Source organism: Clostridium prolinivorans, assembly GCF_004011155.1.
Lineage (GTDB): Bacteria > Bacillota > Clostridia > Clostridiales > Clostridiaceae > Clostridium_AT > Clostridium_AT prolinivorans.
The window spans coordinates 230,687-346,029 of sequence record NZ_RJWG01000001.1 but is presented as its reverse complement, the minus strand read 5'-3'; the positions used below and the strand labels follow the sequence as shown (position 1 = coordinate 346,029).

Annotated in this window: 120 protein-coding genes, 3 tRNA genes and 1 pseudogene (2 of these 124 running past the window's edge); 66 read left to right on the top strand and 58 right to left on the bottom strand. The window is 25.1% G+C overall.

Features of this window, described 5'->3' with window-relative positions; translation table 11 throughout:
• From plsX to EGD97_RS01600, 17 genes are all read left to right on the top strand, one after another.
• Positions 1-494, top strand: the final stretch of a protein-coding gene (gene plsX / locus EGD97_RS01680; protein ID WP_078681595.1) for a phosphate acyltransferase PlsX. The gene continues 523 nt to the left of window position 1, outside the view; the window shows 494 of its 1,017 coding nt (coding positions 524-1,017); the start codon falls outside the window, past its left edge; its stop codon occupies positions 492-494.
• Positions 495-582: 88 nt separating this feature from the next.
• Positions 583-816: an acyl carrier protein gene (acpP, locus tag EGD97_RS01675; RefSeq protein ID WP_078681596.1), complete on the top strand. Its 234-nt coding sequence runs from the start codon at positions 583-585 to the stop codon at positions 814-816.
• A gap of 119 nt (positions 817-935) precedes the next feature.
• Entirely contained in the window at positions 936-1,637 is a 702-nt protein-coding gene (rnc, locus tag EGD97_RS01670) for a ribonuclease III (protein WP_078681597.1), read from the top strand.
• Positions 1,630-2,709 (top strand): elongator complex protein 3, encoded by a 1,080-nt coding sequence (locus EGD97_RS01665; RefSeq protein WP_127836392.1) that lies wholly within the window; start codon positions 1,630-1,632, stop codon positions 2,707-2,709. The genes rnc and EGD97_RS01665 overlap by 8 nt, the downstream gene beginning before the upstream one ends.
• Before the next feature lie 61 nt (positions 2,710-2,770).
• Entirely contained in the window at positions 2,771-3,031 is a 261-nt protein-coding gene (locus tag EGD97_RS01660) for a stage V sporulation protein S (RefSeq protein ID WP_078681599.1), read from the top strand.
• 276 nt (positions 3,032-3,307) lie between these two features.
• Positions 3,308-6,874, top strand: coding sequence for a chromosome segregation protein SMC (smc, locus tag EGD97_RS01655; RefSeq protein ID WP_127836391.1), 3,567 nt, complete (start codon positions 3,308-3,310; stop codon positions 6,872-6,874).
• 32 nt (positions 6,875-6,906) lie between these two features.
• A complete protein-coding gene (ftsY, locus tag EGD97_RS01650; protein ID WP_078681601.1) occupies positions 6,907-7,818 on the top strand; it encodes a signal recognition particle-docking protein FtsY in 912 nt (303 codons plus the stop codon).
• A 77-nt stretch (positions 7,819-7,895) separates the two neighbouring features.
• On the top strand, positions 7,896-8,243 hold the full coding sequence (locus EGD97_RS01645; protein WP_078681602.1) for a putative DNA-binding protein: 348 nt from the start codon (positions 7,896-7,898) through the stop codon (positions 8,241-8,243).
• A gap of 10 nt (positions 8,244-8,253) precedes the next feature.
• Positions 8,254-9,609 (top strand): signal recognition particle protein, encoded by a 1,356-nt coding sequence (gene ffh / locus EGD97_RS01640; protein WP_078681603.1) that lies wholly within the window; start codon positions 8,254-8,256, stop codon positions 9,607-9,609.
• 22 nt (positions 9,610-9,631) lie between these two features.
• Positions 9,632-9,889: a 30S ribosomal protein S16 gene (rpsP, locus tag EGD97_RS01635; RefSeq protein WP_078681604.1), complete on the top strand. Its 258-nt coding sequence runs from the start codon at positions 9,632-9,634 to the stop codon at positions 9,887-9,889.
• A gap of 18 nt (positions 9,890-9,907) precedes the next feature.
• Positions 9,908-10,135: a KH domain-containing protein gene (locus EGD97_RS01630; protein ID WP_078681605.1), complete on the top strand. Its 228-nt coding sequence runs from the start codon at positions 9,908-9,910 to the stop codon at positions 10,133-10,135.
• A 106-nt stretch (positions 10,136-10,241) separates the two neighbouring features.
• Positions 10,242-10,730, top strand: coding sequence for a ribosome maturation factor RimM (gene rimM, locus EGD97_RS01625; protein WP_078681606.1), 489 nt, complete (start codon positions 10,242-10,244; stop codon positions 10,728-10,730).
• On the top strand, positions 10,727-11,434 hold the full coding sequence (gene trmD, locus EGD97_RS01620; RefSeq protein WP_164850138.1) for a tRNA (guanosine(37)-N1)-methyltransferase TrmD: 708 nt from the start codon (positions 10,727-10,729) through the stop codon (positions 11,432-11,434). The genes rimM and trmD overlap by 4 nt, the downstream gene beginning before the upstream one ends.
• A 121-nt stretch (positions 11,435-11,555) precedes the next feature.
• Positions 11,556-11,900 carry a 50S ribosomal protein L19 gene (rplS, locus tag EGD97_RS01615; RefSeq protein ID WP_078681608.1) on the top strand — a complete coding sequence of 115 codons (345 nt, stop codon included), beginning with the start codon at positions 11,556-11,558 and terminating at the stop codon, positions 11,898-11,900.
• 46 nt (positions 11,901-11,946) lie between these two features.
• Positions 11,947-12,462 (top strand): signal peptidase I, encoded by a 516-nt coding sequence (lepB, locus tag EGD97_RS01610; RefSeq protein ID WP_078681609.1) that lies wholly within the window; start codon positions 11,947-11,949, stop codon positions 12,460-12,462.
• 2 nt (positions 12,463-12,464) lie between these two features.
• Positions 12,465-13,307 (top strand): ribosome biogenesis GTPase YlqF, encoded by an 843-nt coding sequence (ylqF, locus tag EGD97_RS01605; protein ID WP_078681610.1) that lies wholly within the window; start codon positions 12,465-12,467, stop codon positions 13,305-13,307.
• A gap of 25 nt (positions 13,308-13,332) precedes the next feature.
• Positions 13,333-14,202, top strand: a complete 870-nt coding sequence (locus EGD97_RS01600; RefSeq protein WP_228201958.1) for a ribonuclease HII — start codon at positions 13,333-13,335, stop codon at positions 14,200-14,202.
• A 5-nt stretch (positions 14,203-14,207) separates the two neighbouring features.
• On the opposite strand, the gene EGD97_RS01595 is transcribed toward EGD97_RS01600, so the two are convergent.
• Positions 14,208-14,576, bottom strand: coding sequence for a YraN family protein (locus tag EGD97_RS01595; RefSeq protein ID WP_078681611.1), 369 nt, complete (start codon positions 14,574-14,576; stop codon positions 14,208-14,210).
• 146 nt (positions 14,577-14,722) lie between these two features.
• On the opposite strand from EGD97_RS01595, the gene EGD97_RS01590 reads away from it, so the two are divergent.
• The 40 genes from EGD97_RS01590 to EGD97_RS01395 all read left to right on the top strand — a co-directional run bounded on the left by EGD97_RS01590 (position 14,723) and on the right by EGD97_RS01395 (position 55,944).
• Complete coding sequence (locus tag EGD97_RS01590; RefSeq protein WP_078681612.1) at positions 14,723-16,246, top strand: YifB family Mg chelatase-like AAA ATPase; 1,524 nt, start codon at positions 14,723-14,725, stop codon at positions 16,244-16,246.
• Positions 16,247-16,259: 13 nt separating this feature from the next.
• A complete protein-coding gene (gene dprA / locus EGD97_RS01585) occupies positions 16,260-17,303 on the top strand; it encodes a DNA-processing protein DprA (protein WP_078681613.1) in 1,044 nt (347 codons plus the stop codon).
• Positions 17,304-17,452: 149 nt separating this feature from the next.
• Positions 17,453-19,537: a type I DNA topoisomerase gene (topA, locus tag EGD97_RS01580; protein ID WP_078681614.1), complete on the top strand. Its 2,085-nt coding sequence runs from the start codon at positions 17,453-17,455 to the stop codon at positions 19,535-19,537.
• A gap of 188 nt (positions 19,538-19,725) precedes the next feature.
• Positions 19,726-20,502: a GTP-sensing pleiotropic transcriptional regulator CodY gene (codY, locus tag EGD97_RS01575; RefSeq protein WP_078681615.1), complete on the top strand. Its 777-nt coding sequence runs from the start codon at positions 19,726-19,728 to the stop codon at positions 20,500-20,502.
• Between the two features lie 215 nt (positions 20,503-20,717).
• Entirely contained in the window at positions 20,718-21,419 is a 702-nt protein-coding gene (gene rpsB / locus EGD97_RS01570; protein WP_078681616.1) for a 30S ribosomal protein S2, read from the top strand.
• Between the two features lie 93 nt (positions 21,420-21,512).
• Positions 21,513-22,433, top strand: a complete 921-nt coding sequence (tsf, locus tag EGD97_RS01565) for a translation elongation factor Ts (protein WP_078681617.1) — start codon at positions 21,513-21,515, stop codon at positions 22,431-22,433.
• A gap of 100 nt (positions 22,434-22,533) precedes the next feature.
• Positions 22,534-23,244, top strand: coding sequence for a UMP kinase (pyrH, locus tag EGD97_RS01560; protein WP_078681618.1), 711 nt, complete (start codon positions 22,534-22,536; stop codon positions 23,242-23,244).
• A gap of 76 nt (positions 23,245-23,320) precedes the next feature.
• Positions 23,321-23,878: a ribosome recycling factor gene (frr, locus tag EGD97_RS01555; RefSeq protein ID WP_078681744.1), complete on the top strand. Its 558-nt coding sequence runs from the start codon at positions 23,321-23,323 to the stop codon at positions 23,876-23,878.
• 68 nt (positions 23,879-23,946) lie between these two features.
• Positions 23,947-24,726: an isoprenyl transferase gene (locus EGD97_RS01550; RefSeq protein WP_078681619.1), complete on the top strand. Its 780-nt coding sequence runs from the start codon at positions 23,947-23,949 to the stop codon at positions 24,724-24,726.
• Between the two features lie 7 nt (positions 24,727-24,733).
• Positions 24,734-25,534 (top strand): phosphatidate cytidylyltransferase, encoded by an 801-nt coding sequence (locus EGD97_RS01545; protein WP_078681620.1) that lies wholly within the window; start codon positions 24,734-24,736, stop codon positions 25,532-25,534.
• Between the two features lie 91 nt (positions 25,535-25,625).
• Entirely contained in the window at positions 25,626-26,783 is a 1,158-nt protein-coding gene (locus EGD97_RS01540) for a 1-deoxy-D-xylulose-5-phosphate reductoisomerase (RefSeq protein ID WP_127836389.1), read from the top strand.
• A 17-nt stretch (positions 26,784-26,800) separates the two neighbouring features.
• Positions 26,801-27,823, top strand: a complete 1,023-nt coding sequence (gene rseP / locus EGD97_RS01535; RefSeq protein WP_180376944.1) for an RIP metalloprotease RseP — start codon at positions 26,801-26,803, stop codon at positions 27,821-27,823.
• 15 nt (positions 27,824-27,838) lie between these two features.
• Positions 27,839-28,897 carry a flavodoxin-dependent (E)-4-hydroxy-3-methylbut-2-enyl-diphosphate synthase gene (gene ispG / locus EGD97_RS01530; RefSeq protein ID WP_078681622.1) on the top strand — a complete coding sequence of 353 codons (1,059 nt, stop codon included), beginning with the start codon at positions 27,839-27,841 and terminating at the stop codon, positions 28,895-28,897.
• 303 nt (positions 28,898-29,200) lie between these two features.
• Positions 29,201-29,662, top strand: coding sequence for a ribosome maturation factor RimP (gene rimP, locus EGD97_RS01525; RefSeq protein WP_265936964.1), 462 nt, complete (start codon positions 29,201-29,203; stop codon positions 29,660-29,662).
• Between the two features lie 16 nt (positions 29,663-29,678).
• Positions 29,679-30,737, top strand: coding sequence for a transcription termination factor NusA (nusA, locus tag EGD97_RS01520; protein ID WP_078681623.1), 1,059 nt, complete (start codon positions 29,679-29,681; stop codon positions 30,735-30,737).
• Positions 30,734-31,003 carry an RNase P modulator RnpM gene (gene rnpM, locus EGD97_RS01515; RefSeq protein WP_078681624.1) on the top strand — a complete coding sequence of 90 codons (270 nt, stop codon included), beginning with the start codon at positions 30,734-30,736 and terminating at the stop codon, positions 31,001-31,003. Before nusA ends, rnpM begins: the two co-directional genes overlap by 4 nt.
• A complete protein-coding gene (locus EGD97_RS01510; protein WP_078681625.1) occupies positions 30,993-31,298 on the top strand; it encodes a ribosomal L7Ae/L30e/S12e/Gadd45 family protein in 306 nt (101 codons plus the stop codon). Before rnpM ends, EGD97_RS01510 begins: the two co-directional genes overlap by 11 nt.
• Positions 31,299-31,317: 19 nt before the next feature.
• The gene (gene infB, locus EGD97_RS01505; protein ID WP_078681626.1) at positions 31,318-33,387 is read left to right on the top strand and encodes a translation initiation factor IF-2; all 2,070 of its coding nucleotides are present in this window, start codon (positions 31,318-31,320) and stop codon (positions 33,385-33,387) included.
• Positions 33,388-33,404: 17 nt separating this feature from the next.
• Positions 33,405-33,764 (top strand): 30S ribosome-binding factor RbfA, encoded by a 360-nt coding sequence (gene rbfA / locus EGD97_RS01500; protein ID WP_078681627.1) that lies wholly within the window; start codon positions 33,405-33,407, stop codon positions 33,762-33,764.
• Positions 33,757-34,710 carry a DHH family phosphoesterase gene (locus EGD97_RS01495; protein WP_228201956.1) on the top strand — a complete coding sequence of 318 codons (954 nt, stop codon included), beginning with the start codon at positions 33,757-33,759 and terminating at the stop codon, positions 34,708-34,710. The genes rbfA and EGD97_RS01495 overlap by 8 nt, the downstream gene beginning before the upstream one ends.
• Entirely contained in the window at positions 34,710-35,579 is an 870-nt protein-coding gene (truB, locus tag EGD97_RS01490) for a tRNA pseudouridine(55) synthase TruB (RefSeq protein WP_078681629.1), read from the top strand. Before EGD97_RS01495 ends, truB begins: the two co-directional genes overlap by 1 nt.
• An 11-nt stretch (positions 35,580-35,590) precedes the next feature.
• On the top strand, positions 35,591-36,568 hold the full coding sequence (locus EGD97_RS01485; RefSeq protein WP_078681630.1) for a bifunctional riboflavin kinase/FAD synthetase: 978 nt from the start codon (positions 35,591-35,593) through the stop codon (positions 36,566-36,568).
• An 84-nt stretch (positions 36,569-36,652) separates the two neighbouring features.
• Complete coding sequence (gene rpsO, locus EGD97_RS01480; protein ID WP_078681631.1) at positions 36,653-36,916, top strand: 30S ribosomal protein S15; 264 nt, start codon at positions 36,653-36,655, stop codon at positions 36,914-36,916.
• A gap of 124 nt (positions 36,917-37,040) precedes the next feature.
• Positions 37,041-39,155, top strand: a complete 2,115-nt coding sequence (locus tag EGD97_RS01475; protein ID WP_078681632.1) for a polyribonucleotide nucleotidyltransferase — start codon at positions 37,041-37,043, stop codon at positions 39,153-39,155.
• Between the two features lie 57 nt (positions 39,156-39,212).
• The gene (locus EGD97_RS01470) at positions 39,213-40,475 is read left to right on the top strand and encodes a M16 family metallopeptidase (protein WP_078681633.1); all 1,263 of its coding nucleotides are present in this window, start codon (positions 39,213-39,215) and stop codon (positions 40,473-40,475) included.
• Positions 40,472-40,921 (top strand): dUTP diphosphatase, encoded by a 450-nt coding sequence (dut, locus tag EGD97_RS01465; protein ID WP_205693935.1) that lies wholly within the window; start codon positions 40,472-40,474, stop codon positions 40,919-40,921. Before EGD97_RS01470 ends, dut begins: the two co-directional genes overlap by 4 nt.
• A 68-nt stretch (positions 40,922-40,989) precedes the next feature.
• The gene (locus EGD97_RS01460; protein ID WP_078681635.1) at positions 40,990-41,265 is read left to right on the top strand and encodes a YlmC/YmxH family sporulation protein; all 276 of its coding nucleotides are present in this window, start codon (positions 40,990-40,992) and stop codon (positions 41,263-41,265) included.
• Between the two features lie 12 nt (positions 41,266-41,277).
• Positions 41,278-42,477: an aspartate kinase gene (dapG, locus tag EGD97_RS01455; RefSeq protein ID WP_078681636.1), complete on the top strand. Its 1,200-nt coding sequence runs from the start codon at positions 41,278-41,280 to the stop codon at positions 42,475-42,477.
• Between the two features lie 59 nt (positions 42,478-42,536).
• Positions 42,537-43,223: a ClpP family protease gene (locus EGD97_RS01450; protein WP_078681637.1), complete on the top strand. Its 687-nt coding sequence runs from the start codon at positions 42,537-42,539 to the stop codon at positions 43,221-43,223.
• A 91-nt stretch (positions 43,224-43,314) separates the two neighbouring features.
• Positions 43,315-45,564 carry a DNA translocase FtsK gene (locus tag EGD97_RS01445; RefSeq protein WP_078681638.1) on the top strand — a complete coding sequence of 750 codons (2,250 nt, stop codon included), beginning with the start codon at positions 43,315-43,317 and terminating at the stop codon, positions 45,562-45,564.
• A gap of 178 nt (positions 45,565-45,742) precedes the next feature.
• On the top strand, positions 45,743-47,080 hold the full coding sequence (rimO, locus tag EGD97_RS01440; RefSeq protein WP_127836388.1) for a 30S ribosomal protein S12 methylthiotransferase RimO: 1,338 nt from the start codon (positions 45,743-45,745) through the stop codon (positions 47,078-47,080).
• Positions 47,064-47,609 carry a CDP-diacylglycerol--glycerol-3-phosphate 3-phosphatidyltransferase gene (gene pgsA, locus EGD97_RS01435; RefSeq protein ID WP_078681640.1) on the top strand — a complete coding sequence of 182 codons (546 nt, stop codon included), beginning with the start codon at positions 47,064-47,066 and terminating at the stop codon, positions 47,607-47,609. Before rimO ends, pgsA begins: the two co-directional genes overlap by 17 nt.
• 183 nt (positions 47,610-47,792) lie before the next feature.
• Positions 47,793-48,845, top strand: a complete 1,053-nt coding sequence (gene recA, locus EGD97_RS01430) for a recombinase RecA (RefSeq protein WP_078681641.1) — start codon at positions 47,793-47,795, stop codon at positions 48,843-48,845.
• A 181-nt stretch (positions 48,846-49,026) separates the two neighbouring features.
• Entirely contained in the window at positions 49,027-50,580 is a 1,554-nt protein-coding gene (gene rny / locus EGD97_RS01425) for a ribonuclease Y (RefSeq protein ID WP_078681642.1), read from the top strand.
• A gap of 123 nt (positions 50,581-50,703) precedes the next feature.
• On the top strand, positions 50,704-50,964 hold the full coding sequence (locus EGD97_RS01420; protein WP_078681643.1) for a stage V sporulation protein S: 261 nt from the start codon (positions 50,704-50,706) through the stop codon (positions 50,962-50,964).
• Positions 50,965-51,211: 247 nt separating this feature from the next.
• Positions 51,212-52,408: a pyridoxal phosphate-dependent aminotransferase gene (locus EGD97_RS01415; protein ID WP_078681644.1), complete on the top strand. Its 1,197-nt coding sequence runs from the start codon at positions 51,212-51,214 to the stop codon at positions 52,406-52,408.
• Positions 52,409-52,425: 17 nt separating this feature from the next.
• Positions 52,426-52,887 (top strand): PTS sugar transporter subunit IIA, encoded by a 462-nt coding sequence (locus tag EGD97_RS01410; protein ID WP_078681645.1) that lies wholly within the window; start codon positions 52,426-52,428, stop codon positions 52,885-52,887.
• A gap of 81 nt (positions 52,888-52,968) precedes the next feature.
• Complete coding sequence (locus EGD97_RS01405; RefSeq protein WP_078681646.1) at positions 52,969-53,229, top strand: HPr family phosphocarrier protein; 261 nt, start codon at positions 52,969-52,971, stop codon at positions 53,227-53,229.
• Positions 53,230-53,319: 90 nt separating this feature from the next.
• Positions 53,320-54,762 (top strand): adenylosuccinate lyase, encoded by a 1,443-nt coding sequence (gene purB, locus EGD97_RS01400; protein ID WP_078681647.1) that lies wholly within the window; start codon positions 53,320-53,322, stop codon positions 54,760-54,762.
• Positions 54,763-54,951: 189 nt separating this feature from the next.
• Complete coding sequence (locus EGD97_RS01395; protein ID WP_407643115.1) at positions 54,952-55,944, top strand: tyrosine recombinase XerC; 993 nt, start codon at positions 54,952-54,954, stop codon at positions 55,942-55,944.
• A 17-nt stretch (positions 55,945-55,961) separates the two neighbouring features.
• On the opposite strand, the gene EGD97_RS01390 is transcribed toward EGD97_RS01395, so the two are convergent.
• Positions 55,962-56,318 carry a hypothetical protein gene (locus EGD97_RS01390; RefSeq protein WP_180376945.1) on the bottom strand — a complete coding sequence of 119 codons (357 nt, stop codon included), beginning with the start codon at positions 56,316-56,318 and terminating at the stop codon, positions 55,962-55,964.
• Between the two features lie 192 nt (positions 56,319-56,510).
• Between EGD97_RS01390 and lexA the strand changes: the two genes are divergently transcribed.
• On the top strand, positions 56,511-57,116 hold the full coding sequence (lexA, locus tag EGD97_RS01385; RefSeq protein WP_078681650.1) for a transcriptional repressor LexA: 606 nt from the start codon (positions 56,511-56,513) through the stop codon (positions 57,114-57,116).
• 30 nt (positions 57,117-57,146) lie between these two features.
• On the opposite strand, the gene EGD97_RS01380 is transcribed toward lexA, so the two are convergent.
• From EGD97_RS01380 to miaB, 6 genes are all read right to left on the bottom strand, one after another.
• Entirely contained in the window at positions 57,147-58,433 is a 1,287-nt protein-coding gene (locus EGD97_RS01380; RefSeq protein WP_127836386.1) for a methionine gamma-lyase family protein, read from the bottom strand.
• Positions 58,434-58,536: 103 nt separating this feature from the next.
• Positions 58,537-58,782, bottom strand: a complete 246-nt coding sequence (hfq, locus tag EGD97_RS01375; protein ID WP_078681652.1) for an RNA chaperone Hfq — start codon at positions 58,780-58,782, stop codon at positions 58,537-58,539.
• 63 nt (positions 58,783-58,845) lie between these two features.
• The gene (gene miaA / locus EGD97_RS01370) at positions 58,846-59,790 is read right to left on the bottom strand and encodes a tRNA (adenosine(37)-N6)-dimethylallyltransferase MiaA (RefSeq protein WP_078681653.1); all 945 of its coding nucleotides are present in this window, start codon (positions 59,788-59,790) and stop codon (positions 58,846-58,848) included.
• A 29-nt stretch (positions 59,791-59,819) separates the two neighbouring features.
• Positions 59,820-61,655, bottom strand: a complete 1,836-nt coding sequence (mutL, locus tag EGD97_RS01365) for a DNA mismatch repair endonuclease MutL (RefSeq protein WP_078681654.1) — start codon at positions 61,653-61,655, stop codon at positions 59,820-59,822.
• Between the two features lie 15 nt (positions 61,656-61,670).
• Positions 61,671-64,313: a DNA mismatch repair protein MutS gene (gene mutS, locus EGD97_RS01360; RefSeq protein WP_078681655.1), complete on the bottom strand. Its 2,643-nt coding sequence runs from the start codon at positions 64,311-64,313 to the stop codon at positions 61,671-61,673.
• Positions 64,314-64,348: 35 nt separating this feature from the next.
• Positions 64,349-65,680, bottom strand: coding sequence for a tRNA (N6-isopentenyl adenosine(37)-C2)-methylthiotransferase MiaB (gene miaB, locus EGD97_RS01355; RefSeq protein WP_127836385.1), 1,332 nt, complete (start codon positions 65,678-65,680; stop codon positions 64,349-64,351).
• A 332-nt stretch (positions 65,681-66,012) separates the two neighbouring features.
• Here miaB and EGD97_RS01350 point away from each other — a divergent pair, with 332 nt between their 5' ends.
• Positions 66,013-67,212: a pyridoxal phosphate-dependent aminotransferase gene (locus tag EGD97_RS01350; protein ID WP_127836384.1), complete on the top strand. Its 1,200-nt coding sequence runs from the start codon at positions 66,013-66,015 to the stop codon at positions 67,210-67,212.
• Between the two features lie 29 nt (positions 67,213-67,241).
• Here EGD97_RS01350 and EGD97_RS01345 read toward each other — a convergent pair whose 3' ends face one another.
• Positions 67,242-68,108, bottom strand: a complete 867-nt coding sequence (locus EGD97_RS01345; protein ID WP_078681658.1) for a GNAT family N-acetyltransferase — start codon at positions 68,106-68,108, stop codon at positions 67,242-67,244.
• Positions 68,109-68,397: 289 nt separating this feature from the next.
• On the opposite strand from EGD97_RS01345, the gene EGD97_RS01340 reads away from it, so the two are divergent.
• The 3 genes from EGD97_RS01340 to EGD97_RS01330 all read left to right on the top strand — a co-directional run bounded on the left by EGD97_RS01340 (position 68,398) and on the right by EGD97_RS01330 (position 68,653).
• Positions 68,398-68,474: transfer RNA gene (locus EGD97_RS01340), tRNA-Ile, on the top strand.
• A gap of 5 nt (positions 68,475-68,479) precedes the next feature.
• Positions 68,480-68,554, top strand: a tRNA-Thr gene (locus EGD97_RS01335).
• Between the two features lie 14 nt (positions 68,555-68,568).
• Positions 68,569-68,653: transfer RNA gene (locus EGD97_RS01330), tRNA-Tyr, on the top strand.
• A 64-nt stretch (positions 68,654-68,717) separates the two neighbouring features.
• On the opposite strand, the pseudogene rpsA reads toward EGD97_RS01330, so the two are convergent.
• The 5 genes and pseudogenes from rpsA to EGD97_RS01305 all read right to left on the bottom strand — a co-directional run.
• Positions 68,718-69,779: pseudogene (rpsA, locus tag EGD97_RS01325) on the bottom strand (30S ribosomal protein S1); the annotation flags it as partial.
• A gap of 182 nt (positions 69,780-69,961) precedes the next feature.
• A complete protein-coding gene (gene cmk / locus EGD97_RS01320; protein ID WP_078681660.1) occupies positions 69,962-70,639 on the bottom strand; it encodes a (d)CMP kinase in 678 nt (225 codons plus the stop codon).
• Positions 70,640-70,681: 42 nt separating this feature from the next.
• Positions 70,682-71,908 carry a BaiN/RdsA family NAD(P)/FAD-dependent oxidoreductase gene (locus tag EGD97_RS01315; protein ID WP_127836382.1) on the bottom strand — a complete coding sequence of 409 codons (1,227 nt, stop codon included), beginning with the start codon at positions 71,906-71,908 and terminating at the stop codon, positions 70,682-70,684.
• A 206-nt stretch (positions 71,909-72,114) separates the two neighbouring features.
• Positions 72,115-72,990: a MurR/RpiR family transcriptional regulator gene (locus tag EGD97_RS01310; protein WP_078681662.1), complete on the bottom strand. Its 876-nt coding sequence runs from the start codon at positions 72,988-72,990 to the stop codon at positions 72,115-72,117.
• A 177-nt stretch (positions 72,991-73,167) separates the two neighbouring features.
• Positions 73,168-73,878: a pseudouridine synthase gene (locus EGD97_RS01305; RefSeq protein ID WP_078681663.1), complete on the bottom strand. Its 711-nt coding sequence runs from the start codon at positions 73,876-73,878 to the stop codon at positions 73,168-73,170.
• Between the two features lie 180 nt (positions 73,879-74,058).
• Between EGD97_RS01305 and EGD97_RS01300 the strand changes: the two genes are divergently transcribed.
• Positions 74,059-75,408 carry a M20 family metallopeptidase gene (locus EGD97_RS01300; RefSeq protein WP_078681664.1) on the top strand — a complete coding sequence of 450 codons (1,350 nt, stop codon included), beginning with the start codon at positions 74,059-74,061 and terminating at the stop codon, positions 75,406-75,408.
• 106 nt (positions 75,409-75,514) lie between these two features.
• On the opposite strand, the gene EGD97_RS01295 is transcribed toward EGD97_RS01300, so the two are convergent.
• From EGD97_RS01295 to EGD97_RS01285, 3 genes are all read right to left on the bottom strand, one after another.
• The gene (locus tag EGD97_RS01295; RefSeq protein ID WP_078681665.1) at positions 75,515-76,792 is read right to left on the bottom strand and encodes an FAD-dependent oxidoreductase; all 1,278 of its coding nucleotides are present in this window, start codon (positions 76,790-76,792) and stop codon (positions 75,515-75,517) included.
• A 22-nt stretch (positions 76,793-76,814) separates the two neighbouring features.
• Positions 76,815-77,798 carry a sulfide/dihydroorotate dehydrogenase-like FAD/NAD-binding protein gene (locus tag EGD97_RS01290; protein WP_078681666.1) on the bottom strand — a complete coding sequence of 328 codons (984 nt, stop codon included), beginning with the start codon at positions 77,796-77,798 and terminating at the stop codon, positions 76,815-76,817.
• Positions 77,799-77,978: 180 nt separating this feature from the next.
• A complete protein-coding gene (locus tag EGD97_RS01285) occupies positions 77,979-79,088 on the bottom strand; it encodes a D-alanyl-D-alanine carboxypeptidase family protein (RefSeq protein ID WP_127836381.1) in 1,110 nt (369 codons plus the stop codon).
• A gap of 152 nt (positions 79,089-79,240) precedes the next feature.
• On the opposite strand from EGD97_RS01285, the gene EGD97_RS01280 reads away from it, so the two are divergent.
• Complete coding sequence (locus tag EGD97_RS01280) at positions 79,241-79,780, top strand: DUF2953 domain-containing protein (protein ID WP_078681667.1); 540 nt, start codon at positions 79,241-79,243, stop codon at positions 79,778-79,780.
• A gap of 18 nt (positions 79,781-79,798) precedes the next feature.
• Positions 79,799-80,191 carry a GerW family sporulation protein gene (gene ytfJ / locus EGD97_RS01275; RefSeq protein WP_078681668.1) on the top strand — a complete coding sequence of 131 codons (393 nt, stop codon included), beginning with the start codon at positions 79,799-79,801 and terminating at the stop codon, positions 80,189-80,191.
• Positions 80,192-80,215: 24 nt separating this feature from the next.
• Here the strand turns inward: ytfJ and scpB are convergent, their stop codons facing one another.
• From scpB to dapF, 38 genes are all read right to left on the bottom strand, one after another.
• Complete coding sequence (scpB, locus tag EGD97_RS01270; RefSeq protein ID WP_078681669.1) at positions 80,216-80,797, bottom strand: SMC-Scp complex subunit ScpB; 582 nt, start codon at positions 80,795-80,797, stop codon at positions 80,216-80,218.
• Positions 80,784-81,536: a segregation/condensation protein A gene (locus EGD97_RS01265; RefSeq protein ID WP_078681670.1), complete on the bottom strand. Its 753-nt coding sequence runs from the start codon at positions 81,534-81,536 to the stop codon at positions 80,784-80,786. Before EGD97_RS01265 ends, scpB begins: the two co-directional genes overlap by 14 nt.
• 120 nt (positions 81,537-81,656) lie before the next feature.
• Positions 81,657-82,829, bottom strand: coding sequence for a D-alanyl-D-alanine carboxypeptidase family protein (locus EGD97_RS01260; RefSeq protein WP_127836380.1), 1,173 nt, complete (start codon positions 82,827-82,829; stop codon positions 81,657-81,659).
• Positions 82,830-83,279: 450 nt separating this feature from the next.
• The gene (spoIIM, locus tag EGD97_RS01250; protein WP_078681673.1) at positions 83,280-83,909 is read right to left on the bottom strand and encodes a stage II sporulation protein M; all 630 of its coding nucleotides are present in this window, start codon (positions 83,907-83,909) and stop codon (positions 83,280-83,282) included.
• A 293-nt stretch (positions 83,910-84,202) separates the two neighbouring features.
• Positions 84,203-85,015 carry a sporulation transcription factor Spo0A gene (gene spo0A, locus EGD97_RS01245; RefSeq protein ID WP_078681674.1) on the bottom strand — a complete coding sequence of 271 codons (813 nt, stop codon included), beginning with the start codon at positions 85,013-85,015 and terminating at the stop codon, positions 84,203-84,205.
• A 215-nt stretch (positions 85,016-85,230) separates the two neighbouring features.
• A complete protein-coding gene (gene spoIVB, locus EGD97_RS01240; protein ID WP_078681675.1) occupies positions 85,231-86,454 on the bottom strand; it encodes a SpoIVB peptidase in 1,224 nt (407 codons plus the stop codon).
• A gap of 188 nt (positions 86,455-86,642) precedes the next feature.
• On the bottom strand, positions 86,643-88,343 hold the full coding sequence (gene recN / locus EGD97_RS01235; protein ID WP_127836378.1) for a DNA repair protein RecN: 1,701 nt from the start codon (positions 88,341-88,343) through the stop codon (positions 86,643-86,645).
• Between the two features lie 2 nt (positions 88,344-88,345).
• Positions 88,346-88,807 (bottom strand): arginine repressor, encoded by a 462-nt coding sequence (locus tag EGD97_RS01230; protein ID WP_078681677.1) that lies wholly within the window; start codon positions 88,805-88,807, stop codon positions 88,346-88,348.
• The gene (locus EGD97_RS01225) at positions 88,804-89,658 is read right to left on the bottom strand and encodes an NAD(+)/NADH kinase (RefSeq protein WP_078681678.1); all 855 of its coding nucleotides are present in this window, start codon (positions 89,656-89,658) and stop codon (positions 88,804-88,806) included. Before EGD97_RS01225 ends, EGD97_RS01230 begins: the two co-directional genes overlap by 4 nt.
• An 11-nt stretch (positions 89,659-89,669) precedes the next feature.
• Positions 89,670-90,488, bottom strand: a complete 819-nt coding sequence (locus EGD97_RS01220; protein WP_078681679.1) for a TlyA family RNA methyltransferase — start codon at positions 90,486-90,488, stop codon at positions 89,670-89,672.
• 21 nt (positions 90,489-90,509) lie between these two features.
• Complete coding sequence (gene dxs, locus EGD97_RS01215; RefSeq protein WP_078681680.1) at positions 90,510-92,399, bottom strand: 1-deoxy-D-xylulose-5-phosphate synthase; 1,890 nt, start codon at positions 92,397-92,399, stop codon at positions 90,510-90,512.
• A 186-nt stretch (positions 92,400-92,585) separates the two neighbouring features.
• A complete protein-coding gene (locus EGD97_RS01210) occupies positions 92,586-93,455 on the bottom strand; it encodes a polyprenyl synthetase family protein (protein WP_078681681.1) in 870 nt (289 codons plus the stop codon).
• A gap of 2 nt (positions 93,456-93,457) precedes the next feature.
• Entirely contained in the window at positions 93,458-93,679 is a 222-nt protein-coding gene (locus tag EGD97_RS01205; RefSeq protein ID WP_078681682.1) for an exodeoxyribonuclease VII small subunit, read from the bottom strand.
• Positions 93,680-93,696: 17 nt separating this feature from the next.
• Entirely contained in the window at positions 93,697-94,905 is a 1,209-nt protein-coding gene (gene xseA / locus EGD97_RS01200; RefSeq protein ID WP_078681683.1) for an exodeoxyribonuclease VII large subunit, read from the bottom strand.
• Positions 94,895-95,743: a bifunctional 5,10-methylenetetrahydrofolate dehydrogenase/5,10-methenyltetrahydrofolate cyclohydrolase gene (locus EGD97_RS01195; protein WP_078681684.1), complete on the bottom strand. Its 849-nt coding sequence runs from the start codon at positions 95,741-95,743 to the stop codon at positions 94,895-94,897. Before EGD97_RS01195 ends, xseA begins: the two co-directional genes overlap by 11 nt.
• Positions 95,744-95,757: 14 nt before the next feature.
• Positions 95,758-96,171, bottom strand: coding sequence for a transcription antitermination factor NusB (nusB, locus tag EGD97_RS01190; protein ID WP_078681685.1), 414 nt, complete (start codon positions 96,169-96,171; stop codon positions 95,758-95,760).
• Between the two features lie 444 nt (positions 96,172-96,615).
• Entirely contained in the window at positions 96,616-97,008 is a 393-nt protein-coding gene (locus EGD97_RS01185) for an Asp23/Gls24 family envelope stress response protein (protein ID WP_078681686.1), read from the bottom strand.
• 82 nt (positions 97,009-97,090) lie between these two features.
• Positions 97,091-97,585 carry a SpoIIIAH-like family protein gene (locus EGD97_RS01180; protein ID WP_078681687.1) on the bottom strand — a complete coding sequence of 165 codons (495 nt, stop codon included), beginning with the start codon at positions 97,583-97,585 and terminating at the stop codon, positions 97,091-97,093.
• A 59-nt stretch (positions 97,586-97,644) separates the two neighbouring features.
• Positions 97,645-98,286, bottom strand: coding sequence for a stage III sporulation protein AG (gene spoIIIAG / locus EGD97_RS01175; RefSeq protein ID WP_078681688.1), 642 nt, complete (start codon positions 98,284-98,286; stop codon positions 97,645-97,647).
• 13 nt (positions 98,287-98,299) lie between these two features.
• Positions 98,300-98,884, bottom strand: a complete 585-nt coding sequence (gene spoIIIAF / locus EGD97_RS01170; RefSeq protein ID WP_078681689.1) for a stage III sporulation protein AF — start codon at positions 98,882-98,884, stop codon at positions 98,300-98,302.
• A gap of 33 nt (positions 98,885-98,917) precedes the next feature.
• Positions 98,918-100,066 (bottom strand): stage III sporulation protein AE, encoded by a 1,149-nt coding sequence (gene spoIIIAE / locus EGD97_RS01165; protein ID WP_078681690.1) that lies wholly within the window; start codon positions 100,064-100,066, stop codon positions 98,918-98,920.
• Positions 100,067-100,078: 12 nt separating this feature from the next.
• Positions 100,079-100,462 (bottom strand): stage III sporulation protein AD, encoded by a 384-nt coding sequence (gene spoIIIAD / locus EGD97_RS01160; protein ID WP_078681691.1) that lies wholly within the window; start codon positions 100,460-100,462, stop codon positions 100,079-100,081.
• Between the two features lie 15 nt (positions 100,463-100,477).
• A complete protein-coding gene (spoIIIAC, locus tag EGD97_RS01155; protein ID WP_078681692.1) occupies positions 100,478-100,675 on the bottom strand; it encodes a stage III sporulation protein AC in 198 nt (65 codons plus the stop codon).
• A 15-nt stretch (positions 100,676-100,690) separates the two neighbouring features.
• The gene (spoIIIAB, locus tag EGD97_RS01150; RefSeq protein ID WP_078681693.1) at positions 100,691-101,209 is read right to left on the bottom strand and encodes a stage III sporulation protein SpoIIIAB; all 519 of its coding nucleotides are present in this window, start codon (positions 101,207-101,209) and stop codon (positions 100,691-100,693) included.
• A gap of 1 nt (position 101,210) precedes the next feature.
• Positions 101,211-102,131, bottom strand: a complete 921-nt coding sequence (gene spoIIIAA / locus EGD97_RS01145; RefSeq protein WP_180376946.1) for a stage III sporulation protein AA — start codon at positions 102,129-102,131, stop codon at positions 101,211-101,213.
• A 111-nt stretch (positions 102,132-102,242) separates the two neighbouring features.
• Complete coding sequence (locus tag EGD97_RS01140) at positions 102,243-102,653, bottom strand: CD1247 N-terminal domain-containing protein (protein ID WP_078681695.1); 411 nt, start codon at positions 102,651-102,653, stop codon at positions 102,243-102,245.
• Positions 102,654-102,741: 88 nt separating this feature from the next.
• A complete protein-coding gene (efp, locus tag EGD97_RS01135) occupies positions 102,742-103,299 on the bottom strand; it encodes an elongation factor P (RefSeq protein WP_078681696.1) in 558 nt (185 codons plus the stop codon).
• Between the two features lie 190 nt (positions 103,300-103,489).
• Complete coding sequence (locus EGD97_RS01130) at positions 103,490-103,915, bottom strand: hypothetical protein (RefSeq protein WP_078681697.1); 426 nt, start codon at positions 103,913-103,915, stop codon at positions 103,490-103,492.
• Entirely contained in the window at positions 103,912-104,385 is a 474-nt protein-coding gene (locus EGD97_RS01125) for a hypothetical protein (RefSeq protein WP_078681698.1), read from the bottom strand. The genes EGD97_RS01130 and EGD97_RS01125 overlap by 4 nt, the downstream gene beginning before the upstream one ends.
• Before the next feature lie 5 nt (positions 104,386-104,390).
• Positions 104,391-105,119: a hypothetical protein gene (locus EGD97_RS01120; RefSeq protein ID WP_078681699.1), complete on the bottom strand. Its 729-nt coding sequence runs from the start codon at positions 105,117-105,119 to the stop codon at positions 104,391-104,393.
• A gap of 2 nt (positions 105,120-105,121) precedes the next feature.
• Entirely contained in the window at positions 105,122-105,574 is a 453-nt protein-coding gene (locus tag EGD97_RS01115; protein WP_078681700.1) for a hypothetical protein, read from the bottom strand.
• Positions 105,553-105,990, bottom strand: a complete 438-nt coding sequence (locus EGD97_RS01110; RefSeq protein ID WP_127836376.1) for a type II secretion system protein — start codon at positions 105,988-105,990, stop codon at positions 105,553-105,555. The genes EGD97_RS01115 and EGD97_RS01110 overlap by 22 nt, the downstream gene beginning before the upstream one ends.
• Complete coding sequence (locus EGD97_RS01105) at positions 105,987-106,427, bottom strand: type IV pilus modification PilV family protein (protein WP_164850137.1); 441 nt, start codon at positions 106,425-106,427, stop codon at positions 105,987-105,989. Before EGD97_RS01105 ends, EGD97_RS01110 begins: the two co-directional genes overlap by 4 nt.
• Positions 106,414-106,848, bottom strand: a complete 435-nt coding sequence (locus EGD97_RS01100; RefSeq protein ID WP_127836374.1) for a type II secretion system protein — start codon at positions 106,846-106,848, stop codon at positions 106,414-106,416. The genes EGD97_RS01105 and EGD97_RS01100 overlap by 14 nt, the downstream gene beginning before the upstream one ends.
• Before the next feature lie 14 nt (positions 106,849-106,862).
• Positions 106,863-107,246 carry a type II secretion system protein gene (locus tag EGD97_RS01095; RefSeq protein WP_078681704.1) on the bottom strand — a complete coding sequence of 128 codons (384 nt, stop codon included), beginning with the start codon at positions 107,244-107,246 and terminating at the stop codon, positions 106,863-106,865.
• A gap of 33 nt (positions 107,247-107,279) precedes the next feature.
• The gene (locus tag EGD97_RS01090) at positions 107,280-108,476 is read right to left on the bottom strand and encodes a type II secretion system F family protein (protein ID WP_078681705.1); all 1,197 of its coding nucleotides are present in this window, start codon (positions 108,474-108,476) and stop codon (positions 107,280-107,282) included.
• 16 nt (positions 108,477-108,492) lie between these two features.
• Complete coding sequence (locus tag EGD97_RS01085; protein WP_127836373.1) at positions 108,493-110,031, bottom strand: GspE/PulE family protein; 1,539 nt, start codon at positions 110,029-110,031, stop codon at positions 108,493-108,495.
• Positions 110,032-110,157: 126 nt separating this feature from the next.
• The gene (gene dapF / locus EGD97_RS01080) at positions 110,158-110,979 is read right to left on the bottom strand and encodes a diaminopimelate epimerase (RefSeq protein WP_127836372.1); all 822 of its coding nucleotides are present in this window, start codon (positions 110,977-110,979) and stop codon (positions 110,158-110,160) included.
• Positions 110,980-111,168: 189 nt separating this feature from the next.
• Here dapF and EGD97_RS01075 point away from each other — a divergent pair, with 189 nt between their 5' ends.
• Positions 111,169-112,899 carry an Rqc2 family fibronectin-binding protein gene (locus EGD97_RS01075; protein WP_078681708.1) on the top strand — a complete coding sequence of 577 codons (1,731 nt, stop codon included), beginning with the start codon at positions 111,169-111,171 and terminating at the stop codon, positions 112,897-112,899.
• A 59-nt stretch (positions 112,900-112,958) separates the two neighbouring features.
• Here EGD97_RS01075 and uraA read toward each other — a convergent pair whose 3' ends face one another.
• The 3 genes from uraA to EGD97_RS01060 all read right to left on the bottom strand — a co-directional run.
• Positions 112,959-114,233: a uracil permease gene (uraA, locus tag EGD97_RS01070; protein WP_127836371.1), complete on the bottom strand. Its 1,275-nt coding sequence runs from the start codon at positions 114,231-114,233 to the stop codon at positions 112,959-112,961.
• Between the two features lie 51 nt (positions 114,234-114,284).
• Positions 114,285-114,821 (bottom strand): bifunctional pyr operon transcriptional regulator/uracil phosphoribosyltransferase PyrR, encoded by a 537-nt coding sequence (pyrR, locus tag EGD97_RS01065; protein ID WP_078681710.1) that lies wholly within the window; start codon positions 114,819-114,821, stop codon positions 114,285-114,287.
• Positions 114,822-114,981: 160 nt separating this feature from the next.
• Positions 114,982-115,343, bottom strand: the end of a protein-coding gene (locus tag EGD97_RS01060; protein ID WP_127836370.1) for an RluA family pseudouridine synthase. It continues 553 nt past the right edge of the window; 362 of the gene's 915 nt are visible here — the last part of the coding sequence; its start codon lies off the right edge, out of view — the gene reads right to left on this strand; its stop codon occupies positions 114,982-114,984.

The following is a 115,343-nucleotide window of genomic DNA, read 5'->3' as shown; positions in this document are numbered from 1 at the left end:
GTCTTGTAAATATAGGCACAGAAGAAGAAAAAGGTAATGAGCTTACCAAAAAAACGTATAATCTTCTCAAACAAACAAATTTTAATTTTATAGGTAATATAGAGCCAAGAGATATTCCTAATGGAAATGTAAATATAGTTGTATGTGATGGATTTATAGGGAATACTATATTAAAAACTTATGAAGGTGTTGCATTAAGCATTTTTAGCATGCTAAAAGATGAAATTATGTCTTCTTTAAGAAAAAAAATTGGAGGATTATTATTAAAACCTGTATTTGAAGATTTTAAGAAAAAATTTGATTATACAGAATATGGCGGCTCAGCTTTTTTAGGAGCTAATGGCATCGTTATTAAAGCACATGGAAGTTCTAATTCCAAAGCATTTAAAAATGCTATTAAACAATCTATAAATTTTTATGAAAACGACATAATAAATAAAATTAAATATGAACTAGAAAAATTAAATATAAATTTAGAAAATGAAGATTTATAAAATAAATTTTATTTTATAAATTATATTGACGCTTAATCTGTTATGTAATATTATCTTATTATAGTTTTATATTATAGGAGGTGAAAGTATGATATTTGATAAAGTAAGAGATATAGTATCAGAACAATTAGGAATAGATGCTGAAGAAATAACTATGGAATCATCTTTCGTAGATGATTTAGGAGCAGATTCTCTTGATATAGTAGAATTAATTATGGCGTTAGAAAGTGAATTTGATATGGAAATACCAGATGAAGACGCAGAAAAAATAAGCAGCGTTGGAGATGTTGTAGAGTACATAAAAGCTCATACAGAAGAATAATAATTTTAAAGTCCCGTATTAATACGGGACTTTAAAATTATTTATTTATGTGTTTATTCTTGAATATGTTTAAATTAAACAAATTGAAGAATAAACTTTCTATAAAAGGTGGTTTAGAAATGCAGAATATAAAATTCTTAGAAGAATTAGAAAATAAGTTAAAAATAAACTTTAATGATAAATCTTTATTGATAGAAGCATTAACTCATAGTTCAATAGTTAATGAAAATAAAGGTATTAAATATAATGAAAGATTAGAATTTTTAGGAGATTCAGTTCTTCAACTTTGTATATCGGAATATCTTTTTAAAAATTATATATATAAGTCTGAAGGTGAATTAACCAAAATAAGATCTCTTATTGTTTGCGAAAATTCTTTATATGAAGTAGCATTAAATTTAAATTTAGGTAAATATATATTAATGAGTAAAGGAGAAGAATTAACAGGCGGTCGCACAAGAGTATCTATATTAGCAGATTGTGTTGAAGCAGTTATAGCTGCTATATATATTGATAGAGGATTGTCAGTAGCAAATGAGTTTATTTTAATAAATTTTAAATCGATTATTGAAAAAGCTATTAATAATAAAATTATATTGGATTATAAAACAAAACTACAAGAGACTATTCAAAAAGAAAAAAATATTTCTATAAATTATAAATTAACTGGATACGAAGGACCGCCTCATAGAAGAAAATTTTTTATTCAAGTTTCAGTTAATAATGAAATTATTGGTAATGGATGTGGTTATAGCAAAAAAGAAGCTGAGCAAAAGGCCGCTGAAAAAGCATTAAAATATTTGGAGGAAGGCAATGACTAAAAATCATTTTATAATACCTATATTTGTTCCTCATGAAGGATGTCCTCATAATTGTGTTTTTTGTAATCAAAATAGTATTACAGGAAACAATGTTATTAAAGTTGATGCTGAATATGTAAAAAATATAGTTGAAGAATATTTAAAAACTATTCCTAAAAATAATAGGATATTAGAAATTTCATTTTTTGGAGGCACTTTTACTGCAATAGATATAAAAAAACAAATAGAATTATTAGAAGTTGCAAAATATTATAAAGATTTAGGTATTATTAATTTCATAAGATTATCTACTAGACCAGATTATATTAATATTGATATTCTCTCTAATTTGAAAAAATTTTCAGTAGATATTATTGAACTAGGAGTTCAATCGTTAGATATGGAAGTCTTAATTAAATCAGGTAGAGGACATAATCTCCAAGATGTTATAGAAGCATCAAATTTAATAAAAAAATTTGGGTTTACATTAGGTCATCAAATTATGATTGGATTACCTGGAGATAATTTTGATAAAGATATTAAAACTATAAAAAAACTTATAGAAATATCTCCAGATATATGTAGAATATATCCAGCACTTGTTATAAAAAATACCCCCATGGAATTAATGTATAATAAAGGTGAATATAAACCATATACATTGGAAGAAACAATATATATTACTAAGATATTATATGGAATGCTTATAGCTGCTGGAATAAATATTATTAGAATAGGACTTCAACCTACTAAAGAGATAAATATAGATGGGGATATTGTATCAGGACCGTTTCATCCTGCTTTTAGAGAATTAATAGAAGGAAGTATATTAAATGATATAATAAAGGAAAACATTATTTTATGTAGAGATAAAGAATTTATAATACATATTAATAGTAAAGATATATCTAAATTATATTGTAATAAAAAAATATTTTTTAACGACACAAAAAGACAATTTACAACCATAAATATTAAAGTTATTCAAAATAATCAACTAAATAGAGGAGAAATTATACTAGAATGCAAACAATTTTGCAAAAAAACGTCGATTTATGAATATGCATTACTAAAATATAAAGAAGGATTTTAAATTAATTTATAGAATATTAATTTATATAATTGTATTAATAGTATTATATGGAGGAATATTTATGGAAGTATTAAAAGTATCAGCTCAATCACAGCCTAAATCAGTAGCAGGAGCTTTGGCAGCTGTTTTAAGAGAAAACAATGCTGCAGAAGTTCAAGCGGTAGGAGCAGGAGCAGTTAATCAAGCAGTAAAAGCTATAGCAATAACAAGAGGTTTTGTAGCTCCTAATGGAATAGATTTAATTGTAGTACCTGCATTTTCAGAAATAACAATAGAAGGAGAAGAAAGGACTGCTATTAAGTTTATTGTAGAACCTAGGTAAAAAATTTAAAGGCCGTACTTATTTTTATAAGTACGGCTTTTTTATTTTTTAGATTGATATTTTTAAATATTTCTTATAAACTTATGTATAGAATTACTTTAGTAATATATAATTTAATAATAAAAAATGACAATATATATAAATAATAAGGGAGTGCGTATTTATGAACAAAAAACAACGTGAGAAATATACAAAAATAATTATATATGCAATTATTTTTATATTTATTATTGGACTACTTCCAATGTTTTTTATATAAAATAAAGGAGTGAATTTATGTTTTTAAAATCTATTGAGATTAGAGGATTTAAATCTTTCGCAGATAAAACTGAACTAATTTTTCCAAAAGGTATTACAGCAATTGTGGGCCCTAATGGTAGTGGTAAAAGTAATATTTCTGATGCTGTTAGATGGGTTCTTGGGGAACAAAGTGTAAAAAGCTTAAGAGGCGGTAAAATGGAAGATGTAATTTTTGCAGGGACACAATTTAGGAAACCAGTAGGACTCGCTCAAGTTTCTCTCTGTCTTGATAATAGTGATGGACAACTCCCAATAGATTATTCTGAAATAACAATTTCTAGAAGATTATATCGTTCAGGAGAAAGTGAGTATTATATAAATAATACTCTTTGCAGGTTAAAAGATATTCAAGAACTTTTTATGGATACAGGTATAGGAAAAGAAGGATATTCAATTATTGGCCAAGGTAAAATTGATGCTATATTAAGTGGGAAACCCGAAGAAAGAAGAAGTCTTTTAGAGGAAGCAGCAGGTATTGTAAAATTTAAAACAAGAAAAGAAGAAGCAGAAAAAAAGTTAGAAAATACTAATCAAAATTTAATAAGAATTACGGATATAATTAGCACTTATGAGGAAAGACTTGAACCACTTAAGATAGATAATGAAAAAGCTTTAACATTTTTAAAACTTTCAGAAGAACTTAAAGTAAAAGAATCAAATCTCTTAGTACATTTTATAGATGATGTTCAAAATAAGATAGTAGAAGTTAAAAATAATATAAATGAAATACAAAAATCAATAAATAATTTTATAGAAGATAAAAATAAATTTGAATTTAAAGAACAAAATTTAAATGAAAAATTAGAAAAATGCGATCAAAAGATTCAACAAAGCAAGCAAGAATATTATAACCAAAAGTCTAATTATCAAATTAAAGAATCTGAAAACCAACTTTTAAATGAAAAATTAAAAAATTTATATTCATTAATTGAAAAAAATTCTTTAGAAATTAGTAATATCAAAAATAAGATAAATTCTTTAAAAGAATCTGAAAACAATTTAGAAGATAATTTAAAACAATATAAAAATCAACAATTTTATTTAAAATCAGAAATTGAAATAACAGAAAAAGAAATAACACAAAAAGATAAATTGTTAAATAAATATAATGATAGTGTAAATGAACTAAAAAAAGCTGAATCTAATTTATTAAATCAAATTTCAGAAACTAAGAATGAACTAATGTTTTTACAAAATGATCAGCTTCAATTGGAGGATAAACTTAAAGAACTAAAAAATTCTTGTGAAAGTTTTATAAATTCTTTAAAAATAAATTCTAATACTCAGTCTGTAATTGAAGAAAATATTGATGATATAGACAAAAATATAAAAAAATATGAAGAGGAATTAAAAAAAAATAAACATGAAATTTTAAATATTAATAATTGTATATTAAAAGATGAAATGGAATTAAAAAAATTTAATGCAGATTTAAATAAATTTGAAGCAAGTTATCAAATATTAGCCAATTTGGATAATCAATATGAAGGCTATAATAAAGCTGTAAAAATGATAATGCAACATATAAAAAATGGTAAAATATCTGATTTAAAATCAAAATGCTTTGTTTTAGGAGAAATTATAAAAGTAAAAAAAGAATTAGAAACAGCAATTGAAATTTCTTTAGGTGGATCAGTTTCTGATATTATAACTAATGATGAAAATGTCGCAAAAAAATTGATTAATTATTTAAAATCAAATAATTTAGGAAGAGCTACATTTTTACCATTAAATATAATCAAAGGTAAAAAAATTTATGATACAGATAATTTAAAAAATATTAATGGATATATAGGAATTGCTAGTTCTTTAATTTCTTATGATGATAAATTTACAAATATTATTGAATATATATTGGGAAGAACCATAATAAGTTCAAATTTAGAAGCAGCTTTAGAAATAGCTAAAAAAATAAATTATAAATACAAGATAGTAACTCTTTCTGGAGATGTAATAAATCCAGGTGGAGCTTTAACGGGTGGTAGTTTAAACTATAAATCTAGCAATATACTTAGTAGAAAGAGAGAAATAAAAGAGTTAGAAATAAAAATAAATGATATTAATAAACATATTTCAGAGTTGAATTTAAAAATTGATAATAATAAAAAAATTATAAAAAAGTTAGACGAAGTATGTTTAAATATAAAAGATGAAATTTATAATCAAAATATTGAAAAAACAAAGAAAAAAGCTCAAATAGATTCTATTATTACTGAAAATAATAGATTAAGAAAAAATTTAGATGATTTTAAAAATGAAATAATAGTTATAAAAAATAAACATAATAATAATTATGAAAAAATATTAAATAAAGAGACTATACTGAAAGAAATTATTGATAAACAAAAGTTTCTTTCAAAGGAAATTAGCGAATTAGAAATGAATATAAAAAATTTAAGTAATGATATTTTTAAATTTAAAGATAAACACACGAATTTAAAAATAAAAAAAGCTCAAGTAGACGAAATTATTTTAAGTAAACTTTCTGAAAAAGAAAGATTAACTAAGGAAATAGATGAATTAAGTGAAAAAATTAAAAATTTATCTTTTGACAAATTAGAATCAGAAAAAAATATTAAAATATATAAACAAAATATTGAAGATAATAATAATAGTATGAAATTAATAAAAGATTCTTTAAATAAATTAGAAATTTTATTTAAAGAAAATGAAATAGAAAAAATAAAAATAAAAGAAAGTATTGAAATAAATACTACTGAATTAGAACGAATTAACCTTATTTTAAATAAAAAAGAAGAAAATATTCATAAATATGAACTTGCATTAGCTAAGTTAGAAACTGAAAAAAATACATTATATTATAAATTAAATGAAGAAATGTCTATGACATATGCTGAAGCACTTTCTTATAAAGAACCAATAGAAAATATAGAAGAATATAAAAAACATATTTCAAAAATAAAAAAAGAAATATCTTCTCTTGGTACTGTTAATGTAGGTGCAATTGAAGAATATAAGCAAATAAAAGAAAAATATAATTTTATGAATTCTCAAAAGGAAGATTTAATAAAAGCTAAGCAAGAACTTATACAGATGATTGATGAAATGACAGAAAAAATGAGAAATGTTTTTAGTGAAAATTTACAAATTCTTAGAAAGTTATTTAATGAAACATTTCAAGAATTGTTTAAAGGTGGAAGTTCAGATTTAATATTATCAGAAGGGGATGAGCTTACAGCTAATATTGAAATAAATGTGGAACCTCCAGGTAAAAAACTTCAAAATATTAATTTAATGTCGGGAGGAGAAAAAGTTCTTTCAGCTATAGCTCTTTTATTTGCTATTTTAAAAATGAAGCCAACTCCATTTTGTATTTTAGATGAAATTGAAGCAGCATTAGATGATGCTAATGTTAAAAGATATTCAGAATTTCTTAAAAAATTTTCTGATAATATCCAATTTATTGTTATAACTCATAGAAAAGGTACAATGGAGGTTAGTAATGTTTTATATGGTGTTACAATGGAAGAAAAAGGAGTTTCTAAAATAGTTTCTGTAGATCTTAATAAACAAGCTGTATAAATTAAAATAAAAAACAAAAGGAGAATAAATATATGTTTAATAATTTTTTTGAAAAATTAAAATCTGGTCTTAGTAAAACTAGAAATGAATTTACAGATAAAATAAATGATATGTTAAATTTATATGTAAATATAGATGACGAAATGTATGAAGAATTAGAAGAAATATTGATTTCTTCAGATATAGGAGTTGAGACTTCTTTAGAAATTATAGAAAGAGTAAAAGTTAAAATTAAAGAAAAGAAAATTAAAGATCCTAAAGAAGTAAAAGTATGTTTAAAGGAAGTTTTAAAGGAAATGTTGAATGGCGAAAGTAACTCTATAATAGGATCTAAATTGCCAATTGTAATTTTAACAATAGGAGTAAATGGTGTAGGGAAAACTACTTCAATAGGAAAAATTGCAGCAAAATTTAAAAATGATGGATATAAAGTTATTCTTGCAGCAGGAGATACATTTAGAGCAGCGGCAATTGACCAACTTGAAATTTGGAGTAATAGAGCAGGAGTAGATATAATAAAGCATAAAGAAGGTTCTGATCCTGCAGCAGTTATATATGATGCAATAGAAGCTTCAAAAGCCCGAAAAGCAGATATATTAATTTGTGATACTGCAGGTAGGCTTCATAATAAAAAAAATCTTATGGAAGAGCTTTCAAAAATAAATAGAGTAATTGATAAAGAGTTTAAAGAAGCGGCAAGAGAAACTTTATTGGTTTTAGATGCAACTACAGGTCAAAATGCTATTCAACAAGCTAAACAGTTTATGGACGTATGTCATGTTGATGGTATTGTTTTAACTAAACTTGATGGTACAGCTAAAGGTGGTGTAGTTATTTCAATAAAACATCAATTAAATATTCCTGTAAAATTAATAGGTGTAGGAGAAAATATTGAAGATCTTCAAGAATTTAAAGCAGATGAATTTATAGACGCGTTATTTTAAATTTAAGCTGTTAAGTAAAAATACTTGACAGCTTAAATTTCATCTGTTATTATTAATTATGTTTGCAAGGTGATTACATGGAGGAAAGAATTGAAATTTCTATTCTTTTAGATTTTTATGGAGAACTTTTAACTAATAAACAACGAGATATAATGTCTATGTATTTTAATGAAGATTTATCTCTTGCTGAAATAGCAGAAATAAATGGAATTAGCAGGCAGGCTATACATGATATAATAAAAAGGTGTAATAAACTTTTAATAGATTATGAAAAAAAGTTACAACTTAAATATGCTAATGACAAATTAAATACATATAAGAAATCTCTTATAAAAAAATTAGAATTTATAAAGCAAAATATTTGTAATGATGAAATTATAGATTACATAAATGAGTTGCAAAAGGATATAATTGAGAATATGTAGGAGGATTATTATGGCTTTTGAAGGGTTAACTTCTAAGCTTCAAGAAACTATTAAGAAGCTAAAAGGAAAAGGAAAACTTAATGAAAAAGATATAAAAGAAGCTATGAGGGAAGTTAAACTTGCACTCCTTGAAGCTGATGTCAATTATAAAGTAGTAAAAGATTTTATAAATAATGTGAGTGAAAAATGTCTTGGAAAAGAAGTATTAGAAAGTTTAACTCCTGGTCAGCAAGTTATAAAAATTGTTAATGATGAATTGACTTCTCTTATGGGAAGTTCTGAAAGTAGTATAAATTATTCAAATAATTCTATAACTGTAATTATGCTTGTAGGACTTCAAGGTGCAGGAAAGACTACTATGGCTGGGAAGTTAGCACTTCAACTAAGGAAAAAAAATAAAAAACCTTTATTGGTAGCGTGTGATATTTATAGGCCAGCTGCAATAAAACAGCTTCAAGTTGTAGGTAAGCAAATAGACGTTCCTGTATTTTCAATGGGAGATAAAGTTAACCCAGTAGATATAGCAAAAGGATCTATAGAATATGCAAAAAATAACAATTTGAATGTTGTAATAATAGATACAGCAGGAAGATTACACATAGATGAAGGATTAATGAAAGAACTTAAAACTATTAAAGAAAATGTCAAGCCAAATGAAATTCTTTTAGTAGTTGATTCTATGACAGGACAAGACGCGGTAAATGTATCTAAAAGTTTTAATGATCAATTAGATATAAGTGGAGTAATATTAACAAAATTAGATGGAGATACTAGGGGTGGTGCTGCACTTTCAATAAAAGCGATAAGTGGCAAACCAATTAAGTTTATAGGTGTAGGGGAAAAAATGAATGATTTAGAAGTATTTTATCCTGATAGGATGGCTTCTAGAATTTTAGGAATGGGAGATGTTTTATCTCTTATAGAAAAAGCTCAATCAGCTATAGACGAAAAACAAGCAAAAGAATTAGGTGCTAAAATGTTAAATCAAGATTTTAACTTAGATGATTATTTAGCACTTATGGATCAAATGAAAAAATTAGGCCCTTTAAATAAAATATTAGAAATGATACCAGGAGCAAATTCGAAAGAACTTCAAAATATAGATTTAAGTCAAGGAGAAAAAGAAATGAAAAGGCGTGAAGCCATAATTAAATCTATGACAAAAAAAGAAAGGATAAATCCTTCATTAGTGAATAATTCTCCATCTAGGAAAAAAAGAATTTCTCAAGGTTCTGGAACAACTATTCAAGAAATTAATAAATTTTTAAAAGAATTTGAAATGATGAAAAAAGTTATGAAACAAACAAAAAATATGCAAAAAGGATTTAAAAGAGGAATATTTGGGAAAATGCCATTTATGCATTAATATTTTTAAAGGAGGTGAAAAAATGGCTGTAAGAATAAGATTAAGAAGAATGGGTGCAAAAAAAGCTCCATTTTATAGAGTTGTTGTTGCTGATTCAAGATCTCCAAGAGATGGAAGATTTATCGAAGAAATAGGATACTATAATCCAACCACTGAGCCAGCTACTATAAAAATAGATGAAGAAAAGGCTAATAAGTGGATTAATAATGGTGCTCAACCATCAGATATAGTAAAAAAACTTTTCGACAGATCTGGAATAAGTGAAAAACTTTCAAAGTAAATACTGGGGGTGTAACCTATGAAAGAATTGGTTGAAATTATAGCTAAATCATTAGTTGATAACCCAGAAGCCGTTCAAGTTAATGAAATTTCAGGAGAGCAGTCCATAATACTTGAACTTAAAGTTGCACCAGAAGATATGGGAAAGATAATAGGTAAACAGGGAAGAATAGCAAAAGCTATCAGAACTGTTGTTAAAGCAGCAGCCATTAAAGAAAACAAGAGAGTTGTTGTAGAAATTATATAAGGGGTTAGGTACTGCCTAACTCTTATTTTATTTTTTTGACTATAATATATTAATTTTTTTGAAATATTAGTGTAATATATTATATATAATAAGAAGGTGATAAAAATTGAAGGAATTTTTAGCAATAGGTCAAATAATAAATACACATGGAATAAAAGGTGAAGTAAAAGTCTATCCTTTAACTGATGATATAAAAAGATTTAGAAAAGTAAAAACAGCATACATTGATGGTGTATGTAAAAATATAATTTGGTGCAAAATTCAAAGTAATAAAGTAATATTAAAAATAGAAGGAATAGATAGTATTGAAGAAGCGGAAAAATATAAAAATAAGTATATTGAAGTAAGTCGTAATGAAGCGGTAGAACTTTCAGAAGGAGAATATTTTATAGCTGATATAATAGGTTGTAAGGTATTCGATAAAAATAATATTGAATTGGGTGAAGTTTATGATGTGATTAAAACAGGTAGTAATGATGTTTATTGGGTAAAAGGTAAAAAGGAAATATTAGTACCAGCATTAAAAAATATAATATTAGATATTAACATAATTGAAAATAAAATTATAATAAAACCATTAGAGGAGTGGCAATGAGAATACATATATTAACTATTTTCCCTGAAATGTTTGATATTTTTAAATTTAGTATAATAGGAAGAGCAATAAAAAATAATATAATTCAAATAAATACTGTAAATATAAGGGATTATTCTAAAGATAAGCATAAAAAAGTAGATGATTATCCTTATGGTGGAGGTCCTGGTATGATTATGTCTCCACAGCCAATTATAGATTCTATAAGAGCTACAAAACTTATAAACAAAGGTAAGGTCGTATTTTTAGGACCTAGAGGAAGAACTTTTAATCAAAAGATAGCTAAAGAGCTTTCTTCAAATTCAGAAATAATTTTTTTATGTGGTCACTACGAAGGAATTGATGAAAGAGTTTATAAATATATAGATGATGAGATTTCACTTGGTGATTTTATACTTACAGGTGGTGAAATGGCCTGTATTCCTATAATTGATAGTATATGCAGATTAGTTCCTGGAGTATTATCAAATAATGAAAGTTATATTAATGAATCTTTTTACAATGGCCTTCTAGAATACCCTCAATATACTAGACCTGAATGTTTTGAAGGAGATTGTGTACCTAAAATTTTATTATCAGGCCACCATAAAAATATAGAAAAATGGAGAAGAATGCAGTCTCTTAAAATTACTAAAGAAAAACGAATAGATCTTTTTAATAAAATAAAATTATCTGAAGAAGATAAAAAAATATTAAAAGACTAATTATATATTGCATATACATAATTTATATGATAAAATACAATTTGTATTTGTGCTAGTACGGGCGTTCCTCTGACAAGTTAACGGTCAAGAACGTCAAAAAAATGTAAGGAGGGAATGCACAATGTTAGATATTATTAAAGCTATAGAATCAGAACAAATTAGAACTGATTTACCTCAGTTTAATGTAGGTGATACAGTTAAAGTTCATGTTAGAGTTAAAGAAGGTAACAGAGAAAGAATTCAAATTTTTGAAGGCATTGTTCTCAAAAGACAAAACGGAGGAATTAGAGAAACATTTACAGTAAGAAGAGTTTCTTATGGTGTAGGTGTTGAAAGAACATTCCCTGTTAATTCTCCTAGTATAGCAAAAATTGAAGTTGTAAGAAGAGGTAAAGTAAGAAGAGCTAAACTATTCTATTTAAGAGATAGAGTTGGTAAAGCTGCAAAAGTAAAAGAAATAATATAAAAATTGGGCTTCTAAGCCCTTTTTTACTTATGAGAAGGTGTAAACATTGTTGAAAAGCTTAATAGAATTAATTAAATCTATCATAATAGCTATAATTGCAGCTATACTTATAATTACTTTTGTTTTTGAAACTGTGAGTGTAGATGGCCAATCTATGTTTCCAACATTAAATCATAAAGATAGACTTATTGTTCAAAAGGTTTCTTATTATTTTAGTAAGCCTAAAAAAGGAGATATAATTGTTTTTAAATATCCTTCTGATACAAGAGAAAAATTTATAAAAAGAATTGTTGCTGTTGCTGGTGATAAAGTTAAAATTGAAAACAATAAACTATATGTAAATGAAGTAGAAGTATATGAACCTTATTTAAATGAAAAATTTATAAATGGTTCTTATAATGAAGTTGTTGTTCCTGAAAATACATTTTTCGTTTTAGGGGATAATAGAAATTATAGTAGAGATAGCCGCTATCCAGACGTAGGTTTTGTTAATAATAAACTTATAGTAGGGAAAGCCTCATTTAGAATATATCCATTTAATAGAATAGGAAGGATTAGATAAATATGCCTATAAATTGGTTTCCAGGACATATGGCCAAAACAAAGAGAGAATTAAAAGAAAATATAAAATTTGTAGATATAGTAATAGAAATAAGAGATGCAAGAATAGTTAAATCTAGTAGTAATCCTGAAATTGATGACATTTGTGGGAATAAACCTAGAATTATATTATTAAATAAAAGTGATTTAAGTGAAAGCACAATAACTAATCAATGGATAAAAAAACTTTCAAATAATAATATGAGAGCTGTATCAATCAATAGTTTAACTGGATTAGGAATTAATAATATAAAACCTATGATTAATGAGCTCTTAAAAGAAAAACATGATAAAATGAAAGCCAAAGGAATGGTTAATATTAAAACACGAGCTATGGTAGTAGGCATACCTAATGTAGGTAAATCTTCTTTTATAAATAGAATGGCACAAAATAGCATAGCCAAAATTGGAGATAAACCAGGTATCACAAAAAGCAAACAATGGATAAAAACTAAATTAGGAATTGAACTTATGGATACACCAGGAATATTATGGCCTAAATTTGAGGATGATGAAGTAGCGCTTAATTTAGCATTTACAGGTGCTATAAAAGATGAAATTATGGATATTGAAGAATTAGCTTTAAAATTAATTGAACGACTCCAAAAATTTTATCCTGATAGATTAATACAAAGATATAAACTTGAAGAACTAACCAATGATCCTGTTTTAAATATAAATTCTATTGCACGTAAAAGAGGAACTATATTATCTGGAGGCAAAATAGATTATAACAGAGTATCTATTTTATTATTAGATGAATTTAGAGGTGGAAAATTGGGTCCTATATCTTTAGAAAGACCTTAATTTAATAATATTATGGAGAAAATTTATGAAAATTTTAAATGAATTTAATAAAGAAATTAACAACTTCTCGAATATGAGTTATTTAAATATAAAATCGTATTTAGAAGAATTAGAACAAAATTTATCTTCTTTTAATGAAAAAGAGGAAGTTCTTAGTAATATAGCGAATGTTTTGAAAAAAGATAATAGAAAAAATGTACAAAATCTGGCATTTAAAATTCTAAAATCAATAGAAATAAGAAATAAAGAATTGCAAAGAGTAAAAAAAATGTACTCTTTTGATATAAAATATTTAAAATCTAAATATATTGCTGGTGTAGATGAAGTAGGAAGAGGACCTTTGGCTGGTCCTATTGTAGCTGCAGCAGTAATATTAAATTTAGAAATAATGAATGATAATGATTTAATATTAGGAATTAAAGATTCAAAAAAATTATCTTCTAAAGATAGAGAAGAACTTTCTTCTATAATAAAAAATAAAGCTATATGTTATAACATATCTTTATTAGATAATGTATCAATAGATACTAATGGTATTACATGGTGCAATAACATGGTATTTAAAATGGCTGTTAATGGATTAAATATAAAACCTAATTTTGTTATTTCTGATGGATATAGAATTAAAGATATTAATATAGAAAATGATTATGCTATAAAAGGTGATGAAAAAAGTGCCAGTATTGCTTGTGCATCCATAATTGCTAAAGTATATAGAGATAATTTAATGAAAAAATATGCAAAATTATATCCTCAATATGGATTTGATCTAAATTCGGGATATGGCACAAGAGAACATATTAAAGCTATTAAAGAATATGGAATATGTAAAATACATAGAAAATCTTTTTTGAAAAATATACTTTCAGATATAAGTACATCTAGTATTACTTAGTGTACTTATATCTGAAATGCATTTTTAATTAATTTAATTGAATATTTATTATTTTTATTATTTAACATAATTTCTATAACATCGAATCTAAAATTAAATTTATAAAATTTTTTATTCATAATATAATATTGTGCAATTTTATATATTTTATATTGTTTTGAATGAGTTACAGCTTCTCCAGGACTTCCATATATATTACTATACCTTGTTTTAACTTCTATAAATACAATATAGTCTTTATCCTTACCTATTATATCTATTTCTCCTATTTTACAATTAAAGTTTCTTTCAAGTATAACATATCCATATTTTTTTAAATATTTAACTGCAATTTCTTCTCCTAAGAATCCAACTTCTTTATTTAATCTTTTCAAAATATATCACTCTTTCCCAAATTTTTATATAAATAATTATATCCATATTTAATGAATATATATAATTTACAAAATAAAAATATATATTAAAAATTAGTTATATAAATACCTCTTATTGTCAATAATTTATTTTTAGAGGTGATATTATGGCTATTCACGTAACTACTGCAACTTTTTATGGAATAGAGGGATTTATTGTTTCTGTAGAAATAGATATTTCTAATGGATTACCATCTTTTAATATTGTAGGGTTAGCAGATATTTCTGTAAAAGAATCAAAGGAAAGGGTACGCGCTGCAATTATAAATTCTGGATTTGAATTTCCAATTAATAGAATCACAATTAACTTGGCTCCTGCAGACTTAAAAAAGGAAGGTTCTCAATTTGACCTTCCAATAGCTATTGGAATATTATTAGCTACTAACCAAATAAAATCAAATAATTTAAATAATTATTTGATTTTGGGCGAATTATCATTATCTGGAGAATTAAAAAAAATTAAAGGTGCATTACCTATAGTTATTGAAGGAATTAAAAATAACATTGTAAATTTTATAATTCCTTCAGCAAATGAAAAAGAATGTTGTATAGTAAAAAATTCAAACATATATTCGTTTGAAAATTTAAATCAAGTAGCAGCATTTTTAGAGAATAATGATATGTTACCTTATAAATCTGATGAAATCAGTATAGATACAGAAACTATTTATAATTATGATTTTGAAGAGGTACTTGGACAAGAAAGTTGTAAAAGAGCTATAGAAATAGCTGCAGCAGGTGGGCATAATATATTATTATTTGGTCCCCCTGGATCTGGTAAAAGTATGATTGCTAATAGAATACCTTCTATTTTACCTAAATTAAGTTATGATGAAGCATTGGAAGTAACAAAAATATATAGTGTATCTGGAAATTTAAAAGAAGAAATATTAATAAGGAATAGACCTTTTAGGAATCCACATCATACAAGTTCAACTGTAGCTCTGGTTGGAGGAGGTCGTAATATTACTCCAGGTGAAATATCCTTAGCACATAATGGAGTATTATTTTTAGATGAATTATTGGAATTTAAAAAAAGTGTACTTGAAGTGTTAAGGCAACCTTTAGAAGATAGAAAAATTACTATATCTCGTTCTATAGGTAGTGTGACTTATCCAGCTAATTTTATGTTAGTTGCTGCATTGAATCCATGCCCATGTGGATTTTATGGGAGCAATATAAAACAATGTGTTTGCACTGAATATGAAAGAAAAAAATATTTACATAAGCTTTCTGGACCAATTATAGATCGCATAGATATTTTTACATTTGTTTCATCTTTAAGTTATAAAGAAATAAATGAAAATAAAAAAACAGAAAATTCCCAAACTATAAGAAAAAGAGTAGAAGCTGCAAGAGAAATACAAAAAAATAGATTTAAAGAAGATAATATATATTGTAATTCTGAAATGAATCAACGATTAATAAAAAAATATTGTAAATTAAGTACGAAAAGTAATAGTTTATTAGAAAAAATTTATGATAAATATCATTTAAGTAATAGAGCCTATAGTAGAATACTTAAACTTTCACGTACAATTGCAGATTTAAATGATAGCGAATATATAAAAGATAGCGACGTTATTGAAGCAATTCAATATAGAAAATTTTTAGATGAAAATATAGTTTAAGGAGTTAAGTAAAATGACAGATTATGATATTTGGTTTTCTACTCTTAAGTTATCAAATAAAATCAAATTAGACCTTATTAAAGAATATAAAAATACCGAAAACATATGGGAAAATTGTAAGTTAGATAAAATTAAAAATAGTTGGAATAATAATCTTATAAAAGATATAAAAAACATTATTAATAGTAATAACATTAAAATGGTACATTATAATGATATTTTATATCCCAATAAACTTAAAGAAATTGAAAATGCTCCAACTACATTATTTTATAAAGGGGATATAAGCAGGTTAAATGAAGAATATAATGTTTCTATAGTAGGTTCAAGGAATTCTACTAATTATGGGTTAAATGTCACTAAAATATTATCTTGTGAACTTACAAAAAATAATATAAATATAATAAGTGGAATGGCAAGAGGGATAGATAGTTGTGCTCAAAATACTTGCATAAACAACAAAGGTTATACTTGTGCTATTTTAGGATGCGGGTTAGACATTATTTATCCAAAAGAAAATAAAGAATTATATAATCAAATAGCTTATTCTGGTTGTTTAATATCTGAATATTTGCCAGGGACACCACCTCTTTCTATAAATTTTCCTATAAGAAATAGGATAATTAGTGGACTAAGTGATATTGTTATAATAGTAGAAGCTGGTATAAAAAGTGGTTCTTTAATTACTGCCAGTATGGCATTAGAACAAGGTAAAGATGTAATGGCTGTACCAGGTTCTATATTTTCAGAACAAAGTAAAGGATGTAACAAATTGATAAGAGATGGAGCTTATCCTGTTACATGTATAGAGGATGTATTTAGAATTTTAAATATTGATTATAAATCTACAAAAAAGAAAAAAATACAAAAATTTACTAAAGAACAAGAAAAAATATGTTCAGTTTTAAGTGATGAACCTATACATATTGATGATATACTTAAAATAACTGATATTGACATTAATCATTTATATGAGGTATTATTTGAATTGCAACTAAAAGAGGAGATAATATGTTTAGCAGGAAGTTATTATGTAAAAAATCAGCAAAATATTTAACTTTAAATATAATTTGTTAAAGTAAATAATTTATTGTATATTAATAAATAATAGTTTTTACACAAAATTTAATTTCATATATAAGCATAAGGGGGTGAATATCCTGATTTAAATTATTTATATTTATAATAATGAAAATCAGGAGCATTATGGGTCAAAAATTAGTAATTGTTGAATCACCTGCTAAGGCTAAAACCATTGGAAAATATCTAGGGAAAAATTATATAGTAGAAGCTTCAATGGGACATGTAAGGGATCTTCCTAAAAGCCAGCTTGGTGTAGATATAGAAAATCAGTATACTCCTAAATATATAACTATTAGAGGGAAAGGTGAACTTTTAGATAAACTTAAGAAAGTTGCTAAAAAAAGTGAAAAAATTTATTTGGCTACTGACCCTGATAGAGAAGGAGAAGCTATTTCATGGCATTTAGCTCAAATATTAAATATAGATCAAGCTGAAAAATGTAGAATTGAATTTAATGAAATTACAAAAAATGCAGTAAAGAATGCAATAAAAGCACCAAGAACTATAAACTCTAATTTAGTTAATGCACAGCAAGCAAGAAGAATATTAGACAGATTGGTAGGTTATGAAATAAGTCCTGTACTGTGGAAAAAGATAAAATGGGGACTTAGCGCTGGCAGAGTACAATCCGTAGCGCTTAAATTAATTTGCGATAGAGAAAAAGAAATTAAAGAATTTGTACCTAAAGAATATTGGTCTATAGAATGTAAATTACATAAAAATGGAGATAAAAAAACTTTTATAGTAAAATTATTATCTAAAAATAATGATAAAATTGAAATTAATTCTGAAGAAGAAAGTAATAAAATTATTTCACAGCTTGAAAATGGAGAATTTATTGTAAGCAAAATAAAAAAATCACAAAAAAATAAAAATCCACTTCCTCCATTTACTACAAGTACGCTTCAACAAGATGCATATAAAAAATTAAATTATACTACTAAAAAAACTATGTCAATTGCTCAACAGCTTTATGAAGGAATTGATATAAAAGGGCATGGGACTTTAGGCTTAATAACTTATATGAGAACAGATTCAGTAAGAGTTTCAAGTGAAGCACAAAAATCAGCTAGAGACTTTATATCAAATACTTATGGTGCAGATTATATACCAAGTAATCCAAGAATTTTTAAAGGAAAGAAAAATATTCAAGATGCACATGAAGCTATAAGACCAACATATATAGAATTAACTCCAGATATAGTAAAAGAAAGTTTAAAAGATGAACAATACAAATTATATAAACTTATTTGGAATAGATTTATGGCAAGTCAAATGTCTTCATGTATATTGAATACTATATCTATAGATATAATAAATGGTGAATATACTTTTAAAGCTCATGGATCTAGTATTAAATTTGAAGGCTTTATGAAATTATATGAATATTTATCTCAAGAAGAAGAAGAAGCTATCAATATTCCTGAACTTTCAGAAGGAGAAATTTTAAGTAAAATTTCAATAAATGGAGTTCAGCATTTTACACAGCCTTTACCGAGATTTTCGGAAGCATCGCTTGTAAAAACATTAGAAGAAAATGGAATAGGAAGACCTAGCACATATGCTCCTATTATCTCTACTCTTCTAGATAGAAAATATATTGAAAGAAATAAAAAAACTTTAATTCCAACTGAATTGGGAACAATAGTAAATAGTATGTTAAGTCATTATTTTAAAGAAATTGTTGATGTGGAATTTACAGCAGCAATGGAAAGTAAATTAGATAATATAGAAGAGGGAAAAGAAAGTTGGATTGCAGTTGTAGATGAATTTTTTAAACCTATAAAAAAATCTGTAGAAATTGCAGAAAAAGAAATATCTAAAATAACTATAGAAGATAAAGTAAGCGATGTAAAATGTGATAAGTGTGGAAGAAATATGGTAATAAAACATGGTAGATTTGGTGATTTTTTAGCATGTCCTGGGTATCCTGAATGTAAAAATACTAAACCTATAGTAGAACAATTAGATGTTAAATGCCCAAAATGCGGAGGGAATATTTTAATAAAAAAAAGCAAAAAAGGCAAGAAATTCTTTGGATGTAGCAATTATCCTTCTTGTAATTTTGTAAGTTGGTTTGAACCTGTAAATGATAAATGCCCTAATTGCGGTAGTATGATGGTAAAAAAGTACTCAAAAAGTAAGGGCACGATTTTTGAATGTATGAACGAAAATTGTAAAAATAAAATATATAAAGGTGACAAATAAATACAATGTTATTAATATGTCGAATTATATAAAAAGAATGTTGAAAAGTTATATATGTTATGATATCATTTATAAAGGCATAAAAACAATTCTAAATTTTTAAAAAAATCTAACTATATAATAACTACTAGGAAATAATATATATACTTTATAAGGCTATTTATATAAAATTAAGGAGGAAAATAGTAATGTCATCTTTATTAAATAAAACTCGTATGCTTAATAAAATACTACAAAAGTCTGGTACTGAACCTGTTGTTTTTGATGATATTTGTAAATTATTAAGTGATGTTTTAGCATGTAATGTCTATATTATAAGTAGAAAAGGTAAAATTCTAGGGTATAACTTTGGAGAAAATTTTGAATGTGATATAGTACAAAATAAAATAATTAATGAAATGAGATTTCCAGAAAATTATAATAATAAATTACTAAATATTCATGAAACTTTAGCAAATCTTACTAATGAAGGAATTTGTGTTTTTGATGAAGAAAAAAATTGTACTATAAATAATAAGCTTTCTACTATTGTACCTATAAATGGTAATAGAGAAAGATTAGGAACTCTTTTACTTGCTAGATTTGATAATAATTTTACAGATGATGATTTAGTTCTTGCTGAATATAGTGCTACAATTATAGGACTTGAAATTTTAAGATCAAAAAATGAAGAAATAGAAGAAGAAGCTAGAAAAAAAGCAGTTGTACAATTAGCTATTGGAACCTTATCTTATTCTGAACTTGAAGCTGTAGAGCATATATTTAATGAACTAGAAGGAAACGAAGGGTTGCTCGTAGCATCTAAAATTGCTGATAAAGTTGGAATTACAAGATCTGTTATAGTTAATGCGTTAAGAAAATTTGAAAGTGCTGGTGTAATTGAATCTAGATCATTAGGAATGAAAGGAACTCATATTAAAATATTAAATGATAAATTGTTAGATGAATTAAAAAAGATACGTTGATAAAAATATTTTATAATGATTACAGAAATTACACTAAATATAAATAATATAAATTAAATTATTAAAAATTTAATTTATATTATTGAATACTATTAAACCATATGATATACTACATAAGGAATAAATACACACATTATCCAACTTATAAATTGGTGCCAATTAGGTTGTTTATAAGTATGACGATAATGGAGGAAAAACCAAGGAGGTAAAATATAATGTCAGTTATTTCAATGAAACAATTATTAGAAGCAGGTGTTCATTTTGGACATCAAACAAGAAGATGGAATCCTAAAATGGCTCCATATATTTTTACAGAAAGAAATGGGATTTATATTATTGATTTACAAAAAACTGTAAAAAAAATAGAAGAAGCTTATGATTTTATAAAAACTGTATCAGCGGAAGGAAAAGATATATTATTTGTTGGAACAAAAAAACAAGCACAAGAAGCTATACAGGAAGAAGCTATAAGAAGCGGTATGCACTTTGTTACTAACAGATGGTTAGGCGGAATGCTCACTAATTTTAGAACAATTAAGACTAGAATTAAAAGATTGGAAGAATTAAATACGATGGAAGAAGATGGAACATTTGATGTTCTTCCTAAAAAAGAGGTTATAAAATTAAGAAGTGAAAAAGAAAAGTTAGAAAAAAATCTTGGTGGAATTAAAAATATGGATAGCAATAATATAGGTGCTTTATTCGTAGTTGATCCAAGAAAAGAAAAAAATGCAATTTTAGAAGCAAAAATATTAGGGATACCTGTAGTTGCAATTGTAGATACTAATTGTGATCCAGATGAAGTTGATTATGTAATACCAGGTAATGATGATGCTATTAGAGCTGTAAAATTAATTACTGCCAAAATTGCTGATGCTATTATTGAAGGAAGACAAGGAGAGCAATTAGCTGAATAGACTTACTATTAACTTTAATAAGAGTTGTAAAAGATAGATGAAAAATTTCATTTACCTTTTACAACTAATATTTATACATAGGAGGAATTTATTATGATTACTGCACAAATGGTTAAAGAGCTTAGAGAAAGAACCGGTGCTGGAATGATGGAATGCAAGAAGGCGTTAAATGAATCTAATGGAGATTTGGAAAAAGCAATTGAAATTTTAAGAGAAAGAGGGTTGGCTGCAGCTGCTAAAAAAGCTGGAAGAACAGCATCAGAAGGTATAGTAGAAACGTACGTTAGTGAAGATAAAAAATCTGGAGCTATTATTGAAGTTAATTGTGAAACAGATTTTGTTGCAGCAAATAATGAATTTATAACATTCGCTAAAAATATAGCTAAACAAGCATCTTTAACTTCTTCTAATGATATTGAAACATTTATAGCAGAAAAGTACATAGAAGATCCAAATATAACAATTAAGGAAGCTCTTACTGCTTTAATTGCTAAATTAGGAGAAAACATGACAGTTAGAAGATTCCAAAAGTTTTCAATAAAAAACGGTGTTATTCATAGTTATATACATGGTGGTGGAAGAATTGGAGTTTTAGTTGAAGTAGCTTGCGAAAAAGAAAGTGAAGTTGTTTTTGATGTAGCAAAAGATATTGCAATGCAAATAGCAGCCGCTAATCCATTGTTTTTAAGTAAAGATGATGTAGATGAAACTACACTTCAAAAGGAAAGAGAAATTTATAAGGTGCAAGCTTTAAATGAAGGTAAACCAGAAAATATTGCTGAAAAAATGGTAGAAGGAAGAATTCAAAAGTATTATAAAGAAAATTGTTTATTAGAGCAAATTTGGATAAAAAACAGTGACTATACAATAAAGAAATATATTCAAGAAAAATCTAAAGAAGTAGGATCACCAATATCTGTTACAAGATTTGTTAGATACGAAAAAGGCGAAGGAATTGAAAAGAAAGAAGAGAACTTTGCCGAAGAAGTTCGTAAACAAATGAAACAGGGATAAGTTAAAAAGAGAACACCTTGTGTTCTCTTTTTTTAAGATAATTATATTTTAAAATATATACTTTATATATAATTTTTATTATTTTGGAGGTATAATATATATGGAACCAATTAATTACAAAAGAATAATACTTAAACTTTCAGGAGAAGCGTTATCAGGAGAAAATGGGTTTGGGATTGATTTTAATGTTGTTCAAAGAATAGCAGAAGAAATAAAAGAACTTGTTGATCTTGAAATTGAAATAGGTGTAGTAGTTGGAGGTGGAAATATTTGGAGAGGAAGAAGCGGCAAAGGAATGGATAGAACTACTGCTGATTATATGGGAATGTTAGCAACATGTATTAATGCACTAGCATTACAGGATTCTCTTGAAAATATGGGGGTAAATACTAGAGTTCAAACTGCTATAGAAATGAAAGAAATAGCAGAACCTTTTATACGTCGAAGAGCTATGAGACATTTAGAAAAAGGAAGAGTAGTTATATTTGCAGCAGGTACAGGGAATCCATATTTTTCTACAGATACAACTGCAGCTTTAAGAGCTGCAGAAATAGAAGCAAATGCTATATTACTTGCTAAAAAAGTTGATGGAGTTTATGATAAAGATCCAAATGTATACAAAGATGCTGAAAAATATGATAAACTTACTTATATTGAAGTATTAGAACAAGGACTTCAAGTAATGGATTCTACTGCTACATCTTTATGTATGGATAATAATATACCTATAATTGTATTTGGTCTTAATAAGCCTGGAAATATAAAAAAAGCTGTTTTAGGAGAAAAAATTGGTACTATTGTGTCTAAATAATGTAGTTACAAATAAAACTAAAGCAATAATATTAAATAGCCCTAATAACATTAAAAGTAAACAAGGAGGTAATTCTATGATTAAAGAAATTATTCATAATTCCGAAGAAAAAATGAATAAAACTATTCAGATATTAAAAAAAGAATTAGCTTCAATGAAAGCTGGAAGAGCAAATCCAACAATGTTAGATAAAGTAGAGGTAGATTATTATGGAAGTATGGTTCCTATAAATCAAGTTGCAAATATTTCTGCACCTGAGCCTCGAATAATAGTGATTCAACCATGGGAAAAAAGTATGCTTAAAAATATAGAAAAAGCTATATTAAAGTCTGATTTAGGTTTAAATCCATCAAATGATGGATCTATTATTAGACTTATAATTCCAGAACTTACTGAAGAAACTAGAAGAGCTTTAGTTAAAACAGTAAAAAAAAGTGGAGAAGAAAGTAAAGTAGCAATTCGTTCTATAAGAAGAGAAGCAAATGATAAAATTAAAGTTTTAAAAAAGAATAATGAAATTTCCGAAGATGAAATGAAAAAAGCAGAAGAAGACATTCAAAAGAAAACTGATAATTATATTAAAGAAATTGATAAAATTATTGAACTAAAAGAGAAAGAAATTATGTCTATTTAAATCATATTAAAAACCTGCAATTATGCAGGTTTTTAGTTCAATAAATTTTAAAAATGAGAAATTTATGAATGGGGAGAATTTGCGTGTGGAAACTTTTTAATTTACATATAAATAAAGATAAAAAAAATTACTTCGAAATAGATACTGAAAAAATACCTAGACATATAGCAATTATTATGGATGGAAATGGTAGATGGGCGAAAGAAAGAAAGCTTCCAAGATCTGCAGGACATAAAGCTGGTGTAGAAACTATTAGAGAAATAGTTAAAGAGTGTAGTAAACTAAAAATTAATTATTTAACACTTTATGCTTTTTCAACAGAAAATTGGAAAAGACCTAAAGAAGAAGTTTCTACACTTATGAAATTATTAGTAGAATATTTAAGTAAAGAGATTCAAGAACTTAATTCTAATAATGTTGTGATAAATTCTATAGGAGATATTTCAAAACTTCCACTAATTTGTCAAAAAGAATTAATGCATGCTTATGAAGTAACTAAAAATAATACTGGATTGATATTAAATTTGGCATTAAATTATGGTGGAAGAAATGAAATAATAAATGCTTTTAAACAAATGTATAAAGATTTAAAAAATAATAAATTAAAAGAAGAAGAAATATGTGAAAATATATTTTCTAAGTATTTATATACTTCAGGTATGCCAGATCCGGATATAATCATTAGAACTAGTGGCGAGCAAAGATTAAGTAATTTTTTATTATGGCAATGTGCTTATTCAGAATTTTGGATATCAGATGTAAAATGGCCTGATTTTAAAAAAGAGCATCTTCACGAGGCTATTTTAGATTATCAAAGAAGAGATAGAAGATTTGGAGGAGTAAAATAAGATAATTATGAATAAAAGATATGTTGGAGCTATATTATTATCACCTTTATTAATTTTTTTATTTCTTGGAGGTATATATCTCAAATATTTTTTAATGATAATATCATTGATAGGTATGCATGAATTTTATAATGTTTCTAAGAAAAAAGATATAAATTGTTTAAATTATTTAGGATATACATTTTGTATTATATATTATATTTTTTTAAATAAAAATATTAATTTTAAATATATTTTTTTACTATTAATATTTTTTATGTTTGTTATGATGTGCATATCTATAATAAATAATAAATATAATTTTATAGATATTGCTGTAACTGTATTTGGATTTTTATATATAGCTGTGTTTTTTAGTTTTATTATATTAATATATGAAAAAAATAATGGTAATTATTTAATATGGCTTGTATTTTTATCTTCTTGGACATGTGATACAGCTGCTTACTACGTCGGAAAATACTTTGGGAAAAATAAAATATGCCCTCAAATAAGTCCTAATAAAACCATAGAAGGATCTATTGGTGGACTTATAGGAAGCATTGTTATATGTATAATATTTGGAATAATTATTTATAATTTAGGGATAAATATATCTGTATATAATTATATAATAATTGGAATTCTATGCGGTATATTTTGCCAGTTAGGTGATTTAGTAGCCTCATCTATAAAAAGATATGTCAATATAAAAGATTATAGTAATTTAATACCAGGACATGGAGGAATTTTAGATAGATTTGATAGTATACTTTTTGCTTCAGTTATTATTTATTATTATTTAACATTTATTTTAAATAAAGTTTAAGAATTGGACATATAATATAGTAATATCTTATATTCTTTTATACTAAAAATTATTATATTTTTAATAATGTTTTATTAGGAGGAAACTAAAGTTGAAATATATAAGTATTTTAGGAGCAACTGGCTCTATAGGTTCTCAAACTTTAGATGTTATAAGGGAACAAAAGGATGAATTTTCATTAATTGGAATTTCTGCAAATACAAATTTTGATAAAATTGTAGATATAATAAACGAATTTATGCCTAAGTATATTTGTATAACAGATAAGATTACATATAATAAAGTAAAAGAATATTGTAAAATTAAAAATAAAAAATTAGAAATTTTTTATGGCATGGAGGGCTTAAATATAATATCAACGCTTAAAGAAATTGATACAGTAGTTACGTCTATTGTTGGCATGATTGGTCTAATACCTACTTTAAATGCAATAAAGGCAGGGAAAAATATAGCTTTAGCAAATAAAGAAACATTGGTAGTTGGTGGTAATCTTATCAAAGAGGCAGCTTTAAAACATAATATTAATATATTACCAGTTGATTCTGAACATAGTGCTATTTTTCAATGTATTCAAGGTAATAAAAAAGATTACATAAACAAAATATTATTAACAGCTTCAGGAGGCCCTTTTAGAGGCAAAAAAACAGAAGAATTAGTTAATGTTTCTTGTGAAGAAGCACTTAAACACCCTAAATGGAATATGGGTAAAAAAATATCAATAGATTCATCTACACTTATGAATAAAGGATTAGAAGTTATTGAGGCACATTGGTTATTTGACATAGATTACAAAGACATTGAAGTGGTTATACATCCTCAAAGTATTATACATTCAATGGTAGAATATATTGATGGAAGTGTTATAGCTCAATTAGGAAGTACAGACATGAGACTTCCGATACAATATGCATTAAATTATCCTAAAAGAACTACTAGATTAGTTGAACCTTTAAATTTTTATAATATAGGAAATTTAACTTTTGAAAAGCCCGATTTAAATACTTTTAAATGTTTAAAATTAGCATTTGAAGCCGGCATAACTGGAGGAATAATGCCTGCTATATTAAATAGTGCTAATGAAGCTTCAGTAAATTTATTTTTAAAAAATAAAATTAAATTTTTACAAATTGGTGATATTGTTGAAGATTGTCTTAATAAATTTCCTAATATAAATAATTTTACAGTTGAAGATATATTAATTATGGATAAAAATATAAAAGAATATATTTATAAAATGTATAATACATAAATGGAGGTATATTATTAATGAATTTTATTTATATATTGGGTGCTATTTTAGTATTTAGTGTTCTTATAATTATACATGAACTTGGACATTTTATTCTTGCTAAATTAAATGGTGTTAAAGTAGAAGAGTTTTCTATAGGAATGGGCCCTAAAATTTTAGGAATTAAAGGGAAAGAAACTGAATATTTAATAAAGGCTTTACCAATAGGCGGTTATGTAAAGATGCTAGGTGAAGAAGAAAAAAGCTTAGATGAAAGATCTTTTTCAAGCAAATCTCCAGGTAGAAGATTAAGTATAATTGCGGCTGGTCCATTAATGAATTTTATTTTTGCTATTTTGATTTTTGCTATTGTAGGTTCTATAAAAGGTTTTTTTATTCCAGTAGTAAGTAAAGTGGATCAAAATCTTCCTGCATATTATTCTGGAATTAAAGAGAATGACAAAATAATAAGTATAAATAATAAAAAAATAAGAAATTGGGAAGATTTTTCATCAGAAATGTATATGTCAAAAGGAGAAAGTGTAAATATTGGAATAGAACGAAATAATGAAATAAAAATTATAAATGTTACTCCTGTAAAAGATGAAAATCAAAATAAATTTGTATTAGGGATTTATCCAACTTTACTTGAAAATCCAGGAATATTCAAATCTTTAGAATATGGGGTTAATCAAACCATTACCATAATAAAACAAGTTTTTGGAGCATTTAAATCATTATTTACCGGGAAAGCAAGTGCAGATGACTTTGGCGGACCTATTTCAATTATTAGAGTTTCTACTAAAGTTGCAGAAGCAGGAATTGTTCCTTTAATAACTTTTGCTGCATTTATTAGTGTGCAATTAGCTATATTTAATATAATACCTTTTCCAGCATTAGATGGTGGATGGATATTTTTATTATTATTCGAAATCATAACTAGAAAAAAAATTGATGATAATAAAGTTGGAGTTATAAATTACATAGGTTTTGTTATACTTATGGCTTTAATGATAGTTGTTCTTATCAAAGATATACTTCATCCAATAAATTTGAATTAATTTAAGGAGATAAAAATGGAAAGACGAAAGACTAGAAAAATAAAAGTAGGCAATATATTTATAGGAGGAAATTCTCCAATTGCTGTTCAATCTATGACCAATACAGATACTAAAGATATAAAATCTACAGTATCACAAATTTTAAAATTAGAAAAATTAGGATGTGATATAATAAGATGTGCTGTTCCCGATATAGAATCAGCACAAGCTTTAAAGACAATTTGTTCTCAAATACATATTCCTCTTGTAGCAGACATACATTTTGATTATCGTCTAGCTCTTCTTTCTATTGAAAATGGAGTATCTGCTTTAAGAATAAATCCTGGAAATATTGGGAACCAAGATAGGATTGAAGCTGTTGCTAATGCATGTAAAAATAAAGGTATACCTATTAGAATAGGTGTAAACTCAGGTTCTCTTGAAAAAGATATTTTAAAAAAATATGGGAAAGTATGCCCAGAGGCTTTAGTAGAAAGTGCTTTAAGGCATGTAAATATCCTTGAAAGTTTAAATTTTTATGACATTGTAATATCTATTAAATCTTCAAATGTAATGCAAATGATAGAAAGTTATAGAATTATATCACAAAAAATTGATTATCCTTTACATTTAGGAGTAACAGAATCTGGAACTTTATGGAGAGGAACAATAAAATCTAGTATAGGAATAGGAACTTTGTTATGTGAAGGGATAGGAGATACTATTAGAGTTTCTCTTACAGGAGATCCTGCAGAAGAAATAAAAGTAGGAAAAGAAATTTTAAAATCTATAGGATATTTAAAAGAAGGAATAGAGTTTATTTCTTGTCCTACATGTGGAAGAACTCAAATAGATTTAATTAAAATAGCAAAAGAAGTAGAAGAAAAATTATCCAATAAAAATATAAATTTAAAAATTGCAATAATGGGATGTGCTGTTAATGGGCCTGGAGAAGCTAAAGAAGCTGATATAGGAATAGCAGGAGGGAATGGAGAAGGTCTTATATTTAGTAAAGGTAAAATAATAAAAAAAGTAAAAGAAGAAAATCTTGTAGAAGAATTAATTAAAGAAGTTGAAAATATGAAAAATATATAAGTATTTATATATAATACTTATATATTTTTAAAATTATTAAATTATTCTTCTTAAATTATTCTTTCTTAAATAAAAGAATTTTCCCTTGAAATAAATTTTTTATTATGTTAGAATAAATTTAGATAATATTTACAGATAAATTTTGCGAAATAAGTGGGTCTAAAAACCCGCTTTTTCTATTTTTAAAACGCAACTTTTGTTGCGTTTTATTTCAAAATAAAAATAATATAAAAATTAAATTATCTGTATAAAAGTAATATACTTTAAAATTATTGTAAAACATATATGTAAGGAGGGATTGAAGTGAATAATGAATTACTTATGGAAAAAATATTAAAATTAGTTAAACCTATTGTTGAAGAACAAAATTATGAATTATATCATTTAGAATATGTAAAAGAATTTGGTGAAAATTATTTGAGAATATATATAGATAGTCCTAATGGAATTTCTTTAAATGATTGTGAAAAAGTAAGTAGACCAGTAAGTGATATTCTTGATGCTGCAGATCCTATAAAAGAGTCATACTATTTAGAAGTATCTTCACCTGGTATAAATAGAATACTTTATAATGATGCTCATTTAAAAAAATATATAAATAACCTTGTAGATGTTAAATTATCAAAGATTTATAATGGTAAAAAGCGATTTGAAGGTATATTAAAAAATTTCAATTCAAATGAAATTATTATTAGTAATGATGGAATTGATATTATTATACCGAGAGATAAAATAAAATTAATAAGTTTAAAAGGGGATTTATAAGGAGGCTAAAAGATAAATGAATGAAGAATTTATAGAAGCTTTAAAAGAAATAGTAAAAGAAAAGGGCATAAGCGAAGATTTAATATTTGATACTCTTGAAGACGCCTTAGTTGCAGCATATAAAAAGAATTATACAACTGGAAGTACTCAAAATGTTAAAGTAACAATTAATAAAGAGAATGGAGAAACACATGTTTATTCTCAAAAACAAGTAGTTGAAAATTGTGAAAATGAAATAGAACAAATATCATTAGAGGATGCTAAAAAAATAAATCCAAGATTACAAATTGGAGATATAGTAGATATTGAAGTTACTCCTAGAAAATTTGGAAGAGTTGCAGCACAAGCAGCAAAACAAGTTGTTATTCAAAGAATAAAAGAAGCAGAAAGAAATATTATTTATAATGAATTTATAGAAAAAGAATATGATATTATAACTGGTACTGTTATAAGAAAAGATAAAGGAAATGTATTTGTTAGCTTAGGAAAAATAGAAGCAATTCTTGGACCTAATGAACAAATGCCAGGAGAAGAGTACAATTTCAATGATAAAATAAAATTATATATTGTAGAGGTAAAAAATACTACCAAAGGTGCTCAAGTTATTGTTTCAAGAACTCATCCAGGATTAGTAAAAAGACTTTTTGAATTAGAAGTACCAGAAATATTTAATGGAATAGTTGAAATAAAAAGTATATCTAGAGAAGCAGGATCAAGAACTAAAATTGCAGTTTACTCAAATGATGAAAATGTTGATGCTATGGGAGCTTGTGTCGGTCCTAAAGGAATAAGAGTTCAGAATATTGTAAATGAATTAAAAAATGAAAAGATAGATATTATAAAATGGAGTAAGCTGCCAGAAGAATATATAGCGAATGCTTTAAGCCCTGCTAAAGTATTGGATGTATCTTTAGATGAAGAAAATAAATCTGCTAAAGTTGTAGTAGATGACAATCAATTATCTTTAGCAATAGGCAAAGAGGGTCAAAATGTACGATTAGCAGCAAAACTTACAGGATGGAAAATTGATATAAAAAGCAAATCACAAGTTTTGGAGGTAGGTGAAAATTTATGAAAATAAAAAAAGTACCTCAAAGAATGTGTACAGGATGTATGGAAATGAAACCTAAAAAAGAATTAATAAGAATTGTACGAAATAAAGAAGGTGAAGTATCTATAGATTTAACTGGGAAAAAGCCAGGAAGAGGAGCATATATTTGTGATAATATAGAATGTCTTACTAAAGCTTTTAAAACAAAAAGATTGGAAAAAAATTTAGAAGTAAAAGTAAGCGAAGAAATATATAACAAATTAAAGGAAGAGATTATTAATGAAAAATGATTTTCTTCAATTCTTAGGTTTAATAAAAAAAGCTGGTAAATTAATAGAAGGTTATAATAAATGCGAAGATGCAATAAAAAAAGATATTTTACATTTTATAATTATATCAAATGATTGCTCTGAAAATACAAAAAATAAGTTTATTAATTATTGTAACAAATTTAATATTAATTATATACAAAGATATTCTAAAGAGGAATTAGGTAATATACTAGGCAGAAAAGAAATCAACATATTAGGCGTAACTGATAAAAATATGAGTGATAAATTACTCAAAATAATAAATAAAGGTTAAAATACCGGGGGTGTATATATTGTCAAAATTAAGAGTATACGAATTAGCTAAAGAGTTAGAAATTTCTAGTAAAGATTTAATAAATTTACTTTCAGAAGAATTTAATATAAAAGTTAAGAATCATATGAGTGTTATAGAACAAGAAGATGCTGAATTAATAAAAGAATTAATTGAAGAAAGCAAAAAATCCGAAAACAAAAAAAATGATGATGTCTTAGAAAAATATGAAGAATTAGTGGAAGAAAAAATTAAAGTAAAGAAAAACAAGAAAAAAACAAATGATAATATTCTAAATACAAGTTTAAATAATGTAATAGATGATGAGGGAAACAAAGTTATAGAAATTGGAGATACTATTACAGTAAAAGAATTATCAGAAAAATTAAAAAAACCTTCTACTGAGGTTATAAAACAATTAATATTTACAGGGGTAATGGCAGCTATAAATCAAGAAATAGATTTCAATACTGCTTTAAAAGTAGCTGAAAAATTTAATGTAACTCTTATAAAAAAAGAAGAACCTTTAATTAAAATAGATAATGATGATGATGAAAGTTTAGAAGATGATAAAGATAATGAAAAAAGACCTCCTATAGTTACAGTAATGGGCCATGTAGATCATGGGAAAACTTCATTATTAGATGCTATAAGGAAATCAAGAGTAACAGAAACAGAAGCTGGAGGAATTACTCAGCATATAGGTGCATATACCGTAACTATAAATAATGAAAAAATAACTTTTTTAGATACCCCTGGGCACGAAGCATTTACTGCTATGAGAGCTAGAGGTGCTCAAATTACAGATATAGTTATCTTAGTTGTAGCAGCAGATGATGGTATAATGCCTCAAACTGTTGAAGCTATTAATCATTGTAAGGCTGCAAATGTACCAATTATAGTAGCTATTAATAAGATAGATAGAGCGTCTGCAAACCCTGATAAAGTTAAACAAGAGCTAACTGAATATGGGTTAATTCCTGAAGATTGGGGCGGAGATACTATATGTGTTCCTGTATCAGCTCATACAAAAGAAGGAATTGAAAATTTATTAGAAATGGTTATTTTAACAGCTGAAATGCAAGAACTAAAGGGTAATCCTAAAAGAAACGCAAAAGGAACTGTTATAGAAGCAAAATTAGATAAAGGAAGAGGTCCAGTTGCTACTCTTTTGGTGCAAAATGGTACTTTACATGTTGGAGATTCAATACTTGTAGGAACAACTTACGGAAGAATAAGAGCTATGTTTGATGATAAAGGTAAGAAAATAAAATCAGCTGGTCCATCAATACCAGTAGAAGTACTTGGTCTTTCTGAAGTTCCTATTGCAGGAGATAAATTTAATGTGACAAAAGATGAAAAAACTGCACGTGATATGGCAGAAAAAAGAAAAGAGAAACAAAGAACTGAACATTTACAATCTACACATAAAGTTTCTTTAGAAGATTTATATAATCAAATGAAAGAAGGAAAAATAAAAGAATTAGATATAATAGTTAAAGCTGACGTGCAAGGTTCTATAGAAGCTATTAAACAATCTTTAGAAAAGCTCTCTACAGATAATATTAAAATAAGAGTAATTCATGGAGCTGTTGGAGCTATAACCGAAACAGATGTAATATTAGCTGCTGCTTCAAATGCCATAATTATTGGGTTTAATGTTAGACCAGATGTAAATGCTAGTGCATTAGCAGAAAAAGAAAATGTAGATATTAAAACTTATAGAATAATATATAATGCTATTGATGATGTGAAGGCTGCCATGATGGGAATGTTAGACCCTGAGTATAAAGAGGTAATTCTTGGGAAAGCAGAAGTTAGAGTTATCTATAAAATTTCTAATGTTGGTACTATTGCAGGTTGCTATGTAATTGATGGTAAAATTACAAGAAATAGTAATGTAAGAATAATTAGAGATGGTATAGTAATTTTTGAATCTACTTTAGCTTCATTAAAAAGATTTAAAGATGATGTAAAAGAAGTAGCGGCAGGATATGAATGTGGATTAAGTATTGAAAAATTTAATGATATTAAAGAAGGAGATATTATAGAAGCTTATACAATGGAGCAGGTTAAATTAAAACAATTATAGAAAAGGGAGAGGATTATGTGGTTAATTATAGAAGAGGTAAAATTAACGAAGAAATAAAAAGAGAATTAAGTAATATAATTCATAATGATCTAAAAGATCCAAGATTAACTGCTATGATTAGTATAACAAATGTTGAAGTAACACGAGATTTACGCTATGGAAAAGTTTTTGTTAGTGTATTTGGTAGTGAAGATGATAAAAACAATTCTATTGTTGCTTTAAAAAATTCGGCTGGATTTTTAAGAAGAGAATTAGGACACAGAATTAATTTAAGATATACTCCTGAACTTATTATTGAATTAGATAATACTATAGAAAAAGGCATGCATATAGATTCTCTAATAAAAAAAATAAAGGAGAATAATGAAAATGCTTAATGAAATTATTAATAAAATTAAGTGTAGTGAAAATATAGGAATTACTTTCCATATTTCACCTGATGGAGATTCTTTAGGCAGTGCATTAGCTTTAATGATTGGATTAAAAAAAATAAATAAAAATGTATATATAATTTGTAATGATAATATACCAGATATTTATGATTTTTTGCCTTATATTAAAGAATTATCAGTTGATTCTTATAAAATTAATAATATAGATTGCATTATTGTACTCGACTGTGGCAATTTTTCACGAATTTCTGCAAATTTGGATTTAAATAATAAAGAATACACTTTGATAAATATTGACCATCATATTTCTAATGAAAAATATGGAGATTTAAATTATATTTCGCCAACTTCGGCCGCAGTTGGCGAAATAATATATGAACTTCTTAAATTATTATATGTACCTGTAGATAAAGATATGGCTACATGTCTTTATACATCTATTATTTCTGATACAGGAGGATTTAAACATTCAAATACTACTTCTACAACGCATAAGATAGCAGGAGAACTTATTGATATAGGCATTGATCATAGTGAGATTTATAGAATGCTGTTTGAAAATGTTAAATTCGAAAGAGTAAAGTTATATGGGAAAGTTATAGATGCAATGTATCTTTCAAAAGATAAAAATATATGTATAATGAAGCTTACAAAAGAAATGCTAGATGAAATTGGTATTGAAGCTTCAGATACATCGGATATTATATCAATTGGTGTAAACATTGATACCGTTGAAGTAACTGTTTTATTAAAAGAAACGGATAAAGGTACAAAAGTAAGCCTTCGTTCAAAATCTATTGTTGATGTTAGAAAAATTGCAGAATATTTTGGAGGTGGTGGGCATATTAGGGCTTCAGGTATTTTAATTAATAAACCTCTTAAAGAAACAGAAAATTTAATAATAAAAGCTATAGAAAAAGAGTTGATATAATGAATGGAGTTATAAATATTTACAAACCTTCTGGAATTACATCTTTTCAAGCAGTTAAAAAAATAATGAATGTATGCAATACCAAAAAAGTAGGTCACACTGGTACACTTGATCCACTGGCTTCAGGTGTGCTACCTATTTGCATTGGTAAAGCTACAAAAATTGTTGATTTTATAATGAGTGATACAAAAGTTTATAATGCAGAATTAATTTTAGGGATAGAAACTGATACTTATGATAAAGAGGGGAAAATAATTTCTCAAAAGAATGTAAATATTGATAAAAAACATGTAGAATCAGTTATTTTATCTTATATTGGAGAAATAATGCAAGAACCTCCTATGTATTCTGCATTAAAAGTTAATGGAAAAAGATTATACGAATTAGCGAGAGAAGGCAAAATAATTGAACGAAATAAACGAAAAGTTTTCATATATGATATTAAGATAAGAGAAATTTTACTTCCTTTTGTAAAATTTACTGTAACATGTTCTAAAGGAACCTATATTAGAAGTTTATGTAATGATATAGGAAAAAGTTTAAATGTTGGTGCAACTTTATGGAATTTAGAAAGAATCAAAACTGGTAGTTTTAATTTAGAAGATTCAGTTCATTTGGATATAATTAACAATACAAATATTGTTAATTATATAATACCTATTGATAAAGTACTTAACAATTATGAAAAACTTTCTTTTAATAGTAAATATGAAAAACTTTTAATTAATGGTGTAAAAATAAATAATAAGTATATTTTGGGTAATATAAAAATTAATAAATTATACAGGGTATATATAGATAATGATAAATTTATTGGACTAGGGATTAAGGATGATGAAGGATTTAAGATCACTAAATTATTAATTTAGGAGTATTTATTATGATAATATTAGAAGATAATTTTAAAACATATATAAAAGAAAAAACATATATTGCGCTAGGAAGTTTTGATGGATTACATATAGGACATATAAGTTTGATTAATAAAGCAATAGAATTATCAAAATTAAATAACAGTAAAAGTATGGTTTACACTTTTAAAAATCATCCTTTAAGTATAATAAATAAAAATAAAACTCCAAAATTATTAATGGATAATTATACAAAATTAAATATATTAAAAAGCTTAGGAATTGAAATTGTAAATTTAGTTCATTTTAACAATGAATTTATGAAAATATCTCCAGAAGATTTTATTTACAATATGATAAAATTTTATAATGTAAAAGGAATAATTGCTGGATTTAATTATAGATTTGGATATAAAAATAATGGTGATGTCGAATTATTAAAAAAACTTAGTAAAAAGTTTAAATTTGAATTATATATAGTAAATCCTATAGTTTATAATAAAGATATAGTTAGTAGTTCTAGAATACGTAATCTTATAGGAAATGGAGAAATTGAAACTGCAAATAAAATGCTTTTAATTCCATTCATGCTTGGTGGAAAAGTTATAAAAGGGAAACAAATAGGAAGAACTATTGGTTTCCCTACTGCTAATTTAAAATATAATATTAATATTATACTACCACGAAAAGGTGTATATTTTACTTTAATACAATACCAAGGAAATATATATAAAGGAATTACAAGCATAGGATATAATCCAACAGTTGAAAATTCAAAAAAAAATATTTCAGTTGAAACATATATATTGGATTTCAATAAAGATATTTATGGTGAAAATATAAATATATATTTTATATCTAGAATAAGAGATGAAATAAAATTTAATTCTATAAAAGAATTAGCTACACAATTAGAAAAAGATAAAAATTTTGCGCAAATTCAAAAAATAGAAGATATTGAGTTTAAAATAAAAAACAATTTACAATCTAATTTTTATCTGTTATAATTACACTCGTGAACCTTATTCTAAGAAATTTGAATTGCCGACGTATTTCTTGGAATATAGGCATAATTTTTGGAGGTGTATATTTTGGATAAGGCAAAGAAACAAGAAATTATTGAAAATTTTAAAAGACATGATGGGGATACAGGATCTCCTGAAGTTCAGATTGCAATTTTAACTGAAAGAATAAATCATTTAACTGAACATTTAAAAGAACACAAAAAAGATCATCATTCAAGAAGAGGTCTTTTAATGATGGTTGGTAAAAGAAGAGGTCTTTTAAATTATCTTATGAAGGAAGATATTCAAAGATATCGTGATATCATTGAAAAACTTGGATTAAGAAGATAATAAATATAGAGCGGCTAAAAACCGCTCTATTGTTTTAAAAAATTAGGTTTAACATATTATAATTTATAATATGTTAAAATTAAGTCGATAATAATAAAAAGAAATATTGAGAGGAGGTAAATATATGAGTAATATATTTGAAACTATTGTTTCAGGTAGAAAATTAAAAGTAGATTATGGAAAAGTAGGCATGTTATCTAATTGTGCTTTGCTCGTAAGTTATGGAGACACTGTAGTACTTGTTAATGTGAATGCATCTGAAAAGCCAAGAGAAGGAATTGATTTTTTTCCTTTAAGTGTTGAATATGAAGAAAGACTATATGCAGTTGGAAAAATTCCTGGAGGGTTTATAAAAAGAGAAGGTAAACCTTCAGAGAAGGCTATACTTGCAGGAAGAGCTATTGATAGACCATTAAGACCATTATTCCCTAAAGGTTATAGAAATGATGTTCAAATTGTATGTACTGTGTTATCTGTTGAGCCTGACAATCTTCCAGAAATATTATCAATTAATGCAGCATCTTTAGCATTATGTATTTCTAGCATACCATATAATGAACCGGTAGGAGCTGTATCAGTAGGGTTAATTAACGACAAATTTATTATAAATCCAACTTTAAAAGAAAGAGAACAAAGTAGTTTAAATTTAACAGTTTGTGCAACTAAAGATAGAGTTATGATGATTGAAGCAGGTGGAGATGAAATTCCTGAAGATGTAATGTATAATGCAATAATGTTTGGCTTTGAAGAATGCAAAAAAATAGTTAAGTTTCAAGAAGAAGTTACACAAAAAATAGGGAAAGAAAAGTTAGTACCAGAAATTTATGAAGTTAATAAAGAATTAGAACAAGAAATCAAAGAATTTGCTTTTGATCAAATCAAAGATGCTATGTATATAATAGATAAAGATAAACGAAATGAAGCAATGGATAAAATTAAAGAATTAATTAATGAAAAATTTATTGAGAAATATCCTGATAGTGATTCAGATATAGCTGATGTAGTGTATAGAATTCAAAAAGATATAGTAAGGAATATGATATTAAAAGAGAAGAGAAGACCCGATGGCAGGAAATTTGATGAAATAAGACCAATAAGTTGTGAAGTTTCTATTTTACCTAGAACACATGGAACTGGATTATTTACTAGAGGGCTAACTCAAGTATTGACAGTAGCAACTATTGGTGCTTTAGGAGATGTACAAATATTAGATGGATTAGGTGATGAAGAATTTAAGAGATATTTACATCATTATAATTTCCCAGCTTATAGTGTAGGAGAAGTAAAGCCTTTAAGAGGTCCTGGAAGAAGAGAAATAGGACATGGTGCATTGGCAGAAAAAGCACTAGAGCCTCTAATACCATCTGAAGAGGAATTTCCATATACTATAAGACTAGTTTCAGAAGTATTAAGCTCTAATGGATCAACTTCTCAAGCAAGTGTATGTGGAAGTACATTAGCTCTTCTTGATGCAGGGGTTCCTATAAAAAGACCTGCTGCAGGTATAGCTATGGGACTTGTTACAAGTGAAGATTTAAGCGAAGAAGTTATATTAACGGATATACAAGGAATTGAAGATTTTTTTGGAGATATGGATTTTAAAGTAGCAGGAACTGAAGTTGGTATTACAGCTATACAAGTTGATACAAAAATACATGGTTTATCTAATGAATGTATAAAAAAGTCTATGGAAGATGCTAAAAAAGCAAGATTATTTATATTAAATAAAATAAAAGAATGTATTCCAGAGCCTAGAAAAGAATTATCACCTTTCGCTCCAAGAGTATATACTATAACTATTGACTCAGAAAAAATCAGAGATGTTATAGGTACAGGAGGAAAAACTATAAATAAAATTATATCTGAAACTGGTGTTAAAATTGATATAAAAGAAGATGGCAAAATTTTTGTTATGTCTAATGATGCTGTAGGTGCAAAAAGAGCATTAAAAATGATTGACGATCTTACTAAAGAGGTGAAAGCTGGAGAAGTTTACTTAGGTAAAGTAACTAAAATAGCAAATTTTGGAGCTTTCGTAGAAATACTTCCAGGCAAAGAGGGTCTTGTTCATATATCAAAATTAGATGTAGAACGAGTTAATAAAGTAGAGGATGTTGTGTCTGTTGGAGATGAAATTTTGGTAAAAGTAACTGAAATTGATGGCCAAGGAAGAATTAATCTTTCTAGAAAAGATGCTATAAAGGATTCAGAAAGTAATGAAAATGAAACAAAAAAATAGAAGGGCAATATTGCCTTTTTATTTTTTACAAAATTTGTATATTGAAAGGAGGATAAAATGTATAAAAATTTTATCTTAGATAACGGCCTTAGAGTAGTAGTTGAAGATATTGAATATGTAAATTCAGTAAGTGTTGGTTTATGGATAGAAAACGGTTCAAGAAACGAAGATAAACATAATAATGGAATTTCTCATTTTATAGAACATATGTTGTTTAAAGGAACTAAAAAAAGAAATGCAAAACAAATTGCAGAAAGTATTGAAGATGTAGGAGGACAAATAAATGCATTTACAGGTAAAGAAACAACTTGTTTTTATGTAAAAGTATTAGATACCCACTTAGAACTTTCTTTTGATATTTTATCTGATATGATTTTTAATAGTGTATTTAATTATGAAGATATAGAAAAAGAAAAGGGGGTTATAATTGAAGAAATAAATATGAGTGAAGATTTACCTGAAGATGTTTTATCAGATCTTCATAGTAAAGCTATTTGGGGTGATGATCCTATATCTATGCCTATTTTAGGTACTATAGAAACAGTAAAATCTTTTTCACAAAAACAGCTTTTAGAATATCTTCATTCATATTATATTCCAGAAAATTGTGTATTATCTATAGCTGGTAAAATATCTACAAATAATATAGAAAATTTAGTAAATAAATATTTTGGGAAATGGCCTTATTATAAATCTAAAACAATAACTCAATATACATATCCTAAAATTTTAAAAAATCATTTATTTAAGCAAAAAGATATTGAACAATTGCACATAAACTTAGGTATTAATGGTTTAGAAATAGGTAATGACGATATATATAGTTTATTAATTTTAAATAATATGTTTGGTGGAGGGGCTTCGTCAATATTATTTCAAAAAATAAGAGAAGAGCTTGGAATTTGTTATAGTATATATTCATATATTTCTTCTTTTAAAAATACAGGTATAATAAGTATTTATACAAGTTTAAATCCGAGATATTCTAATCAAGTTATTGAATTAATAAAAAAAGAAATATATAAATTTTCTAACTTGAGTATTACAAATGATAAACTTATTAAATTAAAAGAGCAATTAAAAGGAAGTTACATATTAGGATTAGAAAGTACTAGCAGTAGAATGTTTAGTAATGGCAAATCAATGCTTTTTTTTAATAAAATTGATACTCCTGAAGATATAATAAAAAAAATAGATATTATAACCATAGAAAATTTAAATAATGTTATGGAAAAAACATTTAAAAAAGGTATACAAAATTCCGCTTTTGTAGGAGAAAGTGTTAATTTAGATTCAATAATAAATATAATAAAGGGGTGATACGATTGCTTCTAAAAATTAAAAAAGTAAGAGGATTTGAAGATTTACCTACACCAAAATTTATGACAGATGGTTCAGTTGGCATGGATTTATATGCAGCACTTAATGAAGTTGCTATTATAAAACCATTTGAAAGGAAAAAAATACCTGTAGGTATATGCATTGAGCTTCCTAAAGGATATGAAGCTCAAATACGTCCAAGAAGTGGATTAGCAATAAAATATGGTATAACTTTGTTAAATACTCCAGGAACAATAGATTGGGATTATCGTGGAGAAATAAGTGTTATAGTTATAAATTTTGGAAATGAAGATTTTATTGTAAAAAGAGGTGATAGAATTGCTCAAATGGTATTCAATAAAATTGAAATTCCAGAAATCCACTTAGTTAATGAAATTAATTCTACAACTAGGGGAATTAGTGGATTTGGGTCAACAGGGAAATAGTAATAAAAATTTAATAGCTATCATAATATTTTATTATAATAATGTCCTTATTTAAAAGGGGGAGAACTATGAGTGATAATATAAAATATTATAGCGAAATGGAAAAATATGAAATAATAAATATTAATGATGGAGAAAAATATAGCTATCTAGGTAATAATGATATAGTAGTAGATGAAGAAGGTAATTTAAAATTTTTAATACTTAATAGTCAAAAAACAAGATTTTCTTTATTTGGTGGGAATGAGTTTATAGAAGTACCTTGGGAATATATAAAAAAAATTGGTTCTAGAACTATAATCTTAGATGCGGAAGAAAATACCCTTAAAAGAACTAGAATGTAATGGAGGTATATGATGAAAATACTTGTACAAAAATTTGGTGGAACATCTGTATCTACGCATGAAAGAAGATTATTAGTTATCGATAAAATAATAAATGCTTTAAAAACTGGATTTCAACCTGTTGTTGTTGTTTCTGCTATGGGAAGGAAAGGAGATCCTTATGCAACAGATACTTTATTATCATTAATAAGTGATGAATTAAAAGAAAAAAATCCTTTAGCTACAGATTTGCTTATGAGTTGTGGAGAAATTATAAGTACTGTAGTTATGTGTGATGAGTTAAATAACGCAGGGATAGAGGCAATTCCGCTTACAGGAGGGCAAGCTGGAATTATTACAGATGATAATTTTAACAATCCTTCCATAATAAATGTTGATATTAAAAAAATTTTAAATATAATTAATAATAAAAAAGTACCTGTTGTTGCAGGTTTTCAAGGTCAAACTGAATCGGGATGTATTACTACATTAGGAAGAGGCGGAAGTGATGTTACTGCATCTTTACTTGGTGTAGCTCTAAATGCTGAAGAAATTCAAATATATACTGATGTAGACGGGATTATGACAGCTGATCCTAAAATTGTATCAGATGCTGCATTAATTAAAGAAATAAGCTATAATGAGGTCTTTCAATTTGCTGATGAAGGTGCAAAAGTTATACATCCAAGAGCTGTAGATATTGCTATGAAGGGAAATATTCCGTTAATAATTAAAAATACATTAAAAAATTGTAATGGTACTGTAATAAATAATACAGGTTCTTTAAATTTTAACAATATTATAACTGGAATAACTTATATGAATAATAGGATTCAAGTTAAAGTTAGCTTAAATGAGAACCAAAATAATGATAACTATTTTAGACTATTAGACATACTTGCACAAAATATGATAAGTATAGATTTAATTAATGTTTTTCCAAAGCAAAATATATTTACTATTAGTGAAAAAGATTTAAATAAATTTAAAAACATAATGAAAACATTAAATTTACAATATAGTTGCATTTATAAATGTAGTAAAATTTCTTTAATTGGCAATCATATAAAAGGTGTTCCAGGTGTAATGGCAAGAGTGCTAAAAGCTCTTACAAAAGCTAATATAGAAGTACTTCAAACCTCAGATTCACATACAACTATTTGGTGTTTAGTTGAAGAAAAATTTACTGAAGATGCTATCAAAGTTCTTCATTCAGAATTTAAATTAGGATAAAGCATGTATATATAAATCTCCTTCTGCATAAACTAAATTTGTGTTGGGAGGAATGTAATATGTCAGAAGAAAATGATAAAAAAGATTTTGAAAACATAAAAGAGTTAGGAGTAACAAATATAACAAAAATTGATGAAAGAATTCAAGTATTGCCTATTATAGGCCAAATAGAAGGCCATTTAATGCTTCCGCCTCAAACAAAAACTACTAAATATGAACATTTTATTCCTCAATTAATTGCTATTGAAACGAATCCTTCAATTGAAGGGGTATTAATAATATTAAATACTGTAGGTGGAGATGTAGAAGCAGGTTTAGCTATAGCTGAAATGATTACAAGTTTAAGTAAACCTACAGTTTCACTTGTAATTGGAGGAGGACATTCAATAGGAGTTCCGCTTGCAACTTCTGCAAACTATTCTTTTATTTCACCAACTGCTACGATGATAGTTCATCCAATTAGAATGAATGGATTAGTCATAGGAGTACCTCAAACATTTGAATATTTTAATAAAATGCAAGAAAGAATTATTGAGTTTATAATTAGAACAAGTAGAATAAAAAGGGAAACATTAAAAGAGCTTATGCTGCAAACGGATGAATTATTAAATGATATGGGAACTATACTTATTGGAAAGCAAGCAGTTGAGTATGGTTTAATTGATGATATAGGTGGAATAAGTGAAGCTTTAAAAAAATTAGAAGAACTTATAAGTAATAAAAAAAATAGCACAAAAAAACCATAGATTTAGATCTGTGGTTTTTTTATGCTATTTTTTAAAATAAATTTTAAAATATGATTAAAGGATATTTTTTAATTATGTAGAATATAAAAGTATGGAGGTGCATAATTTGACTACAAAAAAAAATAAAAAAAATTATAATAATGATATTAAAGGATTAATATATATAACTTTTGGTATTTTATCCTTAATTAGTTTATTTTCCTCCTCTTCTTCGGGAATTGTAGGACAATATATAAAAAAAATTTTTTTGTTTGTATTAGGAGTAGGAGCATATATATTCCCTTTTTTTATAATTTTTATAGGTTTTTGTTATATAATAAAAAAAGGAAAAATTATTTTTAATAATAAACTTTACGGATATTTGCTATTATATTTTAATATTTTATTAACTATTCAAATGATTAACTTAAAAAGATATTACGATAATGATGTAATATCTGGCATAATTAAAATGTATAATTCTAGTACTATTATACATGGTGGAATAATTAGTTATTTAATTGACATTTTATTAAATAAATTTTTTGGAACAATAGGCTCTTATGTTATATTTATTTTTATATATATTTTATCTTTTATATTAATATGGCAAATTTCATTATATAATATTATAATATATTTAAAATTAAGTTTTAAAAAAGGAGTTAAAATTAAAAAAAATGATAAAAATAGTATAGATACAAAAGAAAATTTTAATAATGATGATTCTTTTGTATTGGAAGATAAAGATAAATTTATAAATAAAATTAATAATAAAATAAAAATAATTGATTTTATGAAATCATCTGAGATTAATAATGCAGATGATTATAAACTTGTTCAAAATAATGAAAATTCTAATGAACAAATAAATAAAGAACTAGAAGAACAAATAAATAAAAATTTTAATGATTTAGAAACAGAATATATTGTCCCTTCTTCAGAATTGTTAAATATAAATAATTTTTCTAAATTAAATAAGGAAGACAAAAAAGAACTTATAAATAGTGCTAATAAACTTGAAGAAACTTTAATTAGTTTTGGAGTTGAAGCTAAGGTTATACAAGTAGCTAAAGGCCCTTCTGTAACGAGATTTGAAATTCAACCAAATGCTGGAGTAAAGGTAAGTAAAATAGTCAATTTAGCAGATGATATTGCTTTAAATTTAGCGGCTTCAGGAGTTAGAATAGAAGCACCTATACCAGGAAAATCTGCAGTAGGGATAGAAGTTCCTAATAAAGAATTAATGCCAGTATTCCTTCGAGAGGTTATAGAATCACAGGAATTTATTAGTCCAAATAAAAATTTAGCTTTTTGTCTTGGAAAAGATATTTCTGGGAATTGTGTAGTGGCAGATCTAACAAAAATGCCTCATGTTCTTATTGCTGGGGCAACAGGATCAGGTAAAAGTGTATGTATCAATACTTTAATTATTAGTTTATTATATAAATATTCCCCTGAAGAAGTAAAACTTTTAATGATAGATCCTAAAGTCGTTGAACTTAGTATTTATAATGGTATCCCTCATTTATTAATACCAGTTGTAACAGAACCTAAAAAAGCTGCAGGAGCATTAAACTGGGCTGTAAATGAAATGACAAAAAGATATAAACTTTTTGCAGATAACAATGTAAGAAATATAGAAGGTTATAACGAATTAATATCTAAAAGTGGATTAGGAGATAAACTCCCTTGGATTGTTATAATTATAGATGAACTTGCAGATTTAATGATGGTTTGCCCTAATGATATTGAAGATTATATAGGAAGACTTGCACAAATGGCTAGAGCTGCAGGAATGCATTTAGTTATTGCTACTCAACGTCCATCTGTTGATGTTATTACTGGTGTTATAAAAGCAAATATACCATCTAGAATATCATTTGCTGTTTCAAGCCAAATAGATTCTAGAACAATTTTAGATTGTTCTGGTGCAGAAAAATTACTTGGTAAAGGAGATATGCTTTTTTATCCTCTTGGCGAATCAAAACCTATTAGAATTCAAGGAGCATTTATATCTGAAGAAGAAGTGGAAAAAGTAGTTTCGTTTATTAAAAATCAAAAAACAGAAATTGAATACAAAACAGAAATTTTAGAAGAATTAGATAATTCTTCAGATAAATCTAATTCTGAAGAACTTGATGGATTAATAAATGAAGCAATAAAAATAGTATTTGAAGCAGGACAAGCATCTACTTCTCTGCTTCAAAGAAAATTAAGAATTGGTTATAATCGAGCAGCAAGAATTATTGAACAAATGGAAGAATTAAAAATAATATCTGCTAGAGATGGCAGTAAACCAAGACAAATTTTAGCGGATAAAAATAATATAGAAAATTTTAACTATAAAGTTTCTAATTGAATAATAAATTTAAATGTATAATTACATTCGTTTTAAAAATTTAATTATAAAGAAATAAAGTAACTTTTAAAATATATGTCTATAAATAAAATAAATAAATTTTATTTAATAAATAACTTGTTAATTTTTCAATTTAAAACTAAAATAAATATGTATTATAGTAATAGGAGGAAATTTTGTGGAAAAACTAAAGTTTGGTATTATAAGTTTAGGATGTGATAAAAATAGAATTGATTCAGAACTTGTTATTGCAAAATTAAACAAAAAGTATGAGTTAGTTATTGATCCTAAGGAAGCAGACATTATACTGATTAACACTTGTGGATTTATAGAATCTTCTAAACAAGAATCTATAAATACTATACTTGAAATGGCTAAATATAAAAAAATATATAAATGTAAAATTTTAATTGTTACCGGATGCTTAAGTCAACGTTACAAGGAAGAATTATTAGATCTAATGCCTGAAATAGATATTATTTTAGGAGTAAATAACTATGATAAATTACTAGAAAGTATTGATATTTTTTTAAAAAATAATAATAAATTATTATATTGTGAAGATAATGATAATTTTATATATGATGGTGAAAGAGTTTTAACTACAAATAAACATTTAGCCTATTTAAGAATAAGTGAAGGATGTAATAATTTTTGTACTTATTGCGTAATTCCAAAAATAAGAGGTAAATACAGAAGTAGAAAAATTGAAGATATAATTAACGAAGCTAAAATACTTGCTAATAATGGTGTTAAAGAGCTTATATTAGTAGCACAAGATACTACTATGTATGGCATTGATATATATAATGAAAAAAAACTTCCTTTTTTAATAAAAAAACTATCTCAAATAGAGGGCATAGAATGGATAAGACTGATGTATGCATATCCTGAAGAAATTACAAAAGAATTAATATTAGAAATAAAAAATAATTTAAAAGTTTGTAAATATATAGATATGCCTATTCAACATATTAGCAATAGTGTTTTAAGAAGAATGAATAGAAGAGGTAAAAAAGAAGATATAATAAATAATATTAATATGATACGAAAAGAAATTAAAGATATTTGTTTAAGGACTTCCATAATAGTAGGGTTTCCAGGAGAAACTGAGGATGAATTTAATGAATTAAAAAAATTTATAAAAGATTTTAAATTTGATAAACTTGGAGTATTTGAATATTCTCAAGAAGAAGGTACTGTGGCTGCAACTATGAGTAATCAAATTGATGAAAATATTAAAAAGTTAAGGAAAGAAGAATTAATGCTTTTACAACAACAAATTTCTAGAGAACTAAATGAAAATAAAATTGGCAATATATATGATGTCTTAATTGAAAAATATGAAAATGGAATATATTATGGAAGAAGTTATGAAATGGCTCCTGATATAGATGGTAATGTATTCCTTTCTTCTAACGAAAATTTTAGAATAGGTGAGATAATACCTATTAAAATAACAAAAGCTTTAGAATATGATTTAATAGGAGTTGTATATAATGAATCTTGCAAATAAACTTACAATTATTAGAATTTTTCTTGTACCAGTTTTTTTAATTTTTATAGCTGTTAAAGAAATACCATATGGAACAATAATAGCCACAGCCGTATTTATTTTAGCCGCTCTTACTGATAAACTTGATGGATACATAGCTAGAAGTAGAAATCAAATAACTCGATTTGGTAAATTCATGGATCCTTTAGCAGATAAATTATTAGTGACAGCAGCTTTAATATCTCTTGTGGAATTTAAAATTATACCAACATGGATTGCAATGGTTATTATTGCAAGAGAATTTGCCGTAACAGGGTTACGTTCTATTGCAGCTTCTGAAGGAATTGTTATTGCTGCAAGCTGGTGGGGAAAAATTAAAACTTTTACTCAAATAATAGCTATAATACTTAGTTTAATTAATTTGACTTATAGCAATACATTTTTTATAATTTTTTCAAAAATAGTTATGTATGTTGCTGTCGTAATAACTATTTTGTCAGGAATAGATTATTTTATAAAAAATAAAGAAGTAATAAAGATAGACAAATGATTATTATATGAAAATTAAGGCTATAATTTAGCTATCATATAAAAAGTTCCCATTATATATAAAGGCTATATATAATGGACTTTTTATTAATATAACGTTGACCAAATAAAATTATTAGTATATAATTATATAGAACAAATGTTCGTACAAAAGAAAGGAAGTGAACCCTATCATAGGGATATTATGGATAATGAAAGATTAAAAGCTATTGAAGATGCTATGAATAAAATTGAAAAACAGTTTGGAAAAGGTTCTATTATGAAGTTAGGAGAACACAGTGTTTTAAACCTTGATTCAATATCAACAGGCTGTTTAGATTTAGATATAGCCTTAGGAATTGGAGGAGTACCTAGAGGTAGAATTATAGAAATTTTTGGGCCAGAATCTTCAGGTAAGACTACAGTTGCTCTTCACATTGTTGCAGAAGCACAAAAGAACGGAGGAGCTGCAGCGTTTATTGATGCTGAACATGCTTTAGATCCTACTTATGCAAAAGCTTTGGGTGTAGATATTGATAATTTGATAGTCTCTCAACCTGATACAGGAGAACAAGCTTTAGAAATTACAGAAGCATTAGTTAGATCTAATGCAGTAGATGTAGTAGTAATTGATTCTGTTGCAGCTTTAGTTCCAAGAGCAGAAATTGAAGGAGAGATGGGCGATTCGCATGTTGGTCTCCAAGCAAGACTAATGTCTCAAGCTCTTAGAAAACTTGCAGGTTCAATAAATAAATCTAAATGTGTTGCTATATTTATAAATCAGCTTCGTGAAAAAGTAGGTGTAATGTTTGGTAATCCTGAAACTACTCCTGGAGGAAGAGCATTAAAATTTTATGCATCTGTTAGATTAGATGTTAGAAAAACAGATTCTATAAAACAAGGTGAAGATATTATTGGAAATAGAACAAAAGTAAAAGTTATTAAAAATAAGGTAGCACCACCTTTTAAACAAGCAGAATTTGATATAATGTATGGTCATGGTATATCTAGAGAAGGAAATGTTCTTGATGTTGGAGTTAAAGAAGAAATAATTCAAAAGAGTGGAGCTTGGTTTTCTTACAATGATTCTAAATTAGGTCAAGGAAGAGAGAATGCAAAACAATTTTTAAAAGAGAATAATGAGATACTTATTGAAATAGAAAACAAAATTAGAGAAAAGTATTCTCTTCCATTAATTACAAATGTAAAATCAAAAGATAAAAATCAAGATACTTTAAAGGATGAATCAAAAAAATAAATTTATATTTTTATTTATGTAATTGAATATTTTTGTACCTTGACAGTATAATAAAAATATTATACAATAAAATACAAATACTGGTTTAGCATATTTAAATGTTGTAAATTAAATAAATACAACACCTTTTTGGCTTTTATATTTGATTATTTTATATGTAAAAAGCAAAGGAGGTGTTTGTATGAAAGGGCAACAAGGAATATATTTATTAATCTTTGGAGTTATATTAGTTATTATAGCAATTATTTGCGCTATAATATATGTAAGAAAAAATATATCTCAAGCAAAAATTTCACAAGCTGAAGAAGAGGCTAAAAAACTTTTAGCAGAAGCTTCTAAGCAAGCAGAATCTTTAAAGAAAGAAGCTGTTTTAGAAGCTAAAGAAGAAGCTCATAAAATTAGAACTGATTTTGAAAAAGAATTAAGGGATAGAAGAAATGAAATTCAAAGACTTGAAAGAAGATTAATTCAGCGTGAAGAGTTGCTTGATAAGAAAAGTGATACGTTAGAAAAACGAGAAGAAAATCTTAATAAAAAGCAACAAGAAATTGAAAATTTAGAATCAGAAATACAAGTTCTTTATATTAAACAAAGAGAGGAACTTGAAAGGTTATCTGGATTAACTTCTGAAGAAGCAAAACAGTTATTACTAGATAAAGTAGAGAAAGAAGTTAAACATGATGCTGCTTTATTAGCAAAAGAAATAGAAAATAAAGCTAAAGAAGAAGCAGACAAAAAAGCTAGAGAAATAATAACTTGTGCAATTCAAAGATGTGCTGCAGATCATGTAGCAGAAACAACAGTTCATGTGGTATCTTTACCTAATGATGAAATGAAAGGAAGAATTATAGGAAGAGAAGGAAGAAATATAAGAACTCTAGAAACTCTTACTGGTATTGATTTAATAATTGATGATACTCCAGAAGCAGTGATACTTTCTGGTTTTGATCCTATAAGAAGAGAAGTTGCAAGAATAGCTTTAGAAAAATTAATTGTAGATGGTAGAATTCATCCAGCAAGAATTGAGGAAATGGTTGAAAAAGCTAAAAAAGAAGTTGAAAATCATATTAAAGAAGAAGGAGAACAAGCCACTTTTGAAACTGGAATACATGGATTACATTCTGAGCTAATTAGACTTTTAGGAAGATTAAAATATAGAACTAGCTATGGGCAAAATGTACTAAAACATTCTATAGAAGTTTCTTATTTAGCTGGATTAATGGCCTCGGAATTAGGATTAGATGTTACAATTGCTAAAAGAGCTGGATTGCTCCATGATATAGGTAAAGCTGTTGATCATGAAATAGAAGGGCCACATGCTTTAATAGGTGCAGATATTGCAAAAAAATATCATGAGTCTTCTATAATAGTTAATGCAATTGGCGCTCATCACGGTGATATAGAATTTCAAAGCTTAGAAGCGATACTTGTGCAAGCAGCAGATGCTATTTCTGCAGCTAGACCAGGAGCAAGGCGCGAAACTTTAGAAGCTTATATTAAAAGACTAGAAAAATTAGAAGAAATTGCCAATCTCTATGAAGGGGTTGAAAAATCTTATGCAATTCAAGCTGGAAGAGAGATAAGAATTATTGTAAAGCCTGAAGATGTAGATGATGCAGGTGCAGCAGAATTAGCAAGAAATATAGTTAAAAAAATAGAAAGTGAATTAGAATATCCAGGTCAAATAAAAGTTAATGTTATAAGAGAAACTCGTGCAATTGAATATGCAAAATAAAATAATCTGCTGATTTTATATCAGCAGATTATTTTTATAAATAAAAAAGGATTTTTTATTTATATGTAGAATAAATATAATAAAGAAATTTAAGTTATAAAATTCACAGGAGGGTATTTATTTATGGAAGTATTAAAAGTTTCAGCAAAATCTAGTCCTAATTCAGTAGCAGGAGCTCTTGCAGGAGTGTTAAGAGAACGTGGGAATGCAGAAATTCAAGCTATAGGAGCAGGAGCACTTAATCAAGCAATAAAAGCAATTGCCATAGCTAGAGGTTTTGTAGCTCCAACTGGAATCGATTTAATTTGCATTCCTGCTTTTACAGATATACAAATTGATGGTGAAGAAAGAACTGCAATTAAACTTCTTATTCAACCTAGATAATATTTTTATTATAGGACTTGATATTTAATTCAAGTCCTATAATTTTTTATTTATAAAATTATTTACATAAGAAATACTAAATGATATATTATTAATAATATCATTATTATAATTATATAATAGATATACTTTTGCCATTATATTATGTTAGTTATAAAACAATATTTAAAATAAAATTAAATATAAAATATTGTATTTAATTTTAAGGTTATGTTAAAAATAAATGTAAGTATTGGAGGAATATAAAATGACCTTTTCACAAAAAGCTATGGAAATATCACCGTCTATTACATTAGCTATTGACGCAAAAGCTAAAAAAATGTTATCAGAAGGTATAGATGTTATTGGATTTGGAGCAGGTGAACCAGATTTTGATACTCCTTCTAATATAAAAGAAGCAGCTATAAACGCAATAAAAAATGGATTCACAAAATATACAGCTACATCAGGGATAAAAGAATTAAAAGAAGCAATTTCAAAAAAATTTAAAATTGATAATAGTTTAAATTATTCTTCAGAACAAATTATAGTTTCTACTGGTGCAAAACAGTCTTTATCTAATGTATTTCAAGCAATTTTAAACCCTGGTGATGAAGTTATTATCTCTACTCCATATTGGGTGAGTTATCCAGAACTTGTAAAATTGTATGGTGGAGTACCAGTATTTGTTGATACAAAAGAAGATAATTTATTTAAATATGATAAAATTTCATTAGAAAAAGTAGTTACAAATAAAACTAAAGCAATAGTATTAAATAGTCCTAATAACCCTACAGGAACTATTTATACAAAAAAAGAATTAAATGATATTGCATTATTTGCTAAAAAATATAATCTAATAATTATATCAGATGAAATTTATGAAAAACTTATATATAGTAATGAAAATCATACAAGCATTGCTAGTATTTCTGAAGATGCTTTTAATAGAACTGTAGTTATAAACGGGGTATCAAAATCCTATTCTATGACTGGCTGGAGAATTGGATATGCTGCTTCTGGAAATGAAAATTTAATTAAAATCATGTCAAATATTCAAAGTCATACAACATCAAATCCAAACTCTATAGCACAATATGCTGCATTAGAAGCACTTAATGGCCCTCAAAGCTATGTAATTAATATGAAAAATGAATTCAAAAAAAGACGTGATTATATGGTTGATAGAATAAACAACATGAAATACATATCTTCTATAAAACCAGATGGAGCTTTTTATGTTATGGTAAATATATCAAATTTATTAAGCAAAAGAATTAATAATAATTTTATTATTAATAATTCTTTAGAATTTTCTGATATATTATTAGAAAAAGAAAAAGTTGCTGTTGTACCTGGTATTGCTTTTGGAGCAGATAACTATGTAAGGCTTTCTTATGCTACTTCATTTGAAAATATAAAATTAGGGTTAGACAGAATTGAACATTTTTTAAATAATTTATAAGGAGGTTAATAAAAATAATGAATGAATTGATTAGACTAATACTCCCTGTAGATGGTAAAGTTATGCCATTATCGGAAGTTAATGATTATTTATTTAATAAAAAAATTATGGGTGAAGGAATTGCTATTTACCCTGAAGGCAATTTTATATATTCTCCTGCAGATGGAGAAATAACATTAGTTTATGAGTATAAACATGCTATTGCAATAAAAACTAAAGAAGGCATTCAGATTTTGATACATGTAGGTATTGATTCTGTAAAATTAGAAGGACGAGGGTTTGCTAATTACGTTAAAGTAGGTGATAAAGTAAAATGTGGAGATAAGCTTATGTTTTTTGACAAGGAATTTATAGAAATGAATGTTTCGCCTATAATTCCAATTGTAATAACAAACTCTGAATTAATTGATAATATAGATATAAATTATAAAGCTAGTAAAGTAGGTGAAACTCTTTTAACGATTACAATGATAAAATAATAATTTTATCATTGTAATCTACATGTAGATAATGATATAATAATGATGATAATCTATTATAAATGTTTAGAGGTGATAAAATTGGTAACTAAAGAAGTTTTGGTTAAAAATTCAACAGGACTGCATGCTAGACCGGCAACTTTATTAGTAAAGAAAGCATCATCATTTAAATCAGACGTGAGTATAGAATTTAATGGAAGAAAAGCTAATGTAAAAAGCTTAATTGGAGTTTTATCATTAGGAGTTACAAAAAACTCAACTGTTAAAGTTATAGCATCTGGAGATGATGAAAATCTAGCAGTTGAAGAAATTGTTAAATTAATTGATTCTTTAGAAGAATAGACAAAAGGCTCAAACAAGTGAGCCTTTTTGTTTACATTTTATTTTTATCTACATTAATTTTAAAATATACTTATTTTAAGGAGGATACCCATGAACTACTCAAGAGATACATATGTAACTCCCTTAACTAAGAGATACACTTCAAAAGAAATGAGCTTTTTATTTTCTGATGAGATGAAGTTTAAAACTTGGAGAAAACTTTGGGTGGCTTTAGCAGAAAGTGAAAAGGAATTAGGTTTAAATATAACAGATGAACAGATACAAGAATTGAAAGAAAATATTGATAATATAAATTATGAAGATGCAGAAGATAGAGAAAAAATAACAAGACATGATGTTATGAGCCACGTATATGCTTATGGTCTTCAATGTCCAAAGGCAAAAGGAATAATTCATTTAGGTGCAACAAGTTGTTATGTTGGTGATAATACTGACTTAATTATTATGAAGGAAGCTTTGCTTATAATAAGAAAAAAAATTATTACTGTTATTCAACATCTTTCAAAATTTGCATTAAAATATAAAGATTTGCCTACATTAGGGTTTACACATCTTCAACCAGCTCAATTAACGACAGTAGGTAAAAGAGCAACACTATGGATTCAAGATTTGCTAATGGATTTAGAAAATCTTGATTTTGTTATTAAAAATCTTAAATTTAGAGGAGTAAAGGGAACTACTGGAACTCAAGCTAGTTTTATGGAGCTATTTAATGGGGACACAGAAAAAGTAAAAAAATTAGATGAACTTGTCACAAAGAAGATGGGATTTGAACAAGCTTTTCCAGTAACTGGTCAAACTTATCCAAGAAAAGTTGATTCTATAATTTTAAATACTTTATCTGAAATATCTCAAAGTGCATATAAATTTTCCAATGATTTGCGCATACTTCAAAATATGAAAGAAATAGAAGAGCCGTTCGAAACAAATCAAATTGGTTCTTCGGCAATGGCTTATAAAAGGAATCCTATGAGAAGTGAAAGAATGGGCGCATTATGTAGATACATAATAATTAATTCTCTTAATCCTGCAATAACAGCTTCTACTCAATGGCTTGAAAGAACACTTGATGATTCTGCTAACAAAAGAATAGCAGTATCAGAAGCGTTTTTAGCATTAGATGGAGTTTTAAACTTATATATTAATATAGCTAGCAACATGGTAGTATATGAAAAAGTTATTCAATCCCACATAAATAACGAATTACCATTTATGGCTACAGAAAATATACTAATGGAAGCTGTAAAAAGAGGTGGAGATAGACAAGAATTACATGAAAAAATTAGACGTTATTCTATGGAAGCTGCAAAACAAGTAAAAGAATTTGGACTAGAAAATGACTTAATAGATAGAATAGCTAAAGATTCTGATTTTAATATGACTAAAGAAGAAATAATAAGCTTTATCAACCCTCAAAAATTTACAGGAAGAGCTCCTCAACAAGTTACTGATTTTTTAGACTTATATGTAAAACCTATATTAGAAAAAAATAATTTAGAAGAGAATATGATTGATATTAAAATTGAATTGTAATTAATTAATGATAAGCATAAAACTTTAATTATTTAAAAGTCTTATGCTTATCATTAAAATCAACCACTTCGCGAAATATACATTTCGCGAAGTGGTTGACAGGAGTAACCCATATTGATAAAATTAATTATAGTATATTATTAAATATATTATAATTAGTAAATAAAACAAGAAAGGAAAATGAATTATATGAAATATAAACATAATATCGATGATATTATAATACATAACGAATTACCTTCCTGTTTGATAGGATTCCTTAATTATTTAGAAATTATAAAAGGTAAATCTCCCAATACAATACAAGCATATAAATTTGATTTGGTCTTATTTTTTAGATTTTTAAAAATATATAAAAAAATGATACCTACCGATAGTAATATTGAATTTAATAATATTCCTATTGATGATATTGACGATGATTTTATGAATAAAATAAAATTAACAGATCTTTATGCATTTTTATCTTTTGTAGAAAAATATAGGAATAATAGTTCTTACGCAAGATCTAGAAAAGTTGCTAGCTTAAAGTCTTTTTTTAAATATCTGACAAATAAAGCTAAAATAATAAATGAAAATCCTGCTTTAGACCTAGAATCTCCTAAAATAAGCAAAAGACATCCTGCATATCTTAATTTAGAAGAGAGCAAAAAATTACTAAATTCTATTGATGGGAAATATAAAGAAAGAGATTTTTGTATAATTACAATTTTTTTAAATTGTGGCTTAAGAATTTCTGAATTATGCAATATTAATATATCAGATATAAGAGATGATGTTCTTTCTGTTATAGGTAAAGGAAATAAGCAAAGAACTGTATATTTAAATCAAGCATGTTTAACTGCTATTAATAATTATCTCATTGTTAGAAATAAAAATTTGGATAAAATTATTGATAAAGAAGCACTTTTTATAAGTAACAAATATACAAGGATATCTAAAAGAGCAGTAGAACTTATGCTAAAAAAGCACTTATTAAATGCTGGTCTAGATATAAAAAAATACACTCCTCATAAATTAAGACATACTGCAGCAACACTTATGTACAAACACGCTAATGTAGATATAAGAAGTCTTCAACAAATATTAGGACATGAAAATATATCTACTACTCAAATATATACACATGTGGATGAAGAAAGACTTAGAAATGCTATAAAAGCAAATCCTTTAAATGAGTAATTAAAAATATGAATTAATTACTCATTATTTTTTTTGCTTATATTTATTAATCCAGGGAATTCTTCATATAATTGAAGCTTATCTTCTTCTATTAATGATTTAATTTCTTTAATATCATCAATATAGTCCCATAATTCGTTATCTTCATTTAAAATTTTATTTGCTTCATCATGTAATTTATTCATTTCCTCATATTGGGAAAGTTCTTTATTATCATAAAATATTTCATCAATTTTTATAGCTTTAAGATCATATCCTTCAAGTTCAATACATTTACCACAATTATTACATTTTTTATCTGAATTTAAATCGCATACATAACAATCTCCACAATTATTGCAAAGTTTACTTTTGTTAAAAATGCATTTTTTCATTATAAATTCACCTCCTATTATTTTGTATAAGCAATTATATCAAATCAAGTAATTAAAATCAACCTACTAATATCTTCTATCTTATCAACTTTTTTATATTTGTATAATGTATCCCTGCCCCAGAACACTAGTTTGATATTAATAAAATATTATGCTATAATTTTTATATTAATTGAGAGGTGATTCATAGTGATGGAAGTTAGCGGTAATAAGCAAAAAGAAATATACGATTTTATTAAAAAATATATAATAGATAAAGGATATCCTCCTTCTGTTAGAGAAATTTGTAATGCTGTAGGATTAAAATCAACCTCTACTGTTCATGGTCATCTAGAACGATTAGAAAAAAAAGGCCTTATAAAAAGAAACCCTACCAAACCTAGAGCAATTGAATTATTGAAAGATAATGTAACTAAAAATGAGTTGATAGATATTCCTGTAATTGGGAAAGTTACCGCAGGTCAACCAATTTTAGCTGTTGAAAATATTGAAGATATTTTTTCTATTTCTTTAAATTATATAAAAAGCAATAAAGAACTTTTTATTTTACACGTATCAGGTGATAGCATGATAAATGCCGGGATATTTGATGGAGATTTAGCCATAATAGAAAAAACAAACGTAGCTGAAAATGGAGAAATTGTAGTAGCTCTTATTGATAATGAAGCTACATTAAAAAGATTTTTTAAAGAAAAAAACTATATAAGATTACAGCCAGAAAATAATTATATGAGTCCTATAATTGTAGATAATTGCAAAATACTCGGTAAATTAGCAGGAATTTATAGAACATACTAAAAAATAAGGTTTAATTATAAACCTTATTTTTTAGTATGTTAATATTTTAGACAAAGCAATTAATATACCGATTTTTGCATGTTCAAATGTAAGTCCTCCTTGAAGGTACGCAATATATGGCTCTCTAATAGGTGCATCTGCAGATAATTCTATAGAAGATCCTTGTATAAAAGCACCTGCAGCCATAATAACTTGATCTTCATATCCAGGCATGTCCCATGGTTCACATTCTACAAATGAATCAATTGGTGAACCAGCTTGTATGCCTTTGCAAAAATTAATTAACATATCTTTATTATTGAATTTTATAGCTTGAATAATATCACTTCTTTTATCAGAATATTTAGGGAGAACTTCAAATCCTGCAAGTTCCATTATTCTTGAACAAAATATAGCTCCCTTAAGTGCTTCTATAGATACATGTGGAGCAAAAAATAAACCTTGATATAAAAGTCTCATAATTCCAAATGTTGAACCACATTCTCCTCCGATTCCAGGTACAGTTAATCTATAAGCAGCTTGATCAACGTATTTTTTCTTGCCTGCAATATATCCACCTGTAGGTGCTATACCTCCTCCTATATTTTTTATAAGTGATCCTGCAATTAAATCTGCGCCTACTTCAGTAGGTTCTAATTTATCTATAAATTCTCCATAGCAATTATCTACAAAACATATTATATTAGGATTAATTGATTTAACAATATTAATTACTTCTTTTATGTCAGAAATTAATAAAGATTTTCTCCAGCCATAACCAGTTGAACGCTGAATATGGATAAGTTTAATACTTTTATCTTTTAAAATAGTATCTTTAACTAGATTTAAATCTATTTTTCCATCTTGATTTAAATCTAATTGTTTATATTTAATACCATATTCCTTTAATGAACCTAAATTTTTATTATCCCCTAATCCAATAATATTATGCAAAGTATCATATGGTGTACCACATACTGAAAGCATAGTGTCATTAGGTCTTAAATTACCAAATAATGCAGCACCAATAGCATGAGTTCCATTAACAAAATGAGGTCTTACTATAGCACTTTCACAATTAAAAACTTTTGCATACACTTTATCTAAAGCATCTCTACCTATATCTCCATAACCATAACCACTTGAATTAGTAAAATGTGAGTCACTTATTCTTTCTTCTTGAAATGCATTAAGTACTTTAATTTGATTATATTCTTTTATATTATCATAATATTCAAATTCATTTTTAATATCTATTAATGCTTGATTGCATAAATCAAACACTTTATCATTAATATTGTACTTATTTTTTAAAAAAGATATTGTACTATCTAGCATATATAAATCCTCCTCAAAAATATATTAACTTAATTATATTAACATGTAAAAAAAAAATAGGCAAATTAATTACCTATCTTTTTTAAAATTTAAAAATTTTATATTACATATTTTCTTCTGTAGATTGATTATTAAATAAAATTGGTTTTAAAGGAGTTATCGTAGAGATTGCATGTTTATATATAAGCATTTGTTTACCATCACAGTCCAAAACAACTGTGAAACTGTCAAATCCTTTAACATTTCCTTTTATTTGAAAACCATTAGTCAAATATATGGTTACAGGTATTTTAGCTTTTCTTGCACCATTTAAAAAAATATCTTGTAAATTATTCGTTGTTTTGTTCATTAAAATCCCCTCCATGTAAAAATTTAGATAAATAGATATTCTCTATATATAATAAAAATCCTTTTAATTTTTATTATTTTTTAATAAATTAACTTTCTTTATTATAAATTCTATTATTTCATTATCATTAGCAAAAGAATCTTTATTAATCCATATAGCTCTTTTATCTTTTTTAAACCAAGTTAACTGCCTTTTAGCATAATTTCTACTACCTTGTTTTATTTTATCAATAGCTTCTTCAAGGCTGATTTCTCCATCAAGATAAGAAAGTATTTCTTTGTATCCTATTCCTTGCATGGACTGCATATTGGAAGTATATCCAAGTTTTTTAAGTTTAATTACCTCTTCAATTAAACCATTTTTTATCATTTCATCTACTCTTTTATTTATTATTTCATATAATTTTTCTCTATTTAGGTTAAGCACAAAATAATAAATTTTATAAGGAATATCATATAAATTTTCTTCATTATTAAATTCACTTATTTTTTTACCAGTAACTTTAAATACTTCTAAAGCTCGAATGACTCTTTTTAAATCATTAGGATATAATTTATTAAAAGATTCAATATCAATATCACGAAGCATTCCATGTACATATTCATTACCTTTTTCTTTGGCCAGTTTTTCTAAATATTTTCGATAATCATCATCTTTGCTTGTATTTGCAAAATTTAAATTACATATAAGTGAATTTATATATAATCCAGTTCCCCCTACAACTATAGGTAATTTATTTCTTAATAAAATATCATTAATTACAGATGTAGCTTTTTCTTTATATTGTGCTACACTAAAAGTATCATCAGGATCTATAATATCAATTAAATGATGAGGAATTCCTTGCATTTCTTCTTTTTTTATTTTAGCCGAACCTATATCCATATACCTATATATTTGCATAGAATCAGCTGAAACTATTTCACCATTTAAATTTTTAGCTAATTCAATAGATATAGAAGTTTTACCTACAGCTGTAGGCCCAGCAATTATTAGTAAATCTTTCACATTGTATTCTCTCCTTTCTAGTGATTTATTTATTGTATTCTTTTAAATCGTTTTTCAAGCTCATTTAAAGTTATTTTAATAATTGTAGGTCTACCATGTGGACAAGTAAAAGGATCTTGTATAAATCTTAACTCATCAATTAAAGCTTGCATTTCTATATTAGATAACTTATTATTTGCTTTTATAGAGGCTTTACAAGACAATTTAGCAATTTTATCATATTTAATATCTTCTGTTTGTATACTTGCTGAAGATTTGATATTATCGATTATTTGAAGAAATAAATTTTTAACTTCAATGTCTCCTAATATTATAGGTACTTCTCTTATACTTATAGTATTTTCTCCAAAAATTTCAATATTAAATCCTGCATTTTTAAATATTTCTTTATTTTCAAGATATATAATAAAGTCTTGAGGAGTTAATTCAATTATTTCTGAAGGTATCAATATTTGAGCAGCTACTTTTTTGTTTTTTAAATCTTTTATATATTTTTCAAAATTAATTTTTTCATGAGCAGCATGCTGATCAATAATATAAAGTTCATCTTTATATTGTGCAAGTATATAGGTATTATTAAACTGGCCAATTACTGTAAGAGGAGGAAATTTTGCTTTATCATTTATATCATTTACATCCTCTTTATTTGTATCTTCTTTAATTTTAATTCTATCATTATCAAAAGGGAGCTTTTCTCCATAAATATAATCATTATTTGAACTTTCATTATATATATTATTTAATAAATTATCCTGTTTAAAGTCTATTGGAATTTGTACAGAAGAAAATGAATTAGAAGTTTCTTCATAAATATAATTATTATTTAATGCATTAGTAGTATCATCTTCTATTATATGAAAATTAAATGTTTTTTTAAAATTATTTCGTATAGATTCATGAACAGCATCAAATACAAACTTATATATAAAACGATCATCTTTAAATTTAATTTCAGATTTTGTAGGATGTACATTTACATCAATAAATTCTGGGAATATCTCTATAAATACAATAAAAAAAGGAAACTTATTTATAGTTAAAAATGATTTAAAAGCATTTTCTACAGCAGTTGTTATTAATTTATTTTTTACATATCGCTTATTTACGTAAATACTTTGATTTAATCTACTTCCTCTACTGATTTCGGCATTACCTATATATCCATAAATGGAAGCTATATCAGAATGTTTTTCAAAATAAGTAATATTATTAGCTACATTTTTACCATATATAATCCTAATTGTATCTATTAAATTTTCGGTGGGAAAAGTAAAAAAAACTTTATTATTATTATTGTATAATTTAAAAGATATATTAGGATTAATCATAGCAAGTCTTTCTACTATATCTGTTATAAGAGCAGCTTCTCTTTGAGGAGATTTTAAAAATTTTAATCTAGCAGGAACATTGAAAAATAAATCATTAACCTCTACATAGGTTCCAATATTTGATCCTACATCTTTAATATAATTTTTGTGACCTCCAGAAATAGATATTTCTCTGCCATATTCAAAATTATAAGTCCTGCTTCTAAATATTACATTTGAAACTGCTGCGATGCTAGCTAAAGCTTCTCCTCTAAATCCAAAGGTGTTTAAATTAAATAAGTCATCTACATACGCTATTTTACTTGTAGCATGTGGTAAAAATACTTTTTCTATATCTTCAGGATGGATTCCTTCTCCATCGTCGGTAATTTTTATAGTTTTTTGCCCTCCGTCAAATATTTCTATAATTATATTTTTAGCATTAGCATCTAAACTATTTTCTATTAATTCTTTAACTACAGAATAAGGCCTTTCTACTACTTCACCTGCTGCAATTTTATTAGATGTATTTAAGTCTAGTATATTTATCCTCTTCAAATTATCACCTTCATTTTATAAAGCTTTAGCTTTTTTTATTAATTCATAAAGTTTATTAAATCCTTCCATTGGCGTAAGATTTAATATATCTATATTTTTTAGCTCTTTTAATAAATTTTCTTTTTCAATATCGTTAAACTTAATTTGTTTAAAATTATTATCACTGTTTACAGCAGTTTCTTTTAAAACATCACTTGATTGGTTTACGTTAATAATATTTTTATTATCAATTTTATTTTTTTCAGTTTTATTTTTTTCAAAACTTATTAATAATTCTTTTGCTCTTTTTATAACTGCTTCTGGAAGGCCAGCTAACTTTGCAACTTCAATTCCATATGATTGATCTGCTCCTCCTCTTATAATTTTACGAAGAAAAACAATTTCATTGTTTATTTCTTTAACTGCAACTGAATAATTTTTTACACCATCAAGTAGATCTTCCAATTTTGTTAATTCGTGATAATGAGTAGCAAATAAAGTTTTAGACTTTATAGTAGGTGTAGTACATATATATTCTACAACAGCCCAAGCAATACTTAATCCATCATAAGTACTTGTTCCCCTACCAATTTCATCAAGTAAAATTAAGCTTTTATTAGTAGCATTTTTTAATATATTTGAAACTTCCCACATTTCTACCATAAAAGTACTTTTACCAGATGAAAGATCATCAGAAGCCCCTATCCTAGTAAAAATTTTATCACATATTGAAATTGATGCTTTTTTAGCTGGAACAAAAGATCCTATTTGAGCCATTAAAGTAATAAGTGCAATTTGACGCATATATGTAGATTTACCTGCCATATTAGGGCCAGTTATTAATATTAAATTTTCATCATAATTATTAATATTAGAATCATTTGCTACAAAAGTACCTGGAGGAAGCATCTTTTCTACAACAGGATGTCGACCTTCTTCAATAATTATTCTTCCGTCTTCTGTTATTTTAGGCTTACAATAATTATTTTCTAAAGCTACTAATGCTAATGAATTAAGACAATCTAACTCAGCTATTAATTTTGCTGTTTTCTTTAATCTATATATTTCTTTTTCTATTTTTTCTCTTATATATACAAATAATTCATATTCAAGATTAATTAATTTTTCTTCTGCACCTAATATCTTATACTCCATTTCTTTAAGTTCAGGTGTTATATATCTTTCACAATTTGAAAGGGTTTGTTTTCTAATGTATCTTCCCTCTGGAACCATATTTTTATTAGCATTTGTTATTTCTAAATAATATCCAAAAACTTTATTATAACCTACTTTTAAAGATTTAATCCCTGTAATCTCTCGTTCTTTATTCTCTAAAGATGATATCCATTGTTTGCCATTTAACTTTATATTCCTTAATTCATCTATTTCAGAATTGTATCCATCTTTTATAATATTCCCTTCTTTTAATGAAATTGATGGATTTTCATTTATTGATTTATCAAGGAGTTCATATATATCTTTTAATTCATCTAAATTATTATATATTTCATTTAACATAGGAGAATTAAAATTTTTTAATATATTTTTGATATTAGGAATCTTTTGTATAGAATTTTTTAAAGTTATTAATTCTTTTGCATTAATACTTTTTATAGCTATTTTACCTACAATTCTTTCAATATCATAAATTTTATCTAATGCTTCTTTTAAATCTAATTGAAGATCCATATTTTTAGAAAGTTCTTCAACAGCATTTAGCCTAAATTCAATTCTATCTTTATTTACTAAAGGTTGTTCTATCCATTTTCTAAGTTGTCTACTTCCCATGGCAGTAGAAGTTTTATCTAACACCCATAAAAGAGACCCTTTTTTACTTTTATCTTTTAAACTTTCAGTAATTTCTAAATTTTTTCTTGAATTTACATCAATACTTAAATAGTCAGTAATATTATAATATTGCATATCATTAATATTACAAAGATTCGTTTTTTGAGTTTCCATTATATAATTTAACAATCCATTACTAGCATATATTAAACTTAAATTATAATAATCTCTTTTAAAATTATTGAATTTAGTTTCTAAATTATAAAAACAATTTTCTGTAAAAAAATCATTTTCTTTTAGTGTACATAATATACCAAAATTATCTTTAATAATTTTTATTAAATCTTCGCTTATGTTTTTTTCAACCACTGCTTCTTTTGGAAAGTATTTTGAAATTTCATCTATTATAGAAGAAATTTTAAATTCACCTTCAGTACAATAAAAATCACCAGTAGAAATATCTGCAAAACATATACCTATTTCATTTTTATCATTATCTACATATAAGCTCATTATATAATTATTTTTACTTTCTTCTAAAAAACTTGAGTCTGTATAAGTTCCAGGAGTAATAATTTTTACTATATCTCTTTTTACAATTCCTTTGGCTAAACCAGGGTCTTCTAACTGTTCGCAAATAGCTACTTTATATCCTTTTTCGATAAGCTTGGTTATATATGAATTTGCAGCATGAAAAGGCACTCCACACATAGGTGCCTTTTCATCTAAGCCACAATCTCTTCCTGTTAAAACAAGTTCAAGCTCTTTAGATGCGATTATAGCATCATCAAAGAACATTTCATAAAAATCACCTAATCTAAAAAATAAAATACTATCTTTACATTTATCCTTTACTTCTAAATATTGCTGCATCATTGGAGTTAGTGCCATGGTATCACCTCTTTTGTTTACTTTTATAAAATTAATTATATTTGCTCACCATTTAATGAAAATGAAAGCGGTTCAGTTATTTTTACATTTACTAATTTACCTATGCTGTCAAAACTTCCTGTAAAATTAACTAATTTTCCGGTCCTAGTTCTACCTGTTAATTTATTTATGTCATTTTTGCTTCGTCCTTCAACTAAAACTTCAACAACTTTACCATAATAAGATTTATTATTTTTATAACTAATTTCATTAACAACTTCTATTAAACGGTTAAATCTTTCATGTTTAATTTCATCATCAACTTGATTATCCATATCATATGCAGGAGTACCTTTCCTTTTAGAATATATAAAAGTAAATGCTGAATCAAACTCAACTTCTTTTACTAAACTAAGTGTTTCTTCAAAATCTTTCTCGGTTTCTCCAGGGAATCCTACAATTATATCTGTGGTTAAAGATATATTAGGAATACTTTTTTTTATTTTTTTTACTAAATCTAGATATTGCTTTCTGTCATATTGTCTATTCATTTTTTTTAATATATTAGATGAACCAGATTGAACTGGAAGATGTATATGTTCGCAAACTTTATTGCATTGAGCAATGGTTTCTATCAATTCTTCAGATAAATCTTTAGGATGAGAAGTCATAAACCTAATTCTTTCAAGTCCATCAATATTATTAATTCTTTTTAATAATTTTGCAAAATTTATATCTTCAGTAAGTCCTTTACCATAAGAATTTACATTTTGGCCAAGTAAAGTAATTTCTTTATATCCATTAGAAACTAAATCTTTTATTTCTGCTTCTATATTCTCTGGCTTTCGACTTCTTTCTCTCCCTCTTACATAAGGCACTATACAATAAGTGCAAAAATTATTACAACCATACATTATAGTAACAAAAGCTTTTATATTACTTTCTCTATCTATAGGAATTCCTTCTATAATTCCTTCTTCTTTGTTAGTAACTTCAATTATTGATTTTCCTTCTTGTTTAACTCTATTTAAATATTCTGGGAATTTATATGAATTATGAGTTCCAAATATAATATCAACAAAAGGATATTTTTTTATTATATTATTAGCAATGCCTTCTTGTTGCATCATACAACCACAAACGGCTATTATTATGTCTGGATTTTTTTGCTTTAAATTTTTTAACGCTCCTAGATTACCATAAACTTTAAGTTCTGCATTCTCTCTAACACAGCAAGTGTTAAATATAATAATAGAAGCTTCTTCTTTTTTATTTGTTCTTATATATCCTAATGACTTAAGCATACCTGATAATTTTTCAGAATCTTCTTCATTCATTTGACATCCCCAAGTTTCTATAAAATATTTAAGAATATTTGATTTATTCATTTTAATTCTCCTTTTTTATAATGTGTATTATATAATTTTTAAGCAATATACCATAAGTAATATTATATATAATTTATTATTTTTTTAAAAGTAATTTTTATTTACATCCACAAAATAGTAGACACAAATAAAAAATTGTTGTAAAATTAACGGTATATATTCAGTTAATTTTAAAAGAACAAATTATTTGAATATTGAATTTATTATTATATTTTCATTCAAATCTTATTGTATTTTTATGAATTTATATTATGATTAAATCACAATAAACTGTAAATTAAATTTCACTATATGAATATAATATACATACCTTAATAATTAGGAGGATAATTATGGATTTTTCTAATAGAATTAAAAATATGCAATTTTCTCCAATTAGAAAATTAGCACCTTTTGCTGAAGCTGCCCAAAAAAAAGGCATAAAAATATACCATCTTAATATAGGTCAGCCTGATATAAAAACTCCAGATATTTTTTTTAAAACCATTAAGAATTTTAATGAATCTATTTTATCTTATGTTAACTCTCAAGGAATACCAGAACTTATTCAAAGTTTTATAAAATATTATAAAACTTTGAATATTGATTTTGAGGAAGATGAAATTATGATAACTAACGGTGGCAGTGAAGCATTAACTTTTGCATTAATGTCAATTTGTGATGTAGATGATGAAATAATAATTCCGGAACCATTTTATACTAACTACAACAGTTTTTCAAGTATTGCTAATGTAAAAGTTGTTTCTTTTCTTACTAATCCTGAAGATGGGTTTCACCTGCCTGATAAAAAAACAATAACTGATAAAATAACAAATAGAACTAAAGCCATACTTATTTCAAATCCTGGAAATCCTACCGGTGTTGTTTATAGTTATGATGAAATAAGAATGCTTGCAGATATAGCAAAAGAATATAATATATATATTATTGCAGATGAAGTATATAGGGAATTTATATATGATGATTTGAAATTCACATCTATGTTATCTATGTCAGACATCTTAGACCGAGTAATTTTAATAGACAGCATATCAAAACGCTATAGTGCTTGTGGGGCTAGAATTGGTTTAATTGCTTCAAAAAATAAAGATTTAATGAAAGAAATATTGAAATTATGTCAGGCTAGATTAAGTTGTGCTACTATTGAACAATTAGCTGCAGCTAGTTTGATAAATACTCCTAGAAGTTATTTTAATGAAGTAAAAGCAGAATATGAAACTAGAAGGAATATAATGTATAATAATCTTTCTAAAATACCAGGAGTAGTCTGCAAAAAACCATCTGGAGCTTTTTATATAATAGTAAAGCTTCCAATTGAAGATGCAGAAGATTTCGCAAAATGGCTTTTAACTGATTTTAGCTATAATAATGAAACAATAATGGTAGCTCCTGCTGAAGGATTTTATGCTTCTAAAGAGCTTGGAAAAGATAAAATACGTTTATCATATTGTATAAATTGTGAAGATTTGAAAAAAGCAATAAATATATTATCACTTGGACTTGAAAAATATTTAATTCTACAAAAAAAATGAAAAATAAATCGCCACTAATTTGTGTCGATTTATTTTTCGTATTCCCAGTTATGTATTTCTTTTTTTATTGTAAATCCTATACTTTTATAAAGATTTATAGCAACATAGTTAGTGGAAGAAACTTTTAAATTTACTTGCTCAAAATTGTGTTTTTTAAGAATTTTAAATAAATAATATATTAAATTTTTCCCATAACCTTTTCCTCTATACTCTTTTAATACACCAACATTAACTATGGTTGGAATATTATTATTTATAATTATTTGGCCATATCCTATGTATTTATTATTTTTTTTCATTAAAACTGCTCCATCTTTAAAATAGTATTTTTGCATTTCATCAAAATATATATCATTTACATTCAATGGTGTTCTAGTATCGTTTTTAAATACTTCATTCTGAATATTACATCTAATTTGTTCATGTTTTCCCTTTTCTAATGTTTCAAATTGTAAATCGTTTGTAATAAAAGGTATCAAAATAGAAGAAATGTCTACATTCATTTCATAAGTACCATCTAATTTTTTAAAACCTATGCTTTTTAATACATCATAATTAAAATCATTTTTTTCACAGGTATATATAAAAATTTTTTTATAAGGTATTAAATTAATAAGATCTTTGTATTTATTTACAATATCTTCCTGTTCATTTACATACATAGAATTGATTACATAATATTTTTTATTATATTTTGATATCCATATATATCCTACTACATTATCATATTTTTTTAAAAGTCTAATATTTTTACGCATTATAATTTGTCTTGCAAAATTTTTATTTGTATAACATTCATAAAAATCTTCATTTAAAACATTAAAATGTTTTCTCAAATCATTCAATATTAAAAAGTCTTTTATATTTTTTTTATTTAATAAATCATAATTTTTCATAGAATAATCCTCATAAATTTATATACTTACTTCCATTATTAGTATAATTCTTGTAAAGTATTAAGTCAAATAAAATAAATCAAATTTAATATTTTTTATGTCACCAATTTTTAAAAAATGTTTCAGAATTTTTAAAATATTAGCACCAGTTTTATTTCTGCTTTTTTTAATTATTTTGGTACAGTTACCAACAAAAATTGTGATATATTAAAACATTATCTTAAATCATAATTTAATAATTTTTTATTGACAATATACTTAAATAAATATATAATAAATATTGTAATTTGGATCTTTAGCTCAGTTGGTTAGAGCAACCGGCTCATAACCGGTTGGTCCGGGGTTCGAGTCCCTGAAGGTCCACCATGTATGCTGGCATGGCTCAACGGTAGAGCAGCTGACTTGTAATCAGCAGGTTGTAGGTTCGATTCCTATTGCCAGCTCCAGTATTTTTTTATAAGGAGGAATTCCCGAGTGGCCAAAGGGGGCAGACTGTAAATCTGTTGTCTCTGACTTCGATGGTTCGAATCCATCTTCCTCCACCAATATTATTTTCAAATAAAAAAGGCTATTTTTAAAATAGCCTTTTTTATTTGAATTTATTCTTACTTAAATATTTTCAACTTCTTTTATACTTAATTCTATTTTTTTTCTTTCTTTATTAACATCTATAATTTTTGCTTTTATTTGTTGTCCTATATTTAAAACATCTTTTGGATTATTAATTTTTTTATTGCTTATTTGAGATATATGCACTAATCCGTCAACACCTGGTTCCAATTCAATAAATGCACCAAAATCAGTAAGTCCTACTATTTTTCCTAAAACTATATTGCCAACAGGGTATTTTATATCAACATTTTTCCATGGATTTTCTACAAGTCTTTTCATGCTCAAAGATAATTTCTTATTATCCTTATCAACATCTAATATATATACTTGTATTACATCTCCTATGTTTAGTATATCACTAGCTTTATTAACTTTTCCCCAAGATATTTCGGATACATGTAAAAGCCCATCAATTCCATTAACATCTATAAAAGCTCCAAAATTTGTAAGTCTTTTTACCTTTCCGTTTATAACAGTATTGGTTTTTAACGTTTCCCATATTTCTTCTTCTTTTTTATTTTTATCTTCTATAAGTAATTCTTTTCTTGAACCTACAATTTTAAATCCTTTTTTATTTTTAATATATTCTATAATTTTTATATTGAATTCTTTATTTATATATTCTTCCAAATCATCAACATGAGTAAGTTCTACATGAGAAGCTGGTATAAATATTTTAACTCCTTTATAGTTTGTAATTAATCCTCCATTAACCACTTGAACAATTTTTACTTTTAACGAAATATTATTATTAAAAGCATTTTCTACTTCCTTATAAGCTTCTTCCCTTTCAATTTCTACTCTAGATAAAACTATGTATCCATCTTCATTCCTTATTTTAATTACTTTTGCTTCTACTTCTTCACCAACTTTAAAAATATCTATGAGCTTTACATCATTTTCACTAGTAACTTCTTCTATAGGAAGATATCCTTCTGTTTTTGTTCCTAAATCAATATATATCTCTTTATCATTAATTGAAATTATGTTGCCTTTTACAATTTGTCCAACTGAAATTATAAAATCATTTTTATTCATAAAATCAACTTGCTCACTAATTTCCATATCTCTATTTTTTTCCATATTCTACACTCTCCTAAAAATTCATTTATTTTTTTATATTAAAAATTATTATAGATATCAATATTCAAAATTTAATTCAGAGATTTAGTAAAATACTGATTATCTCTTGTTGTGTTAAAAACAAACTACTGATTGATATATCACATTTAGTTTTTATGCTAGATATCTATATTATTATTTTTATTTATAAATTCTTGTATATAATATGACATTTTATTAACAACATCATCAATAGATAAATTAGATGAATCTATTAAAATAGCATCATCTGCTTTTTTTAATGGATTATTTTCCCTATTTGAATCCATATAATCTCGTTTTATAATCTCATTTAATATTTCATTATAATTTGTTGATATTCCTTGTAAAGATAATTCATTATATCTTCTTTTGGCTCTTTCTTCACAACTAGCAGTTAAATAAAATTTAATTGGAGCATCTTTAAGAACAACAGTTCCAATATCTCTTCCATCCATTACTACATTATATTTTTCAGCGATTTTTTTTTGCATAGCAGCTAATTTTTCTCTAACTTCTGGAATTGCCGCATAGTTAGAAACGTTATTACTTATATTAGGCAAATAAATTTTATTATTAACATTTTCTCCGTCAATAAAAAGTTCATCATTTTTAAAAATCATATTTAAATTTTCCACTAAATTTAATAACTTAATTTTATCTTGCGGCAAAATATTTTTTTCTATAGCTTTTAGTGTTATAGCTCTATACATGGCACCAGTATTTATATATATTAAATTAAATCTATTTGCTAACATTTTAGCAATAGTACTTTTACCTGCTCCAGCAGGTCCATCAATTGCTACAGATAATTTCATGTTTTATTCACCTTCTTTTAAAAACTATACATAAATTTTAAATTATATTTCATCTACTTTTTTACCAGCAAGGTACCCTGTGGATAATGCTATTTGTATATTAAAGCCTCCTGTATAAGCATCTACATCTATAATTTCTCCAGCAAAAGAAAGATTTTTAATAATCTTTGATTTCATATTTGATGAATTAATTTCTTTAGTATCAATTCCACCACAAGTTATTATAGCTTCTTCTATTGGTCTTAATCCTTTTACTGTTAAAGTAAAATTTTGAAGAAGATTAACTAGAGCTTTTCTTTCTGATTTTGTAATTAAATTAATTTTTTTATCAGGATTTATATTGGATAATTTTACAATAATAGGAATTAATTTTTGTGGTAATAAATCATTTAAAGAATTTTTAAAACTTTTATTGATATATTTAGAAAAATCATTTTGAACCCTTTTATCTAATTCTTCTGAATTTAAAGCTGGCTTTAAATTAATGATTACTTTAAATTTACCATTTTCACAAATCATTCTGCTTGCACTTAAAGCTAACGGTCCTGAAATTCCAAAATGTGTAAAAATCATTTCCCCAAAGTCATTAAATACAGTTATATTTTTTTCGTTTTTTACATTAAGCTCTATATTTTTTAATGATAAGCCTTGTAATTCTTTAATCCATTCTTCTTCAATTATTATTGGTACTAAAGAAGGTCTAGGAGGGATTATATTATGTCCTAATTTTTTAGCAAAAATTAATCCATCTCCAGTAGATCCAGTTTTAGGATAGGATAATCCTCCAGTGCAAATAATAAAATAATCTCCTTTTAAGATAGAATTATCTTGAAGCTTTACTGCTTTTATAACTTTATTTTCTTCAATTATTTCTTTTATTTTAGTATTTAATAATACTTTCACATTATTTTTATTAATTGCATTATTAAAAGCATTAATAATATCTGAAGATTTATTTGATTCAGGGAAAACTCTATCTCCTCTTTCTATCTTTAGTTTAACTCCCAATTTATTGAAAAATTCAATAGTATCTTTATTTGTAAAAGAATATAACGAACTATATAAAAAATAAGGATTACTTGGTATATAATCAAAAAAATCACTTATATCTTTTGCGTTAGTAATATTACATCTTCCCTTACCTGTAATAAATAATTTTTTTCCTAACTTTTCATTTTTTTCAATTAATATTACATCATGTTTTTTAGCAGCTGTTATTGCTGCCATCATTCCTGCAGGTCCGCCACCAATAACTATAACCTTGGCCATAGCACCACCACCATTTGTATTTATTATATTATAAATTTAATATATTACTATAATTTATTCAATACAAATATAAAAAATAAAGAAAAAGCTTTTAATAAACTTTTCTTTATTTTTTATATTTGCAACAACAATTTATTTAAAATATATTTAATGCATGTATTATTGCAATTTTAAAAATATAAAATATTAGATTCTTTTATAAATTATTATTCATCTTTATTTCTATTAGAGTATACTCTGTATTCTCCCCAAATATTTTCTAATTCATTAAAAGTTGAAGCTATTTTTTCTTTTTCTCTTAATCCTACAGCAATAATAAGAGCATTAATTACACTTAAAGGTGCTACAAGGGAATCAACAAAAGAGGCCATATTACTTTGAGCAATTAATGTGTAATCGGCTCTTGAAGCTAATGGTGATAGTAAGCTATCAGTTATTGCTACAACTTTTGTACCTCTGCTTTGCGCAAAATTAAGTGCTTCTATAGTTCTTGCTGCATATCTAGGAAATCCAATACCAATTACTAAATCTTCTTTTGATATATTAATCATTTGTTCAAATATATCACTAATTCCATAAGTAACAACTTTAACATTATCTAAAATAAGATTTAAGTAAAATCCTAAAAATTCTGCAATAGCAGTTGAACTCCTAAGCCCTATTATGTAAATTTTTTTAGCATTAAAAATGCTATTTACAACTTCCTCAAAAGTTTTGTGATTTATTTTTTCTAAAGTAGCTCTTATATTTTCCATATCGGATTTTAATACTCCTTTAAGAGCTGTTTCTTGACTTACAAAATCATTAGAAAGTTCTATTCTTTGAACTGTAGTTAATTTGTTTTTGATAAGTTCTTGTAGTGCTTTTTGAAGTTTGGGATAACCACTAAATCCTAATTCGTTTGCAAATCGTACTACGGTTGATTCACTAACCCCAACACTTGTACCAAGTTTAGCTGCAGTCATAAAAGCAGCTTTATCATAATGTTTTAAAATATATTCTGCTATTAATTTTTGGCCTTTACTAAGCCGCGGAAACTTCATTTGTATTATTCTCATCAAATCTTGTTTGTTTTCATCCATTTTACTCCAATCCTTTCTTCATATTTGACAGATAAATGAATAATTTATTTCATTTTATCATTTAATGAAAAATTAATCAACATATCTTTCATTTATTCAACATAAGTATTTGTTAATTTTTATCATTTTATATTAATAAATGGCATAAAAACACTAATAATTGATTCTGTATATTTTTTATAAAGTTTTTAAATATTGAATTTCTTCTTGAGTTAAATTTCTAAATTTACCCAATTCCAAATTTCCAAGTTTAATTTCACCTATAGATATTCTTTTCAAGCTAATTACTTGATGATTTATTTTTTCACACATTCTTCTAATTTGTCTATTTTTACCTTCATGAATTTTTATTTCTACTTCACAATTTTCTCCCAGTATATTAATTAATCTAAAATCTGCAGTAGCTGTAATATATCCTCCTATATCAATTCCATTTTTAAATTTATTTATTTCTAAATTTGTAGGTATACCTTTAAGCTTTGCAATATATGTTTTTTTTATTATTTGCCTAGGATGAATAATTTTATTATAAATTTCACCATCATTAGTAAGTAAAATGAGTCCTGAAGTATCATAATCTAATCTACCTATAGGATATATCCTTTCTTTTGTTTTTACTAAATCTAAAATAGTTTTTCTCCCTCTATCATCTTTTACAGTAGATAAATAACCTGTTGGTTTATTTAAAGCTATGTAAATTTTTTTTTGTTCAGGTTTTATTATTTTTCCATCTATAGCTATAATATCTTTTTTTCTGTCTATTTTATATCCTAATTGTGTTATTATTTTATCATTTACTTTAACTCTACCAGAAATTATAATTTCTTCACATTTCCTTCTTGAAGCTATACCACATTCAGCCATATATTTTTGTAATCTTTCCAGCATAGTATCCTCCTACAAATATAAATAATAATATTTTATTGTTTATAAAAATTTTACTTATTTACATTATAGACTATAAAAATATAATATCCAAATTTATTTAAATAAGTATAAAATAATAATATAAAAATTTTATTAATGAACAAAATATAATTATATTTATGAAAGTTGGTGATGTTTTTTATGTTAAAAAATGAAGACATAAAAAAAGAATTAAAATTATTACAAGTTAATTTAATTGATTCTATTAAGGAATTAGTGAGTATACCTAGTATACTTAGCGAAAATTCAAGTAAATATCCATTTGGTGAAAATATTGATAAAGCATTAAAAAAAACACTTGAAATATGTAGAAATTTAGGTTTTAAGATTTATTATGATCCAATGGGATATTATGGATATGCAGAAGTTGGAGAAGGTGAAGAAATAATAGGAATATTGGGACATATAGATGTAGTTCCTCCTGGTAATTTAGATCTTTGGAATTATAATCCATTTTACCCTGTAGTTGAAAATGGTAAATTATATGGAAGAGGTAGTCAAGATGATAAAGGTCCTATTCTTACCGCTTTATATGCAGTTAAAGCCCTTATGAATTTAGGAATAGTATTTAATAAAAGAATAAGATTTATATTTGGAACTGATGAAGAAAATTTATGGCGAGATATGAAAGAATATATAAAAAAAGAGGAAAGGCCTAATATAGGATTTTCTCCCGATTCTGTATTTCCTGTTATTTATGCAGAAAAAGGACTTCTTCAATTTATTTTAGAATGTAAAAATGATAGTGGAATTTTTTTAGAAGGAGGAACTACCTTTAATTCTGTACCTGATAATATTATATATAATGGAGAAAAACAATTTGAATTAGAAAATGAACTTAATAGACTAAAATACGATTATAAAATTTTAAAATCAGGAATAAAAATTTTAGGGAAATCTGCTCATGCTCAAGTTGCTGAAAATGGAATTAATGCAATAAATCGACTTGCTATAGCTTTAAAAAATATAGGAGTTACTTCAAAAGTTATTGACTTTATTTCAAATGAAATTAAAGAAGATCCTTTTGCTGTAAATATTTTTGGAAATTGTGAAGATGAAGATTCTGGAAAACTTAAATTTAATATAGGTAAAATAAGCTTAAAAGAACGTGAATCTTTATTTATAGATGTACGCATACCTGTAACTATAAATAAATCTGATATAGTAGACAAAATAATTAAAACAGCTTGTAAGTATGAACTTGATTACATAGAATATGATTGGTTAAAACCTATTTATATTCCTAAAGATAGCTTTTTAATTCGTACTCTTACAAATGTATATCAAGAAGTTACACATGATATAAAATCTAAACCTATTTCTTCAGGAGGAGCTACTTATGCAAGAGCAATAGATAACTGTGTGGCTTTTGGTGCAATTATGCCTGGTAAAGTTAAAACAGCTCATCAACCTAATGAACATATTATATTAGAAGATATATTTACTGCTTTTGAAATATATACTAAAGCTATATATAATTTATTAAAATAAACAAACAATAATGATGTTCAAAAATTATCTACATAATAATATTTCTTAATTACAATTTAAAAGGATTTATATAAATTCTTTTAAATTGTAATTAAGTGTTTTTTATTTAAATTAATTTTTCGCTTAAAATATTTGATAAATTTAATTTATCAATTTTTGATTTTATTTCATCAATATTAGTAGTATATAATTCTAAAGATTTCATTCTTTCAAAATATTCTGCTCCAGCAAATGTATATCTATTTCTACGGCCTTCTTTCGTCATCATTTTATAATTTGCATAAGAAATTATATCTCCAATAGCAATGCTCTTAGGTAAAATCAAAAGAGGCATACCTAATGCATTTCTTACTGCATTATGTCCTGCTAAAGCACCAGTACATATAGCTTCAGTATGTCCTACAAATAATCCAGCTTTTTCTCCGGCACAAAAAAGATTTTCTAATCCCTTAACTTTCATATCATCAGTTCTTGGTGCTACAGATAAATATCTAATTGAATTTCCTTTCCCTCCTGCATAAGGATCTATATACTTTACATTTTCAAGTCCTGGTATTTTTCTAAGCTTTTCAAGATTATAATAAGATGTCATAAGTTTTGCATGACCTGTGTCCAATAGTACTATATTTTCTGCAAATTCTTTTAATGCATATTGCTGACAAACTTTAATTTTTAATTTATCTAAATTTACATCTTCAGGAGGCACTTTTAGAACAACAACTCCTTTTTCATCTAGTTCTTTTACAATTTCATTTGATAAAGTTTCTTTTGCAAGTTTACATGAACCACTCATCGCTCCAAAAGATTCATCATCTCTTTCACCTTGTAAATCATCAATTCCAGCTCTAGAGCTTATACTTACTCTTGGGCCAAAAGCAGGACATCTAAGTACGCACATTGAACATCCGTTCCCATATCTTAAACAATTCCCCATAGGGCCGGTAGATCCTGTAGTTTCAATAAATACATCTCCTTCTATATAAGAGCCATCTGATAAATATATACCCTTTATTTTATTGCCATCTTTTTCTATATCTATAACTCTTGATATAAAATTAATTTCTATACCAAGTTCCTCTAAATAATTTCTTACTTTAGGTTCTATTTTGTTTACATCATAAAGCCATGCGTGCTTATGACCTGGAAAATCAATATTTTTATGCCTAGTACATGAATCTGTTATTTTTATTAAATCTCCACCACCTAAAGCAATTAATTCTTCGCTTGCTGTAAACCTTCCATTGTTTCTCATTATTCCGCCTACATTTCCAAGACCTAAAAGCATATCTGTTTTTTCATATAATGTAACCTGTGCTCCTGCTTTTTTAGCACTAATAGCTGCAGCACATCCTGACCATCCTCCACCTATAACAATAACTTTCATAATTATTCCTCCAAGCAATTTTTTATATTAGTCTTCTTCCTTCAAAAATATATTTTGGTTCTATTTGTACTTTACAAAGTTTTTTTACTTTATGTCCCTTATATCTTGTAGCACAAGCTCCACATACTCCTTCTCCACAACACATTTTAGCATTATTAGAGCAAGAAAAATCTACTTTTTCACCTATATATTCTAAAATTTTATAATTTAGAATATCCGGTCCTGAGCTATGGATTAAATTTATATTTTCTTTTAATAAAAAATTATCAATTATTTTTTTTAGTTCTTCAGAAATATCGCCATTTTGCAACGTATTACAATTTATTACTTCACAATTACACATTTCTAAATAACTTTTTATAAATATATTTTTATAGTTTACTTTATCTATAATTACTATAATTTTATTCCCATTTGAATAAAGTTTTTTTAATACTGGAACCATAGGAGCCATACCTATTCCTCTAGTAATTATAATAGAAGTACCTTCTTTACTTTTATATATATTCCTAAGTCCAAGCTCACCATTCCAATAAGGACCTCTAATAAGAACACTATCACCTTCGTTTAACATATTAATACTTTTAGTTTTTATTCCTTTTAATTCAATGACAATAGATATAATATTTTCTTCAGTATTTAAATCCATAATAGATATAGGAACATCATAAAATTGGGATGTTTTAGGATTTCGCAAAAAAACATAACTACCAGGATGTACTAAATTTTTGATTAAACTATGTGGTATAGATATTGTTAATAATATTACATTTTTTTCTAAATATTCTTTTTTTACTATTTTACAGTTATAAATTTTTCTCCCTGATTTTGCTTTGCCATTATTCCATATATATTCTTGATAAATACATACTCCTTTCCAATTTATACAATCACAAAAATTTTTGCCAGAAAGTTGAGAACACAATATACAGTCACCAGTTTCAGCTAAATGGCAAGGACAATATTCAGTTCCTGCATCTATACAATCGCGTATTTCATAATTCATATTAATACCTCCTAAGACTATCTTTTGACTAAAAAATCCTTATATTATTAGAATATTTATTAATTAAAAAATTGTTACAATAATTTAAAATAAAATTTTAATCTATTTCTAAAAAATTTTAATAAAAACCAAAAAACTCTAAGTCTATATATAATAATTTAAACTTAGAGTTTTTTGGTTTTATTTTTTAAAAAGCCATTTTTTTAGTATATTTTTGTCTTTAACATAATTATTAGATTCCAAAGATTCTTTATATATGTTTTTATCATCTAAATATATAGTTATATTCCCTATTTTACTTCCTTTGTTAATTGGAGCATATAAATTGTAATTAGGTATATTAATTTTAATTTTGTAATCAGAATCTTTTTTTATAGGTAAAATTATATCTTTATTAACTTTAATTTTTAATGGATTTTCTCCATTTTTTATTAAAATTTCTTTTACTATATCATTTTTAGAAAATATTTTTTTAAATTCATACTTCTTATTTATATAATCATTAATTTTTTGAGTTTCATTCCATCTATTAGGACAATTTAACACAACAATAATTACATCATTCCCTTGAATATTTACTGATGAAACTAAACATTTTCCAGCTTTACCTGTATAACCTGTTTTTACTCCATTTGCATTAGGAATCTGCCATAATATTTTATTTATATTATGAAAGCTTCTAGAAAAATTTTGACTATTCCCATCTACATCTTTTGATTTTACTATTTCATTAAACAATTCATTTTCCTTTGCTTTAGACGTGATAACAGCTAAATCATAAGCTGTTGAATAATGTTCTTCACTATCAAGACCATGTGGTGATTCAAAATGAGTATTAAGTACACCTATTTGAACAGCGTAAGTATTCATAAGCTTTACAAATTCATCTACACTTCCAGCTATTCCCTCAGCAATAGCAATAGCAGCATCATTTCCAGATCTCAACATTAATCCATATAAAAGCTCTCTTAAAGTAATCAACTCTCCTTTTTTATATCCTACTGTTGAACCTTTTATCGAGGCGGCTTTGCTTGATATTTCTATTTTTTTATCTAAATTTCCATAATTAATTGCTACTAATGCTGTCATTATCTTTGTTGTACTAGCCATAGGAACTAACATATGTGCATTTTTTTCATATAATATAATTTTAGTTTTACTGTCAATCGCAACAGCATTTCTAGCATCTACATTTATTTCTTGTGCTTTAGTATTTATTTTAAAAATATTAATAAATATAAAAAAAGAAGTCATTAAAAAAATAAGTTTATTTTTTTTAAAATTTTTCATAATCTCACTCCCTTCTATTTTATTTTTTTCATTTTTTATTTTATTAATCAAGAAAATTTTACCCATTATAGATTAATCAAAAACAAAATTTATATTTATAAATAAAATATATTTATTAGGTTATAATAATTTATATATTGGAGGATTTTGTTATGTTATGGATATTTTTCATATTTATATTAATAATATTAATAATGTTTATACCTATTCCAATAAAAATAAATTTAAATTATAAAAATTCTTCTTTAAATTTATTTTTATATAATTTTAAAATTAACTTTAGAAAAAGGGAAAAAAATAAAAAAAAATACAATTTAGATTTTTTAAAAAAATTTGATTATAATGCAGATAATATAAAAAATATACTTAATAATATAAATTTTTTTAAATATAAACCTAAATTAAATATAACAATTAAATTAAAAATAGGATTTTTTGATGCATCTACTACTGCATTAATCTATGGAATACTTAATTCTATATCTTCATTAATATATACTTCTTTAAATACAATATTTAAAATAAATTATTATAAATTAGATATAGACCCGGATTTTAAAAATGATGTTATAAATATTGATTTAAGTAGTATAGTTTTTGTAAATTTAGCTAAAATTATTTATATTATTATTTTAATAAAGAAAAATATCGATAATATAAATAATTCTAAAAATATTAATTTTAATATATAACAAATCGGAGGGAAAATAATGGAAAATCATCCTGTTGATAATTTAATGAAAACTACTATGTCACATATTAAAGAAATGGTAGATGTTAATACAATAGTGGGAGATGCAATAGAATCTAAAGATGGTTCTTTAATTATTCCTATATCAAAAGTTTCTTTTGGATTTGCTGGGGGAGGAAGTGAATTTTCATCTTCTAATTGTAAATCTGAAAATTCAAAATTTCCTTTTGGAGGAGGCTCTGGAGCTGGAGTTACTGTAAGACCAATAGCTTTTTTAGTATTAAAAAATGATTCTGTTAAACTACTTCCTGTAGAATACGATAATTCTTTAGATAAAATAATAGATTCTATACCTCAGTTAATAGAAAGTATTAAAAATATTTCAAATAAATCTAAACAAAATAAAAACTAAGGACTTTCTCCTTAGTTTTTATTTTTATATATCTATATTATTTATATCTTCTAATTTTAGAAATTCATCTAAAGAAGGCATTTGTTGCAAATTTTCTAAACCAAAATATAAAAGAAATTTATCGGTAGTTGAATATAATATAGGTCTTCCTGCAACTTCCAATCTACCTGATTCTTTAATAAGTCCTTTTTCTAACAAAGTTGAAATAGCTTTATCACTTTTAACACCTCTAATTTCATCAATAGTAATTCTAGTAACGGGTTGTTTATATGCAATAATTGACAATGTTTCCAATGCTGCTTGAGATAAAGATTGTCTTGTGTTTGTTTTTAAAAGTTTCTGAATATAATTACTATTTTCAGATTTAGTAACAAACTGATATCCATCTTCAATATTAACTAATTCTATCCCTCTTTCTAAATTATCATATTTTTTAATCAATTCTTTCATTATTTCTTTTGTTGACTCGATATCAAGTTCAATAATTGAAGCTATTTCTTTAAGCTTTAATGGCTCTCCTGATACAAATATTAAAGATTCAATAATAGAAAAATATTTTTGTTTTTTTGATAAATTTTTTTCTTCTGTTTTACTATTCATTGTCATATATCCTTTCTAAATAAATTTCAGTAAAATTCTTTTCTTGTATTGCTTTTATTTCTTTAAGTTTTATCAACTCTAACATAGCCAAAAATGTTACTACTATTTCTATTTTATTTTTACACTCTTGTACTACATTAGAAAAAAGTAAATGATTATGTTTTAATATTTTTTCTTTTAAATAAATTATTTTATCTTCTATTTTATAAGCATCTAAAGATATTTGCCTTTCTATAACATTTTCTTTATTTATTTTATTATTATATTTTTCTATTAATTCGTTATATATATTATAAAGATCAATTATAGTTAAACTATTAAGTATTTCTAAATTATCATTTTTATTATTTTTATCTTCAATTATTTCTGGTTTTTTAGTAAAAACTATTTTTCTAGATTCTTCTTTATCTTTTAAATAATTAGCTATATATTTAAACTTTTTATACTCTATAAGTTTAGAAACTAATTCTTTTCTAGGATCGGATTCTTCATCTATTGATAGCTCCTCTTCTTTTAATTTTGGAAGTAGCATTTTTGATTTAATCTCTAATAATGTAGCAGCTATTAATATAAACTCAGATGTAATTTCTAAATCTAATTCTTTCATTTGATTTATGTACTCAATATATTGATTAGTTATGTCATATATTTTTATGTCATATATATCCATCTGATTTTTTTTTATTAAATGTAAAAGCAAATCAAATGGTCCTTCAAAATCACCAACTTTTATATTTAAAGCCATAAAAATCTCCCCTAATAAATGTTTTAATAATATATAAATATTTTATAGCTTTATGCTACATTTTACAAATAAAAATAGAAGAACATAAATATTAAAATATTTATGTTCTTCTATTTTTATTTATATTGCTTTTTCAAACATATTTTTTAAATTACTTTTAAAATTCTCTAGTAATCCTCCTATTTTAAAATCTCTATCAGTATATATTTCTATTTTACCTACTAAAGTATTATCTATATACACTTCACAATAACCTATAATTTCACCTTTTTTATATTCTCTCTTATTTTTATCAATGTTTAATATACATTTTTTGTCTATTTTTTTATTTACACCTTTTTCAATTATAATTTCTAAATCTTTTGCAGCTTTAGCTATAAAATATTTGTCTCCTTGTTTGTTTATAGGAATTTTTTCTATTTCTTCATCTTTAGATATAATTTTTTTAGATTCATATTTTGAAAAACCGTAATTTAAAAGCATACTAGCATCTTTATTTCTTATTTTATAAGTAGGTGAGCCCATAATTACTGTAAGCATTCTTACTCCATCTCTTACTGCTGTAGCAGAAATACAATATTTAGCTTCATTTGTAAAACCAGTTTTTAATCCATCACACCCTTTAAAAAATCTAACTAACTTATTATGATTTACAAGTTCTATAGGTGTTTTTCTACCTTCTGATATAGTTTCCATATATGTTCCAGTATATTTTAAAATAGTAGGATGCTTTAATAGTTCTCTAGACATTATTGATATGTCATAAGCACTAGTTAAATGTCCTTCTGCACTTAATCCTGTACAATTTTTAAACGTAGTATCATTCATTCCTAATGCTTTTGCTTTTTCATTCATAAGTTTTACAAATGAATCTTCACTTCCTGCTATATATTCGGCCATAGCTACTGCGGCATCATTTCCTGAAGCAATTGCAATACCTTTTAAAAGTTCTTCAACAGTTCTAATCTCACCTGTATCTAGAAGCATAGTACTTCCACCCATTTTTTTAGCATTTTCGCTTATAGTAACTTTATCTGAAAGTTTAATTTTATGATTATCTACGGCTTCCATAGCAAGAAGCATTGTCATAATTTTAGTTACAGAAGCTGGTGCATATTTATCATGAGCTTTTTTTTCATAAATTATTTTTCCAGATACTGGTTCCATTAGTAATGCAGATTTTGCATCTATATTTAATTCATCATTATCCGCTGCACTAACTTTTGTCACAAATATTTGAGTAGTAAATAATATTGACATTAAAATGCTTGTTATTTTTATATTTTTTTTCATGTAGAATCCTCCTTTCTAAAGATAGTTTTACCTCTTTAACTAAAATTATCACATATTTATATTATAAAATTATAGGAATTATTTTCTTTATCATATATTAAAATTTTTATTTCCATATAAATTTTAATTTTATAATTGTATTATATTTTACCTTTACTACATAATAAAAGCGTGCATTTATTTTAAACTTGCACGCTTTTATACTTAGATTAAAAATTAAATAATAATCTAAATATGTAAATATAATTATATATTATTTTACTATTCGTGTTTATTATATAATTTACAAAAATACTATTATAATAAAATTTAGAATAGTAAATTTTATACAAAATTTTATCAATTATTTTAGGTAATAAGTCAGCAAAAATAATTAAAATAAAAAAACATTTGAAAAATAAAATTATAGCCTTAATAAAAGAATTGTTATTATCCAAATAAATTCACATCCTATACCATAATTAATTTCATTATATTAGGTATAATAAAAGTTTCAATTAAAAAACCTGTGCATTGAATAAAAAAAATAATTATAAATACTAATGAATATGATGATACTTTTATAAAAATACTATTTGACCATTGTCTATTTAATTTATCTTTAATTATGTTTAAAGAAAATTCCATAGCTATTACTGAAGAAATTATTATACATAGAATATATATAATGTTTTGAGGTAAAATTCCTAATATAGCCATCTCTATACCTTTCCCCCCAAATGCTTTTATAACAAAGCTAATAGTAAATCCAACAGTAAATCCTTTCATTAAATCTATAATTAATATTATTGGAATTCCTATCATCGTTAAACCTAAAAACCATATAGCAATAATTATAGGAAAATTATTTTTTAATATATCATTGAACATACTTTTATATTTAAAATTACCTTGAGATATATTTTGAGTAAAACTATTTAAATAACTAAGTAAACTTTCATTTTCAAAATTTTCCATATATTTAACGGCATATATTCCTAAAACAATACCAGTAAATATACAAAGTATACTTATTATGTATAACCAAAAATTATCTTGAAGGTGTTTGTTAAAATCAAATATTTTTTTCCCGTTGGACATAACTTTATCCCCCTTTGTTAATCATCTTTTAATATTTATGATATAAAAAAAAAGAATATGCATAATTAATTTTTAAAAATTAATTATGCATATTACTTAAAGGAAGATTTATACTAAATAATTTATTAAATACCTTAATAATAATTTTTATAAAAAAATAAACTTTCTTCATTAATAAGTAAATGAAGAAAGTTTACATGTTTTTTCTATATATTTCTATATATTTGTACATAAATTTTTATTTTATATAAAAGTTAACCAATTATACTATAAAAAACATTAATTTTCTAAATTTAAGATACCTTATTTTTTAGACGAAGTTTATCAGCCACCATTGCAATAAATTCACTATTTGTAGGCTTACCTTTATCGTTATGTATGGTATATCCAAATAATTTATTTATAGTATCAACTTGTCCTCTACTCCATGCTACTTCTATAGCATGCCTTATTGCTCTTTCCACACGACTTGCTGTAGTATTATATTTTTCTGCTATAGATGGATAAAGCTCTTTTGTTACAGCTGATAAAAGTTCAATGTCATTTACAACCATGTTTATTGCTTCTCTTAAGTACATATATCCTTTAATATGGGCAGGCACACCTATTTCATGTATAATCGATGTTATTTCAGATTCTAAATCTGTAAACTCGTTTTTATTTAATTTAATATCCGTATTATCCAAAATAGATACTGTTTTTTTTGAATCATTACTAGAAATAGTATTGTTAAACATTTGTCTAATTCTTTTAATAAATACATCCATATCAAATGGTTTAACAACATAATAATCAGCACCAAGAGTTATAGCTCTTTGTGTTATTTTATCTTGACCTACTGCAGAAAGTACAATAATTCTAGGCATTGGATTTATATTCATGCTATTAAGTCTTTCTAATACTCCTAATCCATCAAGATGAGGCATAATAATATCAAGTACTACCAAATCTGGTTTTTTTAGTTGAATTAATTCTAATGCTTCTACCCCGTCTTTTGCAATCCCCGTAACTACTATATCTTTTTGGTTTAATAAATAGTCATTAAGAATACTGCAAAATTCTTTATTATCATCTGCAATGACTACATTGATTTTTGATTCTTCCATATTTAAATACTCCCCTCATACTGAATTCCATATCTTAACAAATAATAAATTCGACAAGAAATAAATAAATCCTTCTTATATTATAATTTTTTGTTTATATATTATAATTTTTGGTTTATATGGGCAAAATAAATAATAAATGAACATAAAATATCTTTAATAAATTTTATGTTCATTTATTATTTATTATACTATTATATTAATATAATTACTACTTATTTTGTCAAAATATCAGAATCTTTTAACATCCATTCTATATAAATCCCATAACCGGTATCTGGTTTATTTATTAGAACATGAGTTACGGCACCTACTAATTTATTGTCTTGTATTATAGGACTTCCACTCATTCCTTGGACTATACCTCCAGTTTTTTGTAAAAGTTCTGGATCTACTACTCTAATAAGCATACTCTTTGGACCAGGTATATCTTGCTCAAGCAATTTTTCAATTTTTATATCATATGCTCTAGGTTCTTCTCCATCAATGGTAGTTATTATTTTAGCGGGGCCTTCTTTTATTTCATTTCTTAATCCAATTTTTATAGGTTTATTAAATTTTTTGTTTATTAAATCTTTATTACTACTTCCAAATATTCCACAATCAGTGTTCTTAGAAATATTACCAATAGTTACATCTTCATTAACAAATATTCCTTTTAATTCACCTGGATTCCCTCTTGTTCCTTTTCTTACAGATACTATGGATGAAGATACTATTTCTCCATAACTTATATTTAATGTAGTCCCAGTATCTGAATCTGTTATAGGATGACCTAATGCTCCAAATTTTTTAGATACATTATCATAAAAAGTCAATGTTCCTACTCCAGCAGTAGAATCTCTTACCCAAAGACCTATTTTAAATTTATCATCTTTTATGCTTTTTATGGGTTTAATTTTTTTCATTAATTCATTTCCTTTTCTATCTATAATAATATTAAGTTCATTCCCATCTGATTCATTTACTAATCTTGATACTTGTTCTGCACTATTTATAGGTATATTATTAATTTTTATAATATTATCTCCTATTTGTACTCCTGCTAATGCAGCAGGACTATTAGATTTTCCTTTTTCTGTTTCTATATCAGATAAAGCAACAACTAATACTCCTTTGGTATTAAGTTTTACTCCTATAGGCTGGCCTCCAGGATATACAGAAATTTCTGAAGGAACTGATTTTACATATATAGATTTTAATGGTACTATTCCTAATAAACTCGCTTTAGCTGTTCTTGTGTTAGAATTTTCAAACAAATTATTTACTTTTATATTATCTTCTTCTTTAAGTTTTATTAGATGATTACTTTGTAACTGAGCACCTTCTCTTATAAAAATAGTTGTAGGAATATTTCCAACAATATGATATATACTTAAAGTTAAAAAAATGATAGGAGTTAAAAAAGAGCATATTAGTCCTATTCTTTTTTTTCTCATGCTTTTACCTCCTGTCTTTTAATTAATTATCTAACTTTAAGTTTCCCTTTTAAATATTTAATTATGCTATTATAAAATTTCATATAAAGTTAATGGTTTGAATTTAAAATATAAATTATCATAAAAATAAAGCTATGGTTTATAAACCATAGCTTTATTTTTTCATATAAATTAAATAATAAAATTATTTATAAATTTTTCAATTCCATTTTTTTCAGTTCAGCTATTTTAATTAATTCTTTTGAATTCTCTATTGTAAGTTTGGTAACTTCAGCACCACCAATCATTCTAGCTATTTCATTTTGCTTTTCACTTTCATTCATTTTAATAACACAAGTATAAGTTTTATTATTTTTGGTTTTTTTTGAAATTAAATAATGCACATCTGACATACAAGCTATTTGAGGAAGATGTGTTACACAAAATACTTGATGTTTATTAGAAAGTATGTACATTTTTTCAGCAACACTTTGAGCAACTCTTCCACTAATACCTACATCTATTTCATCAAAAATTATTGAAGGAATCATATCTTTATCAATAAATACAGTTTTTAAAGCTAACATTATTCTAGACAATTCTCCGCCCGATACAATTTTTTCTAATGGTCTTAATGGTTCTCCAGGATTTGTAGAAATTAAAAATTGAACTTTATCTTTTCCAATATCTGTAAAATTATCTGTTTTTATAACTTCTATTTTAAACGTACTTTTTTCAAGACCTACATAATTTAATTCTTCTTTTACAGCTTTTTCAAGCTCTATAGATGCTGATTTTCTTATTTCATGAATTTTATCAGATAAACTTTGTATTTCTTCTAATATAATATCTTTTTCTTTTTTTAATTTTTCAACAATTTCAGTACTATTTATTAAATCATTATATAAATCTTCAATTCTACACTTATATTCTAAAATTTCTTTTATTGTTTTTCCATATTTTTTTTTATATAAACTTATTTGATAAATTCTACTATTTATAAATTCTAATTTTTTTTCATCATATTGAATTTTATCTTTAAGTTCTCTAATTTCTTCTATATTTTCTTCAAGATTATAATAAATACTTTCTAAATTATCTGCAATTAATTTAACTTTTTCTGCATGTTTTTCGATACCTCTTAATTCTTTAATAGCTATACTTAAGGCATCATATGCAGAAAAAGAACTATCATTATTGTTTTTTAAAATTTTATAACATGTTGATAGTACTCTGTTAATTTTTTCTGCATTTGATAATATTGAATATTCTTTTTCCAATATAATATCTTCATCTTCCTTTAAATTAGCTTTATTAATTTCATCTATTTGATATTTATAAAAATCAATAAGTTTATCTTTTTCTTCTTCTTTTCCTTGAATTTTTTGTATTTTTTGCTCTATTTCTATAAAATTTTTATATTTATTTTTATAATCTTTCAGTAATTTATTTATTGTTTCTCCTGCAAAATAATCCAAATAAAAAATATGATTGTTTACATCTAATAAATTTTGATTTTCATGTTGCCCATGAATATCTAATATAGTAGAAGCAATAGTCCTTATATTAGATAAAAGTAAAGATTTTCCATTAACCTTAGCTATACTTTTACCAGATTGAAATGTTTCTCTACTAATTATTATAATATCATCAAATTCTATATCTAAATTTGAAAGTACTTCTACCGTTTTACTATTTTCAATACTAAAAATAGCTTCAACATAAGTTTTTTCTTCTCCTGTTCTAATCAAATCTTTGCTAAATTTACCTCCTAAAACATAATTTATAGCATCAATCAAAATAGATTTTCCAGCACCAGTTTCTCCAGTTAATACATTAAATCCTTTATCAAAAGTAATACTTAAATTTTCAATAAGTGCAAAATTTTTTATGTTTAATTGAAGGAGCATAATTATACTTCCTCCTCATTAATCATTTTTTTTATTTTTTGAACTAATTCATTAGCTTGTTCAATTGTTCTTACTAAAATAAAAATTGTATTATCTCCAGCAATAGTACCTGCAATCCCGTGGAAATTAAGAGAATCTATTGCTTCTGCTGCTGCAGAAGCTGAACCTGAAATAGTCTTAATAACTATAAATTTATCTATATTTTCCACAGAAACAACTGTTTGCTTAAATATATTTACTAATTTATTTGATATAAAATTTTCTACTGGAGCTATAGACGCATATTTATATTTACCGTTATTTGATAAAACTTTTATTAATTTCAATTCTTTTATATCTCTTGATACTGTAGCTTGGGTTACATCTATTCCTATATTTTTTAATTCTTCTGCTAATTCTTCCTGAGTTTCAATATCTTTAGTATTTATTATTTCCAATATTTTAGAATGACGTGAAATTTTCATTTTATACCACCTTCGCATTCTTTAGTTCTTAAAGTAATTTTTTTCCTTAATATATCAAAATAATTGTATTTATCAAGTTTTATAAGTTTACATTGAAAGGGTGCCATACTAATTTCAATTATATCATTATTGTTTATTTCTAAAGATTGTTGACCATCAACTGTAAGAAAAACACTTTCATGCTTTTTTTTAATATAAATATTTATTTTGCTTTTACTATCTACAACAATAGTTCTCATTCCTAAAGAATGTGGGCATATTGGAGTTATAGAAATTAACTTTAATGTTGGAAATATTATTGGTCCTCCAGCAGATAATGAATATGCAGTAGATCCCGTGGGAGTAGAAACAATTACCCCATCAGCTGTAAATGAAGAATAAAACATATTATCAATATATATATCATAGTTTACCATTCTTGCTAAAGTACCTTTTGATAAAACTGTATCATTTAAGCATAAAAAACTCTTTTCTTTTTCTCCTCTTTTTACACTGCAATTAAGCATCATTCTTTCTTCTATACGATATTGTTTATTTTTAATACGGTTTATAGCATATTCAAATTCAGAACTTTCTACTTCAGTTAAAAACCCTAAGTTACCTATATTTACACCTAATATAGGTATACCATATTTAGCTATTTCTCTTGCAGTACCTAATAATGTTCCATCTCCACCTAATGAAATAATAAAATCCAAATCTTTTACAAATTTTTCGTCTAGACTTTCTGTGTTATTAAAAATTTTAATATTAGTCTGTATCATTATTCTATTTATTATATTAATCAAAGAATCTAAAATAATTCCTTGATTATCTTTAATTTTATTTATATTTATACCTATATTTTTCATAATTATTCACCTTATTTGATACTTAAAAATTTATGTGCTGAATCAACTACTTTATCTATATAGCTTAACTCAAATTTTGTTTCATAATCTTCATTTTTTGTAAAATAAATAAGATACTCTATATTTCCTTCAGGACCTTTAATAGGTGAAAAATCAAGATTAATTATTTTTAATTTATTCTTTAATATAAATTCTGCAATAGAATATATTACTTCTTTATGTATTGATGGCTCTTTAACTACACCTTTTTTCCCTACCTTTTCTCTACCTGCTTCAAACTGGGGTTTTATAAGAGCCATTATTTCACCATTATTGTTTAATAATTTTAAAACTGGATCTATTACTTTTTTTAAAGATATAAAAGAAACATCTATACTTGCAAAATCACTAGTTTCTCCAATTTGCTCTAAAGTTACATACCTAATGTTAGTTCTTTCTAAACAAACTACTCTGGGATCAGTTCTAAGTTTCCATGCAAATTGACCATATCCTACATCTATAGCGATTACCTTTTTAGCCCCATTTTGAAGCATACAATCAGTAAATCCTCCTGTAGACGCTCCTATATCAAGACATATTTTATTATTTAAATTTATATTAAAATTTTTTATTGCTTTTTCTAATTTTAATCCTCCTCTACTTACATAAGGAAGTTTTTCTCCTCTAAATTCTATATTACAGCTTTGCTTTACCTTTTCTCCACATTTGTCAATTCTTTGACCATCTACAAATATTTCTCCCGCCATAATACTAGCTCTAGCCTTTTCACGAGATGAAAATATTCCTTTATTTACAAGAAGTAAATCTAATCTCTCTTTTATTTCAGACATTTTTAACCTCTCTTTATATAGTTAAATAATTTTTAATATACTTTTTGTTATCCCATCAACATCTAATCCATATAATTTATACAATATATCTACACTACCGTGAGTAATAAATTCATCTTTAAATCCAAGATTTAAAATTTTTATATTTTTATCTTTACTTAAAGTAGCTATATATTCAATCACTAAAGATCCCAATCCTCCATGAACTATATTATCTTCAATTGTAACAATATTATAGTTATTTTCAACTAATTTTTTTATTAATCCTTTATCTATTGGCTTTATAAAACACGCATTTACTATAATTATATCTATAGGTTTTTCTTTTAAATTTTCTTTTACTAATATTGCATTTTGAACCATTTTACCCGAAGCAATAATTGCAATTTTAGTATTATTTATATTTTTATTTTGCACAGTTGAAACAATTTCCCATTTCCCTTTTATATAATCTTTCATTGCCGTTAATTTTACATTATAATTATCTCCACCACGTGGATATCTTATAGCAATAGGATAATTTTGATTTAAAGCCCATTTAAGCATATATCTAATTTCATCTATACATTTAGGCGTCATAATTGTTATATTAGGAATATGAGAAAGGTATGATAGATCAAATATACCTTGATGTGTTTCACCATCTTCTCCTACAATTCCTGCTCTATCTATAGCAAATATTACAGGAAGTTTTTGTATACACACATCATGTAATATTTGATCATAAGCTCTTTGTAAAAATGTAGAATATACTGCAAAAATAGGCCTAAGCCCTTCGCTTGCCATTCCTGCAGCCATAGTCACTGCATGTTGTTCAGCAATTCCTACATCAAAAAATCTATCTGGGAAATTCATAGCAAATTTACTTAATCCAGTTCCATCTTTCATAGCAGCGGTAATAGCTACAATATTTTTATTATCAGAAGCTAACTCTACTATAGAATTACCAAATGCACTAGAATAAGTAGGAGTATTTTTAGAACATATTTCTCCGCTATCGCAATTAAAAGGACCTATACCATGAAATCTATCAGGATTTTCTTCTGCATGTTTATATCCTTTACCCTTTTGCGTAACAGTATGAATTATAACAGGTCCATTTATAGTTCTTGCCATAGACATAACTTTTGATAAATCTTTAATATTGTGTCCATTAATAGGTCCAAGATATTTTATGCCCATGTCTTCAAAAATCATGCTAGGTACTATAACTTGTTTTATACCTCCTTTTATTCTTTCAATAGAATTTGCCATTCCTTTTCCTATACTTGGTATTTTTCTTAAGGTCGAATCAATCTCTTGCTTAAATCGATTATATTTAGGATCTATACGAATTTTGCTAAGGTAAGTAGATAATCCGCCTACATTTTTGCCTATAGACATTTCATTATCATTTAATATTATTATTATTTTAGTTCTTTTATATCCAGCATCATTTAAGGCTTCAAGAGCCATTCCTCCGGTAAGTGCACCGTCACCAATTACAGCTATAACTTCATATTTTTTGCCATACAAATCTCTAGCTCTAGCCATACCTAAAGCAGCAGATATAGAAGTACTACTATGACCTGTTTCAAACATATCATATATACTTTCTTCTCTTTTAGGAAATCCACTAATTCCTCCAAATTTTCTAAGTGAATCAAATTTATCTTTTCTTCCTGTTAAAATTTTATGAACATAAGATTGATGCCCTACATCCCAAATAAGTTTATCTTTATTAAAGTCAAATACATTATATAAACTTAAAGTAAGTTCTACTACTCCTAAATTAGAGGCTAAATGACCTCCTGTTTTAGAAACTTTATCTATAAGAAATTGTCTTATTTCTTGAGCAAATTGATCTAATTGAGTAAAATTCATATTTTTTATATCATTAAAATCTTTATAATTATCTAATATTTTATACATAAATATCTATCCTTTTATAATATTCATTTAATATTCTTTATTATACTAGCACTAAAAAATAGTATATGTAAAGTTTTTTTCAAAATTTTAGCATAACAAAGGCTACTAATTTCAAAATATTAGTAGCCTATCAAATATAGTATATCATAATAAAAAAATTTTTTCAAAATGTTGTTTTATTTGTTTTTAAAAATTTCTATTAAGTAAAAATAATGTAAGTTTTTTTAATAAAGATGTATCTTTATTAATTTTATTGAGTAATTCAATACATTCTTCTGTAAGAGTAATACACATATATTTACTTTTTTCTATTCCATAAATAGATATGAAATTAGTCTTATTATTTTTTTTATCACTATTAACGCTCTTGCCTAAAAGTTCTTTATCTCCTTCTACATTTAGAATATCATCTTTAATTTGAAATGCTAAACCTAATTTTTCACCAAATTCTTCAAGAATTATTAATTCATCATGAGGAGCTTTTCCGAGCATTGCACCACAAATTATTGATGCTGTAATAAGAGCACCAGTTTTTTTACTATGCATATAAAATAGTTCATCTTTAGAAATATTTTTGCCTTCACTTAATATATCAACTACTTGTCCTCCTATCATTCCATCAGCTCCAGCTGCTAATGCTATTTTGCTGCAAGCTAAAAGTTCTTCTTTACCATTTTTTGCACAAAATTCAAACATTATATTCATTGCTTCATTTAACAAAGCATCGCCTGCAAGTACAGCAATACCTTCTCCAAAGACTTTATGATTTGATAGCTTTCCTCTTCTAAAGTCATCGTTATCCATACAAGGTAAATCATCATGAATTAAAGAATAAGTATGTATCATTTCAATGGCAGCTGCCACTGGAATAACTTCATCATAATTATTTTTATACATACCATATGTAATTAAAAATAATAAAGGTCTTATTCTTTTTCCTCCTAAATTGAGACTGTAATACATAGCATCATATATTTTTCTATTATAAGATTTTTTATCCTTAAAACAATTTTTTAAATAATTTTCTATAATATTTGTTAAATTTTCTATTTTCATACTCACTCCTCGCTATCTACAAAGTCCTTTTCTTTACCTTCAGATAAAATTTTTATTTTGCCTTCATATTCGTTTAATGTTTTAAAAAGCTTATTGCAAAGTTTAATTCCTTCTTCATAATTTTTAATAGAGTCTTCTAAATTTAATTGTCCTTTATTCATAACTTCTACAATATCCTCAAGTTTTTTTATCATAATTTCAAAAGACTCATTTTTTTTTGCCATTATAAACCTCCATAATATTAATTATATTCATCCATATATGTTATTTTTGCTTTAATAGTTCCATCATTTAAAGTAATTTTAATAATATCAGTATTTTTAAGTATTTCTTTTTCACTTATTATCCTATTATCCATATCTTCTATTATAGCATATCCTTTACTTAAAATTTTAATAGGATTATGTGCACAAATCAAAGCATAAATTTTGTTTATTTCTTGTTTTTTTACAGCTATAGATGATTTTACTATTAATTCTAATTTATCTTGTAATTGTGAAATGTAATCATATTGATTAATTATATAATTCAATGGATTATACATTTCTAAAGTTCTACTTAAAACATTTATTTTGTTATAATTTTTTTCAATAATTCTTTTAATATTTATATCTAATTGAGTTTTTAAATGCTCTATATTTAATTCCAAATCCGCAAGACTAGGAATAGCTATTTCTGCAGCAGCTGAAGGAGTTGGAGCTCTTTTATCACTTGTAAAATCTACTAATGTAAAGTCTGTTTCATGTCCAACGCCAGTTATAATAGGTTTTTTAGAATTATATACAGCTCTAGCAAGTTCTTCATTATTAAATGCCCATAATTCTTCAATAGAGCCTCCACCTCTAGCTAATATAATAACATCTATATCATCTCTAGAATTTAATACTTTTATGCCGTTAATTAAGTCTTCACTTGCATTTTCTCCTTGCACTAATGCTGGATATAAAAGTAATTCAATGTATTTATTTCGTCTTTTAGAAACATTAATTATATCTTTAATAGCAGCTCCAGTTGGAGATGTTATTATGCCAACTTTTCTAGGATACTTAGGTATAGGTTTTTTATGTAACTCATCAAACAAACCTTCTTTTTCAAGTTTATTTTTAAGTTTATCAAATTCAATAAAAAGCTCTCCTATTCCTTGTTTTATTATTTCATGACAATAAATTTGATATGTTCCTTCTTTTTCATATACAGATATCTTTCCTTTAACAATTACAGATTCTCCATTTTGAGGAATAAATTTTAAGCTATTAGCATAATTTTTAAACATAATACAATTAATTTTACTATTTTGATCTTTTAATGAAAAATAAAAGTGTCCACTAGAATGTGCTTTAAAATTTGAAATTTCACCTTTTATATTTATATTATTAAGTATAAAATCAAAATCTATTATTTTTTTTATATAATTGTTTACTTCTGAAACTGATAAAGTTTTAATATACATTTTTTAACCACGCTTTATAAGTATTTTTTATTAACATTGTTGTGGTCATAGCCCCAACTCCACCTGGTACTGGTGTTATGTAAGATGCTTTAGATATCACTTCATTAAATAGTACATCACCTTTTATTTCGTCATTAACCTTTGTTGTTCCTACATCTATTACAATAGCCCCTTCTTTTATATATTCTGCATTTATAAATTCTGGTTTTCCTATAGCACAAATTAATATATCAGCCTGATTGCAAATATTTTTTAGATTTTTTGTTTTGGAATGACACATAGTAACTGTAGCGTTTTCTCTTAATAAAAGTTCCCAAACAGGTTTTCCTACAATATTACTTCTTCCAATAATTACAGCATGTTTACCTTCTATATTAAAACCAGTGCTTTTTATAAGATGGATAATACTTTGAGGAGTACAAGGTTCAAAACAATCATCGCCTTTGTAAAATTTCCCTAAATTAACGTCGGTTAATCCATCAACATCCTTAAGATAATTTAAATTAGAAGTTATCTTTTTTTCATTAATATGTTTAGGCAAAGGCATTTGTATAATAATACCATCTATTTCTTTATCATTATTTAAATTATTTATAACTTCAATTAATTGAACTTCATCTATATTTTTATTTAATAAAACTTTTTTATATTGTACATTTAATTTATCACATATATTTTTCTGGTTATTCATATAATATAAAGATCCCCCGTCTTCTCCTACTAATATACTAGCAAGACAAGGTCTTCTAAAACCTAATTTAATTCTTTCTTCTATTAAATCTTTTATTTCCATTCTTAATTTTTGAGAAATAAGTTTCCCATCTATTATTTTACCCAAAAATAACCTCTCCCTTATTGATGATTATTATCTTTAATCATTCTATCCAATATCCCATTGATAAATTGAAATGATTTTTCTTCAGAATATTTTTTTGCAAGTTCAATACCTTCATTTACAGATACTTTGTTAGGTATTTTTTCTTCATAAAATATTTCATAAGTACACATTCTTAATATTGCTAAATCAATTTTTGACAATCTTGAAATTTTCCAATTAATTAAATATTTTTCAATTTTACTATCAATATCTTTAATATTTTTCTCAACACCACTAACAATTGTAGTTATATATTCCATATCTACATCATTTAGATCTAAATCAGTGTTTTCTTTAAAATTTGCTATTAAAGTTTTATAATTTTCTTTGTTAATAGACATTTCAAAAATTAATTTCATAGCTATTTCTCTAGATTTTCTTCTATTCATTTTATACCTCCCAAATTTACATCGACTAAATATATTAACTAAGTTTATATATTTTATATAAAAGTATATTTATCATATCTTTTTCTGTATCTTTATTAAACAGCCTTATAAAATTAGCTTTAACTCCATCATTGGCCTTAAATTTATTCATATAAATTTAATATTTTTAATAATAAAAACAATATTTTTAAATTTATTAATAAATTTTAGGCCTATATAAATCATTTTATATTATATCGTTATTTACAAAAATATTTTTATATAAGCATAATTATATAATTTATAATTAATTATATACAGCATCAATTATATATATTATTTCATATTTCAATTATTATCAAGTTAAATATAATTATACCAATATAAGTGTTTTTGACAATATTTCTTTAATTATAAAAGTAATTAAAATAAAATCCCTCTGAATGAAAATCCAGAGGGTAAAAATTATTCTATATTTTCATTTTGTTTTTCTTCTAATTTAGGAATTACAACATTTTGAACATGAACATTTACAGCTTCAACTATAAGGCCTGTCATAGTCTCTACTACTTTTTTTACGTTTTCTTGTACGCTGTTACAAATTTCAGGAATATTTACTCCATATTCAACGACAACATGCAAATCAATAATTGAACTGTTTTCGCCTACAGTAACTTTAACTCCTTTAGATAAATTTTTTTTACCTGTAAGAATTTGAGTTATACCACCAACAAGATTTGCACTTAATCCAACTATTCCTTTTATTTCTGTAGCTGCAAGAGCTGCTATAACTCCAACCACTTCATCAGATATTTTTACTATACCCATATTAACTTCATCTTTTAAATTTTCTTCCATATTAGTACCCCCTTGCTAATAATAGCAATAGTTTTTATCTTAAGTTCATTATATCAAATGTATATAATCATTACAATTATAATTATTTAAGTGCTATTTCAACATCCTTTATTTTTGTAATTCCTAAAACTATATTTTTTATATCCCTTGCATTTTTATCTGTAAATTTTTCCTTATCAGCTTTTACATATACTGTAACTTTATTTTCAGATATTTGACAAAAAGATTCTTCATATCCTTTACCTTTTAATTGAGCTTCAATTTTTTGCTCATTAGAATTATTCATAGTAAAAGTATTTAATTTTTCTGCTGTAGCTTCTCTTGTATCTTTAGGAGTATTGGGATCATCAATTATGCTTTTATATGTAGGAACTGTATTAGCATATGTTTGTTGACGATTTAAAGCCATTTCTGTAAAAAAATTATCTTTTGTACCTGTTTTACTTGATGTTTTAGTATCTTGTGCAACTTCCTGAGAATCAACATATAATGGGCTATTAACTTTAGTAGCAAGTACTCCTGCACATACAATAAGTACTAACAATGTGGCAATAATAAAAGCTTGTTTTTTATTCATTTTCATATTCCCTCCATTAATCTTTCTAATAAATTATATGATTCTTTTATGAATTTATTCTATTTTTTCATAGGATATACACTAACTTTATCTGGTGTTAAGTTATAAAGTTTTGTAACGGCTTGAGTTATTTGCATCTGAATAATTTTATCATCTGCGCCTTCAGCTATTACGCAAACTCCAATAATTTTTGGTTTTTTAGTTTGTACAATTAAAGGCTGACTTTTAGAACCATCATTAGTAATTACAATTGTACTTCCATTATTATTTTGAACAGTTTCTCTAGTTCCTCCACTATTATCCTTTTCTTTTGTTGTACTATTTGAGTCAGTTATATTTATTGCTGGAACCTGTTCTTCACTCCCCTCAATAGTTATCATAATATTGGTTTTACCAACTCCTTCCATATCTTCTAAAATAGATTTTAATTTATTTTCTAATTTTTTTTCATAATCATTTTTACTTTCTTCCTGAGATATCTCTTTAGAAGTAGTATTTGATGTATTTATATTAGTAGTATTGGTATTATTAAAATAATTATCAGCAGTTACAAATAATATACCTATTAATACTAAACTTAAACAAACAATTAAAAAATTAGAATATTTATTTTTTCTATTTTTTTTATCCGTATTTTCTTTTACTACAAATATTTTTCTTAGTTCTTTGTAAATTTTTTCTATAATTTTGTGTATATCCATATTTACCTCCTTGTTAATTTTTTTCATAAATTTCTATAAAATTATTAGAAATTTTAAGTTCTTTAGATAAATAATCTTTAATTAATTTACTGTTTGTATCTTCTGATTTATTAGAATCTAAATTACTCTTTGTACTTATGTCTACTTTTTTTACTTTGCTTATACCTTTATTTATAATATCTACTTTTACATTTTTAACAATAACTGATGAAACTTCTTCATCATAATCTACAAAAACTTCAACTTTATAATTATTGTTTGGGAATTTTTCTTTAAGTTTATTTTGGCATTCATTTTCTAAATTTAATTTAAAATTATTTAATGTTTTTTTCATCCCTTCTTCTTTATATTCTTTAATATTTTCACTATAAGAACCATCATCAAAATATTCAAAAACTTCTTTTGTATAATTATCAATATTATAATTTTTATCAACTATTTTAATAATAGGATTAATTAGTACAGTTATTAAAATTAGTCCTAAAACAAATTTTACATATTTTTTAAAATTATTATTAGGTAAAATCATTTCTACTGCTGTACTAAATATAACTGTAGTACATATTGTTATTATCCAAGATTTCAATTCTTCAATCATACGTTCACCTGCTTTTTATTTTAAATCTATACATCAACCTCCTACAGGAATTTTTCCAGCTGAAGCTATTATAGTAATCATTATAAAAAACATAGTAGATATACTTATTACACAAGACATAAGGAGGATTAATGCATCTCCAACAGAAGTTAAACAACTTACAATTCTACTGTCACTTACAGGCTCTATAAATGCAGCTGTTAACTTATATACAAATGACATTGCCAATATTTTAAAAACAGGGAATATAACAAGCAATAATATTATTATTAAGCCTAACCCACTAATTGCATTTTTTAAAAGCAGCGAATACCCAGCTACTGTAGATATAGCATCTGATAAAGCTTTGCCTACTATAGGTACAAAATTATCTACAGCATATTTTGCAGTTTTAGCTGTAACTTGGTCTATAGTTTTTGAAGTTATTCCTCTTATAGTCAAAACCCCAATAAAAATAGTCATTATTATACCTTGCGCCCAAAGTGCTATTTGACTTAAAAGCTTTGTTAATTTATTTATTTTAAATTCTTCAGAAATGTTATTTACAAATTGCAATACAAAACTCATAAATATAATTGGTATAATAATATTTATGTATATTCTTGAAGATATATTAATTACTGTTATAATTATTGGATCCATTATAGTCGCCTGTGTAAAACCTCCTACTGTAGCTAAAAGCATCATAAGAACAGGTATTATAGCTGCCATAAAATCTGTAATTTTTATTATAGTATCTTTAGCTACTGAAGCTGCACCGTAAAAACTTTTAGATATTATCACTATCATTAATGCATAGCAGGCAAAATATGCTATATTCCCTATATCATTTTTACTAAAAGAATTTTGAAGATTATTAAGTAAAGCACACACTATACTTATTACAATTAATATAGCCATAGATTTAAAAAGTGCTACTACATCTTTAAAAGTATATGTAAGTAAAGCTTGTGAAACCTTTTTAAATGATATTTTACTATTACCGCTTTTTATAAATTCTTCTACAAATTCTTTTGGCTCTAAATCTTTTAAAACTTCATAATCAGTTTTCATATTTGTTATGTAATCATATAGATGTTGAATTTGTAAATCATCTTCATTAATACTTTTTTGTATAGAATCAGCTTGTACATTAAAAGGTAATAATATAATAATAAAAATTATAAATATAAATTTTTTCATGATATACCTCTTTTATATTATCTTTAGAATTGATTGAAGTACTGCCATAAGAATAGGTATTGCTAATACTAAAATAAATATTTTACCTGCAAATTCTACCTTTGAAGCTATATTGCTTTCACCCGCATCTCTACAAATTTCAGCACAAAAGGAAGCTAAATATGCTATTGCTAATATTTTAAAAACTGTATTTATATACACATAATCTATATTAGCTTTTAAAGCTAACTGTTGAATCAATTGAAGTACCGCTGTAATTTTACTTATTGTAAATAAAAATATAATAATTCCAGCTACTGTACTTACTTGTATAGCTAATGTTCCATTTTCTTTTCTTAAAATAAAAACTATAGTTAATGCCATAAATGCAAAAGCTACTACCTTAACTATATCCATAATTTCCTCCCGAGACTATAATGTAAACATGGTTCTCACACTGGTAAATAATTTGCTTATTAAGTTTATAACCATGGTTAAAATTATGACAATACCCGTAAGATTAGTTATTGTAGCAATATCATCCTTACCTGATGCTTTTAATACCTTATCTAAAATTATTAATATAATTGCTAATCCAGCAATTTTAAATAATACATTTACATCTAACATTTTTATTTTCACCTCCTATATTAAAACAATTACTATCATAGCACCAATGCTAAATCCTAAATATCTATACATTTTTACATTTTTATTCATTATAGTTTCAGCAATATTTATTCTTTTTTTTAAATTATTTTTTACTAATAAAAAGATTTTTTTATGACCTTCTACATCAGATTCGCCTAAAGATTTTGACAAATCTAAAATTACATTTATGTCTTCTTTATCTAAATTTAAATGTATATCTCCTTCATAAAAACATTGCTGAAATGCGTCATATACAGTTTCTACTTTATTTAAAGATAAAAGATTTGATGCTTTCATAAAAATTTTATTTATAGGAGCTTCACTTTTTAACGATACATTTAAAAGTGCTTCAGGTAGAGGAGTATGTGTATACTCTATTTCACTTTGAAGCTGATTTACAGCTCTTTCAAGTTCATTTAATTGTTTAACTCTTTTTTTAAAACCTTCACTATATATAAATCCACCTATAGTTGATGAACCTAAAATCATTAAACAGCCTATGGTTTTAAACATATTATCTCCTCCAAAGTTTATCTTTTTTTTCAAAATCATAAATGTATTCTATAGTTCCTACACCATTTCTAGAACTTAGCACTATTGCTATATTAAAAACATTATTTTCAATTATATCCTTATAAACAATTCTATTATACAAATCTTCAATTCCAAATCCGTGTATAGATGTTATAAGATTAACTCCTGAATTAAGAGCCATTAATATGCTTTCCATATCTTTGTAAGTACCTATTTCATCACAAACTATTATTTCTGGAGACATACTCCTAATTGCCATCATAATTCCATCAGCTTTTGGACAATTATCAAATACATCTGTATGAATTCCTACATTCATCTGTGGAACCCCATTATAACATCCACATATTTCACTTCTCTCATCAATAACAGAAATTTTTTTCCCTTCTAAATTAATATCTTTCATTCCTTCAGATAAATTTCTTGTAATATCTCTAAGTAAAGTAGTTTTACCGCATCTAGGTGGAGATATTATTATTGTATTTAATACTCTTTTATCTTTTAAAATAAAAGGAATTAATTTATCTGAACATCCTATTATTTCTTTACATATTCTAATATTTAATGAACCTATGCTTTTTATAGTTTTTATTGTGTTATTTTCAATAACACAACTTCCACATATCCCTATTCTATGACCACCTTTTATAGTTATATATCCTTGTTTAATTTCTTCTTCATAAGCATAAATAGAATAATTACTTATATATTGAAGAATTAATTTTAAATCTTGACTTGATACTATGGTAGGTGTAATAATTTCATCATTTCCTATTTGAATAATTAGTGGTTTATTTACTTTTAACCTAATTTCTTGTATATAATCAAGATTTTTTAAATTTTTAATTGTCTCTCTAATATGTATTGGTAATATTTCTAAAATATCCTTTGTGTATTTCATTTTTATCCTCCTTTCATATATAATCTGTATTTTAATTTTAATAAAATTATTCCATTTTATTAAAAAAAAATAGATATATAAAAATTTTTTATATATCTATTTATAAACTAATTATTTATTCTCTTTTAAAACATCACTTAACAATATCTCTTCGTGGCAATTAGGACATATGATACCTTTATTACATTTACATATGTCATTATCAATATACACAATTTCATTGCAATGTGGACATTTTACATTTATATAATTTTCAAAGTCTTCTTTACAACATTCATCATCTTCTTCATATTCTTCATCATAATACCATTCTTCCTCTAAGCGACTTAAATCTTCATCGATTATATCTACATAATTTTCTATATATTTCTGTGAATCTTTTAATGATTCTATTTCTTCTGCTACCTCTTTTAATATTTCGGATATTTGGTTTATAGCCTTACCTTCTTTAGTATTTTGGTCTATATCCATTCCATCAATTAAGCCGTTCAAATAAGCTACTTTAGATATTATAGATTTCATATTATCACATCCTTTATTTTAAAATAAAATTAAGAGTATAAAATATTATTTTATACTCTTAATAAATTATACTATTTAATATTATAGACTAAACTCTCTCCATATATTCACCAGTTCTAGTATCAATCCTTATTATTTCACCTTCATTTACAAATATTGGAACCATAACAGTTGCTCCAGTTTCTACAGTAGCTGGTTTTAAAGTATTAGTAGCTGTATTACCTTTAGCTCCAGGTTCTGTATATGTTACTTGAAGTTCAACAAAATTTGGTGGTTCTACAGAAAATGCTTCTCCCTTATAAAACTTAATTACAGCTAACATATTTTCTTTTAAAAATTTTATAGCATCTTCTACTTTTTCATAATTAAGTGGAATTTGTTCAAATGTTTCTGTATCCATAAAATAATACAATTCTCCATCTGAATATAAATACTGCATTTCTTTTCTTTCTATAACTGCTTCTTGCAATTTATCTGTAGGGTTAAAAGTTTTGTCAGTTACTCCTCCTTGTAGAACATTTCTTAGTTTAGTTCTAACAAAAGCAGCTCCTTTTCCTGGTTTTACATGTAAAAAATCGACTACTGTATAAACTTGTCCATCTAATTCAAAAGTAGTCCCTTTTCTTATATCTCCTGCTGATATCATTACATATCCCTCCAAAAACTTATAAATTCGTTTATATTATAACCTTTTTAGGTGATTTAATACCAAAAATTTTCATATTTTTGTATAACATATTTAGTTAATTATATTATAGCTAACCAAACAATGATATTTTACCAAAACTTATGATTATTTGCAAACATAATTCTATATATTTTTTATAAATATAAATTTATTTATTTGCTATAAAACAAATAGTTGAGTATAAATTTTGTTCATTTACTGAATTTGATTCTATTTTTATATTATCTACATAACAGAAATTTTCATTTGTATTAAAACTTTCTAATTTAGTATATAAAGATTTTATATCACCATTATACTTAATATTTATAATTACCAATTTGTTGTCTTCTAAAGAATTAGTAATATTTAATATATCTATATTATTATCTTCTAATAAAATTTTTAGTATATCACTATATCCGTATTCTTTTATATTACTTTCTTTATCTTTATATTGCTGAGTTTTGCTAACAGCAACGCTATTTAAATTTATATTTTTTATTATTTTATAATTTTTATATATTAATAAAAAAAATATGAATAAAAAAGTTGCTAATATTAATTTGTAAAATATTAAATTATTTTTTTTCATAACTTAACCTCTAAACTAATTGTAAAATTAAATTTTTCTCCATCATTATTAAGTGGAGATAAGAAAATTATTTTATATATATTAAATTTTTCAATTTTTTCGATAAAATTAATATACTCTTGTTTGTTATTAACAGATAAATTAATATCTATAATATTTTCTTTTATATTTACATCCTTATAATTTAAGTTGTCATTAAAATTAATTATAAAATTTTTAAAATTATTTAATGTTTTGTTGTTTTTATATATGTTAGATTGATTTAATATAGTATTAGACATTTCTCTATAATTTGCATTATATATTTCCATTGTTTTATTATTTTTATTTTTATTATACATAAATAATAAAAACATAATAATGCATCCTATCCACAATAGTAGTATATATTTTTCTATATTTTTAATCTTAAGACTAGATTTCGCTAAATTTTCATTAAAAGTTATAGTCATAAAATTTAAATTTTTCAATGTTTTCATCTCCGATTTATAATTATATTTTTAAATAAATTTTCTCTATCAAAATTTCCTAAATTTTGATAAGAAAAATTTTCCCTTTTTAATTTTGATATATCAATATTTATATTAGCATAATATATAGTTTTTATATTTGTATTATAATATTTTTTAGATTCTTCTAGAAAATTGTAAATAAACTTTTCTATTCCTTCTTGAATATCTATAATTTTAATTATATTATTATATATAAGAATATCATTAACGCAATATAGAAAATATAAATTATCTTTATATTGGAATAAAAATATAAAATCCTTATCCTTTATTTTTTTATTAAAATAATTTAATACACAAAGCTGTACAATATAAATATTACTTATATTTTTTGAAAATTTATTATAAATCATTGAAAGTTTTTTATTATTTATACATAATACTGCAAATTGATCATTATTTATATCCTTTTTAAATAAAGTATATGCTATCATTAAGTTTTTAGTATCTCTAAAATTATAATATACTTCATGTGTTACTATATTATGTAATTCATTTAATTTAACTTTAGGAATATTTAATATATTTACATTTACTTTTTCGCCACTTAAAATTAGTATTGTTTTTTTATTTTTAATACTAATTATTAAATCATTGATATTTTCAAAATTATAAATCTTCTTACTAAAATAATTATATTTTGATAAGTAATCTTCTCCTATTTCTATTAAAGAGGAATTTATTTTTAACATTTTTATTTTATCCTACCTTCTATATAAATAGTTTCTTTGTATATAAATTTAAATTTATCATCTATAAAATCATAATCATATATATCTCTTTTAAAAAAATAATCATCAATATAGGTATCTAGTATTAAATTATTGTCTTTTTCATTATATTTAAAATTACATTTTCCATTATCAATATAAAAATTAATTTTACTATCTTGAAAATATTTTTTTATATTTTCATAATTTTTTTCTAATACATTTTCTAATATGTTTTGATATAAAATTGTTAATGATTTTTCTTTATACTCATCATATTTATTATTCATAAGTATATAATTCTTTTCACTTTGAATACTTTTAATTTTTTTAAATTCTAATGTAAAAAAATATAATACTATACACATACAAAATGTAGTAATAATAATTGTGTATAAAAGTATATATCCTTTTTTTATTTTTTTATTCCAAAACATTTTTCATATTTTACTCCATTAACATCTATCATAATTATATAAATTATATTTTCTTTTTGAGTTATTGATAAACTTTTAATGTTACTTGTAATAATATTAACAGCTTTTATATTATTTTTATATACATCAATAATTTCAATTTTGTTTTTACCATTAAATTGTATAATTTTTTTATTAAATTCATCTATATAATTTAATTCAATTTTATTATCATATGTTTTTATGTTTTTAGATTTATTAAATTCTTGTTCTATAAATAAAAAGGCTTCATGTATGTAAAAATAATTTTGCATATCTAAAGTTTCTTTTTTAAATTTTAAATTATAATTTAAAATCATAGAAGTTAAAATAGTAATTATTATACCTGACATTCCAATAGCTACTATTATTTCTAAAAGCGTAAATCCCTTTTTCATATATATTTACCTTTGTAAAATTCACATTTAATTATATCTTTTTTTGATTTTAACATTAAATGAATATTTAACTCTATCTTAAAAGCAGTATCGTCAACAATATTCATCTCTAAATAAGTATCATCTAATTTAACATCCTCATTAAACAATTGATTTAATTTTAATTTTTTTATATTTTCTATCGTTAGATATTCTCCTGAAATATATTTTTTATTGTTTTCAGTAATATTTTTAATATCCTCATATGTACAATTAAATAATATTTCTTTTTTTAAGGTATCTAAGATATATGTATACCTGATAATTTCATTATTATATTTTTTTAACTTTAAATTATTTAAATCTAACATTAATATTCCAGATAGCATTATAGATAAAATACTTATTGCGCATAAAACTTCCAATATAGAATAGCCTGATTTTTTATTTAATTTCAACATGCCCTACTCCAACATTTATAGTTATTTCATAAATTTTATTATATCTGTCTTTAATGCTTATAGTTCCTGCATCATTTGTAATACCAAAATTATTAATATCAATTTTATAATAATTTGTATTTATAGATTTTAAATCTATACCTTTAGGCAATAAAAAATTATCTTTTTTATTACCATCACAATAAAAAATAATTTCATCTTTAGCTATATCAAATAAAATGTAGCCTGATTTATTTTTTTCTCTACAATATTGTTTACTATTGTTTATGATACTTACTATCATGATTTGGCACATTTTTATATCGTTATCGTTTTGTAATTTTTTATAATTTGATATAAAAAAATTTGTTAAAGGAATAAGTAGCATAATAATAGACATAGTTACTAAAACTTCAATTAAAGTAAATCCTTTTTTCATTTGTATAACCCTATTTATTTAGATGAATCAAATATTAATTTATTATCTAATGAAATTGTATAACCATTACTATCTCCATTTATATTTAATAAATAAATATCATTATCACTAGTAAAAGAGATAGCTACATTTTTATTATTAACTTTAATTTCATTAATACTACTTATACCTGCAACTGTATTAATTGCCTCTGAAATACTGTTAGAATTAAAAGTTCCATTTTCTTCTGAATAGCTCCACATAGCAGCAGTATAAATCTGTTTTCCTTGGCTTATTACTTTTGTATTTTTTGCTTTATCTATATATGCAGTTACTTTTGGAACTGTAAGACTAGCTAATATCATAACTATAGATATTGCAACAATTACCTCTATTAAAGTAAATCCTTTTTTCTTCATAATACATTTTTCGTTCCTTTCTTTTTTATTATTTTATATTGCATCCATAACATTAATCATTGGAGTAAACATCGCTATGAGCATAAATCCAATAATTATAGAAAGTAATATAATAACAATAGGTTCAATTAAGGTTATAATTTTATCTATAGAATTATTTAATTCCATATCCATTATATCTGAAGCTTTTAGTAATGTTTCTTTTAATAACCCTGTTTCTTCACCAATTTTTATCATTGAAAATAAGAAATCAGGAAAAAATTTTATATATTTTAAACTTTCTGAAATATTTGAGCCACATTTAATTTTATCTATACATATTTTGATATTTTCTTTTGCATATTTATTTTCTATTACATCACAAGTTATTTCAAAAGCTTTTATAACATTGACACCACTTCCCAATAATATAGCCATACAATTGGAAAATTTTACTGCTATTAATTTCCCGCTAATTTCTTTTATAAATCTATTATTCAATAAAAATTTATGAAAAAACATTTTTATATTTTTAAAAATCTTATTATATTTAATTTCCCAAAAAACAATTGTAAAAAATGGAACTAAATACAAAATGCTGTGATTTATAAATAATACTGTATTTATAAATATTCTTGTTATTATAGGAATTGAAGCTTGAAGACTTTCTAGTGTAGATATAAAAATAGGAATTATCTTATTAGCCATAAATTCCATAACAACAATACTAATAAAAAAAGTAATAGTTGGATAAAACATAGCTTTTGTTATTTTATTTTTAATTTTATTTTCATTATTATAAAAATAAGATAAATTCAAAAATATTTCATCTAATTTTCCACTCTCTTCTCCCACTTTTATCATATTGATTAAAAAATCAGGATATATATTTTTATATAATTTCATACAATAAGATAATTCCGCTCCTTGTTTTAATAGTTCACTTATTTCATTTATGCTTATTTTTATATTTTTGTTTAAAGATTGATTATATAATATATCTAATATTTCGGATATATTTATTCCTGCTTGGAGTAAAGAAGCAAATTGATTACAAAATATAGATAAGTCTTTTGAAGAAACTTTAGAAAAAATAGAAAAATTTTTTCTATTTTTTATTTCATTATATTTTATAGTATAAAATCCTTTATCTCTTAAAGTTATAATCAAATCATTTTCATCATTGCACAAACATTTCCCCTCTAATATTTCTCCATTTATATTTTTAGCCTTATATGTATAAAACACCATTTGTTAACACTCCATTTTAATAAAAGTAACCACTACATAATTTAACATATTCTTCATAAGTAGTTATCCCTTTAATAACTAAATTTCTGCAATAGTTTTTAATTGAATTCATTCCAATTTGTTCATTGTAATTTCTAAGTTTATCTACATTTTTTTCATCAATAATTAATTTTCTTAAAGTTTCATCTATTTGCATAATTTCATATACCACAGTCCTATGTTTATATCCAGTATTGTTACATTCATGACATCCTTTACCTTTATAAAGTTTTTCATTAGTATTTAAATTTAGATTTCTAATTTCTTCAAAAGAAGGTATATATTCTTTTTTACAATTTTTACATATAGTTCGTACAAGTCTTTGGGCTATGCAAAGATGTAAGGAATCTGCAACAAGATAATTAGGTACCCCCATATCAACAAGCCTGATTATTGAAGAAGCAGCATCATTTGTATGAAGAGTAGAAAATATTAAATGTCCTGTTATAGCTGCTCTAACTGCTATTTTAGCTGTTTCTTCATCTCTAATTTCACCTATCATAATTGAGTCTGGATCTTGCCTTAAAATGCTTCTAAGACCACTGCTAAAAGTAAGTCCAGCTTTATTATTAACATTAACTTGATTTACTCCTTTAATTGTATATTCTACAGGATCTTCAATAGTTATTATGTTTTTATCATATTTATCCATCATATTAAGCATTGAATATAAAGTTGTAGTTTTACCACTTCCAGTTGGACCTGTTACTAAAATAATACCATGAGGACTTTTTAAAAAGCTTTCTATTAGTTGTATATCTAATATAGAAAATCCTAATTCTTTTAAATTCATTAATTCTTCTTTTTTATATAAAATTCTTAAAACTATTTTTTCACCATATATGGTTGGAATAGAGGAAACTCTTAAATCATAAATTTTTTCTTTTATTTTATATTGTAGTTTTCCATCTTGAGGTAATCTTTTGTCTGCAATATCCATCCCAGATTGTATTTTTATTCTAGTACATATAAAAAAATATATTTTTTTAGGTATAGTAATATATTGTTGCAATATACCATCAATCCTATACCTTATTAAAGTTATATCTTCAAATGGTTCAAAGTGTATATCACTTGCTCTTCTTTTTATAGCTCCATCTATTATAGAATTTGTAAGTTTTACAATAGGAGAATTTTCAGAAGAATAGTAAGAAAATCCGTCTGTTTCTGTGTTTTTATTATTAGCATTATTAATATAATCTTTTTTTAATTGTTCTAATATAATATCTGTGTTTTCTTTTTCATTAATTAAATCTAATATTTTCAATATTTTATTTTTATCTGAATAAAATATTTTAACTTCTTTATTAGTTAAAAATTTAATATCATCAATAATTTTTTTATTATTAAAGTCAATACTAGCTATTGAAATAGTATCTTTATCAAAATTAAAAGGTACTAAAAAATATTTATTCATTATTTCTTTAGGAATTAGTTTTACAGCATTATAGTTTATATCTAAATAATCTAAATCAATATAATTTATATTATTTAAATTTTTTGAATTTATAATCATTATCATCACCTGTTTAATTAATCATTATTTTACATTATATCCCATATATTTTTTTTTAATCTTTTTAGAACCAAAAAAATAAAAAAAGTATGTTATTTTTATTTTTATAACATACTTAAGAATATATTATTTAAGTTTTATTTCACCATAATAAGATACTTCTGCTGGACCTGTCATTAATACTCCATCTTCAGTAATTTCGATTATTAGTTTACCTCCTGGAATATTTACTAAAACTTTATTATCAACTAAATCAAGCTTATTAGCTGCAACTACACAAGCACAGCTTCCTGTCCCACAGGCTAGTGTTGGTCCAGCTCCTCTTTCCCAAGTTGCTACTTTTATATTTTCTCTACTAATTATTTCGCAAAAATTTACATTTGTTCCAATAGGGAAAATATCATATTTTTCTATATATTTACCATCTTCAATGCAAAATTTATCAAATAATCCAAATATTACAGTATGTGGCACTCCCATAAGTAAAGAATTAATTATATATTCTTTATTATTTACATTTATTTTTTTATTAATAATTTCACTGTTTGATATAGCTGGAATTAAATTTGGATCAAAAGAAGGTTTCCCCATATTTATTGTAATTGATGCAACTTCTCCATTTTTAATATCAAGATAAGCCTTTTTTATACCATCCCCTGTTTCAATTTTAATTTCTTTTTTATTTACTATATTTTTTTCCCATACATATTTTGCAAAACACCTTATACCATTTCCACACATAGCTGCATAAGAACCATCAGAATTAATTATTACCATCTGTATATCTGCTTTTACACTTTTCCTTACAATAAGAATTCCGTCAGCACCTATTGCAAAATTCCTATTGCATAATTTTTTTGCTAAATTGCCTTCATCTGTAATTTTATTGTCAAAATCTTCTAAAACAATAAAATCATTACCATTACCATGCATTTTTGTAAATTTCATAATATCTTCCCTTTCATATTCCATATATATTTAAATTTATTATATATTAAAATATAAACAAACTGTAAAATATAATCTTATAGTTTTAAATATAATTTTATCATATTTTTTTGATTTTAAAAACTTATAATGATATACTTATACTTACTTATAAAATGTATTAAAACTTTGAAAGGATGATTAATTTATATGCCTTTAGATGGACTTTATATATACAGTATTTTAGATGAATTAAAAAAAAGCATTATAGGTTGTAGAGTAGATAAAATATCCCAACCTGAAAAAGATGAAATAATAATAAACTTAAGGGGAACTAAAGTTAATTATAAACTCCTCATAAGTTCTAATTCTACTTATCCTAAAATTCATTTAACAAATTTAACTAAACCAAATCCGTTAAAAGCACCTATGTTTTGTATGGTTCTTAGAAAATATTTAAGTGGCTCTAAAATTTTAAATATTGAACAAGTTTCAACTGATAGAATAATAGTTATAGACTTTGAAAGCTCAGACGAACTAGGTTTTAATAGTATTTACTCTTTAATAGTTGAAATTATGGGAAGGCATAGCAATATAACATTAGTAAGAAAAAGGGATAATATTATAATCGATAGTATAAAACATATAACTTCAGAAATTAACAGTTATCGTCATTTATATCCTGGAGTTATATATATTTTACCTCCAAAATCCTTAAAGTTAGATCCTTTTTCTTTTTCATATGAAGAAATGAAAAATTTTATATTCAATAATAATATTAAACTTGAGCCAAATGTTTTTTCTAAAATTTTTACTGGAATAAGTTCTCAATTTTCAAAATCTTTGTATGAAGGCTTAAAAGTAAATAACATTGAAATTGATATGGCATCATTAAATGACATATATAAATACATAAATAATATTTTTATATATTTAAAAAATTGCAAATTTGAGTTTATTTCTTATATAGATAAATCCATATTAAAAGATTTTTATTGTACTAATTTATACCAATTTAATAATCTTATACAAAAAAAGTATAATTCTCCTTCAGAATTATTAGAAATTTTTTATTATGAAAAAGATAAATTTGAAAGATTGAATAATAAAAGTTCTGATTTGCAGAAAATAGTAAATACCAATTTGGATAGATGTTATAAAAAATTAAATATATTAAAAGATACATTATCAAAATGTAAAGATATGGAACAATATAGGATTTATGGAGAACTTCTTACTTCTAATATATATAATATAAAAAAAGGAGATAAAATTGTAAAAGTATTAAATTATTATTCTGAAAAAGAAGAATATATTAACATTGAAATAAATGAAAACAAAACTCCTTCTGAAAATATTCAATCTTTTTATAAAAAATATAATAAATTAAAGAAAACAGCAGAAATGGCTAAAATCCAAATGAAATTTACAGAAGAAGAAATAAATTATCTTCAATCTGTTATGGTAAACATAAAAAATATTGATGCTTATGATGAAATAGAAGAAATCAAACGAGAACTTATGAATACTGGTTATATAAGATATAAAAAAGAAAATAAAAAAAATATTAAACCATCAAAACCATATCACTTTATATCAAGTGATGGTATAGACATTTATGTAGGTAAAAATAATATACAGAATGATTACTTAACTTTAAAATTTGCTGATAAAAAAGATTTGTGGTTTCATACTAAAAATATACCCGGCGCTCATGTTATTGTAAAAAATAATGGTGATATACCTGATACTACATTAAAAGAAGCAGCTATATTAGCAGCCTATTATAGTAGTGCAAAAAATTCTTCAAATGTTCCTGTAGATTATACTTTTATAAAAAACATAAAAAAACCTTCTGGTGCCAAACCTGGTATGGTAATTTATTATACAAATAAAACTCTTTATGTAACACCTTATAATTTAAGTTTAAAAAAAATATAATTTAAAAACTCAAAGGATATTTTTAATTAATCCTTTGAGTTTTTATCATGTTATTATCCTTATTCTTCTGTTTTGCTATTCTCTGGTAGTATTAAATTTAAAATTACTCCTACTATTGTAGCAAGAGCTACACCTGCCACTTCAACATTTATGCCATATACAGGAAAAGAAATTCTAGCTCCACCTATTCCTAATACTATAATAACTGAACATAATATTAAATTCTTTTTTTTGCTAAAATCAATTTTATCTTCTACAAATATTCTAAACCCTGAAGAAGCTATTATACCAAATAATAATAAACTTATTCCTCCCATTACTGGCTGAGGTGTATTTTTTATTATAGCAGCTATAGGTCCAATAAAAGACATTACTATAGCTATTATAGCAGCCATACCTATAACCCATACAGAATAAACTTTTGTTATTGCCATAACTCCTATATTTTCACCATATGTGGTATTAGGGGGGCCTCCTACAAATCCACCAAATATTGTTGCAATCCCATCTCCTAATATAGATCTGTGAAGTCCTGGATCTTTAGTAAAATCTCTGCAGCATACATTATTTGTAACATATACATGTCCAATATGTTCAGCTAGTGTAACAAAGGCTACAGGAGCCATAAGTATCATAGCACTTATATTAAACTTTGGAAACATAAACTTAGGTATTTGAATAAAAGTGGCATTTTTAATTTCGTTTATAGCTGCATCAGGTACTACACCTAATATAAAAGCACATATATAACCAACTATCATAGCTATAAGTATTGGAATTACTCCTAAAAATCCTTTAAAATACATTGAACCAAATATTCCAACACAAAGAGTTATTAAAGATACTATTATTACTCTATTATTAGGATTATCTCCTGGAATAAGTCCTGCCCAATTTACAGCTGTTCCAGCAAGACTAAGACCTATAACTATAACAACTGAACCAACTACAACTGGTGGCAGAGCTTTATCCAACCAAGATGTTCCCGCAAATTTTATTATACATGCAACTATAACATAAACAAGTCCAGCTGCAATTATACCTGATAACATAGATTGAACTCCATAATTAGCTGTAGCTACTCCCATTGGAGCTATAAAAGCAAAAGATGATCCTATATATGCTGGTAATTTAGCTTTGGTACACAATATATAAAGCAAAGTACCTACTCCACTTGAAAATAGTGCAATTGAAGGGCTTAATCCGGTTATAATAGGTACTAATATTGTTGCACCAACCATAGCAAATAAATGCTGAAAACTTAGTGGAATAGTTTTTAATATTGGGAGTCTTTCTTCGACATCAATAAAATTTTTATTTGGATAGTTTTTCATTTTTGTCCTCCTTTTTAATCTCTCAGGATTAATTTAAAAGATATATTTAAATTAAATTTCATATATCTTTACAGAATCATTTCCATCAATTTCTTTAACTTCTACACAAATCAATTCATTTTTAGATGTAGGTATATTCTTACCTACGTAATCAGCTCTAATAGGAAGCTCTCTATGACCTCTGTCTATTAAAACTGCTAATTGTATCATATTAGGTCTTCCATTATCTATAATTGCATCTATAGCAGCTCTAACAGTCCTACCTGTATATAATACATCATCTACTAATATGACTTTTTTCCCAATTATATCTATTCCTACATCTTTATTATTAACCTTAGGAAAATCATTTAATTTAGTAAGATCATCTCTATATAAAGTAATATCGACACTTCCAACCAAAGGCATATGCCCTTCTATTTTCTCTATCTGTTTTGCTATTCTTTCAGCTAATGGATATCCTCTTCTTTTTATACCAATTAAAACAACATCATCTATTCCTTTATTTTTCTCAATAATTTCATGAGAAATTCTAATTAAGGTTCTTTCTATAGATTTTTCATCTAACAATTTAGCTTTTAATTTCAAATTATATCTCCCTCCTAAAAATTATGTAAATAAAAACGCCTTGATCGTGAAATCAAGACGCAAAATTTACTTTAACTATCAACTTGCCCTTATGATCTCACTGGATCAATTAAAGGAGTATTTATTTGTCGAATATAACTATATCATATGATTGTAATAATTACAATTCTTTTTTTAATATATTTATTATTCTATTAAAATACTCTGGAATATCACTTTCAAATTCCATATATTCATTAGTAGTTGGATGAATAAATCCTAACACTTTAGCATGTAGCATCTGTCCTTTTAATTTAAATCTTTGTTTTTTATAGCCATATACAGGGTCTCCTACTAAAGGATGCCCAATATAAGACATATGAACTCTTATTTGATGAGTTCTTCCTGTTTCTAAAGAACATTCTACTAAAGTATTATTTTTATATTGCTCTAAAACTTTATAATGAGTAATTGCATTTCTTCCGTCTTTAACTACTGCTATTTTCATTCTCTCTATATTATGTCTCCCTAATGGTGCATTTA

What these genes read in the sequence shown, in the direction of transcription:
- EGD97_RS01395 (WP_407643115.1), top strand. Translation starts at nt 54,952, where the DNA reads ATGAAATATAAACATAATATCGATGATATTATAATACATAACGAATTA.
- EGD97_RS01380 (WP_127836386.1), bottom strand. Translation starts at nt 58,433, where the DNA reads ATGCTAGATAGTACAATATCTTTTTTAAAAAATAAGTACAATATTAAT.
- codY (WP_078681615.1), top strand. Translation starts at nt 19,726, where the DNA reads ATGTCATCTTTATTAAATAAAACTCGTATGCTTAATAAAATACTACAA.
- lexA (WP_078681650.1), top strand. Translation starts at nt 56,511, where the DNA reads ATGGAAGTTAGCGGTAATAAGCAAAAAGAAATATACGATTTTATTAAA.
- rpsP (WP_078681604.1), top strand. Translation starts at nt 9,632, where the DNA reads ATGGCTGTAAGAATAAGATTAAGAAGAATGGGTGCAAAAAAAGCTCCA.
- rplS (WP_078681608.1), top strand. Translation starts at nt 11,556, where the DNA reads ATGTTAGATATTATTAAAGCTATAGAATCAGAACAAATTAGAACTGAT.
- topA (WP_078681614.1), top strand. Translation starts at nt 17,453, where the DNA reads ATGGGTCAAAAATTAGTAATTGTTGAATCACCTGCTAAGGCTAAAACC.
- EGD97_RS01210 (WP_078681681.1), bottom strand. Translation starts at nt 93,455, where the DNA reads ATGAAAATAGAAAATTTAACAAATATTATAGAAAATTATTTAAAAAAT.
- hfq (WP_078681652.1), bottom strand. Translation starts at nt 58,782, where the DNA reads ATGAACAAAACAACGAATAATTTACAAGATATTTTTTTAAATGGTGCA.
- spoIVB (WP_078681675.1), bottom strand. Translation starts at nt 86,454, where the DNA reads ATGAGAAAAAAAAGAATAGGACTAATATGCTCTTTTTTAACTCCTATC.
- ytfJ (WP_078681668.1), top strand. Translation starts at nt 79,799, where the DNA reads ATGGAAAATCATCCTGTTGATAATTTAATGAAAACTACTATGTCACAT.
- EGD97_RS01100 (WP_127836374.1), bottom strand. Translation starts at nt 106,848, where the DNA reads ATGAAAAAAGGATTTACTTTAATTGAAGTTTTAGTAACTATGTCTATT.
- dprA (WP_078681613.1), top strand. Translation starts at nt 16,260, where the DNA reads ATGACAGATTATGATATTTGGTTTTCTACTCTTAAGTTATCAAATAAA.
- EGD97_RS01345 (WP_078681658.1), bottom strand. Translation starts at nt 68,108, where the DNA reads ATGAAAAATTATGATTTATTAAATAAAAAAAATATAAAAGACTTTTTA.
- EGD97_RS01230 (WP_078681677.1), bottom strand. Translation starts at nt 88,807, where the DNA reads ATGAAAATTTCACGTCATTCTAAAATATTGGAAATAATAAATACTAAA.
- EGD97_RS01315 (WP_127836382.1), bottom strand. Translation starts at nt 71,908, where the DNA reads ATGGCCAAGGTTATAGTTATTGGTGGCGGACCTGCAGGAATGATGGCA.
- EGD97_RS01450 (WP_078681637.1), top strand. Translation starts at nt 42,537, where the DNA reads ATGTCAGAAGAAAATGATAAAAAAGATTTTGAAAACATAAAAGAGTTA.
- EGD97_RS01645 (WP_078681602.1), top strand. Translation starts at nt 7,896, where the DNA reads ATGGAGGAAAGAATTGAAATTTCTATTCTTTTAGATTTTTATGGAGAA.
- xseA (WP_078681683.1), bottom strand. Translation starts at nt 94,905, where the DNA reads ATGTATATTAAAACTTTATCAGTTTCAGAAGTAAACAATTATATAAAA.
- EGD97_RS01305 (WP_078681663.1), bottom strand. Translation starts at nt 73,878, where the DNA reads ATGCTGGAAAGATTACAAAAATATATGGCTGAATGTGGTATAGCTTCA.
- spoIIIAB (WP_078681693.1), bottom strand. Translation starts at nt 101,209, where the DNA reads ATGTTTAAAACCATAGGCTGTTTAATGATTTTAGGTTCATCAACTATA.
- nusA (WP_078681623.1), top strand. Translation starts at nt 29,679, where the DNA reads ATGAATGAAGAATTTATAGAAGCTTTAAAAGAAATAGTAAAAGAAAAG.
- EGD97_RS01475 (WP_078681632.1), top strand. Translation starts at nt 37,041, where the DNA reads ATGAGTAATATATTTGAAACTATTGTTTCAGGTAGAAAATTAAAAGTA.
- uraA (WP_127836371.1), bottom strand. Translation starts at nt 114,233, where the DNA reads ATGAAAAACTATCCAAATAAAAATTTTATTGATGTCGAAGAAAGACTC.
- cmk (WP_078681660.1), bottom strand. Translation starts at nt 70,639, where the DNA reads ATGAAATTATCTGTAGCAATTGATGGACCTGCTGGAGCAGGTAAAAGT.
- dxs (WP_078681680.1), bottom strand. Translation starts at nt 92,399, where the DNA reads ATGTATAAAATATTAGATAATTATAAAGATTTTAATGATATAAAAAAT.
- scpB (WP_078681669.1), bottom strand. Translation starts at nt 80,797, where the DNA reads ATGACAATGAATAGTAAAACAGAAGAAAAAAATTTATCAAAAAAACAA.
- spoIIM (WP_078681673.1), bottom strand. Translation starts at nt 83,909, where the DNA reads ATGTCCAACGGGAAAAAAATATTTGATTTTAACAAACACCTTCAAGAT.
- EGD97_RS01265 (WP_078681670.1), bottom strand. Translation starts at nt 81,536, where the DNA reads ATGGCTTTAAATATAAAAGTTGGTGATTTTGAAGGACCATTTGATTTG.
- rseP (WP_180376944.1), top strand. Translation starts at nt 26,801, where the DNA reads ATGAATTTTATTTATATATTGGGTGCTATTTTAGTATTTAGTGTTCTT.
- EGD97_RS01295 (WP_078681665.1), bottom strand. Translation starts at nt 76,792, where the DNA reads ATGAAAGTTATTGTTATAGGTGGAGGATGGTCAGGATGTGCTGCAGCT.
- EGD97_RS01630 (WP_078681605.1), top strand. Translation starts at nt 9,908, where the DNA reads ATGAAAGAATTGGTTGAAATTATAGCTAAATCATTAGTTGATAACCCA.
- EGD97_RS01660 (WP_078681599.1), top strand. Translation starts at nt 2,771, where the DNA reads ATGGAAGTATTAAAAGTATCAGCTCAATCACAGCCTAAATCAGTAGCA.
- acpP (WP_078681596.1), top strand. Translation starts at nt 583, where the DNA reads ATGATATTTGATAAAGTAAGAGATATAGTATCAGAACAATTAGGAATA.
- ftsY (WP_078681601.1), top strand. Translation starts at nt 6,907, where the DNA reads ATGTTTAATAATTTTTTTGAAAAATTAAAATCTGGTCTTAGTAAAACT.
- EGD97_RS01225 (WP_078681678.1), bottom strand. Translation starts at nt 89,658, where the DNA reads ATGAAAAATATAGGTATAAATATAAATAAAATTAAAGATAATCAAGGA.
- pyrH (WP_078681618.1), top strand. Translation starts at nt 22,534, where the DNA reads ATGGAACCAATTAATTACAAAAGAATAATACTTAAACTTTCAGGAGAA.
- dapG (WP_078681636.1), top strand. Translation starts at nt 41,278, where the DNA reads ATGAAAATACTTGTACAAAAATTTGGTGGAACATCTGTATCTACGCAT.
- EGD97_RS01185 (WP_078681686.1), bottom strand. Translation starts at nt 97,008, where the DNA reads ATGGAAGAAAATTTAAAAGATGAAGTTAATATGGGTATAGTAAAAATA.
- EGD97_RS01510 (WP_078681625.1), top strand. Translation starts at nt 30,993, where the DNA reads ATGAAAAATGATTTTCTTCAATTCTTAGGTTTAATAAAAAAAGCTGGT.
- EGD97_RS01140 (WP_078681695.1), bottom strand. Translation starts at nt 102,653, where the DNA reads ATGAAATCTATAATATCTAAAGTAGCTTATTTGAACGGCTTAATTGAT.
- EGD97_RS01470 (WP_078681633.1), top strand. Translation starts at nt 39,213, where the DNA reads ATGTATAAAAATTTTATCTTAGATAACGGCCTTAGAGTAGTAGTTGAA.
- recA (WP_078681641.1), top strand. Translation starts at nt 47,793, where the DNA reads ATGGATAATGAAAGATTAAAAGCTATTGAAGATGCTATGAATAAAATT.
- spo0A (WP_078681674.1), bottom strand. Translation starts at nt 85,015, where the DNA reads ATGGAAGAATCAAAAATCAATGTAGTCATTGCAGATGATAATAAAGAA.
- miaB (WP_127836385.1), bottom strand. Translation starts at nt 65,680, where the DNA reads ATGAATAAATCAAATATTCTTAAATATTTTATAGAAACTTGGGGATGT.
- rnpM (WP_078681624.1), top strand. Translation starts at nt 30,734, where the DNA reads ATGAAAATAAAAAAAGTACCTCAAAGAATGTGTACAGGATGTATGGAA.
- EGD97_RS01300 (WP_078681664.1), top strand. Translation starts at nt 74,059, where the DNA reads ATGTTAAAAAATGAAGACATAAAAAAAGAATTAAAATTATTACAAGTT.
- purB (WP_078681647.1), top strand. Translation starts at nt 53,320, where the DNA reads ATGAACTACTCAAGAGATACATATGTAACTCCCTTAACTAAGAGATAC.
- EGD97_RS01415 (WP_078681644.1), top strand. Translation starts at nt 51,212, where the DNA reads ATGACCTTTTCACAAAAAGCTATGGAAATATCACCGTCTATTACATTA.
- tsf (WP_078681617.1), top strand. Translation starts at nt 21,513, where the DNA reads ATGATTACTGCACAAATGGTTAAAGAGCTTAGAGAAAGAACCGGTGCT.
- EGD97_RS01090 (WP_078681705.1), bottom strand. Translation starts at nt 108,476, where the DNA reads ATGGTGTTTTATACATATAAGGCTAAAAATATAAATGGAGAAATATTA.
- EGD97_RS01260 (WP_127836380.1), bottom strand. Translation starts at nt 82,829, where the DNA reads ATGAAAAAAAATATAAAAATAACAAGCATTTTAATGTCAATATTATTT.
- EGD97_RS01310 (WP_078681662.1), bottom strand. Translation starts at nt 72,990, where the DNA reads ATGGATGAAAACAAACAAGATTTGATGAGAATAATACAAATGAAGTTT.
- EGD97_RS01545 (WP_078681620.1), top strand. Translation starts at nt 24,734, where the DNA reads ATGAATAAAAGATATGTTGGAGCTATATTATTATCACCTTTATTAATT.
- smc (WP_127836391.1), top strand. Translation starts at nt 3,308, where the DNA reads ATGTTTTTAAAATCTATTGAGATTAGAGGATTTAAATCTTTCGCAGAT.
- EGD97_RS01665 (WP_127836392.1), top strand. Translation starts at nt 1,630, where the DNA reads ATGACTAAAAATCATTTTATAATACCTATATTTGTTCCTCATGAAGGA.
- EGD97_RS01120 (WP_078681699.1), bottom strand. Translation starts at nt 105,119, where the DNA reads ATGTTAAAAATAAATTCCTCTTTAATAGAAATAGGAGAAGATTACTTA.
- EGD97_RS01290 (WP_078681666.1), bottom strand. Translation starts at nt 77,798, where the DNA reads ATGAATTATGAAATACGCGATTGTATAGATGCAGGAACTGAATATTGT.
- EGD97_RS01410 (WP_078681645.1), top strand. Translation starts at nt 52,426, where the DNA reads ATGAATGAATTGATTAGACTAATACTCCCTGTAGATGGTAAAGTTATG.
- frr (WP_078681744.1), top strand. Translation starts at nt 23,321, where the DNA reads ATGATTAAAGAAATTATTCATAATTCCGAAGAAAAAATGAATAAAACT.
- spoIIIAD (WP_078681691.1), bottom strand. Translation starts at nt 100,462, where the DNA reads ATGGATATAGTTAAGGTAGTAGCTTTTGCATTTATGGCATTAACTATA.
- spoIIIAE (WP_078681690.1), bottom strand. Translation starts at nt 100,066, where the DNA reads ATGAAAAAATTTATATTTATAATTTTTATTATTATATTATTACCTTTT.
- EGD97_RS01495 (WP_228201956.1), top strand. Translation starts at nt 33,757, where the DNA reads ATGCTTAATGAAATTATTAATAAAATTAAGTGTAGTGAAAATATAGGA.
- spoIIIAF (WP_078681689.1), bottom strand. Translation starts at nt 98,884, where the DNA reads ATGATTGAAGAATTGAAATCTTGGATAATAACAATATGTACTACAGTT.
- EGD97_RS01600 (WP_228201958.1), top strand. Translation starts at nt 13,333, where the DNA reads ATGAAAATTTTAAATGAATTTAATAAAGAAATTAACAACTTCTCGAAT.
- EGD97_RS01590 (WP_078681612.1), top strand. Translation starts at nt 14,723, where the DNA reads ATGGCTATTCACGTAACTACTGCAACTTTTTATGGAATAGAGGGATTT.
- EGD97_RS01095 (WP_078681704.1), bottom strand. Translation starts at nt 107,246, where the DNA reads ATGAAGAAAAAAGGATTTACTTTAATAGAGGTAATTGTTGCAATATCT.
- EGD97_RS01180 (WP_078681687.1), bottom strand. Translation starts at nt 97,585, where the DNA reads ATGAATAAAAAACAAGCTTTTATTATTGCCACATTGTTAGTACTTATT.
- ylqF (WP_078681610.1), top strand. Translation starts at nt 12,465, where the DNA reads ATGCCTATAAATTGGTTTCCAGGACATATGGCCAAAACAAAGAGAGAA.
- truB (WP_078681629.1), top strand. Translation starts at nt 34,710, where the DNA reads ATGAATGGAGTTATAAATATTTACAAACCTTCTGGAATTACATCTTTT.
- nusB (WP_078681685.1), bottom strand. Translation starts at nt 96,171, where the DNA reads ATGAATAGAAGAAAATCTAGAGAAATAGCTATGAAATTAATTTTTGAA.
- EGD97_RS01220 (WP_078681679.1), bottom strand. Translation starts at nt 90,488, where the DNA reads ATGTCTGAAATAAAAGAGAGATTAGATTTACTTCTTGTAAATAAAGGA.
- EGD97_RS01085 (WP_127836373.1), bottom strand. Translation starts at nt 110,031, where the DNA reads ATGATTATAAATTCAAAAAATTTAAATAATATAAATTATATTGATTTA.
- efp (WP_078681696.1), bottom strand. Translation starts at nt 103,299, where the DNA reads ATGATATCAGCAGGAGATATAAGAAAAGGGACTACTTTTGAATTAGAT.
- EGD97_RS01350 (WP_127836384.1), top strand. Translation starts at nt 66,013, where the DNA reads ATGGATTTTTCTAATAGAATTAAAAATATGCAATTTTCTCCAATTAGA.
- EGD97_RS01205 (WP_078681682.1), bottom strand. Translation starts at nt 93,679, where the DNA reads ATGGCAAAAAAAAATGAGTCTTTTGAAATTATGATAAAAAAACTTGAG.
- rpsB (WP_078681616.1), top strand. Translation starts at nt 20,718, where the DNA reads ATGTCAGTTATTTCAATGAAACAATTATTAGAAGCAGGTGTTCATTTT.
- EGD97_RS01110 (WP_127836376.1), bottom strand. Translation starts at nt 105,990, where the DNA reads ATGAAAAAGGGATTTACGCTTTTAGAAATAATAGTAGCTATTGGAATG.
- ffh (WP_078681603.1), top strand. Translation starts at nt 8,254, where the DNA reads ATGGCTTTTGAAGGGTTAACTTCTAAGCTTCAAGAAACTATTAAGAAG.
- mutS (WP_078681655.1), bottom strand. Translation starts at nt 64,313, where the DNA reads ATGGCACTAACTCCAATGATGCAGCAATATTTAGAAGTAAAGGATAAA.
- trmD (WP_164850138.1), top strand. Translation starts at nt 10,727, where the DNA reads ATGAGAATACATATATTAACTATTTTCCCTGAAATGTTTGATATTTTT.
- rnc (WP_078681597.1), top strand. Translation starts at nt 936, where the DNA reads ATGCAGAATATAAAATTCTTAGAAGAATTAGAAAATAAGTTAAAAATA.
- EGD97_RS01445 (WP_078681638.1), top strand. Translation starts at nt 43,315, where the DNA reads ATGGAGGTGCATAATTTGACTACAAAAAAAAATAAAAAAAATTATAAT.
- dapF (WP_127836372.1), bottom strand. Translation starts at nt 110,979, where the DNA reads ATGAAATTTACAAAAATGCATGGTAATGGTAATGATTTTATTGTTTTA.
- EGD97_RS01075 (WP_078681708.1), top strand. Translation starts at nt 111,169, where the DNA reads ATGCCTTTAGATGGACTTTATATATACAGTATTTTAGATGAATTAAAA.
- spoIIIAA (WP_180376946.1), bottom strand. Translation starts at nt 102,131, where the DNA reads ATGAAATACACAAAGGATATTTTAGAAATATTACCAATACATATTAGA.
- EGD97_RS01285 (WP_127836381.1), bottom strand. Translation starts at nt 79,088, where the DNA reads ATGAAAAATTTTAAAAAAAATAAACTTATTTTTTTAATGACTTCTTTT.
- EGD97_RS01130 (WP_078681697.1), bottom strand. Translation starts at nt 103,915, where the DNA reads ATGAAAAAAAATAATTTAATATTTTACAAATTAATATTAGCAACTTTT.
- recN (WP_127836378.1), bottom strand. Translation starts at nt 88,343, where the DNA reads ATGCTCCTTCAATTAAACATAAAAAATTTTGCACTTATTGAAAATTTA.
- rny (WP_078681642.1), top strand. Translation starts at nt 49,027, where the DNA reads ATGAAAGGGCAACAAGGAATATATTTATTAATCTTTGGAGTTATATTA.
- spoIIIAG (WP_078681688.1), bottom strand. Translation starts at nt 98,286, where the DNA reads ATGGATATACACAAAATTATAGAAAAAATTTACAAAGAACTAAGAAAA.
- EGD97_RS01115 (WP_078681700.1), bottom strand. Translation starts at nt 105,574, where the DNA reads ATGTTTTGGAATAAAAAAATAAAAAAAGGATATATACTTTTATACACA.
- EGD97_RS01485 (WP_078681630.1), top strand. Translation starts at nt 35,591, where the DNA reads ATGATAATATTAGAAGATAATTTTAAAACATATATAAAAGAAAAAACA.
- EGD97_RS01460 (WP_078681635.1), top strand. Translation starts at nt 40,990, where the DNA reads ATGAGTGATAATATAAAATATTATAGCGAAATGGAAAAATATGAAATA.
- ispG (WP_078681622.1), top strand. Translation starts at nt 27,839, where the DNA reads ATGGAAAGACGAAAGACTAGAAAAATAAAAGTAGGCAATATATTTATA.
- EGD97_RS01550 (WP_078681619.1), top strand. Translation starts at nt 23,947, where the DNA reads ATGGGGAGAATTTGCGTGTGGAAACTTTTTAATTTACATATAAATAAA.
- EGD97_RS01420 (WP_078681643.1), top strand. Translation starts at nt 50,704, where the DNA reads ATGGAAGTATTAAAAGTTTCAGCAAAATCTAGTCCTAATTCAGTAGCA.
- spoIIIAC (WP_078681692.1), bottom strand. Translation starts at nt 100,675, where the DNA reads ATGTTAGATGTAAATGTATTATTTAAAATTGCTGGATTAGCAATTATA.
- pgsA (WP_078681640.1), top strand. Translation starts at nt 47,064, where the DNA reads ATGAATCTTGCAAATAAACTTACAATTATTAGAATTTTTCTTGTACCA.
- EGD97_RS01280 (WP_078681667.1), top strand. Translation starts at nt 79,241, where the DNA reads ATGTTATGGATATTTTTCATATTTATATTAATAATATTAATAATGTTT.
- EGD97_RS01390 (WP_180376945.1), bottom strand. Translation starts at nt 56,318, where the DNA reads ATGAAAAAATGCATTTTTAACAAAAGTAAACTTTGCAATAATTGTGGA.